91 protein-coding genes and 1 tRNA gene are annotated in these 98,289 nt (G+C 69.2%); 30 read left to right on the top strand and 62 right to left on the bottom strand.

All coding sequences use genetic code 11. The features are described 5' to 3' along the window. A partial coding sequence (locus tag VFK57_05460; GenBank protein ID HET7695136.1) for a hypothetical protein occupies positions 1-666 on the top strand: 666 nt, incomplete at its 5' end. A 40-nt stretch (positions 667-706) separates the two neighbouring features. Here the strand turns inward: VFK57_05460 and dcd are convergent. After that, positions 707-1,264 (bottom strand): dCTP deaminase, encoded by a 558-nt coding sequence (gene dcd / locus VFK57_05455; GenBank protein HET7695135.1) that lies wholly within the window; start codon positions 1,262-1,264, stop codon positions 707-709. Positions 1,265-1,268: 4 nt separating this feature from the next. Then, positions 1,269-1,682: a nucleoside-diphosphate kinase gene (gene ndk, locus VFK57_05450; protein ID HET7695134.1), complete on the bottom strand. Its 414-nt coding sequence runs from the start codon at positions 1,680-1,682 to the stop codon at positions 1,269-1,271. 16 nt (positions 1,683-1,698) lie between these two features. On the opposite strand from ndk, the gene VFK57_05445 reads away from it, so the two are divergent. Beyond that, complete coding sequence (locus VFK57_05445; protein ID HET7695133.1) at positions 1,699-1,866, top strand: hypothetical protein; 168 nt, start codon at positions 1,699-1,701, stop codon at positions 1,864-1,866. Here the strand turns inward: VFK57_05445 and VFK57_05440 are convergent. The 6 genes from VFK57_05440 to sucC are packed head-to-tail and all read right to left on the bottom strand — an operon-like array spanning position 1,863 to position 10,036. Next, entirely contained in the window at positions 1,863-2,978 is a 1,116-nt protein-coding gene (locus VFK57_05440; GenBank protein ID HET7695132.1) for an SMP-30/gluconolactonase/LRE family protein, read from the bottom strand. The genes VFK57_05445 and VFK57_05440 overlap by 4 nt on opposite strands. Next, positions 2,975-5,062, bottom strand: coding sequence for a S9 family peptidase (locus VFK57_05435; protein HET7695131.1), 2,088 nt, complete (start codon positions 5,060-5,062; stop codon positions 2,975-2,977). Before VFK57_05435 ends, VFK57_05440 begins: the two co-directional genes overlap by 4 nt. A gap of 14 nt (positions 5,063-5,076) precedes the next feature. After that, positions 5,077-6,111, bottom strand: a complete 1,035-nt coding sequence (locus tag VFK57_05430; GenBank protein ID HET7695130.1) for a 2-oxoacid:ferredoxin oxidoreductase subunit beta — start codon at positions 6,109-6,111, stop codon at positions 5,077-5,079. Continuing rightward, a complete protein-coding gene (locus VFK57_05425; GenBank protein HET7695129.1) occupies positions 6,111-7,979 on the bottom strand; it encodes a 2-oxoacid:acceptor oxidoreductase subunit alpha in 1,869 nt (622 codons plus the stop codon). The genes VFK57_05430 and VFK57_05425 overlap by 1 nt, the downstream gene beginning before the upstream one ends. A 10-nt stretch (positions 7,980-7,989) precedes the next feature. Next, complete coding sequence (gene sucD, locus VFK57_05420; GenBank protein HET7695128.1) at positions 7,990-8,859, bottom strand: succinate--CoA ligase subunit alpha; 870 nt, start codon at positions 8,857-8,859, stop codon at positions 7,990-7,992. Next, positions 8,840-10,036 carry an ADP-forming succinate--CoA ligase subunit beta gene (sucC, locus tag VFK57_05415; GenBank protein HET7695127.1) on the bottom strand — a complete coding sequence of 399 codons (1,197 nt, stop codon included), beginning with the start codon at positions 10,034-10,036 and terminating at the stop codon, positions 8,840-8,842. Before sucC ends, sucD begins: the two co-directional genes overlap by 20 nt. 71 nt (positions 10,037-10,107) lie before the next feature. Between sucC and VFK57_05410 the strand changes: the two genes are divergently transcribed. Genes VFK57_05410 through VFK57_05400 form a run of 3 tightly spaced genes read left to right on the top strand, consistent with a single transcriptional unit; the run spans position 10,108 to position 13,511 of the window. Beyond that, positions 10,108-10,770: a succinate dehydrogenase cytochrome b subunit gene (locus VFK57_05410; GenBank protein HET7695126.1), complete on the top strand. Its 663-nt coding sequence runs from the start codon at positions 10,108-10,110 to the stop codon at positions 10,768-10,770. A gap of 20 nt (positions 10,771-10,790) precedes the next feature. Continuing rightward, a complete protein-coding gene (locus VFK57_05405) occupies positions 10,791-12,704 on the top strand; it encodes a fumarate reductase/succinate dehydrogenase flavoprotein subunit (protein HET7695125.1) in 1,914 nt (637 codons plus the stop codon). A 54-nt stretch (positions 12,705-12,758) separates the two neighbouring features. Further along, positions 12,759-13,511 (top strand): succinate dehydrogenase/fumarate reductase iron-sulfur subunit, encoded by a 753-nt coding sequence (locus tag VFK57_05400; protein ID HET7695124.1) that lies wholly within the window; start codon positions 12,759-12,761, stop codon positions 13,509-13,511. A gap of 10 nt (positions 13,512-13,521) precedes the next feature. Here VFK57_05400 and VFK57_05395 read toward each other — a convergent pair whose 3' ends face one another. The 3 genes from VFK57_05395 to icd form a co-directional block, all read right to left on the bottom strand. After that, on the bottom strand, positions 13,522-15,150 hold the full coding sequence (locus tag VFK57_05395) for an Ig-like domain-containing protein (protein HET7695123.1): 1,629 nt from the start codon (positions 15,148-15,150) through the stop codon (positions 13,522-13,524). Between the two features lie 365 nt (positions 15,151-15,515). Continuing rightward, positions 15,516-16,460 carry a malate dehydrogenase gene (mdh, locus tag VFK57_05390; protein ID HET7695122.1) on the bottom strand — a complete coding sequence of 315 codons (945 nt, stop codon included), beginning with the start codon at positions 16,458-16,460 and terminating at the stop codon, positions 15,516-15,518. A 23-nt stretch (positions 16,461-16,483) separates the two neighbouring features. After that, a complete protein-coding gene (gene icd, locus VFK57_05385) occupies positions 16,484-17,815 on the bottom strand; it encodes an NADP-dependent isocitrate dehydrogenase (protein ID HET7695121.1) in 1,332 nt (443 codons plus the stop codon). Positions 17,816-17,990: 175 nt separating this feature from the next. Here icd and serA point away from each other — a divergent pair, with 175 nt between their 5' ends. After that, complete coding sequence (gene serA, locus VFK57_05380; GenBank protein ID HET7695120.1) at positions 17,991-19,559, top strand: phosphoglycerate dehydrogenase; 1,569 nt, start codon at positions 17,991-17,993, stop codon at positions 19,557-19,559. 98 nt (positions 19,560-19,657) lie between these two features. On the opposite strand, the gene VFK57_05375 is transcribed toward serA, so the two are convergent. Continuing rightward, the gene (locus VFK57_05375; protein HET7695119.1) at positions 19,658-20,191 is read right to left on the bottom strand and encodes a hypothetical protein; all 534 of its coding nucleotides are present in this window, start codon (positions 20,189-20,191) and stop codon (positions 19,658-19,660) included. Positions 20,192-20,250: 59 nt separating this feature from the next. Between VFK57_05375 and kdsB the strand changes: the two genes are divergently transcribed. The 6 genes from kdsB to VFK57_05345 are packed head-to-tail and all read left to right on the top strand — an operon-like array spanning position 20,251 to position 26,248. After that, on the top strand, positions 20,251-21,030 hold the full coding sequence (gene kdsB, locus VFK57_05370) for a 3-deoxy-manno-octulosonate cytidylyltransferase (protein ID HET7695118.1): 780 nt from the start codon (positions 20,251-20,253) through the stop codon (positions 21,028-21,030). Between the two features lie 33 nt (positions 21,031-21,063). Continuing rightward, a complete protein-coding gene (locus tag VFK57_05365; protein ID HET7695117.1) occupies positions 21,064-22,692 on the top strand; it encodes a CTP synthase in 1,629 nt (542 codons plus the stop codon). Positions 22,693-22,696: 4 nt separating this feature from the next. Further along, the gene (gene kdsA, locus VFK57_05360; protein ID HET7695116.1) at positions 22,697-23,536 is read left to right on the top strand and encodes a 3-deoxy-8-phosphooctulonate synthase; all 840 of its coding nucleotides are present in this window, start codon (positions 22,697-22,699) and stop codon (positions 23,534-23,536) included. Continuing rightward, a complete protein-coding gene (locus VFK57_05355; protein ID HET7695115.1) occupies positions 23,533-24,513 on the top strand; it encodes a KpsF/GutQ family sugar-phosphate isomerase in 981 nt (326 codons plus the stop codon). The genes kdsA and VFK57_05355 overlap by 4 nt, the downstream gene beginning before the upstream one ends. 2 nt (positions 24,514-24,515) lie before the next feature. After that, the gene (locus VFK57_05350; protein ID HET7695114.1) at positions 24,516-25,022 is read left to right on the top strand and encodes an HAD hydrolase family protein; all 507 of its coding nucleotides are present in this window, start codon (positions 24,516-24,518) and stop codon (positions 25,020-25,022) included. Then, entirely contained in the window at positions 25,022-26,248 is a 1,227-nt protein-coding gene (locus VFK57_05345) for a tetratricopeptide repeat protein (protein ID HET7695113.1), read from the top strand. Before VFK57_05350 ends, VFK57_05345 begins: the two co-directional genes overlap by 1 nt. Positions 26,249-26,260: 12 nt before the next feature. Here VFK57_05345 and coaE read toward each other — a convergent pair whose 3' ends face one another. The 4 genes from coaE to VFK57_05325 are packed head-to-tail and all read right to left on the bottom strand — an operon-like array spanning position 26,261 to position 30,303. Then, positions 26,261-26,857 (bottom strand): dephospho-CoA kinase, encoded by a 597-nt coding sequence (gene coaE / locus VFK57_05340; protein HET7695112.1) that lies wholly within the window; start codon positions 26,855-26,857, stop codon positions 26,261-26,263. Between the two features lie 3 nt (positions 26,858-26,860). Continuing rightward, positions 26,861-27,787 carry a bifunctional 5,10-methylenetetrahydrofolate dehydrogenase/5,10-methenyltetrahydrofolate cyclohydrolase gene (locus VFK57_05335; protein ID HET7695111.1) on the bottom strand — a complete coding sequence of 309 codons (927 nt, stop codon included), beginning with the start codon at positions 27,785-27,787 and terminating at the stop codon, positions 26,861-26,863. Next, a complete protein-coding gene (locus VFK57_05330) occupies positions 27,784-28,797 on the bottom strand; it encodes an NAD-binding protein (GenBank protein HET7695110.1) in 1,014 nt (337 codons plus the stop codon). Before VFK57_05330 ends, VFK57_05335 begins: the two co-directional genes overlap by 4 nt. A gap of 6 nt (positions 28,798-28,803) precedes the next feature. Further along, positions 28,804-30,303 carry an amino acid permease gene (locus VFK57_05325; protein ID HET7695109.1) on the bottom strand — a complete coding sequence of 500 codons (1,500 nt, stop codon included), beginning with the start codon at positions 30,301-30,303 and terminating at the stop codon, positions 28,804-28,806. 61 nt (positions 30,304-30,364) lie between these two features. Between VFK57_05325 and VFK57_05320 the strand changes: the two genes are divergently transcribed. After that, entirely contained in the window at positions 30,365-32,122 is a 1,758-nt protein-coding gene (locus VFK57_05320) for a sensor histidine kinase (GenBank protein ID HET7695108.1), read from the top strand. On the opposite strand, the gene thiE is transcribed toward VFK57_05320, so the two are convergent. The 12 genes from thiE to pilM form a co-directional block, all read right to left on the bottom strand. Further along, the gene (gene thiE / locus VFK57_05315; GenBank protein HET7695107.1) at positions 32,085-32,717 is read right to left on the bottom strand and encodes a thiamine phosphate synthase; all 633 of its coding nucleotides are present in this window, start codon (positions 32,715-32,717) and stop codon (positions 32,085-32,087) included. The genes VFK57_05320 and thiE overlap by 38 nt on opposite strands. A gap of 77 nt (positions 32,718-32,794) precedes the next feature. Continuing rightward, positions 32,795-34,171, bottom strand: a complete 1,377-nt coding sequence (gene accC / locus VFK57_05310; protein ID HET7695106.1) for an acetyl-CoA carboxylase biotin carboxylase subunit — start codon at positions 34,169-34,171, stop codon at positions 32,795-32,797. Then, positions 34,171-34,653 (bottom strand): acetyl-CoA carboxylase biotin carboxyl carrier protein, encoded by a 483-nt coding sequence (gene accB, locus VFK57_05305; GenBank protein HET7695105.1) that lies wholly within the window; start codon positions 34,651-34,653, stop codon positions 34,171-34,173. The genes accC and accB overlap by 1 nt, the downstream gene beginning before the upstream one ends. Continuing rightward, complete coding sequence (locus tag VFK57_05300; protein HET7695104.1) at positions 34,654-35,784, bottom strand: Xaa-Pro peptidase family protein; 1,131 nt, start codon at positions 35,782-35,784, stop codon at positions 34,654-34,656. Then, the gene (locus VFK57_05295; GenBank protein HET7695103.1) at positions 35,781-36,380 is read right to left on the bottom strand and encodes a tetratricopeptide repeat protein; all 600 of its coding nucleotides are present in this window, start codon (positions 36,378-36,380) and stop codon (positions 35,781-35,783) included. The genes VFK57_05300 and VFK57_05295 overlap by 4 nt, the downstream gene beginning before the upstream one ends. 24 nt (positions 36,381-36,404) lie before the next feature. After that, on the bottom strand, positions 36,405-37,664 hold the full coding sequence (locus VFK57_05290; protein HET7695102.1) for a PKD domain-containing protein: 1,260 nt from the start codon (positions 37,662-37,664) through the stop codon (positions 36,405-36,407). A 19-nt stretch (positions 37,665-37,683) separates the two neighbouring features. Continuing rightward, complete coding sequence (locus tag VFK57_05285; GenBank protein HET7695101.1) at positions 37,684-38,283, bottom strand: hypothetical protein; 600 nt, start codon at positions 38,281-38,283, stop codon at positions 37,684-37,686. A gap of 5 nt (positions 38,284-38,288) precedes the next feature. Continuing rightward, positions 38,289-40,772: a type IV pilus secretin PilQ gene (gene pilQ / locus VFK57_05280; GenBank protein HET7695100.1), complete on the bottom strand. Its 2,484-nt coding sequence runs from the start codon at positions 40,770-40,772 to the stop codon at positions 38,289-38,291. Positions 40,773-40,789: 17 nt separating this feature from the next. Beyond that, positions 40,790-41,401 carry a hypothetical protein gene (locus VFK57_05275; protein HET7695099.1) on the bottom strand — a complete coding sequence of 204 codons (612 nt, stop codon included), beginning with the start codon at positions 41,399-41,401 and terminating at the stop codon, positions 40,790-40,792. Between the two features lie 47 nt (positions 41,402-41,448). Beyond that, entirely contained in the window at positions 41,449-42,045 is a 597-nt protein-coding gene (gene pilO / locus VFK57_05270) for a type 4a pilus biogenesis protein PilO (GenBank protein ID HET7695098.1), read from the bottom strand. Between the two features lie 4 nt (positions 42,046-42,049). Further along, positions 42,050-42,682: a PilN domain-containing protein gene (locus tag VFK57_05265; protein ID HET7695097.1), complete on the bottom strand. Its 633-nt coding sequence runs from the start codon at positions 42,680-42,682 to the stop codon at positions 42,050-42,052. Beyond that, entirely contained in the window at positions 42,679-43,737 is a 1,059-nt protein-coding gene (gene pilM, locus VFK57_05260) for a type IV pilus assembly protein PilM (GenBank protein ID HET7695096.1), read from the bottom strand. Before pilM ends, VFK57_05265 begins: the two co-directional genes overlap by 4 nt. A 251-nt stretch (positions 43,738-43,988) precedes the next feature. Here pilM and rplM point away from each other — a divergent pair, with 251 nt between their 5' ends. The 7 genes from rplM (at position 43,989) to VFK57_05225 (ending at position 49,114) form a co-directional block, all read left to right on the top strand. After that, positions 43,989-44,435: a 50S ribosomal protein L13 gene (rplM, locus tag VFK57_05255; protein ID HET7695095.1), complete on the top strand. Its 447-nt coding sequence runs from the start codon at positions 43,989-43,991 to the stop codon at positions 44,433-44,435. 47 nt (positions 44,436-44,482) lie between these two features. After that, positions 44,483-44,866, top strand: coding sequence for a 30S ribosomal protein S9 (gene rpsI / locus VFK57_05250; GenBank protein HET7695094.1), 384 nt, complete (start codon positions 44,483-44,485; stop codon positions 44,864-44,866). Positions 44,867-44,877: 11 nt separating this feature from the next. Next, on the top strand, positions 44,878-45,669 hold the full coding sequence (gene rpsB, locus VFK57_05245) for a 30S ribosomal protein S2 (GenBank protein ID HET7695093.1): 792 nt from the start codon (positions 44,878-44,880) through the stop codon (positions 45,667-45,669). Between the two features lie 73 nt (positions 45,670-45,742). Further along, complete coding sequence (tsf, locus tag VFK57_05240; protein ID HET7695092.1) at positions 45,743-46,348, top strand: translation elongation factor Ts; 606 nt, start codon at positions 45,743-45,745, stop codon at positions 46,346-46,348. Positions 46,349-46,443: 95 nt separating this feature from the next. Next, on the top strand, positions 46,444-47,157 hold the full coding sequence (gene pyrH / locus VFK57_05235; protein ID HET7695091.1) for a UMP kinase: 714 nt from the start codon (positions 46,444-46,446) through the stop codon (positions 47,155-47,157). Between the two features lie 41 nt (positions 47,158-47,198). Then, positions 47,199-47,768, top strand: a complete 570-nt coding sequence (gene frr / locus VFK57_05230) for a ribosome recycling factor (protein ID HET7695090.1) — start codon at positions 47,199-47,201, stop codon at positions 47,766-47,768. A gap of 173 nt (positions 47,769-47,941) precedes the next feature. Beyond that, positions 47,942-49,114 (top strand): threonine synthase, encoded by a 1,173-nt coding sequence (locus tag VFK57_05225; GenBank protein ID HET7695089.1) that lies wholly within the window; start codon positions 47,942-47,944, stop codon positions 49,112-49,114. Between the two features lie 3 nt (positions 49,115-49,117). Here the strand turns inward: VFK57_05225 and VFK57_05220 are convergent, their stop codons facing one another. The 4 genes from VFK57_05220 to VFK57_05205 are packed head-to-tail and all read right to left on the bottom strand — an operon-like array spanning position 49,118 to position 55,326. Next, positions 49,118-50,242, bottom strand: coding sequence for an acyltransferase (locus VFK57_05220; GenBank protein ID HET7695088.1), 1,125 nt, complete (start codon positions 50,240-50,242; stop codon positions 49,118-49,120). Between the two features lie 32 nt (positions 50,243-50,274). Next, the gene (locus VFK57_05215) at positions 50,275-51,825 is read right to left on the bottom strand and encodes an acido-empty-quinoprotein group A (protein ID HET7695087.1); all 1,551 of its coding nucleotides are present in this window, start codon (positions 51,823-51,825) and stop codon (positions 50,275-50,277) included. Further along, positions 51,822-52,859 carry a hypothetical protein gene (locus tag VFK57_05210; GenBank protein ID HET7695086.1) on the bottom strand — a complete coding sequence of 346 codons (1,038 nt, stop codon included), beginning with the start codon at positions 52,857-52,859 and terminating at the stop codon, positions 51,822-51,824. Before VFK57_05210 ends, VFK57_05215 begins: the two co-directional genes overlap by 4 nt. 10 nt (positions 52,860-52,869) lie before the next feature. Next, positions 52,870-55,326 (bottom strand): S8 family serine peptidase, encoded by a 2,457-nt coding sequence (locus tag VFK57_05205; GenBank protein HET7695085.1) that lies wholly within the window; start codon positions 55,324-55,326, stop codon positions 52,870-52,872. A gap of 172 nt (positions 55,327-55,498) precedes the next feature. On the opposite strand from VFK57_05205, the gene VFK57_05200 reads away from it, so the two are divergent. Then, positions 55,499-56,674 carry an MFS transporter gene (locus VFK57_05200; protein HET7695084.1) on the top strand — a complete coding sequence of 392 codons (1,176 nt, stop codon included), beginning with the start codon at positions 55,499-55,501 and terminating at the stop codon, positions 56,672-56,674. Here the strand turns inward: VFK57_05200 and VFK57_05195 are convergent. Continuing rightward, on the bottom strand, positions 56,671-57,759 hold the full coding sequence (locus tag VFK57_05195; protein HET7695083.1) for an ATP-dependent 6-phosphofructokinase: 1,089 nt from the start codon (positions 57,757-57,759) through the stop codon (positions 56,671-56,673). The genes VFK57_05200 and VFK57_05195 overlap by 4 nt on opposite strands. A gap of 97 nt (positions 57,760-57,856) precedes the next feature. On the opposite strand from VFK57_05195, the gene VFK57_05190 reads away from it, so the two are divergent. Further along, positions 57,857-57,932 (top strand) — tRNA-Ala (locus VFK57_05190). 107 nt (positions 57,933-58,039) lie between these two features. Here VFK57_05190 and VFK57_05185 read toward each other — a convergent pair. The 7 genes from VFK57_05185 to VFK57_05155 form a co-directional block, all read right to left on the bottom strand. Beyond that, on the bottom strand, positions 58,040-58,960 hold the full coding sequence (locus tag VFK57_05185) for a DUF1259 domain-containing protein (protein ID HET7695082.1): 921 nt from the start codon (positions 58,958-58,960) through the stop codon (positions 58,040-58,042). A 59-nt stretch (positions 58,961-59,019) separates the two neighbouring features. Continuing rightward, complete coding sequence (locus tag VFK57_05180; protein HET7695081.1) at positions 59,020-62,121, bottom strand: efflux RND transporter permease subunit; 3,102 nt, start codon at positions 62,119-62,121, stop codon at positions 59,020-59,022. Between the two features lie 7 nt (positions 62,122-62,128). Next, the gene (locus VFK57_05175) at positions 62,129-63,553 is read right to left on the bottom strand and encodes an efflux RND transporter periplasmic adaptor subunit (protein ID HET7695080.1); all 1,425 of its coding nucleotides are present in this window, start codon (positions 63,551-63,553) and stop codon (positions 62,129-62,131) included. Positions 63,554-63,645: 92 nt separating this feature from the next. Continuing rightward, a complete protein-coding gene (locus VFK57_05170; protein HET7695079.1) occupies positions 63,646-64,851 on the bottom strand; it encodes a TolC family protein in 1,206 nt (401 codons plus the stop codon). Positions 64,852-64,927: 76 nt separating this feature from the next. Continuing rightward, positions 64,928-65,344, bottom strand: coding sequence for a hypothetical protein (locus tag VFK57_05165; GenBank protein HET7695078.1), 417 nt, complete (start codon positions 65,342-65,344; stop codon positions 64,928-64,930). A 23-nt stretch (positions 65,345-65,367) separates the two neighbouring features. Continuing rightward, positions 65,368-65,937, bottom strand: a complete 570-nt coding sequence (locus VFK57_05160) for a hypothetical protein (protein HET7695077.1) — start codon at positions 65,935-65,937, stop codon at positions 65,368-65,370. 46 nt (positions 65,938-65,983) lie between these two features. Next, a complete protein-coding gene (locus VFK57_05155; GenBank protein ID HET7695076.1) occupies positions 65,984-66,253 on the bottom strand; it encodes a hypothetical protein in 270 nt (89 codons plus the stop codon). Between the two features lie 175 nt (positions 66,254-66,428). Here VFK57_05155 and VFK57_05150 point away from each other — a divergent pair, with 175 nt between their 5' ends. From VFK57_05150 to VFK57_05135, 4 genes are all read left to right on the top strand, one after another. After that, on the top strand, positions 66,429-69,806 hold the full coding sequence (locus VFK57_05150) for a PEGA domain-containing protein (GenBank protein ID HET7695075.1): 3,378 nt from the start codon (positions 66,429-66,431) through the stop codon (positions 69,804-69,806). A gap of 27 nt (positions 69,807-69,833) precedes the next feature. Next, positions 69,834-71,249, top strand: a complete 1,416-nt coding sequence (locus VFK57_05145) for a PHP domain-containing protein (GenBank protein ID HET7695074.1) — start codon at positions 69,834-69,836, stop codon at positions 71,247-71,249. 125 nt (positions 71,250-71,374) lie between these two features. Beyond that, positions 71,375-72,031, top strand: a complete 657-nt coding sequence (lolA, locus tag VFK57_05140; protein HET7695073.1) for an outer membrane lipoprotein chaperone LolA — start codon at positions 71,375-71,377, stop codon at positions 72,029-72,031. Continuing rightward, positions 72,012-73,889 carry a secretin N-terminal domain-containing protein gene (locus tag VFK57_05135; GenBank protein ID HET7695072.1) on the top strand — a complete coding sequence of 626 codons (1,878 nt, stop codon included), beginning with the start codon at positions 72,012-72,014 and terminating at the stop codon, positions 73,887-73,889. Before lolA ends, VFK57_05135 begins: the two co-directional genes overlap by 20 nt. A gap of 32 nt (positions 73,890-73,921) precedes the next feature. On the opposite strand, the gene murA is transcribed toward VFK57_05135, so the two are convergent. From murA to nagZ, 7 genes are all read right to left on the bottom strand, one after another. Then, positions 73,922-75,178, bottom strand: coding sequence for a UDP-N-acetylglucosamine 1-carboxyvinyltransferase (murA, locus tag VFK57_05130; GenBank protein ID HET7695071.1), 1,257 nt, complete (start codon positions 75,176-75,178; stop codon positions 73,922-73,924). A 13-nt stretch (positions 75,179-75,191) separates the two neighbouring features. Then, entirely contained in the window at positions 75,192-76,103 is a 912-nt protein-coding gene (gene murB, locus VFK57_05125; protein ID HET7695070.1) for a UDP-N-acetylmuramate dehydrogenase, read from the bottom strand. Beyond that, positions 76,100-77,026, bottom strand: coding sequence for a biotin-dependent carboxyltransferase family protein (locus tag VFK57_05120; GenBank protein ID HET7695069.1), 927 nt, complete (start codon positions 77,024-77,026; stop codon positions 76,100-76,102). Before VFK57_05120 ends, murB begins: the two co-directional genes overlap by 4 nt. After that, the gene (pxpB, locus tag VFK57_05115) at positions 77,023-77,709 is read right to left on the bottom strand and encodes a 5-oxoprolinase subunit PxpB (GenBank protein ID HET7695068.1); all 687 of its coding nucleotides are present in this window, start codon (positions 77,707-77,709) and stop codon (positions 77,023-77,025) included. The genes VFK57_05120 and pxpB overlap by 4 nt, the downstream gene beginning before the upstream one ends. 1 nt (position 77,710) lies before the next feature. Next, positions 77,711-79,114 carry a UDP-N-acetylmuramate:L-alanyl-gamma-D-glutamyl-meso-diaminopimelate ligase gene (gene mpl, locus VFK57_05110; protein ID HET7695067.1) on the bottom strand — a complete coding sequence of 468 codons (1,404 nt, stop codon included), beginning with the start codon at positions 79,112-79,114 and terminating at the stop codon, positions 77,711-77,713. A gap of 75 nt (positions 79,115-79,189) precedes the next feature. After that, on the bottom strand, positions 79,190-80,116 hold the full coding sequence (locus tag VFK57_05105) for an LD-carboxypeptidase (protein HET7695066.1): 927 nt from the start codon (positions 80,114-80,116) through the stop codon (positions 79,190-79,192). A 4-nt stretch (positions 80,117-80,120) separates the two neighbouring features. Beyond that, positions 80,121-81,221 carry a beta-N-acetylhexosaminidase gene (gene nagZ, locus VFK57_05100; GenBank protein HET7695065.1) on the bottom strand — a complete coding sequence of 367 codons (1,101 nt, stop codon included), beginning with the start codon at positions 81,219-81,221 and terminating at the stop codon, positions 80,121-80,123. 36 nt (positions 81,222-81,257) lie between these two features. Between nagZ and VFK57_05095 the strand changes: the two genes are divergently transcribed. The 3 genes from VFK57_05095 to VFK57_05085 are packed head-to-tail and all read left to right on the top strand — an operon-like array spanning position 81,258 to position 84,213. After that, positions 81,258-82,253 carry a hypothetical protein gene (locus VFK57_05095; GenBank protein HET7695064.1) on the top strand — a complete coding sequence of 332 codons (996 nt, stop codon included), beginning with the start codon at positions 81,258-81,260 and terminating at the stop codon, positions 82,251-82,253. A gap of 26 nt (positions 82,254-82,279) precedes the next feature. Beyond that, a complete protein-coding gene (gene polX / locus VFK57_05090; GenBank protein HET7695063.1) occupies positions 82,280-84,028 on the top strand; it encodes a DNA polymerase/3'-5' exonuclease PolX in 1,749 nt (582 codons plus the stop codon). Beyond that, on the top strand, positions 84,025-84,213 hold the full coding sequence (locus VFK57_05085; protein HET7695062.1) for a hypothetical protein: 189 nt from the start codon (positions 84,025-84,027) through the stop codon (positions 84,211-84,213). Before polX ends, VFK57_05085 begins: the two co-directional genes overlap by 4 nt. On the opposite strand, the gene VFK57_05080 is transcribed toward VFK57_05085, so the two are convergent. The 11 genes from VFK57_05080 to ffh all read right to left on the bottom strand — a co-directional run bounded on the left by VFK57_05080 (position 84,210) and on the right by ffh (position 92,068). Then, positions 84,210-84,989 carry a hypothetical protein gene (locus tag VFK57_05080; protein ID HET7695061.1) on the bottom strand — a complete coding sequence of 260 codons (780 nt, stop codon included), beginning with the start codon at positions 84,987-84,989 and terminating at the stop codon, positions 84,210-84,212. The two genes, VFK57_05085 and VFK57_05080, sit on opposite strands and share 4 nt — an antisense overlap. Before the next feature lie 9 nt (positions 84,990-84,998). Beyond that, positions 84,999-85,568 carry a thiamine phosphate synthase gene (locus VFK57_05075; GenBank protein ID HET7695060.1) on the bottom strand — a complete coding sequence of 190 codons (570 nt, stop codon included), beginning with the start codon at positions 85,566-85,568 and terminating at the stop codon, positions 84,999-85,001. After that, entirely contained in the window at positions 85,565-85,807 is a 243-nt protein-coding gene (locus tag VFK57_05070; protein ID HET7695059.1) for a hypothetical protein, read from the bottom strand. Before VFK57_05070 ends, VFK57_05075 begins: the two co-directional genes overlap by 4 nt. A gap of 23 nt (positions 85,808-85,830) precedes the next feature. Beyond that, positions 85,831-87,747, bottom strand: a complete 1,917-nt coding sequence (locus VFK57_05065; protein HET7695058.1) for a tetratricopeptide repeat protein — start codon at positions 87,745-87,747, stop codon at positions 85,831-85,833. A 6-nt stretch (positions 87,748-87,753) separates the two neighbouring features. Beyond that, a complete protein-coding gene (locus VFK57_05060; protein ID HET7695057.1) occupies positions 87,754-88,380 on the bottom strand; it encodes a ribonuclease HII in 627 nt (208 codons plus the stop codon). A 99-nt stretch (positions 88,381-88,479) separates the two neighbouring features. Next, entirely contained in the window at positions 88,480-88,833 is a 354-nt protein-coding gene (gene rplS / locus VFK57_05055; protein ID HET7695056.1) for a 50S ribosomal protein L19, read from the bottom strand. A 10-nt stretch (positions 88,834-88,843) separates the two neighbouring features. Continuing rightward, positions 88,844-89,536 carry a tRNA (guanosine(37)-N1)-methyltransferase TrmD gene (trmD, locus tag VFK57_05050; GenBank protein HET7695055.1) on the bottom strand — a complete coding sequence of 231 codons (693 nt, stop codon included), beginning with the start codon at positions 89,534-89,536 and terminating at the stop codon, positions 88,844-88,846. Next, positions 89,533-90,084: a ribosome maturation factor RimM gene (rimM, locus tag VFK57_05045; protein ID HET7695054.1), complete on the bottom strand. Its 552-nt coding sequence runs from the start codon at positions 90,082-90,084 to the stop codon at positions 89,533-89,535. Before rimM ends, trmD begins: the two co-directional genes overlap by 4 nt. Further along, entirely contained in the window at positions 90,084-90,323 is a 240-nt protein-coding gene (locus VFK57_05040; protein HET7695053.1) for a KH domain-containing protein, read from the bottom strand. The genes rimM and VFK57_05040 overlap by 1 nt, the downstream gene beginning before the upstream one ends. Further along, positions 90,320-90,595, bottom strand: a complete 276-nt coding sequence (gene rpsP / locus VFK57_05035) for a 30S ribosomal protein S16 (protein HET7695052.1) — start codon at positions 90,593-90,595, stop codon at positions 90,320-90,322. The genes VFK57_05040 and rpsP overlap by 4 nt, the downstream gene beginning before the upstream one ends. Before the next feature lie 111 nt (positions 90,596-90,706). After that, on the bottom strand, positions 90,707-92,068 hold the full coding sequence (gene ffh / locus VFK57_05030) for a signal recognition particle protein (GenBank protein HET7695051.1): 1,362 nt from the start codon (positions 92,066-92,068) through the stop codon (positions 90,707-90,709). 173 nt (positions 92,069-92,241) lie between these two features. Between ffh and VFK57_05025 the strand changes: the two genes are divergently transcribed. Further along, positions 92,242-94,881: a TonB-dependent receptor gene (locus tag VFK57_05025; protein HET7695050.1), complete on the top strand. Its 2,640-nt coding sequence runs from the start codon at positions 92,242-92,244 to the stop codon at positions 94,879-94,881. Positions 94,882-94,902: 21 nt separating this feature from the next. Here the strand turns inward: VFK57_05025 and VFK57_05020 are convergent, their stop codons facing one another. Genes VFK57_05020 through ribD form a run of 4 tightly spaced genes read right to left on the bottom strand, consistent with a single transcriptional unit; the run spans position 94,903 to position 98,222 of the window. Next, positions 94,903-95,334, bottom strand: coding sequence for a DCC1-like thiol-disulfide oxidoreductase family protein (locus VFK57_05020; GenBank protein ID HET7695049.1), 432 nt, complete (start codon positions 95,332-95,334; stop codon positions 94,903-94,905). After that, positions 95,334-96,563, bottom strand: coding sequence for a bifunctional 3,4-dihydroxy-2-butanone-4-phosphate synthase/GTP cyclohydrolase II (locus VFK57_05015; protein HET7695048.1), 1,230 nt, complete (start codon positions 96,561-96,563; stop codon positions 95,334-95,336). Before VFK57_05015 ends, VFK57_05020 begins: the two co-directional genes overlap by 1 nt. Further along, complete coding sequence (locus VFK57_05010) at positions 96,560-97,153, bottom strand: riboflavin synthase (protein ID HET7695047.1); 594 nt, start codon at positions 97,151-97,153, stop codon at positions 96,560-96,562. The genes VFK57_05015 and VFK57_05010 overlap by 4 nt, the downstream gene beginning before the upstream one ends. Then, a complete protein-coding gene (ribD, locus tag VFK57_05005) occupies positions 97,134-98,222 on the bottom strand; it encodes a bifunctional diaminohydroxyphosphoribosylaminopyrimidine deaminase/5-amino-6-(5-phosphoribosylamino)uracil reductase RibD (protein ID HET7695046.1) in 1,089 nt (362 codons plus the stop codon). The genes VFK57_05010 and ribD overlap by 20 nt, the downstream gene beginning before the upstream one ends. Positions 98,223-98,289 lie beyond the last annotated feature (67 nt).

The following is a 98,289-nucleotide window of genomic DNA, read 5'->3' as shown; positions in this document are numbered from 1 at the left end:
CTGGCGGCGTGGGCGTCGCTGGGGCCGAATGCCGGACTGTATGCGGTGCTGTATCGCACCGCCCCGATCTTCGCATGGCTGCGGGCGCCGGCGCGGTTCGGCGTGCTGGTCTCGCTCGCGCTGTCGGTGCTCGCCGGAATCGCAATCGCGCACCTGCTGCCGCGCACGCGCCGGGCGGCGATTGCCGGCGCCGTCATCGCCGCCGCCGCGGCGGTGGAGCTGGCGACGCCGCTGCGCTTCCGCCAGGTGCAGCCGTTCGCGCCGGCGTACGAGGTGCTCGCCACGCTGCCGCCCGGTCCCGTGATCGAGCTGCCGTTCCTCGCCAAGGACGGCGAGCTGCACGGCCACGCCAGCTACATGCTGCGCTCGACCTCGCACTGGATGCCGCTCATCAACGGCTACAGCGATTACATTCCACCGGAGTTCCAGGAGCGGGCGCAGTCCCTGCGCGGCTTCCCGAGCCGCGACGCGTTCCGCGCGCTGCGCGCGTCCCCGCCGCGCTACGCGGTCTTTCACCCGGCCGCGTATCGCGATCCGGCGCTGCTGCGGCGGAGGATGCTGGAGTTCGCCGACTGCCTGCGGCCCATCTACACGAAGGGAACGGCCGAGCTGTACGAGGTGCTGCTCGACTGCCCGGCGGCGCTGTCGTCAGCGGGCGACGACTGACGTTCCCGGCCGGCGGGGAGCGAAACCCGCCCGGATCGTCCTAGATTCGCGGCAGCGTCACGCCGCGCTGCTTGAGGTACTTGCCCTTCTTGTCGGCGTACGACACCTCGCACGGCTCGTCCCCCTGGAAGAACAGCACCTGCGCCAGCCCTTCGTTGGCGTAGATCTTCGCGGGCAGCGGCGTGGTGTTGGAGATCTCCAGCGTCACCGTGCCTTCCCACTCCGGCTCGAACGGCGTCACGTTGACGATGATGCCGCAGCGCGCGTAGGTCGACTTGCCGAGACACACCGTCAGCACGTCGCGCGGGATGCGGAAGTATTCGACGGTCCGCGCCAGCGCGAACGAGTTCGGCGGGACGATGCAGATGTCGGCTTTGATGTCGACGAAGGCGTGGGGATCGAAGTTCTTGGGGTCGATCACCGTGTTGTTGATGTTGGTGAAGACCTTGAACTCGTCGGCGACGCGGATGTCGTAGCCGTACGACGACAGTCCGTACGACACCACGCCTTCACGGACCTGGCGATCCTCGAACGGGTCGATCATCCCGTGCTCGAGGGCCATCTTCCGGATCCACGCGTCCGACTTGATGCCGGCCATGCGGCTACTGAAGCTCCATGCCGCGGAAGAAGTAGCCGAGCTCGAACGCGGCCGTCTCGGGGGCGTCCGAACCGTGCGTGGCGTTGGTCTCGATCGACGTGCCGAACTCTTTGCGGAGAGTATTGGCCTCGGCCTTGGCGGGGTCGGTGGCCCCCATCAGCGTGCGCCACTTCCTGATCGCGTCCGGCGCCTCCAGCGCCATCACCACGCAGGGGCCCGACGACATGAACCTCGTCAGGCTGGCGAAGAACGGGCGTTCCTTGTGGACGGCGTAGAACCCTTCCGCGTCTCCCTGCGACAAATGGACGAGGCGCATGGCACGAATGGTGAATCCGGCCTCCTCGATGCGCTGGAGGATCCGGCCGGTGTAGCGTGCCGCGACGGCGTCCGGCTTGATGATGGCAAATGTGCGTTCCATATCCTGAGGATTATATATGCGAGCTGATGAGCATGAAGGCGCGGTAGAGGGGGACAAGCCCACCGATCGGCCGCAGCAGGGCAACGAGAACGCCCCGGCGCTCGACGATCAGGGGCTGCCGGAGGACTGCGACAAGATCGCGCAGGACGTGATCGGCGCGAACGCCGACGAGACCCAGGGCTAGGCGGGGCCGGCGCCCTGCGTGGCGAGGTACAGCGCGTAGATCGACTGGCTTGCCGCCATGAAGAGGCGGTTACGGCGCGGACCGCCGAACGTGATGTTGGCGCAGACTTCCGGCAGGCGGATCCGCCCGAGCAGCTTGCCCTCGGGGTTCCGCACGATGACGCCGCTGTAGCCGAGCGCGCGTCCGGCGTTGCTCGACATCCAGACGTTGCCCTCGACGTCGCAGCGGATGCCGTCGGGCCCGCACTTCACGCCCTCGACCATGCAGTCGGTGAACAGGCGCCGGTTCGAAACGGCGCCATCCGTGCCGACGTCGAACACGTAGACCTCCCCTTTACCACCCGGACCCTTGTCGCCTGGTCCCTTTCCCGTGCTCGCGACATAGAGACGCCGGAAGTCCGGTGAGAAGCACAGGCCATTGGGGTCGGGCACCTGCTCTTCAGGGACGACCATCGTGATGCGGCCGCCGGAATCGACGCGATACACGTTCGTCGGCAGTTCGCGCTGCACTTCGCGTGTGGCGCCGCCCTCGTAGATCTGCGCGCCGTACGGCGGATCCGTGAACCAGACGCTGCCGTCCCTGTGGACGACCGCATCGTTCGGTGAATTGAGACGCTTGCCCTGGAACGCGTCGGCGATCACGGTCAGCGATCCGTCGTGTTCGTAGCGGACGACGCGCCGCGTCGCGTGCTCGCAGGAGATCTGGCGTCCCTGAAAATCGAAAGTGTTGCCGTTGCTGAAATGCGACGGGCTCCTGAAGACGCTGACGCGCCCATCGTCCTCGATCCACCGGAACTGCCGATCGGTCGGAATGTCGCTCCACAGCAGGTAGCGCCCCTGCGCATTCCAGGCGGGCCCTTCGGCCCACAACGCGCCCGTCCACAAGCGGACGATCGCCGCGTTCGGCTGCACGAGCGCGTTGAACGCGGGATCTGCCGTGAGCACGTCCGGATCGTTGAAGTACGTGGTCGTCGCCCCGGGCCCGAAGTCGCGCGGCGGGTTCGACACCACGGTCGGCGGCGAGGTCTGTTGCGCCGTCTGCGCGGACAGCACGCGACCGGCCGCCGCGGCCCCCGCCACGGCCAGGAATCCACGCCGTGAGACCGGCATCATCGTCCGCTCGCCGTCGTCGAAGGCTTCGACGGCTTCAGGTACTTGTCGTACCAGTCCAGATAGCGCTGCAGCCGATCCACCTTGTAGGTCGGGACCGTGATGCCGTGGAACTGGGCGGGATAGATCACCAGCTGCGTGTCGACGCCGAGGCTCTTCAGCGCCTGATACATCTGCTCGCTGCCCGCGGCAGGGACGTTGAAGTCCTTCTCCCCCACCATGAACAGCGTCGGCGTCTTGATCCGGTCGGCGTGGAAGAACGGATACGAGATCTTGATCCACAGATCGGGCGACTTCCACGGCGGCCCGATCTCCTGCTCGTACTGCGTGATGTACTGGTCGACGCCGTACATCGACAGCTGGAGCGCGCTGCCGGCGCCGCTCGTCGCCGCCTTGAACCGTCCGTCGGTCGCGATGGTGTAGTCGGTCAGGATGCCGCCATAGCTCCAGCCGCCGATGCCAAGGCGGGCCGCGTCGACGTACGGAAGCTTCTGCACATGGTCCATGGCGCCCAGCAGATCGACCACTTCCTTGCCGCCCCAGTCGGCATAGATCGCCTTCTGAAATGCGCTCCCCCGTCCGTTGCTGCCGCGGTAGTTCACCGCCACGACGACGTAGCCGTTGGCGGCGAAGAACTCGCGCTCGAAGCTGAAGGCGTGCTCGTCCTGGCCGTTGGGGCCGCCGTGAATGCGCAGCAGCGTCGGATACTTCTGCGAGGCGTTGAACGTCGGCGGCTTCACGAGCAGGCCGTGGACTTCGGTGCCGTCCTTGCTGATCGACGTGAATTCCTCGGTGGTCCCGAGCAGCACGTTCTTCAACCAGGCGTCGTTCTGATGTGACAGCCGGCGCAGCGTGCCGTTGCCCTGCGCCGACCCGGCCGCCCCTCGAGCCTGAGCGGCCGCGGGCTCGAAGGCCGCGACTTCCGCGGGCTCGGTGGCGGTCGAGACCAGCACGGCATACGAACCGTCGGGCCGCCCGGCGGACAGGTTGGCGATCACGCTCTTTCCGGTGACCAGGCGTTCGACCTTGCCGGTGGCGAGCGTCACGCGCGCCGGATACTGCGTGCGATCGTCGACCACCACGAATGCGAGCGACGACCCGCCTTCCTCCCACACCGGCTGACGGATCGGCCGATCGAGCGACTCGGCGAAGTAGCGCGGCTGTCCGCCGGCCGAGGGCACCACGGCCAGTCGGTTCTGCGAATAGGCCGAGTACTTCAGCTCCTCTCCGACCACGAACGCGATCTGCCGGCCATCCGGGCTCCACGAGAGCGGCCCTTCGTCAGACACCGGCGTGGTCGTGATCTGCCTGGGCTGCGCGCCGGGTCTGGCGTCGATCACCCAGACATCGGTGTTGTCGTGGCGATCCAGATCCCCGTCGCCGCGCTTGCTGACGAACGCGATCTTCGTCCCGTCCGGCGACCAGGCGGGCGACGACTCGTCGAACCGCGTGCCGCTGGTGAGGGCTTCCGCCTTCTTCGCCGCCAGGTCGAACACGTAGAGGTGCGACCGCGCGTTCCGCAGGTAGCCCTCCACGTCCTGCTTGAACTGGTAGCGATCGATGACGATCGGCGGCGGCGTCTTCTTCTTCTCCGGATCGGCCTTCTCGTCCTCTTTCGGATCGCGCGGGTCCGGCTCGTTGACGACGAACACCAGCCGCGTCGCGTCCGGCGCCCATTCGTAGTCGGCGATGCCTCCCTTGACGTCGGTGACCTTGATCGCTTCGCCGCCGGCGCGGTTCATCAGCCACAACTGCCCGTGCTTCGCCCCCTGGCGCGAGGAGATGAACGACAGGTACTTGTTGTCGGGACTCCAGCGCGGACGGGATTCGCCGTCGGGCGAGGACGTCAACTGGATCTCCTGAGTGCCGTCCCAGCTCGCCATCCAGATGTCGGTGTCGTTCTTGTCGGTGTCCTTGATGGCGCGGGAGACGACGTAGGCCACCCACTTGCCGTCCGGCGAGCGCTGCGGGTCGCGGACTTCCTTGAGGCTGTAGATGTCGTCGGCGGCGAGCGCGCGCTTCTGGGCGGCAGCGGGACTGGCGAACAGAACAGCCGCCAGTGCGGCGATGACAACGGTGTGCTTCATACCGCGCGACCCGGTTATCTGTGTTCTTCCATCACGGCGTCCAGCACCTCGCGTCCGGGGCGGACGGTACCGGTGGGCAGGAACGCCAGCGGCGTGTCGACCAGGTTGAGCTGGTTGACGAAGTCGTCCTTGTCCGGCTCGATGTAGAGGATGCCGGTGGCGAACTCGCCGCGTGCGTGGGTTTCGTGCATCAGCCGCATCGCCGCGAGCTTGTCGGTCGGATTGTACTCCTCGGCCACCTTCTTCAGGTACAGCTTCGACCCGTCGTGCATCGTCACCGCGGTGGTGGTGCCGGGGTCGTATTCGACGCTGATGTCCTCGAAGAACGGGACGAAGTTCACTTCGCCGCCGGGCTCGTCGTGCTCCTTCACGTAGGCGTAGCTCTTGGTCGAACCCTCGTGATCGTTGAAGGTGACGCAGGGGGAGAGCACGTCGATCATCGCCGTGCCGCGGTGCGCGATCGCCGCCTTCAGAATCGCGAGCAGCTGCTTCTTGTCTCCGGAGAACGAGCGCGCCACGAACGAGGCGCCGAGCTGGACCGCGAGCATGCAGGTGTCGATCGGCGGCAGGTCGTTGGGCTGGCCGTTCTTCTGCGTCGATCCGACGTCGGCGGTCGGCGAGAACTGCCCCTTGGTGAGTCCGTAGCAGCCGTTGTCTTCGATGATGTAGACCAGCGGCACGTTGCGGCGCATCAGATGGACGAACTGGCCGATGCCGATCGCGCCGGTGTCGCCGTCGCCGCTGACGCCGATGGCGATCATTTTACGGTTGGCGAGCAGCGCCCCGGTGGCCACCGACGGCATGCGTCCGTGGACCGAGTTGAAGCCGTGCGCGTCGGCCAGGAAATAGGCCGGGGTCTTGCTCGAGCAGCCGATCCCGGACAGCTTGATGACGTCGCGCGGATTGACGCCCATCTCGAAGAACGCGTCGATGATGCGCTCCGAGATGGCGTTGTGCCCGCAGCCGGCGCACAGCGTCGTCTTGCCGCCGCGATACGGCGCCATCTCGAGTCCGATCCGGTTCGTCTTGGCCTTGACTGGCTCGCCCATCATTCTCCCTCCCGCGCCGCCGTCGCCACCGCGGCCGCGCCGCGGCCCACCGCCGCCGCGGCCTCCACCGTGTCGCGCGCCTTGCGCCCTTCCTGCACCAGGATGTCGTCGGTAATCGAGCGTGCGTCGATCGGCAGCCCGTTGTAGTGCAGCACGCTGCGCACGTGATTCGTCGCGCCGGCGGGCAGCTCGATCCGCAGGAGCATCTTCATCTGTGCGTCGCGGTTCTGCTCCACCAGGTAGACCCGCTTGTAGCGGGCGATGAACGCGTCGACCTCGGCCGGGAACGGGAACGCGCGGAGCCGCATGTAGGCGGTCTTGAGGCCCGCCTCCTTCTCCAGCTGGGTGCGCGCCTCGACCACCGCCCAGTGGCTCGTCCCGTAGGCGACAATGGCGACCTCCGCGTCGGCGTCCTCGACGATGGGCGCCGGCACCTGCTGCTTCGCCGTCTCGTGCTTGCGCGCGAGGCGATCGACGTTCCGCTGATAGTCGTCCGGCCGCTCGCTGTACTGGCCGCGTTCGTTGTGCCCGGAGCCGCGGGTGAAATACGACGGCATGCCGGTGTCCGGGATCGTGCGATACGGAATCCCGTCGCCGTCCACGTCGCGGTAGCGGCCCCACTCGGCGCCGAGCGCCTTGACGTTCTCCGCCGTGAGCACCTTGCCGCGGTCGTAGACGCGATCGGGATAGGTGAACGGCGTCGACATCCACGTGTTCATGCCGAGATCGAGGTCGCTCATCACGAACACGAGCTGCTGGAAGCGCTCGGCGAGATCGAACGCATCCTGGGCCAGCTCGAAGCACTCCTCCACCGAGCTCGGAATGAGCAGGATCTGCTTGGTGTCGCCGTGCGACAGCAGGGCCGTGGACGCGATGTCTCCCTGCGCGGTCCGCGTCGGAAGGCCGGTCGACGGTCCGACGCGCTGGATGTCGAACACCACCCCGGGGATCTCGGCGTAATACGCCAGCCCGGCGAACTCGCTCATCAGCGATACACCTGGCCCCGACGTGGACGTCATCGCCCGCGCCCCCGCCCAGCCGGCGCCGAGCACCATGCCGATCGAGGCGATTTCGTCTTCGGCCTGCACGACCGCGTAGGTCGCCTTCCCGGTCGCCGGGTCGACGCGATACTTCTTCAGGTAGCCGATCAGCGCTTCGGGCAGCGACGACGAGGGGGTGATGGGATACCAGGCGACGACGGTGACGCCGGCGAACATGGCGCCGAGCGCGGCCGCGGTGTTCCCTTCGATCAGGATCATCCCGCCGGTCTTGTTCATCCGCTCGACGGCGAACGGATCCGCTTTCGTCAGGTGCTGCTTCGCGTAGTCCGCGCCCGCCTTCAGGGCGCCCATGTTGAGGTCGGCGGCCTTGACCTTCTTGCCGAACTGTTTGCGCAGCGCCTTCTCCATCTCCCCCATCTCGATGCCGAGGAGCTCGGAGAGCACGCCGTCGTAAATCATGTTCTTGACCAGCCGCCGCAGCTTGGCGTCGGTGCAGACGGTCGCCACGATCTTGTCGAACGGCACCGGATAGAACGTCAGGTCGGTGCGCAGCTGGTTCAGTTTCAGCGGCTCGTCATAGAGGACCGCGCGCCCGGGCTCGAGCGTCATCACGTCCTCCCTGGCGGTCTCCGCGTTCATCGCGACGAGGAAGTCGACTTCCTTCTTGCGCGCGATGAAGCCGTCGCGGTTGGCGCGGACGGTGTACCAGGTCGGCAGCCCGGCGATGTTCGACGGGAACATGTTCTTGCCCGAGACCGGGATGCCCATCTGGAAGATGGACCGCAGCAGCACGAGATTGGCGGTCTGACTGCCGGATCCGTTGACGGTGGCGACCTGGATGCTGAAGTCGTTGACGACCTTGTTCATAGTTTGCCGTTTACCGCATGACCTCTTGAACTGCGGCGCCGATGTCCGCCGGACTCTTCACGACGCGCACGCCGGCGGCGGCGAGCGCGTCCATCTTCTCCGCCGCGGTGCCCTTGCCGCCGGCGATGATCGCCCCGGCGTGCCCCATGCGGCGTCCCGGCGGCGCGGTCTGGCCGGCGATGAACCCGACCACCGGCTTGCGGAAATGCGTCCTGATCCACGCCGCGGCGTCCTGTTCGGCGTTGCCGCCGATTTCGCCGATCATCACGACCGCCTCGGTCTGCGGGTCGCCGGCGAACAGCGTCAGCGCGTCGATGAAGCTGGTGCCGATCAGCGGGTCGCCGCCGATGCCGATGCAGGTCGTCTGTCCCAGCCCGTTCCTGGTGAGCTGGTGGATCGCCTCATAGGTCAGCGTGCCGCTCTTCGAGACGATGCCGACCCGCCCTTCCTTGCAGATATGGCCGGGAATGATACCGGCCTTCGCCTGGCCGGCGGTAATCAGCCCGGGGCAATTGGGGCCGATGACCCGCGTCCTGCCGCCGCGGATGGCGCCGAAGACACGCAGCATGTCGAGCGTGGGGATGCCTTCGGTGATGCAGACGGCCAGGTCGAGCCCGGCGTCCGCCGCTTCGAGCACTGCGTCGGCGCCGCCCGGAGGCGGGACGAAGATCACGGACGCGTTGGCGCCCGTCGCGGCGACGCAGTCGGCCACGGTGTCGAACACCGGCCAGCCCTCGTGCGTGGTGCCGCCCTTGCCGGGAGTGACGCCGCCGACGACCGTGGTTCCGTACGCCGCCGCCGCCTTCGCGTGAAACGTCCCCTCGCGCCCGGTGATGCCCTGCACCAGCAGCCTGGTGTTCTTATCGATGAGTACGGCCATGTAGTTGCTTTTCTGACGCTTCCGCCGCCGCGACGACCTTCTCCGCGCCTTCTTTCATATCATCGGCGGTCTGGAAGTTCAGACCGCTGTCGCGCAGCATGCGCTTCCCCTGCTCCACGTTGGTGCCTTCCATGCGGATGACGATCGGGACGCGCACCCCCAGATCCTTCACCGCGGCAATCACCCCTTCGGCCAGGATGTCACAGCGCAGGATGCCGCCGAAGATGTTGATGAACACCGCCTGCACGCCGTGGTCGGCCATCAGGATGCGGAACGCGTTCTTGATCTGCTCCGCATTGGCGCCTCCGCCCACGTCGAGGAAGTTGGCCGGCTCGCCCCCCGCCAGCTTGATGATGTCCATCGTCGCCATGGCGAGGCCGGCGCCGTTCACCATGCACCCGATGTTGCCATCGAGCTTGATGTAATTGAGGCTGTACTTCGACGCCTCCACTTCCAGCGGGTCCTCTTCGCTCGGGTCGCGCAGCTCCTTGAACTCCGGGTGGCGGAACAGCGCGTTGTCGTCGAAGTTCATCTTGGCGTCGAGGGCCAGCAGCGCGCCGTCGCCGGTGACGATCAGAGGATTGATCTCGAGCAGCGAGGCGTCCGTGGCGACAAACGCGTCGTAGAGGGCGGTCATCACCTTGACCGCCTGCGCGACCTGCGGCCCGGCGAGGCCGAGCGCGAACGCGAGCTTCCGCGCCTGGAACGCGCTGAGCCCCAGCCCGGGGTGAATGAATGCCTTGTGAATCTTCTCGGGGGTCTCGTGCGCGACCTTCTCGATCTCGACGCCCCCTTCCCGGCTGACCATCAGGACGAGGCGCTCGCTAGAGCGATCCAGCACGATGCCAAGGTAGAGCTCGCGCGCGATGCTCAGCCCCTGCTCGATCAGCACGCGCTGGACCTTCTGCCCGGCAGGTCCGGTCTGATAGGTGACCAGGTTCATGCCCAGCATCTTCTCGGCCGCGGCCTGCGCCTCCGCCGGATTCCTGACCACCTTGACGCCGCCCCCCTTGCCGCGTCCGCCGGCGTGAATCTGCGCTTTCACCACCACGGTGCCGCCGCCGAGCCGCTGCGCCACCGCCGCCGCTTCCGGAGCGTTGAACACGACCTCACCCTGCGGGACCGGGACGCCGTACTTCGCCAGGAGGGCCTTCGCCTGATACTCGTGAATCTTCATGGGTGATCCTGACAATTGTAGTGCAGAACGGCCGATCCCTTCCGCATCCGGGGTTCGGATACAATCGCGGTGTGGCAGTTCGTCGGGTGTTTGGCAGTTCCGTCGGTACGAAGCTCCTCCTCGGCGTCACCGGTCTTCTCCTCTTCGCGTATCTCATCATTCACCTGCTCGGCAACCTGATCGTTTTCGCCGGCCAGGAAACGTTCAATCACTACGCGCATGCCCTCGCCGGCAATCCGCTGGTCGTGCCGGCGGAAATCGCGCTGCTCCTCTTCTTCGTCGTCCACATCTACAAGGCGGTGACGATGTGGGCGGCCAACCAGCGCGCGCGCCCGGTGGCCTACGCGAAGAAGACCTGGGCGGGGCATACCAGCCGCAAGTCGGTCGCGTCGACGACGATGATCTGGACCGGGCTGGCGATCCTGGTGTTCGTCATCATCCACGTGGCGCACATCAAGTACGGCGCGTGGTACGACATCGGCGAGCCGCCGGTGCGGGATCTCTACCGGACCGAAGTCGAGGTCTTCTCCTCGCCCGTCTGGGTGGCGGTCTACGTGATCGCGATGGTGCTGGTGGGATTTCACCTGCGCCATGGTTTCTCGAGCGCGTTCCAGTCGCTCGGCGCCAGCCACCCGACCTACACCAGGCGGCTCGTCGTCCTCGGCACGATCGTGGCGATCGTCATCGCCGGCGGTTTCGCCATCATCCCGATCTGGGTGTATCTGACGCGATGACGATCAGCGAGCGTCGAACCATGACTCTGGATTCCAGGACACCGGCGGGGCCGCTGGCCGACAAGTGGGATCGCCACAAGTTCGAGTCGAAGCTGGTGAACCCGGCGAACCGCCGCAAGTACACCGTCATCGTCGTCGGCACCGGGCTGGCCGGCGCCTCGGCGGCCAGCTCGCTCGGCGAGCTCGGGTACAACGTCAAGAGCTTCTGCATCCATGACAGCCCCCGCCGCGCGCACAGCATCGCCGCGCAGGGGGGGATCAACGCCGCGAAGAACTACCAGAACGACGGCGACAGCGTGCAGCGGCTGTTCTGCGACACGATCAAGGGGGGCGACTACCGCGCGCGTGAAGCGAACGTCTTCCGGCTGGCGCAGTTGAGCGTCAACATCATCGATCAATGCGTCGCGCAGGGGGTGCCGTTCGCGCGCGAATACGGCGGGCTGCTCGACAACCGATCGTTCGGCGGCGCCCAGGTGTCCCGCACGTTCTACGCCCGCGGCCAGACCGGCCAGCAGCTGCTCCTCGGCGCCTACCAGTCGATGATGCGGCAGGTCGACAAGGGGAGCGTGCAGCTGTTCCCCAACCGCGAGATGCTGGACCTGGTGGTCGTGAACGGCCAGGCGCGCGGCGTCGTCTGCCGCAACCTGCTGACGGGCGCCCTGGAGCGCCACGCCGGCCACGCCGTCCTGCTCTGCACCGGCGGCTACGGCACCGCCTACTACCTTTCCACCAACGCGGTGAACTCGAACGTCACCGCGGCGTGGCGCGCCCACAAGCGCGGCGCCTTCTTCGCCAACCCGTGTTACACGCAGATCCATCCGACCTGCATCCCGGTCTCGGGCACGCACCAGTCGAAGCTGACGCTGATGTCCGAGAGCCTCCGCAACGACGGCCGGGTCTGGGTCCCGAAGAACCCGGGGGACAAGCGGCCGCCGCAGCAGATTCCCGAAGAGGACCGCGACTACTATCTCGAGCGCAAGTATCCGAGCTTCGGCAATCTGGTGCCGAGAGACGTCGCGTCGCGCAACGCCAAGAGCGTCTGCGACGAGGGGCGCGGCGTCGGCGAGAGCGGCCTCGCCGTGTACCTCGATTTCGCGGACGCGATCAAACGGCTCGGCGCGGCGGTGATCAAGGGGCGCTACGGCAACCTCTTCGACATGTACCGGAAGATCACCGACGAGGATCCCTACGCGGTGCCGATGCGGATCTATCCCGCCATCCACTACACGATGGGCGGGCTGTGGGTGGACTACAACCTGATGAGCAACGTGCCGGGCCTGCACGTGCTGGGCGAGGCGAACTTCTCCGACCACGGCGCCAACCGGCTCGGCGCCAGCGCGCTCATGCAGGGACTGGCCGACGGCTACTTCGTCATCCCGTATACGCTGGCCCACTACCTGGGCAGCACCCTCTTCCCCGCCGTCACGACCGACGACGACGCGTTCGCCGAAGCGGAGTCGGCGGTGCAGAAGCGGATCGACGCGCTGCTGCGCGTGAAAGGGTCGGAGACGCCGCGCCAGCTCCATCGCCGGCTCGGCCAGCTGCTCTGGGATCACGTCGGGATGGCGCGCGACGAACAGGGGCTCCGCCACGCGCTCGCCGAGATTCCGCGGCTGCGCGACGAGTTCTGGCAGAACCTGTCGGTCCCCGGCGAGGCGAACAACCTGAACAAGAACCTCGAATACGCCGGCCGGGTTGCCGACTACCTCGAATTCGCTGAAGTGCTCGCGCTCGACGCGCTCCACCGGACCGAGTCCTGCGGCGGCCACTTCCGCGAGGAGAGCCAGACCCCCGACGGCGAAGCGCTGCGCGACGACGTGAATTTCGCCTACGCGGCGGCGTGGGAATTCAAGGGGGTGGGGGCGGCGCCGGAGCTCCACAAGGAGCCGCTGCACTTCGAATACGTGAAGCCCTCTCAGCGGAGCTACAAATGAGCGTCGAGCTGTCAGCTCCCGGCCGTCAGCTCCCGGCTTTCAGCTGACCAACCGATGCGAATCAACCTCAGAGTCTGGCGTCAGCCCGGCCCGAACAAGCCCGGCAAACTGGTGGAATACACCGCACCGAGCGTGTCGCCGGACATGTCGTTCCTCGAGATGCTCGACGTCGTCAACGAGGGACTGATCGCGAAGGGCGAGGATCCGATCGCGTTCGATTCGGACTGCCGCGAGGGGATCTGCGGGACCTGCGGCTTCATGATCGACGGCCTGGCGCACGGCCCGATGCGCGCCACCACCGTGTGTCAGCTGCACATGCGCTCGTTCAAGGACGGCGACACGCTGACGCTCGAGCCGTGGCGGGCGCGCGCCTTTCCGATCGTCAAGGACCTGGTGGTCGATCGCAGCGCGCTGGATCGGATCATTCAGGCGGGCGGGTATACCTCCGTCAACGTCGGCGGCGCGCAGGACGGCAACGCCATCCTGATCCCCAAGCCGACGGTCGAGCAGGCGATGGATGCGGCGCAGTGCATCCAGTGCGGCGCCTGTGTCGCCGCCTGCAAGAACGCGTCGGCGGCGCTGTTCACCTCCGCCAAGATCTCGCACCTCGGACTGCTGCCTCAGGGGCAGATCGAGCGCTCTACCCGGGTCGTCCGCATGGTGGCGCGGCACGATGCCGAAGGGTTCGGCAGCTGCTCGAACGAGGGGGAATGCGAGGCCGTCTGCCCGAAAGAGATCTCGATCACCAACATCGCCCGGATGAACCGCGACTACTTCGCCGCGACGCTCATCCGGGGCGGCCGCTGATCCGCAGGCGCTACTTGGTGAACGAGATGGCGGCGCTGCGCGACACGCCCCCCGACCAGACGGCGCTGACCGTCGCCAGATAGTTCCCCGCAGCCAGGCTGTTGAACAGCGTCGTGATGTCGACCGTCGCAGTGCCGGTGGCGTCGAGCGCCGGCTTGCCCAGCGACTGCCGGACGATCGCGGTTGCCGTGGCGGGATCCGCGCCCGCGGCGAAGAACTCGAGCACGTAGTCCGTCGCCTTCGCCATCTCCGTGCTCGTGGTGGTGAACGCCAGCTTGATCGGGGTGGCCGGGACGCCGACCGTCACGCTGATCGTCGACGACGTGCCGGATGCGCCTTGCGCGTCGTAGGCCACGGCGCGGAATCCGTACACGCCCGCGGCCACGCCCGACACGGTCACCGTATATGGCGCGGCACTGTCGGAGCCGAGCAGCGTCGTCCCCGAATAGAACTCGACGCGCGCGAGCTGGTTCTCAGGGTCGCTGGCCGTTGCCGTCAGCGTGATCGATGCCGGAGCGGTGAACACCGAGCCGCTGGCGGCGATGGAGACCACGGGCGGATTGTTCACGGGCGCGCTCTCGACGACCGAGAAGGTGTCGAGCTTCGCGGTGGTCGCCGCGGTCGCGTTGTGGCTGGTCGCCGCGATCCCGACGTACACCTGATCGGGCAGCACGATCGAGTCGGAACCGATCGCAACCCAGTTCACGCCGTCGGCCGACCGGTAGGCGGTCACGAGGCTGCCGCTGCGCTTCAACCGCACCCACCCGGGCGGCGCCGCAGTGGCCCCGGTCGTATGCACCGTGAGGCCGCCGGTCACGTTGCGGCGCTGGAACGCGGACCCCTTCCCGGCCGACATCAGCGCGAGCCCGTGCGCGGCATTGGCATCGAGCGACGCCCGGATCATGACGCCCGCTTTCGACCACGGATCGGCGTAGCTGATCGATGCCACGCGCACCTTCACGTCGATGTCGCCTGAGGCCTGCTGATAGACGTAGTGGAACTGATCCGACGTGCCCCAGATGTCGACACCCGCCGCGGTGAGGGTGTAGGTCCCGTTGGCGAACGCGGCGCTGCCCTTCAGTGCCGGCTGCCCGATGTCGGCGCTCGCCTGTCCGCCCGGCAGCGCGGAGGGCACCGTCATCGTGACCTGCGACACCCTGAACGCGCCGGCGGCGAAAGTATTGCGGCTCGTGGCCGCGATGCCGACGTAGGCAGTGGCCCCGAGCTGAATCGTGTCGCTGCCGATCGTGCGCCAGGTGATGCCGTCGGTCGAGGAGTACGCCGTGACCAGATTGTCCAGGCGGACGAGCCGGACCCAGCGCGGCGCGTACGCCAGCTCGCCGGCGGTGTGGACGCTCAACGCGCCGGTCGTGGGACGCCGCTGGAAGGCGAGCCCCTTCGAGTACGACACGAGCGCGAAGCCATGCGCGGCATTCGCCTGCAGCGAGGCGCGCACCATCACGCCGACCTTTGCCCACGTGGAGGTCGCCGGAACGCTGTCGACCCGGATGCGGACGTCGACGTTGCCGGAAACCGGAATGTAGGCGAAGTGAAACTGGTCGCTCGCGCCCCAGATGTCCGCGCCGGACGCGTTGATCGTCACGGAGCTTGGCGCGATGAACGAGGACGACCCGGCCACGAGTGGCGACCCGACGTCCTGACTGGCCCACGGAGCGGGGAGCGGCGATTGTGCGTAGGCGAGCCCGACTGTTCCGAACGACAGACCGACAACCAGTGCCGCAGCGCGGCACACGTAGACCCTTGAAACCATGTGGCAGAGCTCCAACGCAGGGTGGGGAACCGCCATGACTGTGGCAAAGGGTCTGCCCGGTTTGCATTACAGAGGCAGCATGGCTGCCGCTGATTTCTTGATTTTTGTTAGCGTTCTGCGGAAGAGCTCGGAGGGCCGGCGGACGCGATGAGGGGGCGATCGTGTAACGGTGTAATCGTTACCCAAAAACAGGCGAACGGCTGAGCACGCTGACCGTGCTCAGCCGCGCGTCATCACACCTTGATGACGTCGGTCAGTTCCTTGACCGCGGCGGCGGACTTCTTGAGCGCCGCGTCTTCTTCCGGCGTGAGCGTGATCTGGATGATCTGCTCGACTCCGCGCGCGCCGAGCTTGATCGGCACGCCGACGAAGAGATCCCGGATGCCGTATTCTCCCTGCAGGAACACCGAGCACGGAACGATCTTCTTCTTGTCCTTGAGAATGATCTCGACCATTTCGGCCGCGGCCGAACCGGGGGCGTACCAGGCGCTCGTCCCGACCAGCCTGGTGATCTCGGCGCCGCCGTCAGCCGTGCGCCTGCCGATGGCGGCGATCGTCTCGGCCGACAGACCCGGATAGTCCGGCAGCGGAATCCCGGCAATCGTCGAGTAGCGCGGCAGCGGCACCATCGTGTCGCCGTGGCCGCCGAGCACGAACGCGTGGATGTTCTCCACCGAGACGCCGGTCTCCATCGCGATGAACGTGCGCATGCGCGCCGAGTCCAGGATGCCGGCCATGCCGATGACCCGCTCACGAGGGAACCTGCTGATCCGGTAGACCGCCTGGCACATGGCGTCGAGCGGGTTCGCCACCGGGACGATGATGCAGTTGGGCGAGTACTTGATGATCTGCTCGGTGACCGACTGCATGATCTTGTAGTTCGTCTGCAGCAGGTCGTCCCGGCTCATGCCGGGCTTGCGCGGCACCCCGGACGTGATGACGACGACGTCGGAATTCGCGGTTTCCTTCCATCCCGCCTCGTCGGCGCCGGCGCCGATGATGCGCGAGTCGGACCCCTCGATCGGGCACGCCTGGTACATGTCCAGCGCGACCCCTCTGGCCTTCTGATCCGCGATGTCGATGATGACGACGTCCGCGAGCTCCTTGTCGGCGACCGCGCGCGCGACGGTTGCGCCGACGTTGCCGGCGCCTCCTACCACTGTGACTTTTCTGTTCATGCGTCTCCTGGATCTTCCCAATCCTACATGCTGCCGATGATGCGGTCGCCGAACTCCGAGCACTTCACCTCGGTCGCGCCGTCCATCAGCCGCGCGAAGTCATAGGTGACCGTCTTCGCCGTGATGGCGCCGTCCATCCCCTTCACCACCAGATCCGCCGCCTCCGGCCAACCGAGGTGGCGCAGCATCATTTCACCCGACAGGATCACGGAGCCCGGGTTCACCTTGTCGAGATTGGCGTACTTCGGCGCGGTGCCGTGGGTCGCCTCGAAGATGGCGTGGCCGCTCAGGTAGTTGATGTTGCCGCCGGGCGCGATGCCGATGCCGCCGACCTGCGCCGCGAGCGCGTCGGAGAGATAGTCGCCGTTGAGGTTCGGGGTGGCAATCACGTCGAAGTCGTCGGGGCGGGTGAGCACCTGCTGCAGCGTGATGTCGGCAATCGCATCCTTGATCACGATGCCGGCCCCCGGCTTTCCCTGCGGGATCCGGCACCACGGTCCGCCGTCGATCTCCTCCGCGCCGAAGAACTGCTTCGCGACCTGGTAGCCCCAGTCGCGGAACGCGCCTTCGGTGAACTTCATGATGTTGCCCTTGTGGACGAAGGTGACGCTCCTGCGCTTGTTCTGGATGGCGTAGCTGATGGCGCTGTGGATCAGCCGCTCCGAGCCGAGGTAGCTGATCGGCTTCAACCCGACGCCGACCTGCACGCCCGTCGCACGCTTCGGCGCGCCGATCTCCTCGAGCGCCCGCTGCCAGTCCGCGGAGGCCTCGGCGGTGCCGAACCGGACCTTCTTGAACTCCTTGGGGAACTCCCTGGCGAAGAAGTCGAGCACCTTCTGCGCTTCGGGCGTGCCGGGCGCGTACTCGATGCCGGCGTAGATGTCTTCCGTGTTCTCGCGGAAGATCACCATGTCCACCTTCTCCGGATGCTTCACCGGCGACGGCACGCCGCGGTACCAGCGTACCGGGCGCAGGCAGACGTAGAGATCGAGCAACTGCCGGAGGGCGACGTTCAACGATCGGATGCCGCCGCCGACCGGCGTCGTCAACGGCCCCTTGATGCCGACGAAGTATTCGCGGAACGCTTCGACGGTGTCGTCCGGCAGCCAGTTGTCGAACAGCTTCGCGCTCTTCTCGCCGGCGTAGACCTCGAGCCAGGCGATCTTGCGCGTGCCGCCGTAGGCCTTGGCGACCGCGGCGTCGAGCACCCGCACGCTCGCGCGCCAGATGTCGGGCCCGGTGCCGTCACCTTCAATAAAAGGAATGATCGGATCGTCGGGTACGACGAGGCGACCGCTCTTTCGAGTAATGGCAGTGCCGGTGGCCGGCGCTTTGAGAGTCGAGAAGTTCGGCATTAGGTCACGTCCCCGTTCCGTCGTTTCCGGTTCTTCACAGAATCTGTGGAAAAGCTTGTGGAAAACCGCGCCCCGACCGGCGCTCCGGGCGCGTCAAATCGGGCGATTCATGCGGTTTGCACCACGATGGTGCGCTCTCCTTCCGCTGGAAAAAAACGAAACATTATAATCTGGCGTGCACATCGTCATCGCTGATTCTCTCCCCGCCACCGCCGCCGACGCGCTCCGTGCCGCCGGATGGTCCGTCGACACGAAATCCGGACGCAAGCCCGACGAGCTCGCGCGCGATCTCGCCGAGGCGGACGCGCTGATCGTCCGCAGCGCCACGCAGGTCACCGCGCAACTGATCGAGGCCGCGCCCAGGCTGCGCGTCATCGCCCGCGCCGGCACCGGCGTCGACAACGTCGACGTCCCCGCCGCCACCGCGCGCGGCATCCTGGTGATGAACGCCGCCGGCGCCAACAGCATCAGCGTCGCCGAGCTGGCGCTCGGGCTCATGCTCGGGATGGCGCGCGCCATCCCCGCCGCGGACGCGTCGATGAAGCAGGGGGTGTGGGACAAGAAGCGCTTCATGGGCACCGAGCTCCGCGGCAAGGTGCTCGGCGTCATCGGCTTCGGCCGCATCGGCCGCGAGGTCGCGACCCGGGCGCGCGCGTTCGGGATGGACGCGATCGCCTACGATCCGTTCATCGCCTCGCGCGCCGCCGACGCGGCCGGCGTGCCGCTGGTCGAGCTCGACGCGCTGCTCGGCCGATCCGACTTCATCACGCTGCACGTGCCGGCGCTGCCCGAGACGCGCCACATGATCAATGCCGAGTCGATCGCCCGCATGAAGAAGGGTGTCCGGATCGTGAACACCGCGCGCGGCGAGCTGATCGACGACGGCGCGCTGGCCAACGCGATCAAGACGGGGCACGTCGCCGGCGCCGCGCTGGACGTGTTCGATCCCGAGCCGCCGACCGATGCGCGGCTCACGTCGCTGCCCCAGGTGATCGCCACGCCGCACATCGCGGCCTCCACGGTCGAAGGCCAGGAACTGGTCGGCAACGAGACCGCGCTGCAGGTCCGCGACTACCTGAAGGACGGCATCATCCGCAACGCCGTCAACTTCCCGTCCGTCCCGCCCGACGACGTGCCGAAGCTGCGGCCGTACCTGGACCTGGCGAACCGGCTGGGGGCCCTCGTCGCGCAGCTGCAGCCGGATCCGGCTGAGGAGATCGGCATCCGCTACTACGGCCCGCTGATGAGCGAGTACGAGAACGTGATCGGCAGCGCGGTGCTCGCCGGCGCGCTGTCGAAGGTGGCCATCGTGACGGCGGTGAACGCGCGCGCCGTCGCCTCCGAGCGCGGCATCGACGTGGTGGAATCGCGCAGCACGCGGCCGCGCGACTACATGCACGTCATCTCGGTGCGGCTGCGCAGCGGCCGGCGCGAGCGCTGGGTCGAAGGCATCGTCGTCGAGCCGTCGACGCCGCGGCTCGCCCTGCTGGACGGCGTGCCGATCGAAGCGCCGCTCACCGGCACGCTGATCGTGATGGCGAACGAGGATCGTCCGGGCGTCATCGGCAGCGTCGGAACGACGCTCGGCAAGCACGGTGTGAACATCGCCAGCTTCGCGCTCGGCCGCAACGACTCGGGCGCAGCCGGCGTGATCAGCGTGGACACGACGTCCGGCCTGGACGACGCCGTCCGGGAAATGCGCGGGCTGCCGCCGGTCTGGGAAGCAGTGGTGGTCAGGCTGTAGCAAACCCGCCGGCGTTTTGGGAGTTTTGGGAGTTTTGGGAGTTGGGCGTTGGGAGTTACTTGGGCGTTGGGCGTTGAGGAGTTGGGAGTTGACGCAACTCAGCGCAACGCCAGCCTTCGATACCCGTTGTTGACGAGATCCTGCAGCTCCACGGCGTCGGCGCCGATCTTCGTCACCTTGTAGCGCTCGCCGACGCGATCGCCTTCCGCCACCATGAAGAGGGCGTCGCCGTCCCCGCCGATCACGGCGGTGCGGCGGAATCCGCCAATCACGTACTCCTCGGCGATGCCCATCAGCGTGAGCGCCGGCGGCGGCGGCACGAACACGGGCGGCGGCTCCTCGACCGCGGCGGCCGCGGCCGGCGCCGCGCCGCGGACGTGGCGCGGCGTCATGCCGAAGGCGAAGGGATTGCGGGAGCTGTTCTCGGGGGCCGGCGCCTGCGCCAGGCGGGCCTGCAGCCGCGCCGCCTGCGCGTGCACGTCGTCGGCGATCGCAGTGGGCGCCACCGCGGGAACCGCTCGCGCGCGATCGCTGGCGCGATCGGCGTCCTGCGACGGCATGTTCGCGGCCGCGATCCAGGCCACCAACAACCCGCCGCCGGCGACATAAAGGATCGTTCTGCCGGCGCTCATGGCCATCGCTATTCTACCGCCAGCGGCGGCCGATCGGCGCGGCTGTGGTAAGATTTGCCGTGCCCCCTGTTTCTGACACCGGGCCTTCCTCTTTTCGGATTCCTGTCTCCGCCGTCGCCATCATCCCCGCGCGATACGAGTCGAGCCGTCTCCCCGGCAAGGCGCTGGCGGACATCGCCGGCCGTCCGATGATCGAGCACGTCTACCGCCGCGCCGCCGCGGCGGCGGCGGTCTCGCGGGTGATCGTCGCCACCGACGATCGCCGCATCTTCGACGCGGTGCGCGGCTTCGGCGGCGAGGCGGTGATGACCTCGGCCTCGCATCAGAGCGGCACGGATCGGCTGGCGGAGGCGGCCGCCTCGCTCGCCTGCGACGTCGTCGTCAACGTGCAGGGGGACGAGCCGCTGCTCGCGCCGGACACGATCGACGCCGCGGTGGCGCCGTTCACCTGCGACAGCGCGCTCGAGATGAGCACGCTGCGGCGCGCCATCACCGATCCGGCGGAGCTGCTGAATCCGAACGTCACGAAAGTGGTCGTCGACCGCGACGGCTTCGCGATGTATTTCTCGCGCGCGCCGATCCCGTTCACCCGCGCCGGACAGCCGCCCGCGCCCGCCTGGGCGCACATCGGGCTGTACGTCTACCGCCGATCGACGCTGCTGCGCATCGCGGCGCTGCCGCCGACCGCGAACGAACGCGCCGAAGCGCTCGAGCAGCTGCGCGCGCTCGAGCACGGCATCCGCATCAAGGCGATCGAAACCGACCGCGACACCATCGGCGTCGACACCCGCGACGATCTCGAACGGGTGCGCGCCATGCTGGCCCCCATCACCACCTGAGAGACCCAGATGCAACAGTCCGACAAGCGGCCCGTGAAATACATCCTCGTGACCGGCGGCGTGGTTTCCTCGCTCGGCAAGGGCCTGGCGGCCGCTTCGATCGGCGCGCTGCTCGAAGGGCACGGCTACAAGGTCGCGCTCCAGAAGTTCGACCCCTACATCAACGTCGACCCCGGCACGATGAGCCCGTACCAGCACGGCGAGGTCTACGTCACCGATGACGGCGCCGAGACCGACCTCGACCTCGGGCACTACGAGCGGTTCACCAACCAGGTCACCACCCGGAACAACAACTGGACGACCGGGAAGATCTACCTGCAGGTCATCCAGAAGGAACGGCGCGGCGATTACCTCGGCCGCACCGTCCAGGTGATTCCGCACATCACCAACGAGATCAAGGATGCGATCAAGACCGTGGCGCGGGACGTGGACGTGGTGCTGGTCGAGATCGGCGGCACGGTCGGCGACATCGAAAGCCTGCCGTTCGTCGAAGCGATCCGCCAGCTCCGCCAGGACGTCGGCCGCGAGAACACGCTCTACATCCACCTCACGCTGGTGCCGTTCATCGGCGCGGCCGGCGAGCTGAAGACCAAGCCGACGCAGCACAGCGTCCGCGACCTGCGCGCCATCGGCATCCAGCCCGACATCCTGCTCTGCCGCACCGATCGCCACCTCGATCAGGACATCAAGCGGAAGATCGCGCTGTTCTGCGACGTCGACGAGGAGGCGGTCATCACCGCGCGCGACGTCTCGAGCATCTACGAGGTGCCGACCGTGCTCGCCGAGGAGGGGCTCGATCGCATCGTCCTGCAGCGCCTTCACCTGCCCGCCAGCGAGGCGCGGATGGACGCGTGGATCGATCTCGTCGACCGCATCAGGAACCCGTCGGACGAGCTGACCATTCACGTCGTCGGCAAGTACGTCGGCTACGAGGACTCGTACAAGAGCCTCAACGAAGCGCTCTACCATGGCGGCTTCAAGCACCGGTTGAAGGTGAACATCCGCTGGGTGGAAGCGGAAGCGCTCGAGCAGCGCGGCGGCGAGCAGCTGCTCGACGGCGCGGACGGCATCCTCGTCCCCGGCGGGTTCGGCGATCGCGGCACGCGCGGCATGATGCGCGCCGCGCAGATCGCCCGCGAGCGCAGCATTCCCTACTTCGGCATCTGCTACGGCTTCCAGTGGGCCGCGGTCGAATACGCCCGGCACGTCTGCGGCATCGCCGACGCCGATTCGACCGAGTGCGCCCCCGACACCAAGTCGAACGTGATCTACAAGCTCCGCGATCTGCTCGGGGTCGACGATCTCGGCGGGACGATGCGGCTCGGATCGTACGAGTGCCGCCTGAAGCCCGGCTCGCGGGCGCAGGCGCTCTACGGCAGCGACGTCATCGCCGAGCGCCACCGCCATCGCTACGAATTCAACTGCCTGTTCGAGAAGACGCTGACGGAGAAGGGGCTGGAGATCGTCGGCCGCTCGCTGGACGGCAAGTTCGTCGAGATCATCGAGCTGCCCGATCATCCGTACTACGTCGCGGTGCAGTTCCACCCCGAGTTCAAGTCCAAGCCGCTGAAGCCGCACCCGCTGTTCGCCGGATTCGTGGAGGCGGCGCTGCGCCACAAGCAGGCGACCCGCCAGCCGGCCGCGGCCTCCGTGGTAGGGTAAGCGCGTGCTCACCTCCCGGGTGGACCTTGGCGGCGCGAGCCTGGGCGGCGGCGGCCCCCTGGCGCTCATCGCCGGGCCCTGCGTGATCGAGAGCGAAGCGCACGCGATCGAGACCGCGCTGGCGCTGCGCGACATGGCGCGCCGCGCCGGCACGCCCTTCGTCTTCAAGGCGTCGTTCGACAAGGCGAACCGCACGTCGGCGCACGCATTCCGCGGCCCCGGCCTCGTCGAAGGCCTCCGCGTGCTCGCCCGGGTCGCGGAAGAAGCCCGCGTGCCGATCCTCACCGACATCCACGAGCCGTCGCAGGCCGCGCCCGCCGCGGAAGTGGCGGACGTGCTGCAGATTCCCGCGTTCCTCTCGCGGCAGACCGATCTGATCGTCGCCGCGGCGCGCACCGGGCGGGCGGTGAACCTGAAGAAGGGGCAGTTCCTCGCCCCGCTCGACATGCGGCACGCGATCGAGAAGGTCACCGCCGCCGGCAACAGCAAGGTGATCGTGACCGAGCGCGGCTACAGCTTCGGCTACAACAACCTGGTGGTCGACATGCGCGCCTTCCCCATCCTGCGCACCCTGGGCTATCCCGTCGTCTACGACGTGACGCACAGCCTGCAGCTGCCGGGCGCCGGGGACGGCGTCACCGCCGGACAGGCCGAGTTCATCGAACCGATGGCCTGCGCCGGCGCCGGCGCCGGCATCGACGGCGTGTTCATGGAAGTTCACCAGGATCCGTCACGGGCGAAGAGCGACGCGCAGAACGCGCTCCGCCTGGATCTGCTGCCGGCGCTGCTCGACAAGCTGGTGCAGATTCACCAGGTTCGCGCCGCCGCGGCGGTGCCGCGATGAGCCAGGAGACCACCACGATTCTGGACCTCGCGCGGAAGGTCCTGCGCCTCGAGGCAGCCGCGATTCTCGGCCTGGTCGATCGACTGAACGGCGACTTCGAACGGGCGGTCGACCTGCTGTTCGAGTGCCGCGGCCGGGTCATCGTCACCGGCATGGGCAAGTCCGGGATCATCAGCCGGAAGATCGCCGCGACCTTCTCCAGCATCGGCACCTCCGCGTTCTTCCTGCATCCCGCCGAGGCCATTCACGGCGATCTCGGCGCGATCCGCGATGACGACGTGGTGCTGGCGCTGTCGCACAGCGGCGAGACCGAGGAGCTGATCCGGCTGTTCGAATCGATCCGCCGCCTCGGCGCAAAGCTGATTGCCATCACCGGGTCGCCGAAGTCGACGCTGGCGCGCGCCGCCGACGTGACGCTCGACTGCAGCATCGCCAAGGAAGCGTGCCCGATGAATCTCGTCCCGACGGCGAGCACGACCGCGTCGCTCGCGCTGGGCGACGCGCTGGCGATGTCGCTGCTCGTCCGCAAGGGGTTCCGCGAGGAGCAGTTCGCGGCCTTCCATCCCGGCGGCAAGCTGGGCAAGAAGCTGATGAGCGTCGAGCAGGTGATGCACGGCGGCGACGCCGCGCCGATCGTGGCGATGTCGGCGGTGATGCCGGACGTGATCCACCAGATGTCGAGCAAGCGCCTCGGGATGACCTGCGTCGTCGACGACGAGGGGCGGCTGGCGGGCGTCTTCACCGACGGCGACCTGCGCCGGCTGATGGTGGCGCGGCCGCCGAACGCGGTGCTGGCGCTCACCGCCGGCGAGGCGATGACGCCCCGGCCGCTGACCATCTCGCGCGCCATGCTGGCGGTCGAAGCGCTGCGCATCATGGAAACCCACAAGATCACTTCCGTCGTCGTCGTCGACGCGGACCGGCGCGTCGACGGCGTGGTGCACCTGCACGACCTCTGGCGCACGCAAATGTTCTGACCGTGCGCGACCTCAAGCTGCTGCTGTTCGACGTCGACGGCGTCCTCACCGACGGCACGATCCTGGTCCACGCCGACGGGAGCGAATCGAAGCACTTCAACATCCGCGACGGCGCCGGGATGGTGTGGGCGCAGCGCGCCGGCCTGTCGATCGGACTGCTGTCGGCGCGGTCGGCCGATGCCACGGCCGCGCGCGCGGCGCAGCTGGGAATCAGGATCGTGTCGCAGGGGGGCGCGGACAAGCTGGCGGAGTACGAGCGGATCCTCGCCGACAACGGATTGACGGACGGTCAGGTGGGCTACATGGGGGACGATCTGCAGGATCTGCCGGTGCTGCGGCGGGCGGGATTCTCGGCTGCGCCGGCGGATGCCGCGCCCGAGGTGCGTGCCGCCGTGCAGTGGGTGAGCCGGAGCGCCGGCGGCCGCGGCGCGGCCCGCGAATGCATCGAGCACGTGCTGCGCGCGCAGGGACACTGGAAGACCGCGGTGTCGGGATTCCTCGACGCTTGATGGGCACATCGTCCGCGCTGCTCATCGGACTGCTCGCCCTGCTGGCCGGTCTCGCCGTCGGCAAGGCCTGGGAGCGGTACAAGCTGAAGGACGGCGTCTGGATCGACCGGCGCCGCGCCCGCGAGTCCCCGCACTACATGCTGGGGCTGAACTTCCTCGTCGCCAACCAGATCGATCAGGCGATCGACGAGTTGTCCAAGGCGGCGCAGCAGGCCGGGGACCCGCTCGAGATCCATCTGATCCTCGGGAACCTGTATCGCGAGAAGGGGCAGGTCGGGCGGGCGATCCAGGAACACCAGGGGCTGCTGCAGCGGCCGAAGCTGCGCAAGCTGGAACACGCCAACGTGCTCCTCTGCCTCGGGCTCGACTACCGCAGCGGCGGCTTCGTCGATCGCGCCATCGCCGCGTTCAGCGAGGTGCTCAAGCTCGACCCGGACAACCGCTACGCGCTGTCGAACCTCGAGAAGCTGTACGAGGATCAACACCAGTGGAACGAGGCCTACGCGATGCGCCAGCGGCTGGCGGCGCTGTCCTCGACGCCTTCGGGCGGCGCGGATTCACCGCGGCACGACGAAGTGCTGGCGTTCCTCGAGAACGAGTTCGGGCAGGCAGCCTTGAAGAGCGGCGACATGAAGGAAGCGTCGCGCCGCTTCCAGGCCGCGATCGAACGCGATCCGCGCAACACGCCCGCGCATCTGAGTCTGGGCGACCTCAGCATCCGGCAGGGCGACACCGCGGGAGCGGTCGCCGCCTGGGAGAAGATGATCGAGTCGTCCCCCGGCCGCGCGTATCTCGCGTTCGATCGCCTGGAGTCGGCGTACGCGGCGCTGGGCACGCCCGAGCGCTTCCCCGCGCTCTGCGAGAGCCTGATCGGGGGGAATCCGCAGGACTGGCGCGCCCGCCTGGCCCTGGCCCGCCATCTCGCCGGGCGCGATCGGCCGGCCGACGCGCTCGAGCTGCTCTTCCAGGCGCTGGTCCACCATCCGCACGCGCTCGTGCTCCACCAGGCGATCTGGCAGACGCTGTCGCAACTGCAGCTGCCGCCGGCGCTGGTGGCGCGCTACGAAGACCTCACGCGCGACGCCATCTTCTACCTCGACCCGCACGTCTGCTTGAAGTGCCGCTACCGGAGCACCGAACTGCTCTGGCAGTGCCCGCATTGCCACGAATGGAACACATTCGTCGAGGAGCGAATCGCGCCGGCGAAAGACAGCGCCGAAGTCTAGCGAGCGGCGGCTTCACCGCTGCTCCCGCAGTCGATCGTGAACCTCGCGCACCTGCCGGTCGGTCTCGGCATATCCGCGATCGGTCCAGATGACGTGCGTCGCCCGCTTCACCTTCTCCTCGATCGGCCACTGCGCGGCGAGGCGGCCGCGGGCGTCGCGCTCGGACAGACCGTCGCGCGCCATGACGCGGCGCACCTGTTCCTCCGGGCTGCACGCCGCCACCACGACGGCGTCGAAGTCGTGGTTGTGGCCGGTCTCGAAGACCAGGGGAATGTCCGCGATCGCGATGCGCGTCGCGGCCGGCAGGTTGGCAAACCACTCGCGGATGTGCCGGTAGACCTCGGGATGGATGATCGCCTCGAGCGCCGCCCGCGCGCGCGCGTCGCGGAACACGATGCGGCCCAGCGCAGGACGGTCGAGCGAGCCGTCCCCGGCGAGCACCTCGGGCCCGAATCGATCGACGACCGCACGCAGCCCCGGTGACCCGGGGGTGACCGCGTCGCGCGCCAGCTGATCCGCGTCGACGACCGGGACGCCGAGGTCGGCAAAGTGGACGAGACAGTAGGACTTTCCGGTCGCGATCCCTCCGGTCAGTGCCACCCGGAGCATGGGTCAGCGACCGCGCGCCTCGGCGGCCGCAATGGTGTTCTTCAAGAGCATGGCGATCGTCAGCGGTCCGACGCCTCCGGGCACCGGCGTCAAGGCCCCGGCGACTTCCGCGGCGGACGGGTGCACGTCCCCGACGACGATCGAGCCGCGCTTCGCGAAGGCTTCGAGCCGCGGCGATCCGGCGCCGAAGATCTGCTCGATGCGCGCCCGATCGGTGATCGGCGTCGTGCCCACGTCCACCACCGTCGCCCCCGGCTTGATGAAATCGCGCGTGACCAGGGCCGGCCGGCCGATGGCGGCGACGAGAATGTCCGCGCCCGCGGCGACCGCCGCCAGGTTCGGCGTCTTCGAGTGGCAGATCGTGACGGTCGCGTCGCGCTGGAGCAGCAGCATCGCCATCGGCTTGCCGACGATCTCGCTCCGGCCGATTACCACGGCATGGGCGCCGGCAAGCGTGATCCCGGATCGATCCAGCATCTCGATCACCCCGGACGGCGTGCACGGCTTGAGATGCGCGCGTCCCTGGACCAGCTTCCCGACGTTCACCGGATGGAACCCGTCGACGTCCTTGGCCGGATCGATCGCGTCGAACACGCGCTGCGCCGCGTGCTTCCCCATCCCTGCGGGGAGCGGCGACTGGACCAGGATGCCGTCGTGCGCGGCGCTGCGGTTCAACCGCTCGACGAGCGCCAGCAGTGCGTCGAGCGACGCGGTTGCGGGCAGACGCTGCAGGTCCACCCACAGCCCCGCGTCGGTCCCCGCCTTCACCTTGTTGCGGACGTACACCTCGGATGCCGGGTTGTCGCCGACCAGCACGATCCCGAGCCCCGGCGGCCGCCCCGCCCGCAGGGTGAAGGCCTGGACAGCCGGCTGCGCTTCCGCGCGAATCGCCGCGCCGATGGCCGTCCCGTCGATCAACTTCGCGCTCATGCCTGGGTTGCCGCCATTCCGAGGTCCTTCAGGTTCTCGACCCGGCCGAGCACGACCAGGTCGTCGCCGGGCCGCATCGCCGTGTCGGGCTCCGGGTTGAAATCCATGCGTCCGTCGGCGCGGCGAATGCCGACGACGACGACGCCGAAGCGCTGCCGCAGCCCGGCGTCGATCAGGCTCTGGTTCGCCAGCGACGAGCCCTGCGCGATGTGCACCTGCTCGAGCGCCAGCTCCATGTTGTCGGAAGACGTGGCGAGGTGGACGAAGTCCACGACCGCCGGGCGCAGCGCCGTCTGCGCCAGCTGCAGCCCCCCGAGATGGTAGGGGGAAATCACCCGATCGGCGCCGGCGCGCTGCAGCTTGATCCGCGAGTCCTCGCTCTCGGCGCGGCCGACGATGAACAGGCTGGGGTTGAGCAGCCGCGCGCTCAGGACGGCGTAGACGTTCTCGGCGTTGGTGCTCACCGCCGCGATCAGGCCGCGCGCCCGTCCGATGCCGACGCGCTTCAGCGTCTCTTCGTCCGAGGCGTCCGCCTCGACCGCGAGGTAGCCGCGATCCATCGCCAGGTGCAGGCGCTCGGGGCTGCGCTCGATGACGACGAACGGCACGTGCTGGCGTGCGAACTCGCTGGCGATGATCTCGCCCATCCGGCCGAAGCCGCACACGATGAAGTGATCGCGGAGATTGTCGAGCATGCGTGCGAGCCGGCGCCGTTCAAGCCGCTCGACGAGGCCGCCCTCGGCGAGCAGGGACATGAACAGCGTGAACGCGTAGAAGAACGCGCCCACGCCGGAAAGCAGAATGACCACGGTGAAGGCCCGCCCCGCCTGCGACAGCGGGTGGACCTCCCCGTATCCGACGGTCGTCACCGTGATGACCGTCATGTAGAAGGCGTCCCACGCCGACCAGCCCTCGATGAGGACGTAGCCGACGGTGCCGCCCGCGTGAACGGCGATGATGACCAGCGCCACCAGGCGCCAGCCAATCCACCATGGCCGTCCGCGCGTCACGCCCGCTCAGCGCGGCGCCGCGGCCGCCCGGGCCGCTCCGTGACGCAGCACGCTGTTCCTGTACCCGTAGAGGAAATACAGCACCACCCCGATCACCATCCAGATGACCAGCCGCTCCCAGGTCTCCTTCGGCAGGCTGGCCATCAGGGCCAGCGACACCAGCGCGGAGAGGATCGGGACGGCCGGCACCATCGGCGTCTTGAACGGCCGTTCGAGATCGGGGCGCTTCTTGCGCAGCACGATGATCCCGAGCGAGACGATGACGAACGCCAGCAGCGTGCCGATGCTGACCAGCTCGCCGAGGATCCGGATCGGCGTGAAGCCGGCCGCCAGCGACACGACGACGCCGGTGATGATCGTGGTGATGTACGGGGTGCGGAACTTCGGATGAATCTTCGCCGCCCACCGCGGGAGCAGGCCGTCCTGCGCCATCGACATGAAGATGCGCGGCTGGCCCAGCATCATGACCACCATGACCGAGCTCAGCCCGGCAATCGCGCCCAGCTTGACGATGTAGGGCATCACGTTCATCAGGCTGGCCATGAACCCGGTGCCGGCCTGCGCCTTCGCGGCGTCGATCGCGACCGCCATCGGCGCCGCGACGCCGAGCTGCTGATACGGCACCAGGCCGACCATGACCGCGGACACGAGGATGTACAGCAGCGTGCAGACGACCAGCGAGCCCAGGATGCCGATCGGCATGTCGCGCTGCGGGTTCCGCGCTTCCTGCGCCGCCGTCGACACGGCGTCGAATCCGATGTAGGCGAAGAAGATGACACCTGCCCCGCGCATGATGCCGCTCCAGCCGAACTCGCCGAAGGTGCCGGTGTTCTCCGGGATGAACGGGTGCCAGTTGGCCGTGTTCACGAACATCGCGCCGCTCGCGATCACCAGCAGCACCACCGCCACCTTGACGACGACGATGACGTTGTTGACGCTCGCGGACTCCTGGATGCCGACGACCAGGAGCAGCGTGACCAGCACGGTGATGATCACCGCCGGCAGGTTGAACACCGCGGTGACCACGTTCCCGTCGGCCAGGGTCACTGCCGTGCCCGGCGCGGCGCTGAGCGCCGCCGGGAACTCGATGCCGAGATCGTGCAGGAAGCTGACCACGTAGCCGGACCAGCCGACCGCGACCGTGGCGGCGCCGAGCGCGTATTCGAGGATCAGGTCCCAGCCGATGATCCAGGCGATGAACTCGCCGAGCGTGGCGTAGCCATAGGTGTACGCCGAGCCGGCGATCGGCACCGTGGACGCGAACTCCGCGTAACACAGCCCCGCCAGCGCGCTCGCGACTCCGGCCAGCACCATCGAGATCACGATGGCGGGGCCGGCGTGCGCCGCCGCAGCCTGCCCGGTCAGGACGAAAATGCCGGTCCCGATGATCGCGCCGACGCCGAGCGAAACGAGATTCCCGGGACCCAGCACCCGTTTGAGCCCATGGCCGGTATCCGCCGCTTCGGCCTTCAGCTGGTCGATCGGTTTAGTCGCCCAAATTGACATTAGCTGTCCTTTCCTCCGTGTGGCTGGCGCAAAAGTCGCGGCATTATACTGTGACCGCGGCATGCGGCGGGTCCGGCTCGGCACCATCCTCACCACGTTCGTCCTCGTGACGTCGGTTCCCCTCGCCGCCCTCGCCGGCTGGCTGACGTGGACGTCCGGCACGCAGCAGCAGCAGTTGATCCACGCCCAGAACATCGAAAAGGTGCGGGCGGTCTCCGCCGCCATCGACCTCGAAGTCGAGCGGACGATGGGAGCGCTCGTCGCGCTCAGCACCCTGGATCCGATCGATCAGGCCGACCTGCGCCACTTCGTCACCATTGCCGCGCGGCTGCTCCCGATTCATCCCTCGTGGCAGGCGGTGCGGCTGATCGATCCGCAGGTCAGGGTCATCGCCAGCACCCTGCCCGACGACGCGGTCTCGGGCGATACGGAGTGGATCCACCGGATCGTGCAGACCCGGCGCGGCGCGGTGTCGACCGTCCGCCGTTCGCCGGCCGGCGCCTGGGTCGTCAACATCGGCGTGCCGGTCGTTCGGGGCGGCACGGTCCAGTACGTGCTGGCGTCCCGTGTCGCCGCGCAGGCCCTGACCGATTCGCTGCGGCGCCAGCAGGCCCCGGAAGGGGGCGTGCTGACACTGCTCGACGTCGAGCAGACGATCGTCGCCCGGACACGGAACGCGGAACTGTACGTCGGCGGCAAGCCGACGGCGGATTTCATCGACCGCGCGCGCAACGCGCCGGCCGGCAGCTGGCGTACGGTGCTGCTCGAAGGCGTGCCCGCCTACTCGGCGTGGTTTCGATCCCCGGTGACAGGGTGGACGGTCGGGCTCGGCATGCCCTCGGAGGCGGTGGACCGTGCCCTTCGCGGGCGAACCGCCGCGATCATCGCCGCGGGAATCGGAACGCTCGGCGTGGGACTGTCGATCGCGCTGGTGCTCGGGCGCCGCATCGTCCGTGCCGAGACCGGCGCCGCCGAGGCCGCCAAGGCGCTGGCGCGCGGCGAACCGGTTCCGGTCGTGCGATCCACGATCGTCGAGCTCGACGAGCTCGGCATCGCGCTGCGCGAGGCGGCGGGGATTCTCGAGCAGCGGCTCCGCGAGCGCGACGCCGCGGCGGAGGCGCTGAGCCGCGCCAAGGACAATTTCATCGCCACGGTCTCGCACGAGCTGCGCACGCCGCTGAACGCCATCTACGGGTGGGTCGCGATGCTTCGCACCGGCAGCCTCGATCCGGCGCGGCAGCAGCACGCGCTCGAGGTGATCGAACGCAACGCGCGCGCGCAGTCACAGGTGGTCGAAGACCTGCTCGACATGTCGAGCATCATCCACGGCCGGCTGCGTCTCGAAGCGGAGCCGGTGGATCTGGCGGCGGTGGTGCGTTCGGCGGTCGAGGTCAGCGCGCCGACGGCCGACCGTCGCCGGGCCACGATCACCGTCCGCGATCCCGGAGAGCCGGTGGTCGTCGCCGGCGACCCGGCGCGCCTGCAGCAGATCGTCTGGAACCTGATCGCGAACGCGTTGAAGTTCACGCCCGCCGACGGCAGCGTCGACGTCGGCGTCTCCATCGCCGGCGAGAACGCGGTCGTCACCGTCAAGGACAACGGCGAAGGCATCGGCGCCGAATTCCTGCCTCACGTGTTCGATCGCTTCCGGCAGGAGAGCGATCAGGTCACGCGCCAGCATTCCGGGCTGGGCATCGGCCTGGCGCTGGCCAGGACGCTGACCGAACTGCACGGGGGAACGATCGAGGCCCACAGCGACGGCAAGGGGCACGGCGCCACCTTCATCGTCCGCTTCCCGCTGCACCGAGCCGGCGTCTGAACGCGCGCACCGCGTCAGCGGGATCGCCGCGCAGCAGGTCGGAGATCACCGCGACGGACGCAGCGCCCGCCTCGATCGCCTCGCGGGCGCGTTCGATGGTCATCCCGCCGATCGCCACCACCGGTTTGCCGCCGCCGGCGGCCCGCCGGACGAGCGCCAGCCCGCGCGCCGTGTATCCCGTGTCCTTCGTGGTCGTCGAGTAGATCGGGCCGACGGCGAGGTAGGTCGCCGTCGTACGCCAGGCCTGTTCGATCTGCGGCTCGTCGTGCGTGGAGACGCCGACGATGGCGTCGGGGCCGAGGATTGCGCGCACCTCTTCGACGCCGAGATCGTCCTGCCCCACGTGCACGCCGTCCGCGCCGGACAGCCGCGCGACGTCAGCGCGATCGTTGACGATCAGGCGCGCACCGGCGGCGCGGGCGCGAGCCACGGCGGCGTCGGCCAGCGCCAGGCGGTCGCGTGAGGACGGCGACTTGTCCCGGAGTTGAATCAGCCGCGCGCCGCCGGCGAGGAAGGCGTCGAGGATGGCGAGCGGCTCGAGCTGCCGTTCGCGGCAGAGAGGGACGTCGACGATCGCGTACAGGGGATCGAGCAAGACGGGTGTTCCGATCGCAAACGATCTCCGGCCTGGAGGCCGGAGCTACCTGCAGGTTAGCGAGCCCTCGCCGCTGATTACGCCGTCTCCGCCAGCTTACTGACCGTCGTTTTTTTTTCGACGACGTAGCGCTCCATGAAGGAGGTGCTGAGCTTGCCGGCGACGAAGTCCTTGTCGGCCAGGATCTTGAGATGGAGCGGAATCGACGTCTTGATGCCGTCGATGACGGTCATCTCGAGCGTGCGCCGCATCCGCGCGATCGCCTCCTGGCGATCCCGGCCGTGGACGATGATCTTGGCGATCATCGAATCGTAGTAGGGAGAAACCGTGCACTCCGAGTGCGCGAAGGTGTCGACGCGGACGCCGGGGCCCCCCGGCACGCTGAAGGCGTGGATGACGCCCGGCGAGGGGGCGAAGGTGTCGGGGTCTTCCGCGTTGACGCGGCACTCGATGGCGTGTCCGGTGAAGGTGATGTCTCCCTGCTTCACCGAGAGCCGCTCCCCCGCGGCGATCCGGATCTGCTCCTTCACGATGTCGACGCCGGTCACGAACTCGGTGACCGGGTGCTCGACCTGCACGCGCGTGTTCACTTCCAGGAAGTAGAAGTTCTGCTTGTCGTCGAGCAGGAACTCGAAGGTCCCGGCGTTGGTGTACTGCACCGCGCGGGCGGCGTCGACCACGGTGCCGCCGAGCTTGCGCCGCATCTTGTCGGTCACCGCCACCGACGGGCCTTCCTCGATCAGCTTCTGATGCCGGCGCTGGATGGAGCATTCGCGCTCGCCGAGATGGACGACCGCGCCGTGATGATCGCCGAGCACCTGGAATTCGATGTGGCGCGGGTGCTCGACGTACTTCTCGATGTAGACGTCGCCGACCCCGAAGGCCGCTTCCGCTTCGCGCTGCGCGGTCTTGAGCGCCTTCGACAGCTCCTTGATGTCGCGGATGACGCGCATGCCGCGCCCGCCGCCGCCGGCCACCGCCTTGATGATGACGGGCAGCCCCAGTTCCTTGGTGACCTTGAGCGCCTTCTCTTCGCTGTCCACCGGCCCTTCGCTGCCCGGCAGGATCGGGACGCCGGCCTTCCGCATCGCCCGCCGCGCCCGCGCCTTGTCGCCGAGCAGGCGGATGACGTTCGGCGAGGGACCGATGAACTTGATGTGGCACGCCTCGCACACTTCGGCGAGGTAGGCGCTCTCCGAAAGGAAGCCGTAGCCGGGATGGATGGCGTCGGCGCCGGTGATCTCGGCGGCGCTGATGATCGCCGGAACGCTCAGGTAGCTGTCGGCGCTGCGCGGCGGCCCGATGCAGACGTCCTCGTCGGCGAACCGGACGTGCAGCGAGTTCTCATCCGCCTCGGAATAGACGGCGACGGTCTTGATGCCCAGCTCGCGGCAGGCGTAGATGATGCGCAGCGCAATTTCGCCGCGGTTGGCGATGAGGATTTTCTTGAACATCAGCTTGTCTTGATGGCAAACAAACGCTCACCGTACTGGACAGGCTTCCCGTTCTCGACGTACGCGGTCACGATTTCGCCGTCGTATTCCGACGTGATCTCGTTCATGAGCTTCATCGCTTCGATGATGCAGAGGACCTGATCCTTCTTGACCCGCTGGCCGACCTCGACGAAGGAGGGCGCGCCCGGCTCGGGCGACCGGTAGAAGGTGCCGACGATCGGCGATTTCACCACCGCCAGCTCGAGCGATTCCGCGTCGTCGGGGCGGGCCGCGACGGCAGCGGGAAGCGCGGCGGCCGCGGGCGGCGGCGCCGCTAGATTGGGCGCCGGCAGCACCAAGGGCGCCGGCTGCGCCACGGCATGGAACGTCGGCGCGCCGGCCTTCCGGACGCGTACCTTCAAGCCGTCGCGTTCGAGCTCAAATTCGGCGAGCTCGTGCTCGCGCACCAATTCCAGGATCTTCTCAATATCAGCAAAGTCCATTCAGTTCGGTCTCGTCAGCACTTCGCACCCGTCAGCCGTGACGAGCACGTCGTCCTCAATCCGCACACCGCCGATGCCGGGGACGTAGGCGCCCGGCTCGATCGTAAACACCATGCCCGGCTCGATCACCTGGTCGGGAAGGCGCGGTGACTGGCGGGCGATTCGCGGCTCCTCGTGGACCTCGAGCCCGAGACCGTGACCGGTCCCATGACCGAACGCCTCCCCCAGCCCGTGCCGTTCCAGCACCGAGCGGGCCGCGGCATCGATGGTACTGGCCGCCACCCCCGGGCGAACCGTTCGGATGGCAGCGTCCTGCGCTTCCCGAACGGCCGCGAACAACGCCGCCTGGCGGCCGGAAACGGCCCCAAGCTGAACGGTACGCGTAAGATCCACACAGTATCCGTCGTAGACGCCCCCAAAGTCCAGCACGGTGGGCTCCCCCGCCCGGATGGGCCGGTCGGTGGGCCGCGCGTGCGGCAGGGCGCTGTTGGGCCCCGATGCGACTATCGTCTCGAAGGCCGGCCGGCTGAAGCCCGCCAGGCGCAGGGCGGTCTCTATCTCGGCGGCGATATCGAGCTCGGTCCGCCCCTCCCTGACAAGACGCGGCACGTCCAACGCCAGCCGGCCGAGCCGCCGCCCCGCCTCCCGAAGCGTCTCGACCTCGGCCGCATCCTTGATCAGACGGGCCCGCTCCACGATCCGCTCCGTCGCGACGAGCGCCGGCGCCGCCGTGAGGCTCTCGACCGGCAGCGGCGATCGGGCCGCGAGCGCGCTCGAGATCGCGTTGAACCGGCTGACCGGCAGATACGCCGCCTCGACGCCGATCCGGACCGAACGCTCGCGCCGCAGCACGTCCACGATGGCCTCGTCGTACGACCGGTCGAAGGTTTCCACCGTCACGAGCCCGTCCAGCGCGCCGGCCAGGTCGTTCGCCGCCGTGACGTAGCGGAAATCGACCAGCAACAGACAGCGGCGCGGCATCAGCACGGCGGCTCCGGCGGATCCCGAAAAGCCGGTGAGATAGCGCAGGTTCGGCAGGTGGGTCACGACCAGCGCGTCGAGTTCGGCGGCGCGCACATGATCGCGTACGTGCGTCAGCCTCGTGCTGACTGTGGCGGGAGGCAGGCTCACAGGTGCCGCGCGGCGTCGATGGCGACGAGGAAGCGTTCGAGGCGCGCGAGCGCCGCAAGCGTCGCCGGGTCTGGACCGGCGAGCTCCACCGGCCCGTCGAGATCCAGGGTCTCCTCAGCGGCCGGATGATCGAGTGCCGGGACGGCGACTGGTGCCGGGGCCGGGACGGCGACGCGTTCCACCGGCGCGGGAGGCGCCGGCGTCTGGGCGGCGGTGGCGGCCGCCAGCGCGACGCGCTCGACTTCCGCGTTCATCATCGCCGCGAGATGGGGATCCATCTCGGTGGAGTGGCCGAGCCGCTCGTGGATCTGGGCGAGGCCGCGGATCGCGGCGAGGTTTTCCGGCGCCGACCGCAGCACGGTGTCGAGCTCGTCGCGCGCGGCGTCGTACTCCCCGGTCTCGATCAGGGCGCGCCCGAGCGTGACGCGCGCCGAGAGATACGCCGGGTGCCGCTGGAGTCCGGCACGGCAGGTCTCGATCGCCTCCTCGTACCGGCCCATGCGGCGGAACTCCTCGGCGAGCGCCGCAAAGGCAATCGACGCCGGATCCAGTTGGACCCGGCGTCGCAGCTCCTCTATGCGAGGATTCTCCGCCATCAGTGCATCACTCTTCGACGGACATCACGACACGGTGATCGTCCGTGTGATGAAGCTCGTCTTGCCCTGATCGTCCGTGACGGTCAGGCGCACGGTGTAGGTCCCGGCGGCGCCGTAGACCTTCGAGGTGGTCACGCCGGAGCCGGTCGTGCCGTCGCCGAACGACCAACTATAGCTGACGATGGTGCGGCCGGTGGACGCCACCGATCCGCCGCCGTCGAAGTTCACGGCCGCGCCGACGGTCGGCGACGCCGGCGAGAACGTGAAGTCTGCCGTCGGCAGCCCGGTGCCGACCGAGATGCTCGTCGTCGCCGTCGCGAACCGCCCCGCATCGTCGGTGACCGTCAGCACGACGGTGAAGGTGCCGGCCGTGGCGTATGCGTGCTGCACGGTCGCGCCGCTGCCGGTCGAGCCGTCGCCGAAGTCCCAGTCGTAGCTGCGGATCGTGCGTCCCGGCGCCGGCCGCGACGTGGAGGCGTTGAAGTTCACGGTCTGCCCGACCACCGGTGCGCTGGGCGACGTGACGATGGTGGCCGTCGGCAGCGCGCCCTGGCCGATCGTCACCGACTTGGTGATCGACTCGGTCGCGCCGATGCTGTCGACGACCGTCAGCCGGACGTTCTTCGTGCCGGCGGAGCGGAACGCGTGCGTCACGCGCTCGCCCGACCCGGTCGAGCCGTCGTCGAAGTTCCACAGCCACTGGACGATCGTGCCGGTCGAGGACTTGCTGGCCGAGGCGTCGAACAGCACCGGCTCGTTGTCGTTCGGCGCGGCCGGCGTGAAGGTGAAGTCCGGCGTGACGCTGCCGCGCGGCGGCACCACGACGCCGGTCGGCACGACGCGGATCGTCGCGGAGCGGCCGACATCGTTCTGGAAGTCGGTCCCGGTCGGGGTGACGACGATCTGCACGTCGGTCGCGGGCACCGGCGCGCCCGGCGCGGGCGGCGCGGTGTAGACGACGGTCGCGCGGCCGTTCGCGTCGGTGACGACGCTGCGCGCCGACAGGGTGCCGAAATCGACCGGCACGCCGCCGACGCGGAGATCGACGCGGAGCGACTGGCTGCGGATCGGCTGCGCATTCTGATCGCGCGCCGTGATCGTGACGAGCGACTGCGACGCGCCGTCCTGCGCGACGAAATCAGGCGACGCCTGGATGGTGATCGCGGTGCTGAGCTCGGAGGGCCCGCTGAGCGGCGGCGTTTCCTGCTTCTTCACCGTGCAGCCGCTGACGAGCAGCGCGGCGGCGGCGAGACCCGGCACGATTCGGAGAAATTTGGTGGCCATGTTGTGTATCCGTTTGCCGTTAGCCGGCCCAGTCGGCGAAGGTGACGTCGAGGTTGCCGGTCACGCTGACCTCGCGGCCGGTCTGGTCGTGCCCGTAGAACGTGATCCGCGCGATCGTGGAGATGATCCGCGCCCCGCCGCCCGACCGCAGCGCGCGCAGCGGCGCCTCCTGCTTGGCCTGCAGGCGGACCAGCGTGAACCCGACCGACCCGCTGCCGCTGATCGTCGCCGTCACGCCGCTGGTGAACGAGAACGGCACGTCCACCCCCTCGACGTTGCGGCCGTCGCTCCTCACGTATTCGACCCGGTACTGCGTCAGGGTGATCGCGTTGACCGGACCGGGGCCGAGCCCGTTGGGATCCTTCATCTGTAGCTGGAACGTGGCCTCGGCGACGTCGGTGAACACCGTCCCTTCGTCGCTGATCACGTCGGACTCGACGGTGTTGTCGCTCTGCGGCCCGCCGACCAGGCTGGTGATCACCAGGTACGACGACGCCTGGCCGGTCCGGATGGTCTTGCTGCACGACGCCGACAGCAGCACGAGCACCGCGAGGCCGAGCCTCACGACGCGGCCGCCCCAGACCGCCTTGCCGCGCGTCAGTGACTTTGTCCGCTGCATCAGTCCTACCCTCTCAGAATGCGTGGCGTGATGAAGATCAGCAGCTCACGGCTCGAATCGGTGAGCGTGTTGCGCTGGAACAGCCACTTGAGGATCGGCACGCGGTGGAGCACCGGCGTGCGGTCGTTGGTGGTCTGCTCCTGGCTGACGAAGATGCCGCCGATGACCGTGGTGGCGCCGTCGTTCACCTGCACGGTGGTGAGGGCGCGCTGGGTGTCGATCGGCGGAATGCCGTTCACCTGGCGGCTGAAGTCGGGCGTCGCGTTCTCGAGCGTGACGTTCATGATCACGGTGTTGGCGGCGGTGATCTGCGGCGTCACCTGCAGCTTGAGCACCGCGTCCTTGAACGAGACCGCGACGGTGTTGTTGGCCACGGTCTGAATCGGGATCTGAATGCCCTGCGCCACTTCCGCGGTCTGGTTGTTCTGCGTGGTGAGGCGCGGGGTCGAGAGGATCCGCCCCTTGCCGGTGTTCTCGAGCGCGGTCAGCGCGACGTCGAGATTGAACGCGCCGTTGATCGAACCCAGAGCGAGGCCGATCGCCGAGGACGCCGCGGCGGCCGGCAGGTTCACTGCCGTCGCCGCGTTGTCCTGCGCCGTGCCCCCGCGCGGATCGTTGGGCCCCTGCGCCCCGCCCACCCGGCCGCCGATCGAGCCGTTGTTCGGGAACGCGAGGCCGGTGGTGTTGCCGATCGCCGAATTGGCGCGGCCGTTGAAGCCCCACTGAATGCCGAGCGCGCGGGCGAAGTCCCGCGTCGTCTGGACGACGCGCGCTTCGACTTCGACCTGCGGCTGCGGCTTGTCGAGCGTGCCGATGAGCGACTGCGCGGTCTGCAGCCGGTCGGGCAGATCCATCAGGATCAGCGTGTTGGTGCGCGTGTCGACCTGAATCTGCCCGCGCGACGAGAGCGCCGACTTGACGAGCAGCGGGCCGAGCGCGTCCGCCTTGGCGTAGCTCAGGGGGAAGGTCTGCACGCGCAGCTCGCCGGCGAGCGCCTTGGCCTCGACCAGCTTCTGCTGCGCCGCCTGTTCGTCGGCCAGCACCGAGAGCGGGGCGATGCGGATGATGTTCCCCTCGACGGTGTAGCCGAGTTTGTTGGAGCGCAGGATCTGGTCGAGCGCCTGATCCCACGGCACGTCGTTGAGCAGGACGTTGACCCGCCCCTGCACCGACGGGTCGATGATCATGTTCAGTCCGCTCTCGGCGGAGAACACCCGGAGCACGGCGCGCAGATCCGCGTCCTCGAAGTCGAAGTTGATCGGGTGCCCCGTGTACTGCTTCTGCCCGGTGCCCGGCACGTCGGACTGGAACGTCTGCGGCGCCTGCGGCGCCGACTGCGGGGCGGGGCTCGCGGCCGCCGGCGCCTGGACCGCCACCGGAGGCTGCGCCGCCGCGGGCGTCTGCGCGCGCGCGGTGCGAGTCGGGCGCGGCGCGGGCGGCAACACGCGGGGCGCCGCAATGCCGGCCGCTGCCGCGGGGGCCGCGTCGAGCGCCGTGATCGGATCGGCGGGCGTGATCGACGCCGCGTTCGCAATCGCCTGGGCGAGCGACAGCGTGTCGCCGTCCTTGTCGTCTGCCGCGTCGCCCGGCGCGGCGGGTGTTTCGGGCGGGGCGACCATGATCGGCGCGCCTTCCTTGCGCCCTTCGAACACGACCGCCAGGTCGCGGCCGTCGGCGCCGGTGCGCTCGACGTGATAGGTGGCGGTCGGCGCGATCTCCATGACCACGCGGGTCACCAGGGGCTCGCGGCTGTTGACCGCGACGCGGACCTGCTTGACGAAGGCGCCGTCGACGCCGGTGCGCGGCGCGGCGGCCGCCGAGACGTTCGGGAAGTCCAGCAGCAGCCGCCGCGGCTGATCGCTGGACTCCATCAGCGACGACGGCGTGAGCCGTCCGTCGCCGGCGAGCGTCACGGTGGTGGAGGTGCGCGTATGGCTGGCGCGAACCGACTTCAGCTGCGTGGCCTCGGGGACGGTGGCCGGGTCCGCGACCGCGGCCGCCGCCGGTGCCGCCAGCAGCGCCGCGGGCATGCCGCCGGGCCGCGGCGAGGCGGGCGCGGCCTGCTCCGGCTCGAGATCGACGCGGATGATGTTGCGCGCGCTGCGCACCTTGTAGGCCGCGGGCGACGCCAGCGCCACGCGAACGCGTGCGAGCTGCCGGCCGTCGGCCGCGGTGGCCTGCTCGAGCGTGACGCCGGCGACCGGACCGCGCCGTCCGACCTGGTTGGCGGCGTTCTCGACGTCGACGTCCCGCAGATCGACGAGCAGCGTCATCGCGTCAGGCCGGCTCACCGCGTAGGCGACCGGCTCCGATGCTTCGATCAGCACGGCGGCGTTGCGGCCGAGCGCTTCCGCCGAGACGCCGACGAGACGGATGTTCCCGGCCGGCGCCGCGCTGAGCACGAGCCCCCCGCTCGCCGCCACTGCAACGGCGGCGGCGGCCATCAGGCGCTGCACCGCGCGAGCCCGCACACGTATCAAGAAAGTCATCATTGTCTCCGCGCCGTTCACCGCGCCTCCGCCCGTATCGACTTGCGTACCTCGCGCTGTTTCACCAGCGACAACGGATCGTTCACGTCCTGCGAGAACACCACGGCGTCGGCCGTGATCGCCTTCACGCTGCCGTCGAACACCTTGTCTCCCTGCTTCACCGTGTAGGTGCGCCCGTCAGGCGCCTGCAGCAGCGCGAGGAACCCGCCCTTGGGCGACTTGAAGGTCCCTTTCACATTGACTTCCCCGATCAGCAACCCGGGGAGGCCGGCGGGCCGCTGCCCGGCGGCGACCGGCAGATCCGAGCCGCGCGCACTGAGGCTCACGAATGGATCGCGCCGGCCCGCAGGGTCGTACGAGTAGCCGGCGCCCGCAGGCGCCGGGGCCTGGCCCGCCGCAGCCGGCGCCGACGGAGCCGGCGACGGCGCCTGACTCGCGGCAGCCGCCGACGGTGCGGCGGCTGCCGGCGATGAAGGCGGCGGCACGAGCGCTTCGGCGTTCTTCTGCTGCGCGCCCTCCGTCGCGGCGCGCGCGTCCCTGGCGGCGTTGATCGCCGGCGCCGCCTGCGGAACTTGCGCTCCGGCGGACGCGGCACCGGCTACAAGGAACGCCGCGGTGACAATTCCCAACTTCCACGTCCCAACGCCCGATGAACGCCCAACGCGATTCAGCATGGTCACCTTGCGGGCGGCGCGCCGCGCCCTCCGCGTCCGCCGCCTTCGGTCAGCACGAACGTCGTCGCCGTCATGTCGGCGATGATCGTGGAGTTCGGGTCCTGGCGCGGGTTCGCCGTGATCGAGATGTCGCCGACGTTGATGATCCGGGGGAACTTGCTCACCCGGTCGAAGAACAGCGCGAGATTGTGGAACGACCCCACCGCGGTGAGGCGGTACGGGACCTCGGCGTAGAGCGGCTGCTGCCGCGGCGCGGCGGGCGTGAAGCGCAGCAGCGTCAGGTTCGACTGCGTCGCCAGGCCCTGCAGGCGGCGCAGCGTGTCGGCGACGTCTTTCTGCTCCGGCAGGACGTTCTTCAGGCTGTCGAGCCGCGCCCCCAGGTTCACGACTTCGGCCTGGAACTCGGGCAGGCGCCGCGCGGTGGCGATGCCCTTGTTGATGTCCCCCTTGAGCGACTTCAGGTGCGTCTGCCGCATCGCCATTTCGGCGCGGAAGTCGGCGACGTAGTAGGTATGGAAGCCGTAGATCGCGCCGGCGGCGAGGATGACGAAGGCCGAAATCTGCCCCCACCACGGAAGTTTGCTCAGACTGATATCCACGACATCACCTCGCAGGCGGCGCGCCGCGTCCGGCGGGCGCGGCCGGCGCGACCGCCCCTTCGGGGTTCTGCGTCGTCGCGCGAACGGTAAAGCGGACCATGTCGCCGGTGGGCGTCTGATCGACGGCGGTGTCGAGAATCTCGACCGGCCTGGTGAACCAGGAGCTGCCCTCGAGATTGGCGACGAAGTCGGAGAGCACGCTCAGCGACGTCGTGCGCCCCTCGATGGTGAAGTCCTTGTCGCGCTGCCCCATCGACACGAGCCACAGCCGCTCGGGCAGCGCCTTGCTGACCTCGTCGAGGATGTGCACCGGCCCGGTCTGGCCGCGGCGCAGCTGTTCGATCAGCGTGACGCGCTGCTGCAGGCGCGCCTTCTCGGTCTCGTACTTCTGCACCTGCGCCAGCACCGAGCGGAGCTGCTGCGCCTCGACTTCGGCGCGGGCGATGTCTTCGTCGAGCTGCCGCGACTCGGTGTGCAGCGACCAGTACCACCAGCCCACCGACACCACCGTGGACAGGAGAATCAACGCCGCGGCGATGGTGACGCGCTGCGCCGTGGTGACGCCGGGAGCGATCGCCGCCTTGGACTTCTTGGCGGCGCCGGGCCGATCGACCGCGAGGAGGTTGATGCGAATCATCGGTCGCCCACCCGGCGGAGCGCCAGCCCCACCGCCACCGCGGCGGTCGGCCCGATGTCGCCCGACTCGGCCTTGAACCGCTTGCTGTCGAACGCCACCTTGCGGAAGGGATCGAACGGCTCGACCGGGGCTTCGAAGCGCTCGGTCAGCATCTCGGTGAAGCCTTCCGCCCGCGACGCGCCGCCGCTCAGCATGATGCGGTCGACCTTGTCGGACGCGGCGGTGGCCTTGAAGAAGTCGAACGTCTTCTGAATCTCCAGCATGACGTTCTCGGTCACGGCGCGCAGCACCGGCCGCGCGTCGTCGTAGGTCGCGCCGTCGGTCGGCAGCCCGCGCTTCAGCGCGTCGGCGGTCTCGAAGGGCAGGTTCAACTCGCGCTGGAGCGCCTCGGTATAGGCGTTGCCGCCGAGCGAGATGTCGCGGGTGAACACCGATTGATCGCCGTGGATGATGTTGATGTTGGTGGCGCTGGCGCCGGCGTTCAGCAGGACGACGACGGCGTTGGCGTCGATGCCGTAGTTGACTTCGTAGGCGTTCTGCAGCGCGAAGGCGTCGACGTCGACGACGACGGCGGTGCGGCCGGCCTGGGCGATCACGCCGGTGTAGTCGGCGATCTTTTCCTTCTTGGCGGCGACGAGCAGGACGTCCATCGTCGACTTCCCCGACGCGGCGTCGCCGCGATCGAGGATCTGGTAATCGAGGTTGACGTCCTGGATGTCGAAGGGGATGTACTGCTCCGCCTCCCAGTAGATGGATTCGGCGAGCTCCGACTCCGACATGATCGGCAGGGAGATCTTCTTGACGATCACCGCGTTGCCGGAGAGCGACGCGGCGACGTCTTTGGTCTTGATGTTCCGCCCTTCGAACAGGCGGCGGATCGCGTCGGCCACGGCGGCGCCGTCGATGATCGCGCCGTCAACGATGCTGTCGGGCGGCAGCGGTTCGGTACCGAAGCCGGCGACCTTGTAGGTCTTGCCGGACGCCTTCAGCTCGACCGCCTTGACCGCGCTGGACCCGATGTCCAACCCGACCAGCGCTTTGGGTCTACGGAACACAAGTCACCCCGGAAATCATCGGAAACTGTTATCGGCGCCAGGTGTTTGGCAAGCGAGGTGCCACGGCAGAGGAGGCCACAAAATCGGCAGAACTGCGCAAATCTGATATGCGCCGGATCGCGGAGGGAAATGGGCGGTGACGGTTTTGGGGCCCGCCCCACGGTTCTGTAATCGCGGGAGGTTTGACAATCTCGCTAATTGCCGGTATCCTCTTGGTTTGCCGTCCTTTGAAAGGTACTGAGAGGGAATCCATGCGTACGTTCGTTCCCACTGCCGGGCCTCGTGGAGGCCATGTACAGCGGCAGTGGCACGTGATCGACGCCGAGGGGCAGGTCCTCGGGCGGATCGCGACCGAAGCGGCCCGGCTGCTGCAGGGCAAGCACAAAGCGGTGTACACGCCGCACATCGACACCGGCGATCACGTGGTGATCGTCAACGCGGCGAAGGTGCGCCTGACCGGCCGTAAGGAAGAACAGAAGCTGTACCGGTATCACTCGGGCTACGAGGGCGGCGTCCGCGAGGAGCGCGCCAAGGACGTGCGCGCCAAGCAGCCGACCCGCATCGTCGAAGAGGCGGTGCGCGGCATGCTGCCGAAGACGAAGATGGGCGAAGCGATGTGGCGCAAGCTGAAGGTCTACGCCGGTGCGGATCACCCGCACGCCAGCCAGCGGCCGCAGGGCCGCGTGGTCGAGAAATGAAACCCAGGACGATCGAGAGCGAGGTCGCATAAGTCGTGGCAGCAGGTATTCAGTATTACGGCACCGGACGGCGCAAGACATCGACAGCCCGCGTGTTCCTCCGGCCGGGCACCGGGGTCCTGACGATCAATCACAAGACCTTCGAAGAAGCCTTTCCCACCGAAGCGCACCGCAACCAGATCAAGCAGCCGCTGACCGTCACCGAGACGGCCGATAAGTTCGACGTGCTGGCGACCATCGCCGGCGGCGGCATTGCCGGCCAGGCCGGCGCCCTGCGCCTCGGCATCGCGCGCGCGCTGGTCCGCTACAACCTCGAGCTGCGCTCGCGGCTCAAGAAGGAAGGGTTCCTGACGCGCGATGCGCGGATCAAGGAGCGCAAGAAGTACGGGCAGAAGGGGGCGCGCAAGCGCTTCCAGTTCAGCAAACGGTAATGGGAGGGAATTTGAGCGGGATCGCGTTGAAGGATTTGCTCGAGGCCGGCGTCCATTTCGGACACCAGACGAAGCGCTGGAACCCGAAGATGAAGCAGTACATCTTCGGCGAGCGGAACGGGATCTACATCATCGACCTGGCGAAGACGGCGAAACTGTTCCGCGAAGCGGAAGAGTTCGTCCACAACCTCGCCGCCGATGGCCGCACAGTCCTCTTCGTCGGCACCAAACGCCAGGCCCAGGACGCGATCGCCGAGGAGGCGCAGCGCTCGAGCATGTTCTTCGTCAACCAGCGCTGGCTCGGCGGCCTGCTGACCAACTTCAGCACCATCCAGCGCAGCCTGGCCCGGCTGCGCGACCTCGAGGCGATGGAGACCGACGGCCGCTACGAGACGATCACCAAGAAGGAGATCGCGCAGATCGAGAAGGAGAAGCGCAAGCTCCAGAAGAACCTCGAAGGCATCCGCAACATGTCGCGGCTGCCCGACGCCATCTTCGTGGTCGACACGCGCAAGGAGAAGATCGCCGTCGACGAGGCGCGCAAGCTGAAGATCCCCGTCATCGGCGTGGTCGACACCAACTGCGATCCGGACGAAGTCGATTTCGTCATCCCCGGCAACGACGACGCGCTGCGCGCCATCCGGCTGTTCGCGTCGAAGATCGCCGACGCGGTCATCGCCGGCCGCGGCCTGCGCGAGGCGAGCCAGGGGGACGAAGGCAGTGAAGGCGACGACCGCGGACGCCGCGTCCGCCCTAATCGTCCGGCGCCGCGCGAACAGGTCGTTTCCCCGGCGTCGGTGTAAGTCGGTCGGAGTAGAGCTCGACGCCGGCTGAACTTCGGCCGGCGTTTGTTTTGTACCGTGGAGTAACTGAGACATGGCGACTGTGGCAATTACGGCGGATCTGGTGAAGAAACTGCGCGACGCGACCGGCGCGGGCATGATGGAGTGCAAGGCGGCGCTGAGCGAGGCCAACGGCGATCTCGAGGCCGCCACCACCCTGCTGCGCAAGCGCGGGCTGGCGGCGGCGACCAAGAAGGCGGGCCGCTCGACCTCCGAGGGGCTGATCGGCCACTACATCCACATGGGCGGCAAGATCGGCGTGCTCGTCGAGGTCAACTGCGAGTCCGACTTCGTCGCGCGCACCGACAAGTTCCAGGAGCTGACGCGGGAGATCGCGATGCACATCGCGGCGGCCAACCCGACCTACGTCCGCCGCGAGGAGGTGCCCGCCGACGTGGTCGCGCGCGAGAAGGAGATCTACAAGGATCAGGTCAAGGACAAGCCGGCGCAGGTGATCGACAAGATCGTCGAGGGCAAGTTGAACAGCTACTACCAGCAGTTCTGCCTCCTCGAGCAGGCGTCGGTGCGCGATCCCAACGTCACCATCCAGCAGCTGGTGCAGGACGCGATCCGCATCCTCGGCGAGAACATCACGATTACGCGTTTTGTTCGCATGAAGGTGGGCGAACAGAGCGCCTGAGCGATTCGGAAATTTGGGAATTTGGAAATTTGGAAATCGGGCGCAAGATTTCCAAATTCCAACATTTCCAAATTTCCAAATATAATCGGCCGGATATGTCAGCGCGGTACGGCCGGGTCCTCCTGAAGCTCTCCGGCGAGGCCCTCATGGGCGAGCAGGCGTTCGGGATCGATCCTGCCGTGACGACGCAGATCGGGCGCGAGATCGCGGAAATCCAGGCGCTCGGGATTCAGACCGCCATCGTCATCGGCGGCGGCAACCTCTTTCGCGGCCTCGCCGCCAGCGCCAAGGGGATGGACCGCGCCACCGCCGATTACATGGGCATGCTCGCGACGGTCATCAACGGCCTCGCGCTGCAGGACGCGCTCGAGCACGTCGGCGTGCCGACGCGGGTCGTCACCGCGATCGAAATGCGCGCCGTGGCGGAACCGTTCATCCGCCGCCGCGCCATCCGCCACATGGAAAAGGGACGGGTGGTGGTGTTCGCCGCCGGCACCGGCAACCCCTACTTCACCACCGACACCGCCGCCGCGCTCCGCGCCATGGAGATGAAGGCGGACGTCATCCTCAAGGGCACCAAGGTCGACGGCATTTACACCGCCGACCCGATGATCCATCCCGACGCCACCAAGTTCGAATCGATCTCGTATCTCAACGTCCTCGAGCGGGGCTTGAAGGTCATGGATGCCACGGCCATCTCCCTCTGCATGGACAACAAGCTCCCGATCGTCGTCTTCAACCTGCGCACGCCGGGCAACATGCGGCGGGCGGTGCTGGGCGAGCCGGTCGGTACGACCGTCACGGCCTAGCGGACGGCGCCCGGACGAGCGCAGCGGAGCGAGGAACAACAATGGATGTCAGCGATCTGAAAGGCCTGTTCGGCGAAGTCAAGAAGCGGATGGACGCCCACATCGAGCACGTGCGGCGCGAGCTCGCCGGCGTCCGCACGGGACGCGCCTCCGTCAACATCCTCGACACCGTGCACGTCGATGCCTACGGCTCCAGCATGCCGCTCAACCAGGTGGCCTCGCTCTCGGTGCCGGAGCCGTCGCTGATCGTCGCGCAGCCGTTCGATCCGTCGCTGATGGGAGCCGTCGAGAAAGCGATCCGCACGGCGAACCTGGGATTGAATCCCGCCAACGACGGCAAGGTGGTCCGCATCCCCGTCCCGCCCCTCACCGACGAGCGCCGCAAGGAGCTCTCGAAGCTGGTGCACAAGTACGCCGAGGAAGGCCGCAACGGCGTCCGCCAGGTCCGCCGCGACGCCAACGAAAAGCTCAAGAAGCTGCTGAAAGACAGCAAGATCTCGCAGGACGACGAGCGCAAGGGGCTCGAGGAAGTGCAGAAGATCACCGACCAGCACGTGCACCTCATCGACGACCTGCAGAAGAAGAAGGACACCGAGCTGCTGGGAAAATAGCAGATTGGCGATTGGCGGTTGGCGATTGGCGATCGACAAGTGGCGATTGGCGATTGGCGATCGACGGAGTGGCGATTGGCGATTGGCAATGATCAATCCGTCGATCGCCAATCGCCAATCATCACTTGTCGATCGCCAATCGCCAATCTTCCATCGCCAATCTTCCATCGCCAATGTCGTATTTCAGCCATCTGGAATGTAGCGTGCCGTGCGGCGCTGCGCGGTATGACGCCAGGATCGACCAGCACCTCTGCCCCGCCTGCGGCATGCCGCTGCTGGCGCGCTACGACCTCGAGGCCGCCCGCGCCTGGAAGAAGGAGTCGCTCGCGGCCCGTGAAGCGACGATGTGGCGCTATCGCGAGCTGATGCCGCTGTTCGACGGCGAGCAGCCGATCACGCTCGGCGAAGGATGGACGCCGCTCGTGCACGCCAGGCGGCTCGGCGCCGCGCTCGGGCTCGACCGGCTGTTCGTCAAGGACGAGTCGCTGAATCCCACCAACTCCTTCAAGGCGCGCGGACTGTCCGCGGCGGTCACCCGCGCGGCGCGGCTCGGCGCCGGCACCCTCTCGGTGCCTTCCGCCGGCAATGCCGCCAATGCAATGGCCGCGTACGCCGCCGCCGCCGGGCTGAAGGCCAAGGTCTTCATGCCCAGGGACGTGAAGCTGCCCTTCATCCGCGAGTGCGAGTTGTACGGCGCCGAGGTGAACCTGGTCGACGGCCTGATCACCGACGCCGGCCGCATCGCCGCCGAGAAGGGCAAGCCGCTCGGCTGGTACGACGTGTCCACGCTCAAGGAGCCGTACCGGATCGAGGGCAAGAAGACCATGGCGTACGAGCTGGGCGAGCAGCTCGAGTGGCGCTTCCCCGAGTGGATCATCTATCCCACCGGCGGCGGCACCGGCATGGTCGGCATGTGGAAGGCGTTCGAGGAGATGGAGGCGATCGGCTGGAAGGCGCCGGGCCGCCGGCCGAAGATGGTCTCGGTGCAGGCGGAGGGGTGCGCGCCGATCGTGCGCGCCTTCGATCGAGGCGCGGAGCGCTCGGAGCTGTTCCCCGATGCGCGGACCGTGGCCGACGGCCTGCGCGTGCCCAAAGCGATCGGCGACTTCCTCGTGCTGCGCGCGGTGCGCGAGAGCGGCGGCACGGCCCTGGCCGTCTCGGACGCGGCGATGGTCGCCGACATGCGCGAGCTGGGCGCGATGGAAGGCATCAGCGCGGCGCCGGAGGGGGGCGCCGCGTTGACGGCGTTGAAGGTGCTGCTGAAGCGCGGCGACGTGAAACCGGCCGACACGGTGGTGATTTTCAACACCGGCGGCGCGCTGAAGTACCTCGACGTCCTCGCCTGACGCCTAGCTCGCCTTCTCCACCGGCATCAGGACCTCCGAGGCGGCGTTGGGGGCCGGCGCCGCTCCCGCGGTTCGTCGCCCCATCCACGCGCGCTCGACGCTCCTCCGCAGCGCGAGCGACGGCCGTTCGATCAGGTAGTACGACATCAACGCCAGCGCCATGACAATCGTGATGTTCAGCGGGAACGTCGTGACCATCGACTCCACTCCCCGGTGCAGGAACGGCTGCTGCCACAGGTACAGCGAGTAGCTGAGCATCCCCACGTATACGAACGGCGCGGAATTCAGCACGCGCCCGACGCGCCCTTCGTGGAACGTGACGCACCAGTCGAGGCACAGCGCGATGCCGACGTGCGTCAGCGTCATCCCCATCGCGAACTTCGGCAGCGGGTGGTCGTGCAGCAGGTTGCCGGCGATCGCCGCGAGCGGCACGAGCGCGAACGCCGGCGACGCCAGCAGCCGCGGATACCACGCCGTCTGGTGCAGCAGCGGCCGCACGCCCGCGAGCACGCAGCCGATCGCGATCGCGTCCGCGATCGTCTCGAACCGATGGCCGACGCCGTAGCCGTATTCGCGGAGCAGCATCCACTCGCCGACGCGGATCACGGGGGCCAGCAGCACGACGGCGGCGGCGATCAGGATCGCCCGCCGGGTCCGCGCCACGAGCAGCACCGCCGGCCAGATCAGGTAGAACTGCTCTTCCACGGACAACGACCAGGTGTGCCCGACGTACCACGAACGGTCGAGGTCGTAGTTGGACGTGTAGGTCGCCGCCCGAAGACCGTCGGAAGGGTTGAGGGTCACCGAACCGAGGGCCCCCGCCATCAGCAGGCAGATGAGAAACGCGTAATACGGAGGGAAGATCCGCAGGGTCCGCCGGAAGTAGAAACGGCCGAGGTCGATGCGGCCGTACCGCTGTACCTCATCCAGGAGCAGACCGGTGATGAGGAACCCGGAGATCACGAAAAAGACGACGACGCCGAACTCTCCAAGGCCCAGAAAGTTCCCTGCGGCTGCCGATAAGGGGAAGTTCTTTGTCCCCGCGAGGTGGCTGATGAGAACGAGAGTGATCGAAATCGCCCGTAATCCGTCGAGTGACGGGATCCGGCGCTCCGCCGACGCGCTCATGAGCGCCCGCCTCTGCAAGGCAGACGCCTGTTTCACTCGTTCATGACGAATGCCCAGAGCGTGTCGCCGGCGGCGACGACCACATACTGCAGACCGTCCAGGGTGTAGGTAATCGGCCCGTTGCTGACAGCGGTGCGGACGCCGGCCCGCCACAGCGGCTCGCCGGTCGTCGCGTTCAGCGCCACGAAGTTGCCGCTCGACCCGTCGCCGGTGAACAGCAGGTTGCCGGCCGTGGACAGGAGTCCGGAGAACCCGCTCCCCTCCCACTTGTGGCTCCAGCGGATCTTTCCCGTCCGGTAGTCGATGGCCTGCACCATGTGCTGCGCCCAGCCGCCCCGGTCGGTGCCGCCCCATCCCATCGGGTTCTTGCCCGTGTCGTAGAGGTACCAGACGCTGTACGCCTGCGCCGCGCTCACGTAGAACAGCCCCGTCGCGGGACTGAAAGAGGGAGACGGCCAGTTGGTGGCCCCGGCCTGGTTCGGACTCACCAGCGCGCCGTCCACCTGCGGATGCTTCGCCGGATTGGGAATCGGCTGTCCCTTGTCGTCGAATCCCAGCGACCAGTTCGTCGGCACGAAGTCGGTGGACAACAGCGCCTTCCCGTTGGTGCGATCCAGCAGGAAGAACTTGCCGTTCCGTGATGCCTGCGCCAGCAGCTTTCGCGGCTGGACGGACCCGCGCCCCCCGGAGCGGCCGGTGGAGGGGCGCGGCGGGCCGCCGAGCGGTGCGTCGATGAGCACGGCGGTCTCCGTCGCATCCCAGTCGTGGGTGTCGTGCGGCGAGGCCTGGAAATACCAGCGCATCTTCCCGTCGTCCGCACCGAGCGCGACGATGGAGGCGGTGAAGAGATTCGCGCCGGGGCGGTTGACGTGCGCCACGACCGGCTGCGGGTTGCCGGTGGTCAGGTAAATGAGATTCAGCTCCGGATCGAACGTGACGGGCTGCCAGGTCATGCCGCCGCCGTGCCTCGCCATCTCGAGGCTCGGCCAGGTGTCGAGGCCCGGATCGCCCGGCTTCTGCGGCACCGTGTACCAGCGCCACTGCAGCGAGCCGTCGGCCGGATCGCGCGCCTCGATGTAGCCGGGATTGTCGATGTCGTCGCCGCTGACCCCGACGATCACGTGGTTGGGGATCACGATGGGCGCCGTCGACGAGTAGTAGTAGCGGTTCACATCGCAGATGGTCTGACGCCAGCGCTCCCTGCCGTCCTTGATGTTCAGCGCGACGAGATGGCAGTCCGGCGTCTCCACGTACAGGGTGTCGCCGCCGATCCCCACACCGCGGTTGCCGATGTAGTTGCCTCCCTTGCCCTGCCAGACGAAGTGCCAGATCTCCCGGCCGGTGCGCGCGTCGATCGCCCAGACGTGATCGGGAGACGAGAAATACAGCACGCCGCCGACCTGCAGCGGGGTCGCCTTGATCGGCGCCGACCCGGGGCCGCTGACGCGATAGCTCCACGCCAGGCTCAGATGCTTGACGTTCCGATCGTTGACGTTCGTCAGCGGACTGAAGCGGCGGCCCGAATAGTCGCCGTTGAACGTCGGCCACTCGACCGCGAGGATCAGAAGGAGCGCGGCAATCATTTCAGACTCGCCAGGTAGGCGACGACGTCGTGCATCGTCTTGTCGGTGATCCGCGGCAGCAGCGCGACGTGCGCCGCGTACGGATCGGATTTGACCACCTGCACGCCGCGGCCGCGGCGGATGGTCCGGTGCGCGCCCGAGGCGTCGCGCAGCGAGACGTAGAAGTCGTCGAGGTGCACGAGCGGACCGGATACCGTCTCGCCGTCCGGCGTCGTGACCTTGACGGTGACGACCGGCGCGGGAGTCGACCGGCGGCGCGATGCGACGTTGTTCGGAAAGAGGAAGCGCTGCTGGATCGTGATGGGATCCATGCGGCGGCCAATCGCGGAGAGATCGCCGGCCGGCGAATGGCAGGCGGCGCAGCCCCCCTCGCCCTTGAAGTACGACTCCCCCGCTTCGGCATCGCCGGTCAGCACGTCACCGGGCGTGAAGAGCGGCGAGCCGCGCAGCGTGTCGTTCACCCGCGCGCGGAGGAAATGCGACAGCAGCAGCACCTGTATGCCGGTGAGCGGCGGGAGGGGGCGCGGATGGGCGCTCGCGAGATACGGCCCCAGAGTGCTGCCGTAGCGATCGCGAAGGACGACGTCCGAGCGAACCAGATTCGCGCCGTCGGACGTGCCGCGTGCGTCCGGGCCGTGGCAGGCGCGGCAGTCCGACGCATAGAGCGGGGCCGCGCGCTCCACTGCCTTGGGGTCGACCATCGGCTTGTCCGCCGGGCCGACGCCGCCGCGAATCGTCGTCGGCGACAGCGTATGCCGGGTGGACAGGAACTCGACGATCGCCGCCACTTCCGCGCTGGTCGCCTTGGCGCCGCGGCCGATCATGTTCTCGACCGTGGCTTCCCACTGCGGGCGGGTGCGGCCGACAGTAATGACGTGCTCGAAGTCGTGGCAGAGCGTGCCGCACACGCGCCGCGTGGTGGCCTCGCCGGACTCGCCGGTCGCCGGCGGCTGCGCAGCGGCGGGTGGCGGCGCAGCGGCCGGCGCCTGCGCAGCGGCCAGCACGCCCAGCAGGAACAGGATTGCGGCTCCCATCGAGCCGCAATTATCTCACCGTGACATTGTCGAATGTGCAGGTCGCGGCCGCGGCGGTCGTGTGACTGGTCACCGCCACCCCAACGTAGATACTGGGCCCCATCGCGATGGTGTCGGCGCCGACCAGCGTCCAGGTCGTGCCGTCGGGCGACTCGAAGGCCGAGATCTGGCTCCCGGTGCGCTGCAGCTTCACCCAGCGCGGCGCGGTGGTGAAAGAGCCCGCCGTGCCTACACTGATGTCCTGATCGACACGGCGGCGCTGGAACGCGGCACCCTTGCCGGCCGAGACCAGCATGAACGCGTGCGGCGACCCGGCGGTCAACGAGGCGCGCACCATCACGCCCGCCTTGACCCAGGCGTTGACGTCCATCTGGACCGACGAGACGCGCGCGACGATCGACCCGTCGCCGGTCAGCGTGGTGTAGGCGTAGTGAAAGGCGTCGGCCGCGCCCCACACGTCGGCGCCGGATCCGGTGACGGTGAAGGCGCCGGCGCCGCCCGTGGCGTTCCCGGCAATCGGCGTCGCGCCGATATCCCCGTGCGACCACACGGCGGCGGCGGGGGCCGCCGCCCCGGCCACGACGCTCACGTTGTCGAACGTCGCCGCCGCCGTGGTGCCGGCGACGTGGCTCGAGACGGCGAGGCCGATCAGCACGCTGCGCCCGAGCGTGAACGTGTCGCCGCCGACGCGCGTCCACGTCGCCCCGTCGGCGGACTCGTACCCGCTGATGGTCGCCCCGGAGCGCACCAGCTTCACCCATCGCGGCGCGGTCGACAGGCTGCCCGGCGAGCTCGTGCTCGTGCCGCCGTCGACGGTGCGGCGCTGGAACGGCACCCCCTTCGCCGGCGACGCCGCGACGAGCATGAACGCTTGCGCCGCCGACGGCGACAGCGAGCCGCGGATCATGACGCCCGCCTTGGTCCAGTTGCTGACGAACTGAATCCCGGTGACGCGCGCGACGATGGTCCCGTCGCCGTCGAGCGTGCGGTACGCGTAGTGAAAGGCGTCGGCGGTTCCCCACACGTCTGCCCCCGCGCCGGCCACTTCGAACACGCCGTTCGATTGCGCCGCACGTCCGGCGGCGCCCGTCGCGCCGACGTCGACGTGGCTCCAGCCCTCCCCGACGGCTCCCGAGGGGGCCGTCGACGTTTCCGTCGACGCGACGACCGCGGCGAACACGTTGAGCCTCGCCCCGGTCACGGTCACGCCGGACCACTGCGGCAGACGATCGGCGCTGGCCAGCAGGATCTGCTTCAGCGCCGCCGGCGTCAGCGCGGGATTCTGAGAGGCCATGAGCGCCAGCGTGCCGGACACGTGCGGCGCCGCCATGCTCGTCCCGCTCGAATAGGCGTAGCCGTCCCAATAGGTGCTGAAGATGTTGGTCCCTGGCGCCGCGATGTCGACCGCCGTTGCCCCGTAGTTGCTGAACGCCGCGCGCGCGTCGTTCTCGTCCGAGGCGGCGACCGACACGATCGACGGAGAGGTGAAGCTCGCCGGATCGTAGGGCGCCGCGTCGTCGTTGCCTCCGTCGTTGCCGGCGGCAAAGACGCTGATGATGCCGGCCTGCGCCGCGGCGTCGATCGTGTCCCTCAGCGCATGAGGATACGGCGCATTGGGATCGCGCGGCGATCCCCAGCTGTTGCTGGCGATGCGGAGGTTCACGCCGCGGTTGACCTTGAGGTCCATCAGGTACTCGAAGCAGGTGATGGCCGCGGCGTCGTTGCCGGTGCCGGTCGCGTCGAGAAACTTGCACGCGACGATCTGCGGATTCCAGGCGACGCCGACCGCGCCGATGCCGTTGTCCCCCTGCGCGCCGATGATGCCGGCGGCGTGGGTGCCATGGCCGTTGTCGTCCATCGGATCGCTGTCGTGATTCCAGGCGTCGATCCCGTGGACGTCATCCACGTAGCCATTGCCGTCGTCGTCGAGCCCGTTGCCCGGCACTTCGCCGCGATTCACCCACGCCGAGCCGGCGAGATCCGGGTGGCGGTAGTTGATGCCGCTGTCGATGACGGCGACGACAACGTCGCGGGCCGACGGGGGAAACGCGGCCCACGCCGACGGCGCGCTGACGCGCGCGAGCCCCCAGAGGACATTGCCGGTCCAGGCGGGATCGTTGGGAGCGCCTGCAGCCACCGCGCGGCGGATGAAGTTCGGCTGCGCGTACAGCACCGCGGGATCGGACGCGAGCGCCGGCACCGCGCCCGTGGCGCGATCGCCGGCCGCGATCTCGACGTGCTCGATGCCGGTTCGCGCGAAGCGCTTCCGGAGTTTCGCGCCGGCGCGGGCGAGCGCCGCCTGGCGCTCCGCCGGCGTTGCGCCCGGCCGGAACTTCACCAGCAGTTCGGCGCGGCGAGCCGGCGGGCTCTGCGCGGCGATACGGCTGCCGAAGGCGAGCGTTCCGAATGCGACGACAACGACACCAGCGCTGCGGACCAAGTCGATCCGCGCTCGTTCCCAGGTCATGTGCATGTGTGTGGAATGCGGGCGTTTAGCAACCGAGTGAAGGGATCACGATTACAGCAGGGGAAGGATCCACTTTCAAGCAGGGCGGTATTCGCGCGCAGCTCGAGCGCCAAGCTCAGCGAGTGTGGAGCGCGAGCGCAAGCAACCTCAGCGGTGACAGAATGTGACGACCATGCGCGTGCCGCGCAACGTCACGGTTCTGGCCGCGAGCCTGTTCGCGCTCTCGCTCGGCGAGGAGCTATGGCAGGCCTACATGCCCGCGTACCTCACCGCGCTCGGCGCGAGCGGCGTGGCTGTCGGCCTGTTCGCCTCTTCGAAGGACCTGCTCGACAGCCTCTACCAGCTTCCGGGGGGCTGGCTCTCCGATCGGCTGGGGCGCCGGCGCACGCTTCTCATCTTCACTGCCCTCGCGCTCGCCGGCTACGTCACCTACGCGACCGCGCCCGACTGGCCGTTCGTTCTCGCCGGTCTGCTCGGCGTCATGGCGTGGAAGGCGGGCGCATTTCCCACCACCTTCGCGGTGATCGGCGACTCGCTCGATCGCAGCCGCCGCGCGACGGCGTTCGCGGTTCAGTCCGTACTCGTGCGCGTGCCTCGCGTGATCAGCGCACCGCTCGGCGGACTCGCGATCGCGAGTATCGGCGTGATCGGGGGCGTGCGGCTGGCGTGTGCCATCACCGCGCTTCTGGCGTTGGCCGTGATGGCGATGCAGTACGTCTGCTTCCATGACGATCGGCCGGCGAACGCGGGCGCGCCTGCCGCGGCCGGGATCTCCTGGCGCAGCATGCCGCGCGAGCTGCAGCGGCTGCTCGCCGCCGACTGTCTGGTCCGCATCGGCGAGGGGATCGCGGCCGCGTTCATCGTGCTCTATGTCACCGGGACCGGGCGCGCCTCGATCACCGAATACGGCGTGCTGTACGCGATCCAGCAGGCGATCTCGATCGCGTTCTATCTGCCGGGAGGGCGCCTCGCCGATCGCACGGGGCGCCCACGCGTCGTCGCCCTGACCTTCCTCTGCTTCGCGCTCTTTCCGCTCGCCGTCCGCCTGGCGACGGGCCGCGCCGCGCTGATCGGGGCGTTCGTGATCGGCGGGCTGAAGGAGATCGGCGAGCCGGCGCGCAAGTCCCTGATCGTGGATCTCGCGCCCGACGACCGGCGCGCGTTGACGGTGGGGGTGTACTACGCGATCAGGAATTTCCTCGTGGTCCCGGCGGGCCTGCTGGGCGGCATCCTGTGGCAGCAGTCTCCCCACCTGCCGCTCGAAGCCGGGTTCGGCGTGAGTCTCCTCGGCCTGCTGGTGTTCGCGAAGACCTCGGCGGTGACGCTCGCCGAGCGGACTGCCCGCTAGCGGTCGCCGAGCGAGATGCCTATGGCGCGCGCCGCCCGCAGCACGTCGAAGTCGGGCGGGACCGTCCGGGTGCGTCCGACGACTCTGTCGAGCGGCACCGCGACGATGTCGGGCGGCCGGAACGCGACCATGTGGCCGTAGGTGCCGGCAAGCAGCAGTTCGACCGCACGCGCGCCGAAACGCGTCGCGAGCATGCGATCGAAACTGGTGGGCGTGCCGCCGCGCTGCAGGTGACCGAGCACGACGCTGCGCGTTTCCTTGCCGGTCAGCGTCTCGAGCTGCGTGGCCACCACCGAGGCGACGCCGCCGAGCCGTTCGACGAACTCCCCCTTCGCCTCCTTGAGCACCGTCGCCTTGCCGCCGACCGGCTTCGCCCCTTCAGCCGCCACCACGATGCTGAAGCGGGCGCCCATGTCGTCCCGCTCGCGGATGCGGCGGGCGACGGCCTCGAGGTTGTAGGGAATCTCGGGAATGAGGATCACGTCGGCGCCGCCGGCGACGCCGGAATACAGCGCGATCCAGCCGGCATAGCGGCCCATCACTTCGACCACGATCACGCGATGGTGCGCCTCCGCGGTCACGTGCAGCCGATCGATCGCATCGGTCGCGAAGCTCACGGCCGTGTCGAAGCCGAACGTGTTCGTGGTCTCGACGATGTCGTTGTCGATCGTCTTGGGAACCCCGACGAGCGGTACGCCCATCTGCGCGAAGCGGTGCGCGATCGCCAGGGTGCCGTCGCCGCCGATCACGACCAGCGCGTCGAGCTTCAGTTCGTGAAACATCTCGACGCAGCGCGCGGAGTAATCCCTGGTCCCTTCCGACGTCGCGACCGGGTAGAGGAAGGGGTTCCCGCGGTTGGTCGTGCCCAGGATGGTACCGCCGACGCGGAGAATACCGGTGACGTCCTTCGGCTCCAGCCGGCGCCAGCGGTCGGGTTCGATCAACCCGTCGAAGCTGTCTTCCAGCCCGATGACTTCGCAGTTGGCGTTGGCGCCGGCCTTGACGACGGCGCGGATGACGGCGTTGAGCCCGGGCGCATCGCCGCCGCCGGTGAGCACGCCCAGACGACGAATCGGTGCGGCCATTGATAGTCAAGTATAGGCAATGGTAGACTTACGTGTTCACACCACGACACCGGCCCGCGTCGACGCGGACGCTGTCGCGGCGTGCTCGCCGTCGGTGGGGCGCGTAGCTCAGCTGGGAGAGCGCTGCGTTCGCAATGCAGAGGCCGAGAGTTCGATCCTCTCCGCGTCCACCAACCTTCGCTCGCTGCCTCAGTGGCGAGCTACGGTTCGCCAGCCAACCTTCGCTCGCTGCCTCAGTGGCGAGCTACGGATCGCCAGCCAACCTTTCGGATCGGCAGCGTCAACGCTGAGCGGCCGGCGCCTTTCCGAGCAGGTCGACCGCGCTGCGCACCGCCTGCGCCAGCCTGGCCGCGGGACCGGTCCCGTAATAGTGCAGGAAGATCACGACGGGCTGCACGCCGGTCATGTGATGGTGGATGGCGACGACGTTGATCCCGTTCGCGCGCAAACTCTTGAGCACCGGCGTCACTTCGTGGTCGAGCATCGCCACGTCGCCGGCGACCATCGCGTCCGCGTCGGTGCCGGCGAACGCGGCCCAGGTGTTGAGGCCCATGCGCGCGTTGATCGACGCCCCATGCTCCCGCAGGTCGATGTCGGGACGGCCGATCGTGATCTTGTACACGGGCCCGCTCTGTTCGCCGGGACGTCCGACGATCTTCGCCAGCGCCGCGCCGTCCAGGGTCGCGGGCGCCGGCGACGCGGACGGCGCTGCCGGGGCTGCCGGCTTGCCGCCGCGGCCGATCAAATCGATCGCCGGCTTGACGCGCGTCGCCAGATCGGCGGCCGCGCCCATCCCGTGCACGTGCATGTAGAAGATGCGCGGCTGCTCCCAGAAGAAGTGATTGTGCAGCGCCGTCACGTCGAGGCCGGCGTCGAGAACCGCCGACATGACCGGGTTCACCTCGTCCTCGGTGAGCACGAGGTCCCCCATCATCACGTCGTGTCCGCCGTCCCCTTTGGTCAGCGCGATCCAGCCGCCGAAGCCGAGCGGGGTCGGCGCCGGCCGCTGATTGATGGCGACGCGAAGATCGTTGCGGGGAATGTTGACCTTCAGCACACCGTCCTTGAAGTCGCCGGACCTGCCGAGCGTCTTCAACACGGCCTGGTAGTCGGAAGGGACGTCTTGCGCCTGGACCGGACTCGCCCCGGCAAGGGCGATCGCCAGGATCGTCGCGCGAACTGAAACTCTGAATGGATGCATGAGTGTCTCCGGTATGTCCTGTCGTCTGCAGCAGAGGCCAGGGCGGTCGACGGTTCGCCTCACGGGACCGCTCCCATTGTGACCGGCCGCCCGAATCGGGAGTACAAAACTGGAACCACGATCATGTTCAGCGCCGTCGAGCTGGCGAGGCCGAACAGGATCACCATCGCCATCGGCGCCTGGATCTCGCTGCCCGGCTCCCCCACCGACAACGCGATGGGAACCAGCGCCAGACCGGCGGCGAGCGCCGTCATCAGAATCGGAATCAGGCGCTCCGTCGCGCCGCGCATCACGGCGGTCCTGAAGTCGCGCACACCCTCCGCCTCTTGCAGATGCCGGATGTGCGACACCAGCATGATGCCGTTCCGCGTCGCGATGCCGAACAGCGTGATGAAGCCGACGATCGACGCCACCGACAGCACGCCGCCCGCAAGATAGACGCCGACCACTCCGCCGATCAAGGCCAGCGGCAGGTTCAGCATGATGAGTACGCCGTCGCGCGCAGACCCGAACGCCGCGGACAGGATGAAGAAGATGGCGGCGACGACGCCGAGCGAGAGCCAGAGCAGCTGGCGGGACGCCTGCGCTTCGCTCTCGAACTGGCCGCCGTATTCCACGTGATATCCCTGCGGCAGCCGGACGTGCCGGCCGACGCGGTCCTGAATGTCGTTGACGACGCTCCGGAGGTCGCGTCCCGAGACGTTGCTCTGCACCACGATCCGCCGCTGCACGTTTTCGCGCATCACGAAATTCGGACCGCGATCCTCCTGGAGCTGCGCCACCGAGGCGAGCGGGATCTGCCGCCGATCGGGGGTCTGAATCGGCGTCGAGCCGATGGCGTCGAGCGTGCCGGCGTCCTCGAGCGCGTATCGTACGACCAGCGGAACCGCGATCTGCCCCTCGAGGATCCGGCCGACGGCGTGGCCCACGCGGGCGGTCTGCAGCGCCTCGGCGACGGTGCCGGACTCCAGGCCGTGCCGTGCGGCGGCGGCGGGATCGACGCGGACCTTCAGCGTCGGAATGTCGGTCTGCGCTTCGGCGGCGAGGTCGACCACGCCCTCGACCTGCGCCATCTGCGCCTGCACCTGGCCGGCGAGCTGCCGCAAGGTCGGCAGATCGTCGCCGAAGATCTTGACGGCGATGTTCGCGCGCGTCCCCGAGAGCATGTGATCGATGCGGTGCGAGATCGGCTGGCCGATCGTGACGTTCGTCCCGGGCAGGAGCGACACCTTCTGGCGGAGGTCCTCCAGCACCTCTTCCCGCGAGCGATCCTTCATCTGCAGCCGGACGTCGACCTCGGCCGACTCCACCCCTTGCACGTGCTCGTCCAGCTCCGCCCGTCCCGTCCGCCGGGCCGTCGACGTCACTTCCGGCACGCCGAGCATCAGGCGCTCGAGCGCGTTCCCGAGTGCGTTCGAATCCGCGAGGCTCGTTCCCGGGATGGTCACGGCGCTGACGGTGAGCGCCCCCTCGTTGAACTCGGGAAGAAACGATCGGCCGGCGGCCACGATGCCCGCCAGCGCCGCCATCAGCAGCACGGCCGCCGCGGCCAACACCGTCCGCCAGCGGCCGAACGCGTGCCCCAGCCAGCGCTCGTACGCAGCCTTGAGCCGCTGCGGGAAGCGTGGTTCGGCGCCCGCCTGGATCAAGCGCGACGCCGGCAGCAGCCACGAGCAGAGCACCGGTGTGACGGTCAACGCGACGACGAGCGAGGCCGTCAGCGCGACCACGTAGCCGAACCCGAGCGGACGCAGCAGCCGTCCTTCGACGCTGCTCAGCATGAACAGCGGCAGGAATACCAGCGCGACGATCACGGTCGCGAAGACGACCGACTGCCGGATCTCCGTGCTGGCGCGGTAGACGACCGAGAGAACGGGCTGGCGTTCGGCGTCCGGCAGGCTCGCGTTCTCGCGCAGACGGCGGACGACGTTCTCGACGTCGATGATCGCGTCGTCCACCAGTTCGCCGATCGCGATCGCCAGTCCGCCGAGGCTCATGCTGTTGATCGTCAGACCGAAGCGGTCCATTGCGAGCACCGCCGCGACCAGCGACAACGGCAGCGCCAGCAGCGTGATCAGCGCCGCACGCATGTTCATCAGGAACAGGACCACGACCAGGATGACGAGCGCCGCCCCTTCGAGGAACGCCGTGAACAGGTTGTCCAGCGACTGCTCGATGAAGTCCGCCTGCCGGAAGAGATCGCGGTGGATCTGCATGCCTTCGGGGAGGGCGCGCTGAATGTCCTCCAGCGTGGTCTCGATGCGGCGGGTCAGCTCCAGCGTGTTGACCGCGGGCTGCTTCTGGATCCCGAGGATCACCGCCGGCCGGGCGTTGTGCGATCCCTCGCCGCGCTTGATCGCCGCCCCCTCGCGGACGCTCCCGACATCGCGCACCAGCACGGGCACGTCGTCGACGGTCTTGATGCTGACGTTCGCGATGGCGTTGACGTCGGCAAGGCGGCCGACCCCGCGGACCAGGTATTCCTGACCTTGCGACGCCTGGAATCCCGCCGTCGCGTTCTGATTCGCCGCGACGAGTGCCCGCTCGACTTCCTGCAACGTGACCTGCTGCACCGCCAGCCGCGCGGGGTCGAGCACGACTTCGTACTGCTTCTGCTCGCCGCCGGTCGCGATCACCTGAGAGACGCCTGGCACGGCGAGCAGGCGCCGGCGAACGACGGTTTCCGCGGCGGTGCGAAGTTCCAGAGATGAATGCCGGTCGGACTCGAGATCGATGAACAACACCTCGCCCATGATCGACGAGACCGGCGCCAGGAACGGCGGTTCGACATCGGGCGGCAGCGAACCCGACACGAGCGTCAGCTTCTCGGCGACGGTCTGACGGGCGCGATTGATGTCGTAGCCCCAGTCGAATTCCACCCAGACGACGGCGACGCCGACCGCGGTGGCGGAGCGCACGCGGCGAACGCCTGCGGCGCCGTTCAGGGAGGATTCGATGGGGAAGGTGACCAGCGACTCGATCTCCAGCGGGTCCATCCCGGGCCCCTCGGCCAGAATCGTCACCGTCGGCGCCGTCAGATCCGGCAGCACGTCCAGGGGGATGCGTGTGGCCGTCCACCCGCCCCACAGCAGGAAGGCGGCGGCCAGCGCCACCACGATCGAGCGATGCCCGAGCGACCAGCGAATGAGCGCGTCGATCATCGGCGGCTCAATGGACGTGGCCGTGCGCGGGCACGGACGTCGACAGCGACGCAAGGCGCACGAGGTACGCGCCCCTGGTCACGACACGATCGCCCGGTTTCACGCCGTCGACGACCTGCACGAGGTCGCCGGAGCGCGCGCCGAGCGTGACCGCGCGGCGCTCGAACGTCTCCCCTTCGCGCTGCACGAAGACGATCGGACGGCCGGCATCGTCCACGACGGCGGCGGCGGGCACGACGGGGCGCGCCGCGCTCTGTTCCAGCAACAGGTGCACGAACACCGACTGCCCCACCGGCAGGCCGTGCGGGCGATTGTCGAAGGCGAACGTGATCGGCACGGTCCGCAACTGCGGATCGAGAACCTTGCCGACGTTCACGAGACGGCCGGCCGGGATGCGATCCGCCCGCCCGGCGATCTCGAGTTCCGCGGTCCGCGCCGTCCGGGCACGGGCGGCGTCCGCTTCAGGGATCTGCCCGACCACGTGTACCTGTGCGGCGTCCACCACCCGGAACAGCACGCTGCCCGACGTCACGTTCGCGCCCGTGGCGGCCGTGCGCTGAGCGACGACGCCGGAAACCGGTGCGCGAACGACGAAGAGCCCCTCGCCATCGGCGGCGCCGCCCGCGCGCGCGGCGTTGTATTGCGCCAGGCTCGCTTCGGCCGCCGTCAGGCGCGCCTTCGCCTGCTCCTCCGCCGCCCGCGCCTCGTCCAGCCGCCTGGCGGGCGCGGCGCCGGCGGACGTCAGCCGCTCGGCGCGTTCGCGGTCGCGGGTTGCCAGCGTCAAGGACGTTCGTGCCTCCGCGTGTGCTCGTTGAAGCTGCGGCAGATCGCCGGGTGACGAGGGAGGCGGCAGCAGTCGCGCGAGCTCCTGCCCTCGTGTGACGGCCGCGCCAGGCGCCACGTCGACCACGCGCGTCAGACGCCCGTCGATCGGCGCGACGACGTCGGCGGCGCCGCCGGGCCTGGGTTCGAGCCGGCCGGGCACGCGGACGGATTCGCGCACCGCCTGCGCGCGCACGACGGCGGTACCGAAGTCGAGGCTCCACTGCTGTTCCTTGAGGAAGCTGATGCCGGGTGCCTCCTCACCGGGCCCGGCCGCGGCTCGAGCCGCATCGGCGGTGGGATGCACGTCGACCTCGCCGACCTGGTGCTCGTCGGTGACGCCCGCCGATCTGAGGACGACGATCAGCGCGCGCTTCCCGGCGCGCGCGGGCTTCACGTCGACGCCGAAGATTCCGGGCCGGGACGGCGCATCCACCCGGAAGACTTCCGGTTGCCCGCCGGGCGCCTGCAGGCGCACCTCGACGCTTCCCTCGCTGAGCGGCTCGAACGTGTCGAGCCGCGTCAGGTGAATGGCGAAGCGTGAAGTCGAGCCGGCGACGAGCGGTGGATACTCGGCGAAGAGCTCGGTCTTGCCGGTCCACCTGGTCACCGCGAGGGGTTCCGGTTCTTCCGGCGGCGGAGTTGCGGGTCGCCTGCAGGCGGATGACAGCACACCGAGCACGAGCATCGACGCGAGGACTCTCAAGGCCACACTGGTGCTCCTATCGCGCGTTCGAGCGCAACCTGGGCGAGCCGCACATCCAGTCGAAGATCGATCCCCCGGTTCCGCGCGCGCGCGGCGGTCCGCACCGCGTCGAGCAGCTCCAGAATCCCCACTTCCCCCTCGCGGTACGCGATCTCGGCGATCTGCACGAGCTCTTCGGCGCCGGCCTGCCCCTCCGCGGCGATGGCGGCCTGCCGAACCGACAGGACCTGCGCGGCACCAGCCACCTCGCTGCGGATGCGGTGCTCGAGCGACGCCCGCTCCGCATCGGCGCGGGCACGCTCGGCGTCCCAGCGCGCGGCCTCGCGCCCGCCGCGATCGAACACGGGGAGCGAGACGGTCACGCCGAACACCCCGCCGCGCGCGCGGCCGGAGAGATCGTCGGCGCGCTTCAACCCGCCGAACACGGTCGGCGCGGGCAGCCGCGCGCGGCGCGCCGCGTCGGCTTCGAACGCGGCCCGCGCTTCCGTCTGCTGGAGCGCCCGCAGTTCCGCGCGTGCCGCGATCGCTCGCGCCGAGAGCGCGTCGATCGCGGGCATGGGGCCCGACGGCGACGCCGCCGCGATCGTGCTCGCCGGCACATCGCGCGGGAGCATGCCTGTCAGCACCGAGCGCGCCTCGGCGAGCGCCGCCGTCGCCGAGGCCACGACCTGGTTCGCTTCCCGGTACTCTTCCTCGGCTCGCAGGCGATCGAACCGCGATCCCTCCCCTTCACGCTCGCGCGTGCGAAGGATCTCGATCAGGCGCTCCAGCTCGCGCATGTATGCGCGGGCCGCCTCCAGGCGCGCCTGTTCGGCGACGGCCCGGCTCACCGCCGCCGCGGCGTCCGAGCGCAGCCGCCAGAGCCGCGCGTCGCGGTCCGCTTCAGCAGCGCCGGTGGCAGCTCCGCCGGCGCGAGACAGCGCGGCCCGGGCGCCGAACACCGGCACCGGCTGCTCCGCCTGGAGAAACTCGGTGAACCCGGCCCCCTCGCGGCTGTAGGTGAGCGACGGATTCGGATACGCGAGGCGTGCGAGCTGCTCCCGCCGTGTGACTTCCGTCTCGCTGCGGATGGCTCGCGCCTGCGGTCCATCGCGGACGATCAACTCGACGACCTCGCGCTCGGTCTGTTCCTGCCCGGCGCCGGCGGACGGAACGAGCAGGCAGACGGCAATCCAGGCGTGGACCCGGGATCGGCTCGACATACGGACGGTCCTCTACTGAACGAACTGACTTGCGATCCGCCCTTCGCCACGGCGTGGCGGCGGCGGGATCAGGACATCAGGCGGGCAGGCTGGCTGGCGGGGCGCGCGCGGGGAGTCGCCCGGGCGCGGGCGGTCCGTGTACGCGAACGTCCGTGATGGGGAGCGCGGATCGTGCCGGCGCCGCCGGAACCGCCAGCGCGGGGCCTGGCAGCTCGGCCACGGCGACCTCGACGGAGGGCACGCTCGCGCAAACCGTCCTGGCGGTGACGGCGTGGCGGCCGGCATCACAGGAGATCGCTTCGAAATGCGGGCCGTGGTCATCCAGGCGCCGATCGGCGTGCGGCGGCGCGGCCGCCGCGTGGCGGTGCGCCGCGAGCCCGTGGTGATGCTCCGGATGATCGTGCCCGGCGTACTCGTGTACGTGCAGAGATGCCGCCGCGGCCGTTGCCGTGACCAGGGCCGCCGCGAGAACCATCGCGATGAGCCGGCGCACGCTCGGAGTCTACTACGCCTCGATCACCGCAGCGCGACCGCCACTCCGGCGAACGCCTGGAACACGCTGCCGCCGCCGACGTCGCTGAACGAGCGCACTTCGTAGCGTCCCTGGCCGAACACCATCAGCCGCGGCGCGACCCGGCCGTCGATGCCGCCGACGATCTGCGTCCCGGCGCGCGGACCGAACGTCAACGTCTGCTCGTGCCCGTCCGTCTTCGTCCGCCGCCGTTCGGCATACACACCAACGCCGCCGCCGAAGAACGGCGAGATCCGTCCGCGGCCGCGCGCGATCGCATTCACGCCGACGCTCCGGAACTGCCGCGACCGCTCGACCACGACGGGACCGGTGAAACCCGCGCCGGGAAACGTCTCCGACTCGCTGTGCCAGGCGAGCGCGACCTCGGGCTCGATCGCAAATCGCCGGGTGCCCGCCCGTACCGCGAACAGCACCGTCGGTGCGACGTACTCGATATCGCTGTGCAGGTAGTTCGACGCGCCGAAGGCGGCGCGCACCTGAATCGCCGGGGTCTGCGCGTCCGCGACACCGGCGGCCGCGGCGAACACGATCAGCAACAGGGAAAGGCGTCTCATACGGCGAACGGCGCAAAGTGCCCGCGGTTCGGCTCAGCGGGCGCCGTCAGTCGTCAATCCCGCCCGCCCCGTCGGCCACCGGTTCGGTGAGCCTGCCGCGCCGTTTCAGCATCGACTCGACGAGGCCGCGCAGCGCCTGCGCGGCAACCGCGTTCGCCAGCGACAGGCGCTGAAGCTCGTCGAGATCGCGGTCGGACACGTCGGCGCGCGGGTCGGCGGCCTCGGTTCTGGCGGCGACGTCCGAGAGCGCCTCGGCCGCACGGCGGGCGCCGCGCAGCGATGCCTTCAGCGCCTCGATTTCCGTCAGATCTGGCATGCGGACCACTTTATCGCAGTTACAGGTTCGGGACAGTAGCCGACAGTTCTGTAATCGATCGACACGTCCGCGGCCCCTGATATCGCCGTAAGTCCAAGCGTTCACAGGTCTTCGTCCCCGACTACGGAAATGGCAGGTTGGAGCGCGGGTTGCACCGTCGCTGGGCTCCGTGCACATGTCGGTTCCCCTGCCGGATCACGCGTCAACGCAGTCGTCCTCCGGCTTCGAGGACGGCCTCGGACGCCGTGCGCTCGAGTTCGATCGCGAGACCGGCGGCATGCTGGAACGGCTCGTCCTGCGCCCCGAGCTGAGCGCGTTCGAGAAGGTCCTGGTCGAGCGGATCGCGCTGGTCGCGGCGCTGGAAGACGAACGCTTTCCCCGCCCGCGCGCCGCCGAACGCCAGGACGATCGGCTGACGGTGCTCTCGGAGTACGTCGCCGGCCGCCGCCTCTCCGACATCATCGAAGCCGCCGCCGATCACGGCATCGTCGCTGGCCTGGACGCCGCCCTCGGCCTTCTGCTCGAAATCCTGCCCGCGCTTTCCCGCCTCCACGAAGCCGGCCTCGCGCATGGCGCGCTCGCCCCCGGACGGGTCGTGATCACCCCCGCGGGACAACTCGCGCTGCTCGACGCGATCTACGCCGAACCGCTCGAACGGCTGCAGCTGACGCGCAAGCGGCTGTGGGCCGAATTCCGCCTGGCCTTCCCGCCGACCGCCGGTCCCGCCCGGTTCGACAAGGCCGCCGATCTCGCGCACGCCTCGATCATCGCCGCGTCGCTCACCGTGGGACGCGCGCTGCAGGAACGGGACTATCCCGAGGGGATCCCGCCGCTCAGGAACGAGATCCACGAGATCGCCGCCATCCGCGGATCGAAATCCTTCGCCGACGCGGTCGACAAGTACTTCGCCGCGACGCTGCCGTTGGCCGGGCGCCGGACGACGCCGACGGCCGACGAGGCGGCGATCGACCTGCGGAAGCTGGTGCGGAAGGAGCTGGGGATCAATACCTGCCGCGCCGCGCTGCTCGAATTCCTGCAGCACGTCGAGACCGCGGACGCCGAGCGCACCGTGGCGGACGCGGCCGAGCGCGATCGCTGGATTGCCGCCGCCGCGGACGCCGTCCGCCGCGAGGCGGATCGCCAGCAATGGGCGGACGCCGCCCCGGCCGCGAAGGCGGACGCGCCGTCAGGACGCCGCGGCCGGGCGGAGACCGAACGCGCCGAGCGCGAGCGGATCGAGGCGGACCGCGTCGCGCGCGAGCGGGCCGAAGCGGAGCGCGAGGAGCGCGAGCGCGCCGAACAGGCGCGACGCGAGGCCGAGCGGGAACGGGCGGAAGCCGCGCGCCGCGAGGAAGAGCGCCGCGAAGCCGAGCGGCGCGAGCGCGAACGGCTCGAAGCCGAGCGTCTCGAGCAGGAACGGGCCGCGCGCGACCGCGCCGAAGCCGAACGCCGCGAGCGCGAGCGGCTCGAAGCCGAGCGCCTCGAGCAGGAACGGATCGCGCGCGAGCGCGCCGAAGCCGAACGCCGCGAGCGCGAACGGCTCGAGGCGGAACGGCTGGAGAAGGAGCGGATCGAGAAGGCGCGTCTGGAGGCGGAGCGCCGCGAGCGCGAACGGCTCGAGGCCGAGCGCCGCGAGCGCGAGCGGCTCGAGGCGGAGCGGCTCGAGAACGAGCGCCTCGAACGCGAACGCCTCGAGGCCGAGCGCCGCGAGCGCGAGCGGCTGGAGGCCGAGCGGCGCGAGCGCGAGCGGCTCGAAGCGGAGCGCCGCGAGAAGGAACGCATCGAACAGGCGCGACTCGAGGCGGAGCGGCGCGAGCGCGAACGGCTCGAAGCGGAGCGCCGTGAACGCGAACGCCTCGAGGCCGAGCGGCTGGAGCGGGAGCGTATCGAACGCGAGCGCCTCGAAGCGGAGCGGCGGGAGCGCGAGCGGCTGGAAGCGGAGCGCCGCGAACGCGAGCGGCTCGAAGCCGAGCGGCTGGAACGGGAGCGCATCGAGCAGGCCCGGCTCGAGGCCGAGCGGATCGAACGCGAACGCATCGAAGCCGAACGGCGGGAGCGGGAACGCCTGGAAACGGAGCGGCGCGAGCGCGAGCGGCTCGAAGCCGAGCGCCGCGAGCAGGAGCGCGCCGAGGCCGAGCGCCGCGAACGGGAGCGCGCCGAGCAGGAGCGCGCCGAAGCGGAGCGCCTCGAGCAGGAACGCCGGGAGGCCGAGCGCGAGCAGGAACGCGCCGCGAGGGCGCGCGCCGAAGCGGAGCGCCGCGAGCAGGAGCGCCTCGAGGCCGAGCGCCGCGACAAGGAGCGCGCCGAGAAGGATCGCGCCGCGAAGGAGAAGGCCCGTCTCGAGGCGGAGCAGCGCGAGCGCGAGCAGCAGCCCGCTGCGGAGTCCGACCGTCAGGCGCCGGCCGTCTCGAAGAGCGGCTGGCTCGTGCCGCCGAACCGCGCCGCGGCGTTCGAACCGGTGGCGACCGAACCCGAGCCGAAGCCCGCCGCCCCGGTGAAGCCGTACCCGATCTACGTGGCGCCGTCCGACCCCCCGGCGTGGACACCGACGCCGCTGCCCGAGGCCGCCACGCAGGAAGAGTTCCTCGCGTCGCTGTCGCAGATTCGCCCGCCGGCGCCGCCGCCCGCGCCGGTCCCGGCGAGCAGCGGCTCGCCGATCCGCCTGAAGGTGGCCGACGAGCGGCCCGCGCCGTCGCGCGCGGAGAGCCGGCGCGAACCGGTCGCAGTCCCCCTGTCGGCGGCCGAGGCGTACGAACCGTTCCGGCCGATCGAGGAGCGCCGGCAGATTCCGTGGAAGCTGATCGCCGCCGGCGTCATCCTGCTGGCCGGCGGATTCGCGGTCTTCCGCGGCTACGGACCGAGCGCCGCGCCGATGGTCGAGACCGTCAAGAAGGTCATTCCCAAGTCGGACGCCGCGCCGGCGGAGCTGCCGCCGGTGGGCGCCAACGTCGGCCGCCTGGTGATCACGACACAACCGGCGGGTGCGAAGGTCTCGCTCGACGGCAAGCCCGCCGGCGAAACCCCGCTGACGATCGACGCCGTCAAACCCGGCCGCCACGTCATCGCCATCGCCAGCAGCGAAGGGTCCGCCCGTCGCACCGTGCGCGTCGAGGCCGGTCAGGTCATGACGCTCGACTTCCCGCTCTACTCCGGGTTCGCCGCGATCTCGATCCCCTTCGTGGTGCAGGTATCGGAGGGCGGCAAGGTGCTCGGCACCAGCGAAAGCCAGATCCTTCTCAGCCCAGGGCGCCACATCCTGCGCCTGGTGAACAAGGACCTTGGCTACAGCGCGGCCGAGACGGTCGAGATCGTGGCGGGCGAAGTGACCCGGCTCGATCTCGATCCGCAGGGACGCGCCAACATCAACGCGGCGCCGTGGGCCGAAGTGTGGATCGACGGCGAGAAGGCCGGCGAGACGCCGCTGGCCAACGTGCCCATTCGCCTCGGCGTGCGCGAGATCGTCTTCAAGAACCCGCAATACCCCGAGCGGAAGCAGACCGTGACCATCACCGCGGGCGCACCGGCCACCATCTCGGTGGACTTCATCAAGTAGCGGACGCGGAGAGTACAATCGCGGAGGATGCCGGTCCCGCCCGCGAACGCCCCCTTCCTGCTCCGGCGCCTTCGTGATCTCCGCAGTATCGACGCCGCGCAGGAGCGGATGCTGGCGCGTGACGGCATCGCAACCCTGCCCGATCTGGATCTTGCCGTTGCCGAAGAGCGCCCGGCGGCGGCGGACCGCGCGCTGCGGCGCGCGGCGGAGCGGATCCGCCACGAGATCCGTCCCATCCTCCTCGGGCGCGCGTGGGACATCCTGGATCGCTTCATGTCCGGCCTCTCGCAGTGCGCCGCGGTGGACGTCTGGGAGGCCGCGGGCGCGGTCCGCCGCAGCGAACCGATCGTCCAGCATCTCGTCGTCGCGGCGCGGACGGCGAATCCGGACCACGCAACCGAGTGCGTCGCGGCGCTGCTGCCCGCGTCAGAGATCCTGCTTCGCAACGCGCGGCGGCTGATCGTGCAGTACGAGGGGGTCGAGATCGACGTCCGCGTCGCGCCGCCGGACGAGTACGGCAGCGTGCTGCTCGCGGCCACGGGGCCCCCGGCGCACGTCGCGGCGCTGCTCAGACGGCGAACGCCGCGCCTCACCGCGACCGAAGCCGAGGCGTACGCGCACGCCGGCCTCGCGTACCTGCCGCCGGAAACGCGCGATTCGGCCGACGCCCTGGATCGGGCGGGAGCCAACGCCGTACCCCGGCTCGTGTCGCGCGAAGACATCCGCGGCGACCTGCACATGCACACCAGCTACAGCGACGGGCGCGATCCGCTGCGGCACATGGTGCTGGCGGCGCGGGCGCTCGGCTACCAATACATCGCCATCACCGATCATTCCGAGCACGCCGGCGCCTCGCGCACCCTGACGCTCGAGGACCTCGCGCGGCAGGCGGACGAGATCGCCCAGCTTCAGCAAGACGTGCCGGACATGACGATCCTCCACGGGATCGAGGTGGACATCATGCCGGACGGATCGCTCGACTGTCCCGATGCCGTCCTCGCCTCGCTCGACATCGTCCTCGCGTCGCTCCACGATTCGGCCGGCCAGGACGGCACGCGGCTGACCAGACGCTGCCTCGCGGCCATCGAGCATCCGTTCGTGTCGGTGATCACCCACCCGGCGAACCAGCTGGTGGGGCGCCGTGCCGGCTACGACATGGACTACGACGCGATCTATGCGGCGGCGGCGGCCACCGGCACGGCCCTCGAGATCGACGGCGCGCCCGCCCATCTCGACCTCAGCGGTGAGCGCGCGCGCGAAGCGGTCGCGGCGGGGGCGACGGTGGTGATCGACAGCGACTGCCACCGGGCCCCGGCGCTGGAGCGGCAGATGCGCATGGGCGTCGGCACCGCCCGGCGCGGGTGGGTGGAGCCGGGCCATGTGCTCAACACGCGGTCCCTCGCCGACGTGCGCGCCTTCCTCGCCGGCAAGCGGACGCGGTAGCAGGTGCACACAATTGCGCGGCTGCCCACCGAAGCCGGCGGCGACTCGTGGGCCTGCCCACCGAAGCCGGAGGCGAAGGTGGGTTACACTCGAACTGCGCCCCGCCTGTTTCGTCCGGCTTCGACATGACGCCACTACTGCTGTCCGTTCTGCTCGTACTCGTCCCGGCGGTTGCCCCGGGCCAATCCCGTCGTCCGGCGGCCGAGACCGCCCGGGCGCTGCAGGAGAAGTACGACCGGGTCAAAGACTTCACCGCCGATTTCACCCACGCCTACGAGGGGGGCGTGCTGAATCGGAAATCAACCGAACGCGGCACCGTGCAGATCAAGAAGCCCGGACGCATGCGGTGGGAATACACCGCGCCCGAGAAGAAGACCTTCGTCTCCGACGGCATCAAGATCTTCTCGTACGTGCCCGCCGACAAGCAGGTCATCGTCAGCGACGTGCCCTCCGCCGATGAAGCGACCACGGCGGTGTTGTTTCTCGCCGGCAAGGGCAGCCTGCTGCGCGACTTCAACGTGAGCTATGTCGAGACCGCGGCGGCCGGCGCGGTCGCGCTGCGCCTCGATCCGCGGCAGAAACAGCGCGACTACGACTGGCTGATCGTCACCGTGGACGAGGCGACACTCCAGATCCGCGCGCTGACCGCCGCCGACCAGCAGGGGGGCCGTTCGACGTTCACGTTCACCAACTATCGGGAAAACACCGGCATCGCCGACAACGTGTTCGCCTTCAAGATTCCGAGGGGGGCCGATGTCATTCATGCGGGAACGTCTCGCTGATCCGCGCGCCGCGCTCGTCGCGGCCGCGCTGACGCTTGCCGGATGCGCGACGGCGGCGGGACTGCGCCAGGGGCGCCAGGCCGAGCTGACGCAGGACTACGATCGCGCGGTCGTCGAATACACCAAGGTCGTGCGCGCCAACCCCGGCAACCGCGAAGCGCGCACGGCGCTGGAACGGGTGAAGCAGCGCGCCGCGCAGGACCACACCGCCCGGGCCCGCCGATTCGCGAGCCAGGAGCGGTACGAGGAGGCGGTCGTCGAGTATCAGCTCGCGGCCGAGCTCAATCCGACGGATTCCGCCGTCGAAAGCGCGCTGCGCGACGCGCGCCAGCGGCTGCGCACGAAAGTGGCCGTGACCCGCGGCGGCCGGACCGAGCTCGAAAGCCTCATCGAGCGGACCCGTGACATGCCCGCGCCCGGACAGGATCTGCCGAAGGACGTGAAGCTGCCCGGTACGCTCACCTTCGGCAACGGCGCCACGGCGCGCGCCGTGTTCCTCACCGTCGGCCGCTTCGCCAACCTGAGCGTCATCTTCGACGCCGGCTTCCGCGACCAGCCGCTGACGATCGATCTGCGCGATGCCACGCTCGAGAACGCCCTCGCCGCGCTGACCGCGAGCACGCGCACCTTCTATCGCGTCACCGCGCCGCGCACGATCACCATCGTTCCCGACACGCCGGCCAAGCGGCGGGAATACGAGGAGACCGTCGTCCGCACGTTCTACTTGAGCAACGCGGACGTCAAGGAGACCATCGACCTGCTGCGGGTGGTCATCGACATCCGCCAGATCTCGCCGACGACCGCGACCAATGCCATCACGATCAAGGACACGCCGGAGCGGATCGCCGCCGCCGGCCGGCTGATCACCGCCATCGACAAGGCGCGGCCGGAGGTCGTCATCGACGTCGAGCTGCTCGAGGTGGACCGCACGAAGCTGCGGGACTTCGGGCTCCAGATCGCGTCGCCGGGCTCCGCCGGCATATCCGGTTCGGCCGACGTGAACCGGGACGACTTCCGGCTCGCCAATCTCAAGAACCTGACCGCGGCGGACGTGTTCCTCTCGGGCATTCCCGGCATCTACTACCGGCTGCTGAAGACCGACACGTCCACCCGCACGCTGGCGAACCCGCAACTGCGCACCGCGGAAGGGCTGCCCGCCACCGCGCGTTTCGGTGAGCGCGTCCCCGTGCCGGTCACCACGTTCGCGCCGATCGCGGCCGGCGGCGTCAACACGCAGCCGATCACGTCGTACGCGTACGAGAACATCGGCGTCAACATCGACATCACGCCGCGGACCCACCACGACGATGACGTGACGCTGGCCCTGAAGGTGTCGCTGTCGAGCATCTCGGGAACCGGGTTCGCGGGGCTTCCCACGTTCGGCAACCGCGAGATCTCGACCACCATCCGCTTGAAGGATGGGGAAACCAACATGCTGGCGGGGTTGATCCGGGACGAAGAGCGCGCCGTGCTGTCGGGCATTCCCGGACTGAGCGACATTCCGCTGGTCGGACGCCTGTTCGCCAACAATCACCGCGAGACCCAGCAGACCGACATCATCCTCACGCTCACCCCGCACATCGTCCGCGTGCTGGAGCTGACCGAGGCGGATCTGCTGCCGTTCCGTTTTGGCCGTGACGGCGCCGGGCTGGGGGAAATCCTCGCCCCGCCGCCTGGTCCGCCCCGCGATGAACCAGCGGCGCCGGCCGGGACGCAGCCGCAGCAGACCGCGCCCGCGCCTCGCACGACGCCGCCGGCGTTTCCGCAGCCTCTCGTCGGCACGCTGCCCGGCACGCCTCTGCCAGTCTCGTCGCCGCCCGCGCCGCCGAAGAAACCCGGCGGAGGCACCACCCGGTAACCGGTTACCGGTTACCGGTTACCGGTTACCGGTTACTGCACTCGCTCCACCTGCGCGCCGAGACTGCGCAACCGCTCGACCAGCGAGGCGTAGCCGCGCTCGACGGTTTCGAGCGGCGTGACGCGGCTCTCCCCTTCGGCGGCCAGCGCCGCGGCGATCAGCGCCATGCCCGATCGAAGGTCCCGGCTGTCGAGCGTGCGGCCGCGCAACCGCGTCGGTCCGCTGACGATGATGCGGTGCGGATCGCACAGGAACAGATCGGCGCGCATCGCGCTCATCTGCTCGAGCGCGAACAGCCGCAGCTCGTAGAGCCAGTCGTGCACCAGCGTGCGCCCTTCCGCCTGCGTGGACAGGACGGTGACGAGGCTGACGAGATCGCTGGGAAATCCCGGCCACAGACCGGTGGTGATGCGGCGGACCGCCGTCAGCTTCGACGGCCGGACCACGAGACGGTCGTCGAGGTAGCTGCAGTCGAGCCCCATCTTCTTCAGCGGCGCGGCGATCACTTCGAGGTCCGCCGTGCGCGCGCCGGTCACTTCGATCTCGCCGTTCGTGATCGCGGCGACGACGCCCCAGCTTCCGGCCTCGATGTAGTCGCCGGCGAGCCGGTGCGACGCACCGCCCAGCCGCGCCGGCGGGTGGACGCGAAGCGTGCTGCTGCCGGCTCCCTCGATGCCGACGCCCATCGCCTGAAGGAACACGCACAACTCGACGACATGCGGCTCCATCGCGGCGTGACGGATCTCGGACGGCCCGCTGGCGGCCGCCGCGGCGAGCAGCGCCGTCTCGGTCCCGGTGACAGAGGCCTCTTCGAGGTAGAGCGACGCCCCTCTCAGTCCGTTCGGCACTTCGAGCGCGTGTCCGGGCTCGTCCAGCGGAACCCCACCCATCGCGACGAGCGCCTCGAGATGCGTGGCGATCGTGCGCCGCGTCGGGAAGTCTCCTCCGGGAGGCGCGAGCCGCGCGACACCCCGCCGCGCGAGGAGCGGTCCCAGCAGCAGCACCGAGCCTCGCAGCCGGCCGACCAGCGCGGGATCGGGGCGATCGCTGTTGATCCCGGCGCACTGGATGCGGAGATGTCCCGTCCCACGCCCCTCGACGCGCGCCCCGAGCGCCTCGATGATGTCGAGCAGCACTTCGACGTCGCGGATCCGCGGCACGTTCGCGATCTCGCAGGGTCGCTCCGTGAGCACGCAGGCGGCAATGAGCGGCAGCGCCGAGTTCTTGTTTCCCTCGACCGCCACCCGCCCCGACAGGGCGCGGCCGCCCTCGATCTTCAAAGAAGCCATTCGCGGAAACCCTCTAGAAGCCCAGGTACACGATCTCGTCGCGCAGTTCGACGCCGAACCGCGAGCGCACGCGGGCGCGGCACTCCTCGATCAATGCCCGGATGCCCGCGGCGGACGCGCTGCCGTCGTTGACGATGAAATTGCCGTGCGCGCCGGACACGCGCGCGCCGCCGCTGCCGAATCCCTTCAGCCCGGCGCGATCGACCAGCGCGCCGGCGGAGGCGGGAATGCCCTCGGGAACGCGATCCACCGCGGGATCGGGATTCTGGAAGATGCAGCCGGCGCTCGCCGACGAGAGCGGCTGCGTGCGCTTGCGGTACGCGAGCGACTCGCGCGCCGTGGCGCGCAGCGCCGCCGGATCGCCGCGCCCGGTGTGAAACTCGACCGCCAGCGCGATCTCGCGCGTCTGCTGGACGCGGCTGCGGTCGTAGCCGAAGTCCATGTCGGCGGCCGCGACCCACGCGACCTCTCCATCCGGCCGCAGCAGTTCGACCCGATCGACCAGCTCGCCGATCAGCCGTCCCTTGAAATGCGCGTTGCCGTGGATCGCGCCGCCGACCGTGCCGGGCGTCCCGGCCCACCCCTCCAGGCCGGCAACGCCGCGGTTGATCGTCCAGCGGACCAGCCCGTTGATCGTCACGCCGGCGTCCGCCCGGATCGCCGCGTCGCCGGCCGCGAGCACGTCTCCGCCGTGCAGCCGGATGACGAGTCCGCGGATCCCGGCGTCCGCCACCAGGACGTTCGATCCACCGCCGAGGATCGTGACCGGAATCCCGTCGGCCCGCGCGGCGGCCACCGCCGCCTTCACCTCTGACGATCGTTCGGTGCGCAGGAACCAGTCCGCCGGGCCGCCCACCTTGAAGGTGGTGAATGGCGCGAGCGGCACGTCCCGTTCGATCCCGGGCAGCCGCGCCACGTTCGTCACCGCGTCACTCCCCGCAGCGCCGCTTCCCGGCGGCGCAGCGCCGCGATCGCATCCTCGCGGTTGATGGGATCGAACTGGATCCAGTCGCCGGGCGCCAGCTGCCCGGCAATCGGCAGATCGGCGCTGATCACGTTGGCGATGGTCGCGTAGCCGCCGGTCGTCGCGCGATCGGCGAGCAACAGAATCGGCTGGCCGCTGGACGGAACCTGGATCGCGCCGCAGGGCATCGCTTCGGAAAGGATGTCCGCGGCGCCGGCGTGGCTCAGCACCGGACCGTCGAGGCGGTACCCCATGCGGTTCGACTGCGGGCTGATGGTGAAGCGCGCGTGCACCAGCAGTCCCCACGCGTCTTCGGTGAAGCGATCGCGGTGCACCGCGGGAAGGACGCGCAGGTGAGCGCCGCCCGACGGCACGTCGAGCGGATGGCCGGCGAAGGCGCGTCCGCCGCCGGGCGTGCCGACGGGCAGCACGTCCCCGGCACGCAACGGGCGTCCGCCGAAGGGTCCCATGCGGCTGGCGAGATGGGTGGCTCGGCTGCCGAGCGTCGCCGGCACGTCGAAGCCTCCGGCGACCGCAAACGTCTGCCGCGCGCCCGAGATGCGCGTCCCCCACCGCAGCCGGGCGCCCGACCGCACGCGGAACGCTTCGTTGATCGGCGCCGGTTTGCCCTCGACGCTGAGTGAAATGTCCGCGCCGGCCGTCGCGCAGACGAGATCCCCCTCCACGATCAGCTCCGGCCCGAGCAGCGTGATCTCCAGCGCCGCCGCCGAGGGATCGTTCCCGAGGAGCTGATTCGCCAGACGATGCGAGTAGGCATCCATCGGTCCGGCGACCGGCACGCCGACGCTCTGGTATCCGCGTCGCCCGAGATCCTGCACGGTGGTCAGCATCCCCGGCTTGACGACCGTCACCGACGCGCTCACGCGTCCCCCCACTGGCTGGCGGCGCGGTACGCCGCTTCGGTGATCCGCGCGAAGCGGACGGTATCCCCGGGATGGAACAGAAACGGCTCGGCGCGGCCGGGATCGTAGGGACGGATGGGACAGCGGCCGATGAGGCTCCACCCGCCGGGCGTTTCGGCCGGATAGATGCCGGTCTGCCCGGCCGCGATGGCGACCGATCCGGCGGGCACCTTCAGCCGCGGCGACGGCCGGCGCGGCGCGGCAATGCGCGGGTCGACAGACGCCATGTAGGCAAACCCCGGCACGAACCCGACGACGAAGACGCGATACGGCAGTGCGAGGTGACGCTCGATCACCTCCTCGATCGAGCACTGCGCGAAGCGGGCGATGTCCGGCAGATCCGGACCGTAGGGTCCGTCGTAACAGACCGGCACTTCCAGCAGCGCGCCGGGAGCGGCGTCGGACTCCTCCGCATCGGCGGCGATCTCCTGGAGCCGCCGCTCCACGCCCGACGCTCCCTCTGCGAGCGGATCGATGTAGACCATCACCGAGCGGTATCCGACGACGACGTCGGTGATCGGCAGCCCCGCTTCCTGCACCGCGCGCGCGATGCGGATCGCGCGGGTGTTGACCGCGGCGTCGATGCGCTCGGGCAGCTCGATGATCCAGGCCGAATCGCCGGCGGCGCGGACGCGGAACTCCATCTCAGCGCGCGGCGTGCGCCTGGAGCGCGTCCAGCAGGCGCTGATGGATGTTGTCGAACCCGCCGTTCGACATCACGACGACGAGATCCCCTTGACGCGCCTCGCGCGACACGACGTCGACGATCTCCTGCACGCCGGGAAGATGCCGCGCGTCCTTCCCCGCCTCTTTCAGCTCGCCGACCAGCTGCTCCACCGACAGCCGCTGTTCGTCGGGCAGCGTGGAGCGAAAGATCGGCGGCAGCAGGATCCGATCGGCGCGCTCGAAGGCGCGCGCGAACTCGGACTGGAAGACCTTGCGGCACGAGGTCGCGGAGCGGGGCTCGAAGATGGCCCAGATGCGCCGATCCGGATAGGCGGAGCGGACGCCGGCGAGCGTTTCCGCGATCGCCGTCGGGTGGTGCGCGAAGTCGTCGTAGACGGCGACACCGCCCGCGCTGCCGCGCAGCTGCATGCGCCGGCGCACCCCTTTGAACGCCCGCAGCCCCGCCGCCATGGTGTCCGTGCTCAGGCCGACCGCCGCGCCCACCGCCATCGCGGCAAGCGCGTTGCGGACGTTGTAGGCGCCGAGCAGCGCGACCTCGAAGGTGCCCGCCGGCTCGCCGCGCCGCCGGACGCTGAACGCCGTCCCCCCCTCGAGCACGCGCAGGTCGTGCGCCTGCCAGTCCGCGCGATCCGACAGGCCGAACGTCTCGACGCGGCAGCGCGCGTTCTTCGTCAGCGCCAGCGCCTCTTCGTCGTCCGCGCCGGCGAGCAGCAGCCCGCGCCGCGGGATGAGGTTCACGAAGCGCCGGAACGCCAGGCGGATCGACTCCAGGTCGGGATAGATGTCGGCGTGGTCGTATTCCAGATTGTTGACGACGGCGATGTCGGGCAGGTACTTCAGGAACTTGGCGGTCTTGTCGAAGAAGGCGCTGTCGTACTCGTCCCCTTCGATCACGAAGTCGCGCCCGCCGCCGACGCGATAGCTGCCGCCGAAGTTGTCCGCGATGCCGCCGATCAGGACGCTCGGATCCGCGCCGCCGTGGGTCAGCAGCCAGCCGGTCAGCGACGTGGTCGTCGTCTTGCCGTGCGTGCCGGCGATGACCACCGAGCGCGCCCCCCAGAGAAAGTGATCGCGGATCGCCTCGGGCAGCGAGCAATAGCGGATCTTGCGGTCGAGGACCTCCTCCAGTTCCGGATTGCCGCGCGAGATCGCGTTGCCGACGATGACCAGGTCCAGGTCGCCGCTGATGTGCGCCGGGTCGTAGCCCTGGAGCGTCGTGATCTTCTGCTCCGCGAGGAAATCGCTCATCGGCGGGTAGACGTTCTGGTCCGATCCGCGCACGTCGAAGCCTCGGGTCTTCAGCATCGCGGCGAGCGTCGCCATCGCGGTCCCGCACACGCCGATCAGGTGGATCCTTTTCATAGCTCCTCGGGGGCGGGGCGGTGCCTGCGGCGCGACGACGGCCGACTGGCGTGTCCGCCCCAGCCCGTCCGGCGGTCAGGCAACGGCCGCCTCCTCGATGACCAGCGCCGGAGACGGCGCGGACACCACGCGGGCGCGCACGCCGAACGGCAGCGTGATGCAGGCGCCGTTGGTATGCCCCGACGGCAGTCCGAACAGCACCGGGCCGGGAAATCCGTCGAGCAGGTCCGCGACGACCGCCTTGATCGCCGGACCGGCGGGCGCCGGCTCGTCACAGCGCGGCAGCTCGCCGAACACCACCGCCGACGCGCGCGCCAGAATCCCGGACAGGCGCAACTGCGTCAGCATGCGGTCGATGCGGTAGGGGCGCTCGCCCACTTCGTCGATGAAGAGAATGTGGCCCTGAGGCGGATCGAACGCGTATGGCGTCGCGAGCGACGCCAACAGGTTGCTGAGTGTGCCCCCGACCAACGGTCCGGCGGCCTCTCCGGCGCGCAGCGTTTCGAGCTGGGGGTGCGCGATCTCGCCCGCCGGCGCCGCGCGGGTGAGCACGCGCGTGAAGGAATCGCGATCGTAGCCGGATTCCCCCTTCGCGAGCCGCCCTTCCAGCATCGGACCGTGAAACGCGGTGACGCCGCACGCCTGGGTCAGCCACACGAGCAGCGAGGTGTTGTCGCTGTAGCCGATGAACGCTTTCGGCCGGCGGCGCAGCGCCGCGGCATCGAGCAGCGGGAGGAGCTGCACGCTGCCATAGCCGCCGCGCACGGCGATCAGGGCGGCGACGCCGGCGTCCTCCCACGCCCGCCGGAAGGCGGCCGCGCGCAGCGCCGCGTCTCCCGCGGTGTACCGGGCGCGCGCGAACACCGACTCGTCGAAGCTGGGCTCGTACCCGAGGCGGCGCAGCTCCTCGACGCCGGCGTCGAACTCCGCGCGCGCGAACGAGCTCGCCGGTGCGACGAGGGCGATGCGGTCGCCGGGCCGCAGCGCGCGCGGCTTCAGCATGCGGCTAGGCGAACCTCGCCATTTCGGCGGCGACCGCCTGGTGCTCGTCGCGGCCGAGAATGGCGCGGAGCGCGGCGCCGCTGGCGGGCTGGCGGCGCGGGGCGGCGAGGAAGCGCTCCTTCACCCGGCGGTGGCGCGTCATGGCGTCCTCGACGCGCTTCAGCGGCAGCGCCCCCTGCTCGACGGCGTAGATGATCGCTTCCAGCGCCGCTGCCTGTGACGCCGGGTCGGGGGCGCACATGAGCACCGCATCGCAGCCGGCGGCGATCGCCATCACCGTGGCCTCGCTGTGGCCGTAGCGGCCGCTGATCGCTTTCATCTCGAGGTCATCGCTCAGCACCAGCCCGCCGAACCCGAGCGTGCCGCGCAGCAGCCCGCCGACGATCGCCGGCGACAGCGTGCCGGGACGCTCCTCGTCGAGCGACGGGATGAGGATGTGCGCCGTCATGATGGCGGCGACGTCGGCGGCGATCGCCGCCTTGAACGGCACCAGCTCGATCGCCTCGAGCCGGTCCGGCGGATGATCGAGGAGCGGCAGCTCGAGGTGCGAATCCGTCGAGGTGTCGCCGTGGCCGGGGAAGTGCTTGCCGCAGGCGGCGATCCCTTCGGCCTGCAGCGTGCGGACGATCGCGGAGCCGAGGCGCGCGACGTCTTCCGCCCGCTCCGCCAGCGCGCGGTCGCCAATCACCGGATTCTTCGGATTGGTCAACACGTCGAGCACCGGCGTGTAGTCCAGGGAGATGCCGACCGCGTGCAGCTCGCGCGCGAGGGCGCGTGCGAACCGCTCGGCCAGGCGTTCGGCTTCAGGGCCGGCGCGGCCGAGCGTGATCATCGGCGGCCATTCGGTGAACGGCCGCTTCAGCCGCGCGACCCGGCCGCCCTCCTGATCGACGCTGACCCAGAGGGGAATCTCCGCCGCCAGCGCCTGCGACTGGCGCGACAGATCGGCGACCTGCTCGGGCGCCTCGACGTTGCGGGCGAAGAAGATGACGCCGCCGAGATCGAACTCGCGGGCCAGCGAGCGGACCTCCGCCGGCAGGTCCAGGCCGTTGAAGCCGACGATCGCCAGCTGGCCGACATGACGGCGCAATTCGCGGAGCGACACGCCGCGATCATATCGCACCAATGTATGATTTCGCCGGTGCACATCCACGCTTCGGCACCCACGCGCATCGATCTGGCCGGCGGCACGCTCGACATCTGGCCGCTGTACCTGTTTCACGACGGGGCGCAGACGCTCAACGCCGCGATCAGCCTGCGGGCGAGCTGCGATCTCCGGTCCCGCAGCGATCGCCGCATCGTCATCGTCTCGGAAGACTCGCAGCAGCGCGTCGAGGTGGAGCACTGGTCGCAGCTGCGCGACAGCCACGACCTGAAGCTGCTCGGCAAACTGCTGCACCATTTCCGCGCCGAAGGGCTGGAGATGACGACGCGATCGGACTCCCCCGTCGGCGCCGGCATTGCCGGGTCGTCGGCGCTGAACATCGCGGTGTGCGGCGCGCTGAACGTCTGGAGCGGCGGCCATCGCACCCCCGACGAGATCTTCCAGATCGCCATGAACGTCGAGGCGCAGGCGATCGACGTCCCGACGGGCGTGCAGGATTATCGGCCGGCGTTCTACGGCGGCATTTCGGCGGTCGAGCTGGGCGTCAGCGGCATCCGCCGCGTGGCGATCGACGTGCAGCCCGCGGAACTGCAATCGCGGCTGGCGCTCGCCTATACCAACGCCTCGCGCAACTCGGGCATCAACAACTGGGACGTCACCAAGCGGCACATCGACGGCGACAGCAAGGTGCGCCGCAGCTTCGCGCGGATCCGGGACATCGCGGCGGCGATGCGGACGGCGCTGGAGCGGCGCGACTGGACCGAGGTCGGGCGGCAGATCGCGGCCGAGTGGGACAACCGCAAGCAGCTCGCCCCCGGCGTGACGACGCCGGAAGTCGACGCCATGCTGGCGGCAGCGCGGCAGGCGGGCGCGCTGAGCGGCAAGGTCTGCGGCGCCGGCGGCGGCGGCTGCCTCTTCTGCTTCGGCGAGCCCGAGAAGATGCCGGCGATCCGCAAGGCGCTGCACGACACCGGCGCGCGCCTGCTCGACTTCACCATCGAAGCGCGCGGACTGATGCTCGAAGAGCGCTGATCGCGGGCGGCGGGGCGGACTGAGTCATGGACAATCTCGCCATCGCCCGCGTGCTGACGGAGATCGGCGACCTGCTCGAGATCAAAGGGGAGAACCCGTTCAAGATCCGCGCGTACCGCAACGCCGCGGACACGATCGTGCACGAGCCGGGGCGGGTCGCCGGCATGACCGCGGCCGAGCGGCTGGCACTGCCGGGCGTCGGCAGGGACCTGGCCGCGAAGATCGGCGAGCTCGTCGACACCGGCGCGATCAGATACCACCAGGAGCTGCTGCAGGAATTCCCGCCGACCGTGCTGGACCTGCTGCACCTGCAGGGCGTGGGGCCCAAGACCGTGGCGCGGCTCTACGGCGATCTCGGCGTGCGCACGCTCGAGGACCTCGAGCGCGCGGCGCGGGACGGCCGGATCCGCGGCTTGAAGGGAATGGGCGCGAAGAAAGAAGCGCTCATCCTCGAGGCGCTCGAAGAGCGGCGCCGGTTCTCGGGCCGCCGGCTGATGGTCGAAGCGCACGACACCGCCGCCGCCCTGGTGTCGGCGCTCCGCGCGCACACGCCGGACGCGGCGATCGTCCCCGTCGGCAGCCTGCGCCGCGGCTGCGAGACCTGCGGCGACATCGACATCCTGGCCGCGGTGCCCCGCTCGGCCATCGAGACGGCGGCGGACGGCGCGACCCCGCCGCTGATGGACGCCTTCACCGAGTACCGGCAGGTCGAGCGCGTGCTGGCCCACGGCGACACGAAGTCGAGCGTCCGGTTGTGGGGCGGCTTCCAGGCGGACCTGCGGCTGGTCCCGGACGACAGCCTCGGCGCCGCGCTGCAATACTTCACCGGATCGAAAGCGCACAACATCGCGCTCCGCGATCGCGCAATCCAGCGCGGATACAAACTGAACGAGTACGGGCTGTATCGCGTCGAGGACAACGCCAGGATCGCGGGAGAGGACGAGGCCGGGATCTACGCCGCCCTCGGCCTCGCCTGGGTGCCGCCGGAGCTGCGCGAGAACCGCGGCGAGATCGAGGCGGCCGCGAACGGCAGCCTTCCCCGCCTGCTGCAGCTCGAAGACCTGCAGGGAGACCTCCACGCGCATACGACGGCGACCGACGGGCGCGACACCATCGAGGCGATGGCGCGCGCCGCGCAGGCGGCGGGACTCCGCTACCTCGCCATCACCGATCACAGCCAGTCGCTCGCCATGGCCAACGGGCTCGACGAGCGGCGCGCCCTCGAGCACGCGCGCGCGATTCGCGAGGTCAACGCGCGCCTCGACGGCTTCACGCTGCTGGCCGGCATCGAGTGCGACATCCGCGCCGACGGCAGCATGGATCTCGCCGACGACTGCCTGGCGCAGCTCGACATCGTCATCGCCTCGATCCACTCGGGCTTCAATCAGGACGGCGCCGCGATGACCGACCGCCTGCTGCGGGCGATTGCCTGCCCCTGGGTGGACGTGCTCGGCCACCCGACCGGCCGGATTATCTTGAAGCGCGAGCCGCACAAAGCCGACATGACCCGCGTGATCGCGGCCGCGGCGGCGGCGGGCGTGGCGATGGAGATCAACGGGCAGATCGATCGGCTCGACCTGGACGACGTGCACGCGCGGCAGGCGCGGGAGGCCGGCGTGAAGCTCGTGGTCAGCACCGACGCCCACAGCACGACGGCGCTCGGCGGCCTGCGCTGGGCGGTGACCGTGGCGCGGCGCGCCTGGATCACGCCGGCGGACGTGCTGAACACGCGGCCGGCCGACGACCTGCGAGGCAGCCTGAGGCGAGGGCGATGAGCGGCGATCCGATTGACGCCATCCGCAGGATGTATTTCGCGGCCACCCCGCAGACGATCCAGCGCGACCTCGAGCGCGCCATCGACATCCTCAAGACGCTGAAGGACGACGAGGCGCGGAGCAAGGCCGCGGTCTACATGGAAGGGCTCAACGAGCTGCGCAAGGAATGGAAGAAGCGCCGCTAGATCTTGCCCTTGGTCAGCATCTTCTTCGCGAGCAGCCGCAACCCTTCCTTGGCGTTGCGATCGGTGGTCAGCGCCTTGAGGTCCCTCTCGTTCAGCCGCTGCACGAACGACATGGCGATGGCCGGCGGCGTCTTCGGATGACGGCACAGCCCGAGGATGACGGCGTAGTTCTTGGTCCAGGAGCGGTTCTGCCCGATGATCCGCAGCACGTCCTCCGAGACGTTCCCCATCTTGGTGAAGGTCTCGATCTCCGCCTCGTTGACCTTGGGGCTGCTCAGCACCGCCGCGGCGACGAGCTTGTTCGAGTCGCGCACCAGCACCGCGCGCTGCTCGCGCGTGCCCTTCATCGCCAGCTTCATCCGCTCGAGCACCGTCAGCGAGCTGATGTCCTTCCGTTCGGGATCGGCCGCGTTCTCGGCGACCTGCGGCAGATCGGTCGGGGCCTCGAGCAGCGCGCCGTCCGCTTCGACGGGCGCCGACGTGATCTCCTCCGGCGCGACCTCGATCCCGCGCGCGGCGAAGAACTGACGCATTTCCGGCGTCGCGTCGGCGCGGCAGAGAAACTGGCGCACGGCATCGGCCGGCAGCAGGTCGAGCGTCCGCGCCGTCGCCCTGGCCACCTCCGGGTCGGCGTCGTCGGCGAGCAGCACCAGGAGCGCGAGCTGTTCCTGGGCGCGAGGCGCCAGCGCGCCTTGCGCCGCCAGCAGCCGCACGTCATGCGCAACCTCGCCGCGGCGGAAGAAATCGAGCAACGGTGATCGGTAACCGGGATCCATGGCCTCTCTCTACATGAACATGCCGACTGCGGCAAAGCCGGCGGCTCCGGCCTGCTCGACCAGCGCGATGCGCGACCGGTCGATCCCGCCGATCGCGATGACGGGGACGGACGACCGGCGGCAGACCTCGCGCAGCGCCTCCAGCCCGGCGATCCGGTGCCCGGGAGGCTTCCCCGCCGACGCGAAGACGGTCCCGAACAGCAGGTAGTCGTACCCGCCTTCCGCCTCCGCGGCAGCCGCTTCGGCGAGGTCGTGCACCGATCGGCCGACGACGAACCCGGGCGGCGTCATCGCGCGAACGCGCCGTCCCGGCATCGAGTCGGCGCGCAGGTGGACGCCGTGCGCGCCGGCGGCGAGCGCGACGTCGGGTCGATCGTTGACGAGGACCAGCGTGGCCGGACCGACCGCGCCGACGACCCGGCGCACGAGCGCGGCAAGCTCGCGATCCGCCAGATCCCGCTCGCGCACTTGGATCACGGCGACCCCGTCCCGCGCGGCGCGGGCGGCGCGCTCGATCAGCGCGTCGACGCTCAGTCCGAAGCGCCGGCGGTCGGTGACGAAATGCGAGAGCAGGCTCACGCCGGCGGAGTGGTGTCGCCGCCGCGCCGGGCGCGCGAGGCGAAGATCGACCCAATCTCGGCGAGCCCGGCGAGTGCGGTGATGACGCCGACGCCGGTGACGCCGCCGCGGGCGTACGGACTCTGCAGCAGCTGTTCGAGGCGCGGGCGCTGCTCGACGAAGCGGTTGCGCTCCCACACCGCCGACCAGGGCGCCACGGTGAGGATGAATCCCGCCTCGAGGAAGTATGCGGCGAACAACAGCCGGCTGAGAGTGCGGATGATCAGCTCCCGGCCTGCACGCGGGCCAGCCGCTCGGCGCGCGCCGCCACGTCCCGAAAGCCGGGGGCGTCAGCCTGCAGTTCGAGGAACACCGCCAGCGCGCGCGAGGTCTCGCCCGCGTCTTCGAGGATCGAGCCCAGCTCGTAGAGCAGCTCGCAGGCTTCCGAGGGGTCCGGCGCCGGCGCCTCGGCGGCGCGCTCGAGCCATTCGATCGCGTGCGGCACGTCCCCCTGCTTCAGATACACGCGCCCGAGCGTCGAGGCCGCCTCGAACCGCAGCATCGGCGCCCGCGCCGCCGCCCGCAGCGCGCTGATCGCCTCCTTGGCCATCCCCATTTCGACGTATGCCTTGCCGAGGCTCAGGTACTCCGCGGCGTCGCTGGAGACCGCCTGCTTCGCCACCGCGCTGCGGATGTCCTTGAACACGGCCTCGAGATTCTGCGATGACGGGAGCGGCGGCGCCGCGGCCCGCTGGGTGCCAAGCTCCGAGAGCATGTCGGTGAGATCGACGTCGGGCGGCGAGGGACGGGCGGCCGCCGGCGCCTCGGGTTCGGGGTCGGGCGGCGGCACGGACGTATCCGGTTCGGGGACCTCTGCGGCAGCCGGCTCCGCCGCCGGCGTCGTCGGCGCGGGGGCGGCAATCGGCGGCAGCGGCAGGTCGTCCGTGAACGACTCCGAGGCCATGAATGGGTCGGTGGCGATGAACGGTCCCTGGCCGCTCAGGCGATCCGCGATCACCGTGTCGGGATCCGCGACCTGCAGCAGGACGAGCGCGCGGCGGAAGCGATCGATATGCGCCCCCTCCCACGGTTCGCGCGCCACCAGGTCCTCGGCGATTACGCGCGCCTCGGAACCCTGCCCGCGCTCGAGATAGGCGTCCGCGAGGTGGGCCTGCGCCTCGTACATGATCGCTTCGAGGCCGCCGTCGACGGCGATCTCGACCAGCTTCAACAGCGCCGCGATCTGGCCGGGTACGCGCGTGACGAATTCCTGGAGGATCGCCGCGGCATCCATGAAGTTGCCGGCCGCGATCTCCGCCTCCACCACGGCGTCGACGCAGACGTACGACGCGTCCGGCGACACCGGACCGAGGTTCCACGCCGTTTCGACGATCCGTCCGCTCCCCGCGCGATCGATCTGCAGCAGCCGCTGCAGGATCTCGCGCCCCTCGTCGAGCCTGCCCGCGCGCAGTTCGCTCTCGAGCAGCGGCAGCAGCAGCGATGGGTCGTCGGCGGCGATCCGGCGATCCAGATAGCGCGCGGCGGCCTCGCGGTCGTTCGCCGCGATCGCGGCGCGGACCAGCTCGGCACGCCCGGCGACATCGTCCGGATTCAGCCGCACCGCTTCGCGGAGCGCCTGCGTCGCCTCGTCACGGCGGTTCTTCTCCACGAGGTCGGCGTGCATCGCGCGATACAGCGCCGCGGCGCCCGGCAGGTCCCCGTTCTGCTCGAGGGTGCTGGCCGCCAGGGCGCGGGCGTCGAAGTCGGCGGGATCCAGCGACCCGAGGCGGACGGTGATTTCGTCGGCGCCGGCGCGATCGCCGCGCGCCTTGCGCCTGCCGGCGACGGTGACGAAGTAGCCCTTGGCGTCGGCCAGCAGCCCCTGCTTCGCCGAGATCTCGGCGAGGTGCAGCAGCACCGATTCCTCGTCCGGCTTGATCTTCAGGATCTTCTTGTAGAGCGCCGCCGCCTTGGAGAAGAAGCCCTCGTTGAAAAGGTGATCGGCGATCTGCAGGTACTGCGCGACCGCCTTGTCGAGCTGACTGGCGCGGACGTAGAGATCGCCGAGCGTGTTGCGCAGGTTCCAGTCGCGCGGCTGCTCGTCGACCATCCGCACGTACTCGGCGATGGCGAGATCGAGCTTGCCCTGCCGAAGCAGCTTCTCGGCTTTCTTGACGGATTCGGCGCGGTCGCTGGCCAAGGGAGCTCAGATCCTATCAAACAGGGTCGGCGGCCGGAACGATCGCCGGTGGGCGTCCGAATAGCCGAAGCGCGACACCGCGTCGAGGTGGTCCCGGGTGGCGTACCCCTTGTGCTTGTCGAATCCGTAGCGCGGATCGCGGCCGTGCAGCTCGAGCATCGCGCGGTCGCGCGTCACCTTGGCGACGATCGAGGCGGCGGCGATGGCGGTGCAGCGGGCGTCGCCGTGGACCACGCACCGCTGCGCCATCGGCAGTTCGGGGATGCGGAACGCCTTGCCGCCGTCCACCAGGACGATGTCCGGGCAGGGCGCAAGCTGCAGCACCGCGCGCTGCATCGCCCGCAGTCCCGCCTGGTGGATGTTGATGCGATCGATCTCGTCGGGCTCGACGCCGACCACCGCCCAGCAGATCGCCTCGCGCGTGATCCTCCGGTACAGCCGCTCGCGTTCGAGCGCGGTCACGGTCTTCGAGTCGCAGATGCGGGGAATGTAGCGATCGGGATTGAGGACGACGGCGGCGGCGACGACCGGCCCGGCCAGGCAGCCCCGGCCGACCTCGTCCGCGCCCGCGACGTACACGAACCCCATGCGCCGGAGCGCGTTCTCGAGGGTCCGGAAGGCGCGCACTTTCATGTGGGAATTTGGAAATTTGGAAATTTGGAAATCTGGACCAAATTACCAAATTTCCCGATTAGTAAATTTCCAAATTCCCAAATTCCCAAATTTCCAAATCTACACCGCTTGTTTCTTGCCGGTCTCTTTCATGCGCGCCGCCTTGCCCTTCAGGTCGCGCAGGAAGTACAGCTTGGCGCGGCGGACCTTGGCGGTGCGGAGCACTTCGATCTTGTCGATGACGGGCGAGTGCAGCGGGAAGATGCGCTCGACGCCCTGGCCGAACGACACCTTGCGCACCGTGAACGTCGCGCGCGCGCCGCCGCGGTGCATGCCGATCACCATGCCTTCGAACACCTGGATGCGCTCCTTGTCCCCCTCGCGCACCTTGACGTGGACTTTCACGGTGTCTCCGGGCTTGATCGCCGGACGCTGTGCAAGCTGCCCGCGTTCGACGGTCTCAACGGCATTCATGATCTCGCTCCTATTCCTTCGTCGTGTCCAACAAATCCGGTCGATGCCGGCGCGTCCGTTCCAGGGCCTGTTCGCGCCGCCAGCGCTCGATTTCAGCGTGATGGCCCGACAGCAGCACCGGCGGCACCTTCAGTCCGCGGAAGTCCGCGGGGCGCGTGTACTGCGGAAAGTCGAGCAGCCCGTCGCGCGCGAACGTATCGCCGCTGACCGACGCCTCGTCGCCCACCACCCCCGGCACCAGCCGCGCCACCGCGTCGACGATCACCAGCGCCGGAAGCTCGCCTCCCGACAGCACGTAATCGCCGATCGAAATCGTCTCGGTCGCGAGGTGCTCGCGGACCCGTTCGTCCACCCCCTCGTACCGGCCGCACAGGATCACCAGGTGATCCAGCGCGCTCAATCGTTTCGCGACGCCGTGCGTCAGCCGCTCGCCGTCCGGCGAGGTCAGGATCACGCTCGACGGCGTTCCCCGCTCCGCGGCGATCGCCTCGACGGCGGCAAACAGCGGCTCCGGCTTCAGCACCATCCCCGGCCCGCCGCCGAACGGCATGTCGTCGACGACGCGATGCCGGTCCGTCGTGAAGTCGCGCAAGTCGTGCACCCGGACGTCGATCATCCCGCGGGCGACGGCCCGCGCAACGATCCCCTCCGCGAGCGGGCCTTCCACCATCTTCGGAAAGATGGTGACGACGTCGATTCTCACAACTCCAGCAGTCCCTCGGGCGGATCGATCACGATCGTCTTCCCTGCCGGGTCGACCGAGAGGCAGATGGCGTCCACCATCGGCACCATCACGTCGCCCCCCTGACGCGCGATCACCAGCAGGCTCCGCTCGAGCGTGCCCTCGATCCCGGTCACCGTCCCGACCGTCCGCCCGTCCTTCGTCCGGACCTCGCAGCCGACGAGGTCATGCCGGTAAAACGTCCGCGGCGGCAGCGGCGGCAGCGCCGACGCCGGCATCTTCAACTCCGCGCCGGCGAGCGCCTCGGCATCGTTCATCGTGTCGACGCCGTCCAGCGCGATGATCGGCCGCCCCTGCTGGAACCGGACCGACGCGATCCGCCGTTCCGACTGCCGTCCCGCGTGCTCGACGATGAGCACGTTGCCCTCGGCGAACCGCTCACCGGCGAAGTCGGTCTCCGGGTTGACGATGACCTGCCCCTTGTTCCCGTGGGCGCGAGCGACGCGCCCGATCAGCAGCAGATCGGGCGATCCGCCCATCGGGCGATCGGGCCGATCACCCGATGACATCAGTCCCGGAAGTCGACGCTGATCCGCGCGCCGTCGAGCTCGCCGGCAAACGCCGCCAGCGTCCGCACCGCCTGCGCCGTCCGTCCCTGCCGGCCGATGACCCGTCCCATGTCGCCGGGCGCCATCGTCAGCTCGACGAACACCTGGCCGCGGGCCTCGCGCTCGGTCACGCGAACCGCGTCCGGCTTGTCGGCCAGCCCCTTGGCGACCGCTTCGACGACGGCCCCGGCGCGGCTCACGAGGCGGCCGGCGCGGCGGCCGCAGGCTCGACGGCCGGCGCCGGATTGCGCGCGATCAGCGTGCGAACCGTGTCGGACGCGATCGCCCCGCGCTTCATCCAGTGATCGACGCGCTCGCGATCGAGCTGCAGCGTCTCCGGCTTGGTGCGCGGGTTGTAGTGCCCGAGCACCTCGACGAACGAGCTGTCGCGCGCCGCGCGCGAATCGGTGACGACTACCCGAAAGAACGGCCGCTTCTTCGACCCCGCCCGACGCAATCTGATGACTACCATTCGCCCTCTTTGCCTGCTACTGCCTACCTGTCAGCGCACTGCGCACTGCGCACTCCGCACCGCGCACTCCGCACTGCGCACTCCGCACTGCGCACTGCGCACTGCGCACTGCTACCGCATCAACCCCTTCAAGGCCCCGAGATTGGGCCGCTTGCCCTTGCCGAGGCCCGCCATACCGCCCATCGCCTTGAGCATCTTCTTCATCTGGATGAACTGCTTCAACAGCCGGTTCACCTCTTCGACCGACGTGCCCGAGCCCCTGGCGATCCGCTTGCGCCGCTGGCCGTTGATCAGCTGATGGTTGCGCCGCTCCTTGTCGGTCATCGAGTTGATGATCGCCTCGACGCGCCGCAGCTGCTTCTCGTCGACCTGCTCCTTCTGCGCCTTCAGCTCCTTCATCGCGCCGCCGATTCCCGGGATCATCCCCAGGATCTGCTCGAGCGGCCCCATCTTGCGGATGGTGCGCAGCTGATCGCGGAAGTCCTCCAGCGTGAAGTCGTCGCGCCGGATCTTCTCCTCGAGCTTCGCCGCGTCTTCCATCGAGACGGCTTCTTCCGCCTTCTCGATGAGCGACAGCACGTCGCCCATGCCGAGCACGCGCGACACCACGCGATCGGCGTGGAACGGCTCCAGATCCTGCAGCCGCTCGCCGCTGCCGACGAACGCGATCGGCACGCCGACGACCGACACCACCGACAGCGCCGCGCCGCCGCGCGCGTCGCCGTCCATCTTGCTCAGCACGACGCCGGTGACGCCGATCCGCCGGTTGAACTCGCCGGCGCTCTTGATCGCGTCCTGCCCGGTCATCGCGTCGGCGACGAACAGCTGATCGACCGGCGAGACCGCGGCCTTGATCGCCTGCAGCTCGTCCATCAGGTCGTCGTCGATGTGCAGCCGGCCGGCGGTATCGACGATGACGACGTCGAAGCCGCCGTTCCTGGCTTCGGCCAGCGCGCCCGCGGCGCGCTTCACCGGATCCATCTCCCCTGCCGGATCGTGCACGCGCACGCCGGCCTGTTTGCCGACCACCGACAGCTGCTGGATCGCCGCCGGCCGCCGCACGTCCGTCGAGACCAGCAGCGGATGCCGCCCCTGCCTGGCCAGCCAGCGTCCGAGCTTCGCGGACGTCGTCGTCTTGCCCGACCCCTGCAGGCCGAGCAGCATGATCACGCGCGGCCGGGCGTCGGACGGCGGAAGCCCGCCCTTCGCGTCGCCGAACAGCGCCAGCATCTCGTCGCGGACGATCCGCACGACCTGCTGGTCCGGCGTCAGGCTGCGCAGGACCTCCCGATCCACCGCGCGATCGCGCACGCGGTCGATGAACGCCTTGACGACCTTGAAGTTGACGTCGGCCTCGAGCAGCGCCATCCGGATTTCCCGGAGCGCCAGCTCGACGGTCTCCTCCGTGAGCCGCCCCTCTCCGCGGATATTGCGGAAAACGTCCTGCAGTCGGTTGGAGAGGGACTCGAACATGGCCACACGGATGCGCCCCAGCGTCTCAGGCGCAAACCCTTATGGTAGAGGAAGTACGCGGAATGGTCAACTGACCGGCGCTCGTCCCCGGCATTCGTCCCAGAAGTGAACCGGCGGCAACCCGCCAACGTCTCACCGGGGAACATTCACCCTCGGCTTCCCCGGGAGGAGACGTGATCCAGGGAAACGTGGCTTCGTTGTTCGCCGCCGCTGTGCTGGCCGCTCTGCCCGCATACGCACAGACGGGACCGGCAGGCACGCTGCGCGTCACCGTCGTCGATCCGAGCAACGCCGTGGTCATCGGCGCCACGGTCGGCGTGACCGGCGCGGAGCCGGCGACCAGCGCCGTGAAAGTCGAGCCGGTGAAGAGCGGCGAAGGGGGCGTGGCGGCAATACCCAACCTGCCCCCCGGGCGCTACACGGTGCAGGCGGAGTTCCCCGGCTTCGAGACGCGGACCCTGCCGGACGTGCGGATCCGGCCGGGCGAGAACCGGCAGGTTGCGGTCCTCCAGATCTCCAGGCTGGAACAGACGGTCTCGGTGGGGCGCGACAAGCAGGAGGCGGCCGCGGACCCGCGCATGTCGTTCGGCACGACGCTGACGCGCGAGCAGATCGAGCAGTTGTCGGACGATCCGCAGACGCTGCAGCAGCAGCTCCAGGAGATGGCCGGGCCCGGCGCGGTCATCCGCGTCGACGGCTTCGACGGCAGCCCGCTGCCGGCCAAGGCGCAGATCCGATCGATCCGCATCTCGCGCGATCAGTTCGCGGCGGAGTTCCACACTGCCGGCGGCGTGTCGATCGAGATCATCACGCAACCGGGTCTCGGCCCCATCCGCTACAACATGAACACCCGCATGCGCGGCGGCGGCCTCAGCGCGCGGAGTCCGTTCGTGCCGGTCAAGGGACCTGAAGGCAACGTCGGCTACGGCTTCGGTCTCGGCGGCGCGCTGATCAAGGACAAGAGCTCGTTCAACGTCAACGTGTTCGGGCAGGACGCCTACGACACGCCGAACGTGAACGTCGCCCTGCCGGGCGGCGGCATCCAGTCCGAGGCCCTGAATCTGCGCAAGCCCAGCGAGAACGTGTTCGTCAACGGCCAGATGGACTACGCGCTGACCGTCGATCAGACGCTCCGCTTCGGCTACAACCTGACGCGGTTCTACAACGAGAACCTCGGCGTCGGCGGCTACGACCAGCGGGAGCGGGCATTCACCAGCGAGAACATGCAGCACAACTTCCGCGTGCAGCACTACGGGCCGATCGGGCGCCGCATGTTCTCGCGCTCGCGGCTGCAGGTGTTCGCGGCGGACACGGAGACCCGGTCCGTGTCGGATGCGCCGACGGTTCGCGTCAACGACGCGTTCACGTCCGGCGGCGCGCAGGTCACCGGCGGCGATCACGCGCGCCGCCTCAACGTCGGGTCGGATCTCGACTACGTCCGCGGACGCAACTCGTGGCGCGCCGGCATGGCGCTCGACGCCGCCTGGACCCGTTCGGACTCGCAGTCGAACTATCTCGGGACCTACACCTTCGACAACCTCGACGCCTTCAATGCCGGACGGCCGAGCAACTACACCCGGCGCATCGGCGATCCCAACCTGTCGTACCGCATGTTCCAGGCGGCCTTCTACCTGCAGGACGATTTCCGGCCGGTGAAGAACCTGACGCTCAGCGCGGGCGTCCGCTACGAGGTGCAGACGCACGTCAAGGACCGGCTGAATCTCGGCCCGCGCGCCGGGTTCACCTGGGCCCCCTTCAAGAACGGGCGGACCACGCTGCGCGGCAGCGCCGGCATCTTCTACGACTGGCTGGCCAACGGCATCTACGAGCAGGCGCTGCGCATCGACGGGCTGCGGCAGCAGGAGCTCAACATCCTCAATCCGTCGTTCCCGGATCCCGGCAGCGTCGGCCTGATTCCGCCGATCAACCGCTACCTGCTCGGCGACGAGTACCGCATGCCGCGCACGACCCGCTTCAGCGGCGGCGTCGATCAGCAGATCGGGACGGCGCGCGTCTCCGGGACCTACAGCTATCAGCGCGGGGCGCGGCTCGCGCGCGGCCTCAATCTCAACGCGCCGGTCGACGGCGTCCGGCCCGACCCCGCGTTCCGCAACATCGTGGAGGTCGTATCGGACGCGTCGTCGTGGCAGCACCAGCTGCAGGTCGACGGCAGCCTGAATCCGGGAGCGCTCCTCCCGGCGTTCAAGGGACCGCTGGTCAGCTGGAAACGGACGACGGTGTTCGTCAACTACACGCTGGCGAGGCTCGAGAACAACTCGGACGGTCCCTTCGCCATTCCCGCGACCGGCAGCCTCGCGCTCGAACGCGGGCCGGCCGGCAACGACATCCGCCAGCGGGTCAACCTGGCGTTCAACAATCAGGTCATCAGAAACGTCCTGATGGGCGTGAACCTGAATGCCGCGAGCGCGGACCCCTACGCGCTCCTCACCGGCCGCGACGACAACGGCGACGGCGTGTTCAACGATCGTCCCGCCGGCTCGGTCCGCAACAGCCTGCGTGCGCGTGGACAGGTGACGATGAACGCGTTCCTCGGCTATCAGTTCGCGTTCGGCCGCAGCGCCCCGCAGCCGCCCGGCGTCGGGGTGTTCGGCGGCGGCAATTCCGCCCAGGTGCGCACGTTCGACGTCGGCGCGGCGCGCTACCGCCTCGGGATCTTCATGAACATGTTCAACCTGCTGAACCGGGCGAACTACCTGGGGTACAGCGGAACGATGACGTCGCCGTTCTTCGGCCGCGCGACGACGGTGCGCGACATGCGGAAGATCGACTTCGGGCTGAACCTGCAGTTTTGATCCGCTTCGCCGCGGCTCCTCTCAGTCGAGGAATCGTCGCTTCAGCTCGGGCGTCGGGACCATGCAGACATCCCGGCGCCCGAACCAGTGGTAGCGGCGCGCGGCGATGAAGTCGTACACGCCGTCGCGGATGAACCGCGGCACCACCACCAGTCCATACGCCAGCCGCCACGGCAGCGTGAGGCGCCGCGCGATGCGCAGCGCCGCGTCGGATCGGAAATAGACCGCGCCGTTCTCGACGAGGACGAGGCTGTCGGGCGGCGCGGTGACGCCGGCCTCGCGGAGCACGCGGGCGGCCGAGTCCGAGGAGAGCGCGCCGAAGCGGAAGCGCGCGGCGGGATCCCGCGCGATGACGAACCGAACGAAGGCGTTGCACAGGTTGCAGACGCCGTCGAACAGGATCCGAGGGGCGTCGCCCTCCGCGCGGCTCGCTCGCTGCGCCGGCTCGCGCATCACACGCCGCGCAGTTTGTGCCCGAGCTTTTCTTTCTTGGTCTTCAGGTAGCGCAGCGTCGTCGCCGAGGCGGGGATCTCGAGCGGGAGCCACTCGGCGACCGAGAGGCCGTACCCTTCGAGCCCGACCAGCTTGCGCGGATTGTTGGAGAGCAGGCGCATCGACTTGACGCCGAGGTCCTTGAGGATCTGCACGCCGATGCCGTAGTCGCGCTGGTCCGGCTTGAAGCCGAGCCGCTCGTTGGCTTCGACGGTGTCGAGCCCCTGCTCCTGCAGCTCGTAGGCCTTGATCTTGTTGGCGAGCCCGATGCCGCGCCCTTCCTGATTGAGATACAGCAGCACGCCCCGGCCCTCGCGCTCGATGCGGGTCATCGCGGCGTCGAGCTGGGGACCGCAGTCGCAGCGCGCCGAATGGAAGACGTCGCCGGTGAGGCAGCGCGAGTGGACGCGGACCATCACGTTCTCGCCGTCGCCGATCTCTCCCTTGACCAGCGCGACGTGGGTCTCCTTGTCGATGATGCTCTCGAACGCGATCACGCGGAATTCGCCGTGCTCGGTGGGCAGGGCGGCGGAGGCGACGCGCCGCACCAGCGCCTCGGTCTTGACGCGATAGTTGATCAGGTCGGCGATGGTGATCATCGGCAGCTTGTGCCGCCGCGCGAACCTGGTCAGCTCCGGCACCCGCGCCATGGTGCCGTCGACGTTGAGGATCTCGCAGATGACGCCGGCGGGATACAGTCCCGCGATGCGCGCCAGATCGACCGCCGCCTCGGTCTGCCCCGCGCGCACGAGCACCCCGCCGTTCACCGCTTTCAACGGGAACATGTGGCCGGGGCGCGCCAGATCGGCCGGGCGCGTCTTCGGGTCGATGGCGGCCAGCACCGTGGCGGCGCGATCGGCGGCCGAAATGCCCGTGCTGGTGACGTACTTGGCTTCGATCGAGACGCAGAACGCGGTCTCGAACCGCGCCGTGTTCTGCGGCACCATCTGCGGGATGTCGAGCTCCTCGAGCCGCTCCTCGGTCATCGGCATGCAGATCAGGCCGCGCCCTTCCCTGGCCATGAAGTTGATGACCTCGGGCGTCACCTTCTCGGCGGCGATCGTGAGATCCCCCTCGTTCTCGCGATCCTCGTCGTCGACCACGATGATCATGCGCCCGGCGCGGAACGCGTCGATGGCCGCTTCGATGGTCGAGAACGGAGAGTTGGGCTTTCGGGTGCTCTTCTTCATCGCCGGTTGACTTCCATCGCGCGCAGCACGTACTTGCCGATCAGATCGAACTCGAGATTGACGGCGTCGTTCGCCTTGAGCGTGCGCAGGTTCGTATGCTGCCAGGTGAACGGGATGACCTGCACGTCGAACCGCTTGTCGCCGACGCCGGCGACCGTGAGGCTGATGCCGTCCATCGCGATCGAACCCTTGCGGACGATCAGCGCGGCGTGCGACGGCGGGAACCGCACCGTGATCCACCAGCTCTCGCCGTCACGCCGGATCTCCTCGATGGTGCCGGTCGCATCGACGTGCCCCTGCACGAAATGACCGCCGAGGCGGGCGTCGGCCCGCAGCGGGCGCTCGAGGTTGACGAGCGCGCCCAGCTTGAGCGAGCCGAACGTGGACACCCGGATGGTCTCGGGCGAGACGTCCATGTGCACGCCGTCAGCGCCGGCCAGCACCACCGTCAGACACACGCCGTTGACGGCGAGCGACTCGCCCGGCGTCAGCGACGCCGCCAGGTCCGTCAGCACGCGCAGCCGGAACCCGGCCGACATCGGCTTGAGCTCGGCGACCTCGCCGGCCTGCTCAACGATCCCCGTGAACATCCGTCTCCACCACGCCTTCCACCAGCAGATCGTTCCCCAGCCAGGTCGCCCGCCGGTCGCGCAGGCCGTCCCACGCGATCCGCCCCTCGCCGAGCCACGCGACCCCGGCCTCGCCGAGCGTCCGCGGGGTGATGTACACGTGCACGGCGTCTACCACGCCCGCGTCGAGCGCGGCGCGGTGCAGGGTTCCGCCCCCCTCGAGCACGAGCGAGGCGATGCCCGCGTCGAGGAGCGCGCGCAGCGCGGTACCGAGATCGCCGGCGTTCAACGCGAGGATGCGGGCGCCGGCCGCGGTCAGATCGGCGGCCGCTCCGCCGGACGCCGCAGCCTCGCTCCCTACGATTATCACCGGCCCGGCCTCGAGCGTCGAGAGCACCCGGGCGGTGGGCGGCGTGCGCAGCCGCCGATCGAAGATGACCCTCGTCAACGGGCGCTCGCGGAAGGCGCCGCGCGCCGTCAGCAGCGGATCGTCGACCAGGATGGTCCCGGCGCCGACGGCGATCGCGTCAACTTCGGCGCGCTGCCGCTGGATCCGCCGGTTCGCGACCGGGCCGGTCAGCCGCGTCCGCACGCCCGGCCTGCCGAGCCGGCCGTCGACGCTGACCGCCGCCTTCAACGTGACGTGGGTTCGCCGGTGCCGGATGTTGGTCAGGAACACCGCGTTCTGCCGCGCCGCGGCGGCCGCCTCGACGCCGACGACGGTCTCGATCCCGTTCTCGCGGAGGTGGCGGAGTCCGCCGCCGTCCACGCGCGGATTCGGGTCCGGCATCGCGATCACCGCACGGCGGATCCCGGCGCGGGCGACGAGCGGCGCGCACGGCCCCGTCCGGCCGGTGTGCGAGCACGGCTCGAGCGTGCAATACAGCGTGGCGCCGCGCGCCCGGCCGCCGGCGTCGTCGAGCGCGACCACCTCGGCGTGCGGACCGCCCGCCGCGCGGTGCGCGCCGCGGCCGACGATCACGCCGTCCGGCGACACCACCAGCGCGCCGACCATCGGATTCGGACTGGTGCCGCCGCGCCCGCGCTCCGCGAGCGCGAGAGCCTTGCGCATCAGGCGGGCATCATCCATTGGCGATGGCCGATTGGCGAGTGGCGATCGACGGTTGGCGAGTGGCGATTGGCGATCGACGGATTGA

This window comes from Vicinamibacterales bacterium, assembly GCA_035699745.1.
In the GTDB taxonomy this organism is placed as follows: domain Bacteria; phylum Acidobacteriota; class Vicinamibacteria; order Vicinamibacterales; family 2-12-FULL-66-21; genus JAICSD01.
Note: the sequence above shows the minus strand (reverse complement) of the source record. Positions and strands in the feature narration are given on the sequence as shown.

What these genes read in the sequence shown, in the direction of transcription:
- dcd (HET7695135.1), bottom strand. Translation starts at nt 1,264, where the DNA reads ATGGCCGGCATCAAGTCGGACGCGTGGATCCGGAAGATGGCCCTCGAG.
- ndk (HET7695134.1), bottom strand. Translation starts at nt 1,682, where the DNA reads ATGGAACGCACATTTGCCATCATCAAGCCGGACGCCGTCGCGGCACGC.
- VFK57_05445 (HET7695133.1), top strand. Translation starts at nt 1,699, where the DNA reads ATGCGAGCTGATGAGCATGAAGGCGCGGTAGAGGGGGACAAGCCCACC.
- VFK57_05440 (HET7695132.1), bottom strand. Translation starts at nt 2,978, where the DNA reads ATGATGCCGGTCTCACGGCGTGGATTCCTGGCCGTGGCGGGGGCCGCG.
- VFK57_05435 (HET7695131.1), bottom strand. Translation starts at nt 5,062, where the DNA reads ATGAAGCACACCGTTGTCATCGCCGCACTGGCGGCTGTTCTGTTCGCC.
- VFK57_05430 (HET7695130.1), bottom strand. Translation starts at nt 6,111, where the DNA reads ATGGGCGAGCCAGTCAAGGCCAAGACGAACCGGATCGGACTCGAGATG.
- VFK57_05425 (HET7695129.1), bottom strand. Translation starts at nt 7,979, where the DNA reads ATGAACAAGGTCGTCAACGACTTCAGCATCCAGGTCGCCACCGTCAAC.
- sucD (HET7695128.1), bottom strand. Translation starts at nt 8,859, where the DNA reads ATGGCCGTACTCATCGATAAGAACACCAGGCTGCTGGTGCAGGGCATC.
- sucC (HET7695127.1), bottom strand. Translation starts at nt 10,036, where the DNA reads ATGAAGATTCACGAGTATCAGGCGAAGGCCCTCCTGGCGAAGTACGGC.
- VFK57_05405 (HET7695125.1), top strand. Translation starts at nt 10,791, where the DNA reads ATGACTCTGGATTCCAGGACACCGGCGGGGCCGCTGGCCGACAAGTGG.
- VFK57_05400 (HET7695124.1), top strand. Translation starts at nt 12,759, where the DNA reads ATGCGAATCAACCTCAGAGTCTGGCGTCAGCCCGGCCCGAACAAGCCC.
- mdh (HET7695122.1), bottom strand. Translation starts at nt 16,460, where the DNA reads ATGAACAGAAAAGTCACAGTGGTAGGAGGCGCCGGCAACGTCGGCGCA.
- icd (HET7695121.1), bottom strand. Translation starts at nt 17,815, where the DNA reads ATGCCGAACTTCTCGACTCTCAAAGCGCCGGCCACCGGCACTGCCATT.
- VFK57_05375 (HET7695119.1), bottom strand. Translation starts at nt 20,191, where the DNA reads ATGAGCGCCGGCAGAACGATCCTTTATGTCGCCGGCGGCGGGTTGTTG.
- VFK57_05355 (HET7695115.1), top strand. Translation starts at nt 23,533, where the DNA reads ATGAGCCAGGAGACCACCACGATTCTGGACCTCGCGCGGAAGGTCCTG.
- VFK57_05345 (HET7695113.1), top strand. Translation starts at nt 25,022, where the DNA reads ATGGGCACATCGTCCGCGCTGCTCATCGGACTGCTCGCCCTGCTGGCC.
- coaE (HET7695112.1), bottom strand. Translation starts at nt 26,857, where the DNA reads ATGCTCCGGGTGGCACTGACCGGAGGGATCGCGACCGGAAAGTCCTAC.
- VFK57_05335 (HET7695111.1), bottom strand. Translation starts at nt 27,787, where the DNA reads ATGAGCGCGAAGTTGATCGACGGGACGGCCATCGGCGCGGCGATTCGC.
- VFK57_05325 (HET7695109.1), bottom strand. Translation starts at nt 30,303, where the DNA reads ATGTCAATTTGGGCGACTAAACCGATCGACCAGCTGAAGGCCGAAGCG.
- VFK57_05320 (HET7695108.1), top strand. Translation starts at nt 30,365, where the DNA reads ATGCGGCGGGTCCGGCTCGGCACCATCCTCACCACGTTCGTCCTCGTG.
- accC (HET7695106.1), bottom strand. Translation starts at nt 34,171, where the DNA reads ATGTTCAAGAAAATCCTCATCGCCAACCGCGGCGAAATTGCGCTGCGC.
- accB (HET7695105.1), bottom strand. Translation starts at nt 34,653, where the DNA reads ATGGACTTTGCTGATATTGAGAAGATCCTGGAATTGGTGCGCGAGCAC.
- VFK57_05295 (HET7695103.1), bottom strand. Translation starts at nt 36,380, where the DNA reads ATGGCGGAGAATCCTCGCATAGAGGAGCTGCGACGCCGGGTCCAACTG.
- VFK57_05290 (HET7695102.1), bottom strand. Translation starts at nt 37,664, where the DNA reads ATGGCCACCAAATTTCTCCGAATCGTGCCGGGTCTCGCCGCCGCCGCG.
- VFK57_05285 (HET7695101.1), bottom strand. Translation starts at nt 38,283, where the DNA reads ATGCAGCGGACAAAGTCACTGACGCGCGGCAAGGCGGTCTGGGGCGGC.
- pilQ (HET7695100.1), bottom strand. Translation starts at nt 40,772, where the DNA reads ATGACTTTCTTGATACGTGTGCGGGCTCGCGCGGTGCAGCGCCTGATG.
- VFK57_05265 (HET7695097.1), bottom strand. Translation starts at nt 42,682, where the DNA reads ATGATTCGCATCAACCTCCTCGCGGTCGATCGGCCCGGCGCCGCCAAG.
- rplM (HET7695095.1), top strand. Translation starts at nt 43,989, where the DNA reads ATGCGTACGTTCGTTCCCACTGCCGGGCCTCGTGGAGGCCATGTACAG.
- tsf (HET7695092.1), top strand. Translation starts at nt 45,743, where the DNA reads ATGGCGACTGTGGCAATTACGGCGGATCTGGTGAAGAAACTGCGCGAC.
- pyrH (HET7695091.1), top strand. Translation starts at nt 46,444, where the DNA reads ATGTCAGCGCGGTACGGCCGGGTCCTCCTGAAGCTCTCCGGCGAGGCC.
- frr (HET7695090.1), top strand. Translation starts at nt 47,199, where the DNA reads ATGGATGTCAGCGATCTGAAAGGCCTGTTCGGCGAAGTCAAGAAGCGG.
- VFK57_05225 (HET7695089.1), top strand. Translation starts at nt 47,942, where the DNA reads ATGTCGTATTTCAGCCATCTGGAATGTAGCGTGCCGTGCGGCGCTGCG.
- VFK57_05220 (HET7695088.1), bottom strand. Translation starts at nt 50,242, where the DNA reads ATGAGCGCGTCGGCGGAGCGCCGGATCCCGTCACTCGACGGATTACGG.
- VFK57_05215 (HET7695087.1), bottom strand. Translation starts at nt 51,825, where the DNA reads ATGATTGCCGCGCTCCTTCTGATCCTCGCGGTCGAGTGGCCGACGTTC.
- VFK57_05210 (HET7695086.1), bottom strand. Translation starts at nt 52,859, where the DNA reads ATGGGAGCCGCAATCCTGTTCCTGCTGGGCGTGCTGGCCGCTGCGCAG.
- VFK57_05205 (HET7695085.1), bottom strand. Translation starts at nt 55,326, where the DNA reads ATGACCTGGGAACGAGCGCGGATCGACTTGGTCCGCAGCGCTGGTGTC.
- VFK57_05200 (HET7695084.1), top strand. Translation starts at nt 55,499, where the DNA reads ATGCGCGTGCCGCGCAACGTCACGGTTCTGGCCGCGAGCCTGTTCGCG.
- VFK57_05195 (HET7695083.1), bottom strand. Translation starts at nt 57,759, where the DNA reads ATGGCCGCACCGATTCGTCGTCTGGGCGTGCTCACCGGCGGCGGCGAT.
- VFK57_05185 (HET7695082.1), bottom strand. Translation starts at nt 58,960, where the DNA reads ATGCATCCATTCAGAGTTTCAGTTCGCGCGACGATCCTGGCGATCGCC.
- VFK57_05180 (HET7695081.1), bottom strand. Translation starts at nt 62,121, where the DNA reads ATGATCGACGCGCTCATTCGCTGGTCGCTCGGGCATCGCTCGATCGTG.
- VFK57_05170 (HET7695079.1), bottom strand. Translation starts at nt 64,851, where the DNA reads ATGTCGAGCCGATCCCGGGTCCACGCCTGGATTGCCGTCTGCCTGCTC.
- VFK57_05160 (HET7695077.1), bottom strand. Translation starts at nt 65,937, where the DNA reads ATGAGACGCCTTTCCCTGTTGCTGATCGTGTTCGCCGCGGCCGCCGGT.
- VFK57_05155 (HET7695076.1), bottom strand. Translation starts at nt 66,253, where the DNA reads ATGCCAGATCTGACGGAAATCGAGGCGCTGAAGGCATCGCTGCGCGGC.
- VFK57_05150 (HET7695075.1), top strand. Translation starts at nt 66,429, where the DNA reads ATGTCGGTTCCCCTGCCGGATCACGCGTCAACGCAGTCGTCCTCCGGC.
- VFK57_05145 (HET7695074.1), top strand. Translation starts at nt 69,834, where the DNA reads ATGCCGGTCCCGCCCGCGAACGCCCCCTTCCTGCTCCGGCGCCTTCGT.
- lolA (HET7695073.1), top strand. Translation starts at nt 71,375, where the DNA reads ATGACGCCACTACTGCTGTCCGTTCTGCTCGTACTCGTCCCGGCGGTT.
- VFK57_05135 (HET7695072.1), top strand. Translation starts at nt 72,012, where the DNA reads ATGCGGGAACGTCTCGCTGATCCGCGCGCCGCGCTCGTCGCGGCCGCG.
- murA (HET7695071.1), bottom strand. Translation starts at nt 75,178, where the DNA reads ATGGCTTCTTTGAAGATCGAGGGCGGCCGCGCCCTGTCGGGGCGGGTG.
- pxpB (HET7695068.1), bottom strand. Translation starts at nt 77,709, where the DNA reads ATGGAGTTCCGCGTCCGCGCCGCCGGCGATTCGGCCTGGATCATCGAG.
- mpl (HET7695067.1), bottom strand. Translation starts at nt 79,114, where the DNA reads ATGAAAAGGATCCACCTGATCGGCGTGTGCGGGACCGCGATGGCGACG.
- VFK57_05105 (HET7695066.1), bottom strand. Translation starts at nt 80,116, where the DNA reads ATGCTGAAGCCGCGCGCGCTGCGGCCCGGCGACCGCATCGCCCTCGTC.
- polX (HET7695063.1), top strand. Translation starts at nt 82,280, where the DNA reads ATGGACAATCTCGCCATCGCCCGCGTGCTGACGGAGATCGGCGACCTG.
- VFK57_05085 (HET7695062.1), top strand. Translation starts at nt 84,025, where the DNA reads ATGAGCGGCGATCCGATTGACGCCATCCGCAGGATGTATTTCGCGGCC.
- VFK57_05080 (HET7695061.1), bottom strand. Translation starts at nt 84,989, where the DNA reads ATGGATCCCGGTTACCGATCACCGTTGCTCGATTTCTTCCGCCGCGGC.
- VFK57_05060 (HET7695057.1), bottom strand. Translation starts at nt 88,380, where the DNA reads ATGAAAGTGCGCGCCTTCCGGACCCTCGAGAACGCGCTCCGGCGCATG.
- rplS (HET7695056.1), bottom strand. Translation starts at nt 88,833, where the DNA reads ATGAATGCCGTTGAGACCGTCGAACGCGGGCAGCTTGCACAGCGTCCG.
- rimM (HET7695054.1), bottom strand. Translation starts at nt 90,084, where the DNA reads ATGTCATCGGGTGATCGGCCCGATCGCCCGATGGGCGGATCGCCCGAT.
- rpsP (HET7695052.1), bottom strand. Translation starts at nt 90,595, where the DNA reads ATGGTAGTCATCAGATTGCGTCGGGCGGGGTCGAAGAAGCGGCCGTTC.
- ffh (HET7695051.1), bottom strand. Translation starts at nt 92,068, where the DNA reads ATGTTCGAGTCCCTCTCCAACCGACTGCAGGACGTTTTCCGCAATATC.
- VFK57_05020 (HET7695049.1), bottom strand. Translation starts at nt 95,334, where the DNA reads ATGCGCGAGCCGGCGCAGCGAGCGAGCCGCGCGGAGGGCGACGCCCCT.
- VFK57_05015 (HET7695048.1), bottom strand. Translation starts at nt 96,563, where the DNA reads ATGAAGAAGAGCACCCGAAAGCCCAACTCTCCGTTCTCGACCATCGAA.
- VFK57_05010 (HET7695047.1), bottom strand. Translation starts at nt 97,153, where the DNA reads ATGTTCACGGGGATCGTTGAGCAGGCCGGCGAGGTCGCCGAGCTCAAG.
- ribD (HET7695046.1), bottom strand. Translation starts at nt 98,222, where the DNA reads ATGGATGATGCCCGCCTGATGCGCAAGGCTCTCGCGCTCGCGGAGCGC.